The organism is Citrobacter sp. CFNIH10 (assembly GCF_002934585.1).
In the GTDB taxonomy this organism is placed as follows: Bacteria; Pseudomonadota; Gammaproteobacteria; order Enterobacterales; family Enterobacteriaceae; genus Citrobacter_A; species Citrobacter_A amalonaticus.
Genome location: NZ_CP026216.1, coordinates 2940099 through 3050715, shown reverse-complemented (window position 1 = coordinate 3050715; position 110617 = coordinate 2940099). Strand labels below are relative to the sequence as shown.

At 50.8% G+C, this 110617-nt stretch carries 129 protein-coding genes, 5 pseudogenes and 1 riboswitch (2 of these 135 only partly in view); of the genes and pseudogenes, 66 read left to right on the top strand and 68 right to left on the bottom strand.

The window, feature by feature from the left end; translation table 11 throughout:
- The 6 genes and pseudogenes from C2U53_RS18230 to C2U53_RS18205 form a co-directional block, all read left to right on the top strand.
- Positions 1–297, top strand: a protein-coding gene (locus C2U53_RS18230; RefSeq protein WP_223429336.1) for an IS1 family transposase (it extends 401 nt beyond the left edge of the window). Within the gene, positions 1–297 belong to an annotated coding region that runs on past the window's edge; the region does not span the whole gene.
- Between the two features lie 266 nt (positions 298–563).
- Entirely contained in the window at positions 564–926 is a 363-nt protein-coding gene (locus C2U53_RS18225) for a GtrA family protein (protein WP_104446217.1), read from the top strand.
- Positions 923–1852 (top strand): glycosyltransferase family 2 protein, encoded by a 930-nt coding sequence (locus tag C2U53_RS18220; protein WP_104446216.1) that lies wholly within the window; start codon positions 923–925, stop codon positions 1850–1852. Before C2U53_RS18225 ends, C2U53_RS18220 begins: the two co-directional genes overlap by 4 nt.
- A pseudogene (locus C2U53_RS18215) lies at positions 1852–2868 on the top strand (DUF6056 family protein); the annotation flags it as partial. The gene C2U53_RS18220 and the pseudogene C2U53_RS18215, both read left to right, overlap by 1 nt.
- A gap of 54 nt (positions 2869–2922) precedes the next feature.
- Positions 2923–3627 carry an IS6-like element IS26 family transposase gene (locus C2U53_RS18210; RefSeq protein WP_001067855.1) on the top strand — a complete coding sequence of 235 codons (705 nt, stop codon included), beginning with the start codon at positions 2923–2925 and terminating at the stop codon, positions 3625–3627.
- Between the two features lie 110 nt (positions 3628–3737).
- Positions 3738–4460: an inovirus-type Gp2 protein gene (locus tag C2U53_RS18205; protein WP_104446215.1), complete on the top strand. Its 723-nt coding sequence runs from the start codon at positions 3738–3740 to the stop codon at positions 4458–4460.
- An 847-nt stretch (positions 4461–5307) separates the two neighbouring features.
- On the opposite strand, the gene C2U53_RS18195 is transcribed toward C2U53_RS18205, so the two are convergent.
- Positions 5308–5886 carry a recombinase family protein gene (locus C2U53_RS18195; RefSeq protein WP_104446213.1) on the bottom strand — a complete coding sequence of 193 codons (579 nt, stop codon included), beginning with the start codon at positions 5884–5886 and terminating at the stop codon, positions 5308–5310.
- Positions 5887–6613: 727 nt separating this feature from the next.
- On the opposite strand from C2U53_RS18195, the pseudogene C2U53_RS18190 reads away from it, so the two are divergent.
- Positions 6614–6781 (top strand): annotated as a pseudogene (locus C2U53_RS18190) (NADP-dependent isocitrate dehydrogenase); the annotation flags it as partial.
- Positions 6782–6840: 59 nt separating this feature from the next.
- Here C2U53_RS18190 and C2U53_RS18185 read toward each other — a convergent pair.
- Together C2U53_RS18185 and C2U53_RS18180 are read right to left on the bottom strand one after the other, a co-directional pair.
- A pseudogene (locus C2U53_RS18185) lies at positions 6841–7389 on the bottom strand (hypothetical protein); the annotation flags it as partial.
- Between the two features lie 51 nt (positions 7390–7440).
- Entirely contained in the window at positions 7441–8145 is a 705-nt protein-coding gene (locus C2U53_RS18180; RefSeq protein WP_001067855.1) for an IS6-like element IS26 family transposase, read from the bottom strand.
- A gap of 750 nt (positions 8146–8895) precedes the next feature.
- On the opposite strand from C2U53_RS18180, the gene C2U53_RS18170 reads away from it, so the two are divergent.
- The 26 genes from C2U53_RS18170 to C2U53_RS18060 all read left to right on the top strand — a co-directional run bounded on the left by C2U53_RS18170 (position 8896) and on the right by C2U53_RS18060 (position 22635).
- Positions 8896–9231 (top strand): hypothetical protein, encoded by a 336-nt coding sequence (locus tag C2U53_RS18170; protein ID WP_007372266.1) that lies wholly within the window; start codon positions 8896–8898, stop codon positions 9229–9231.
- 147 nt (positions 9232–9378) lie between these two features.
- Complete coding sequence (locus C2U53_RS18165) at positions 9379–9972, top strand: hypothetical protein (RefSeq protein ID WP_007372267.1); 594 nt, start codon at positions 9379–9381, stop codon at positions 9970–9972.
- Positions 9973–10064: 92 nt separating this feature from the next.
- Positions 10065–10331, top strand: coding sequence for a hypothetical protein (locus tag C2U53_RS18160; protein WP_007372268.1), 267 nt, complete (start codon positions 10065–10067; stop codon positions 10329–10331).
- A 108-nt stretch (positions 10332–10439) separates the two neighbouring features.
- Positions 10440–10898, top strand: coding sequence for a hypothetical protein (locus C2U53_RS18155; protein ID WP_104446210.1), 459 nt, complete (start codon positions 10440–10442; stop codon positions 10896–10898).
- A 35-nt stretch (positions 10899–10933) separates the two neighbouring features.
- On the top strand, positions 10934–11410 hold the full coding sequence (locus tag C2U53_RS18150; RefSeq protein ID WP_007372270.1) for a hypothetical protein: 477 nt from the start codon (positions 10934–10936) through the stop codon (positions 11408–11410).
- Positions 11411–11484: 74 nt separating this feature from the next.
- On the top strand, positions 11485–11760 hold the full coding sequence (locus tag C2U53_RS18145) for a hypothetical protein (protein WP_007372271.1): 276 nt from the start codon (positions 11485–11487) through the stop codon (positions 11758–11760).
- A 114-nt stretch (positions 11761–11874) separates the two neighbouring features.
- Positions 11875–12147 (top strand): hypothetical protein, encoded by a 273-nt coding sequence (locus C2U53_RS18140; RefSeq protein ID WP_007372272.1) that lies wholly within the window; start codon positions 11875–11877, stop codon positions 12145–12147.
- Between the two features lie 154 nt (positions 12148–12301).
- A complete protein-coding gene (locus C2U53_RS29970; RefSeq protein ID WP_016241563.1) occupies positions 12302–12607 on the top strand; it encodes a hypothetical protein in 306 nt (101 codons plus the stop codon).
- Between the two features lie 12 nt (positions 12608–12619).
- The gene (locus tag C2U53_RS18130) at positions 12620–12913 is read left to right on the top strand and encodes a hypothetical protein (protein ID WP_007372274.1); all 294 of its coding nucleotides are present in this window, start codon (positions 12620–12622) and stop codon (positions 12911–12913) included.
- Between the two features lie 94 nt (positions 12914–13007).
- A complete protein-coding gene (gene dinG, locus C2U53_RS18125; protein ID WP_016241562.1) occupies positions 13008–15080 on the top strand; it encodes an ATP-dependent DNA helicase DinG in 2073 nt (690 codons plus the stop codon).
- Positions 15081–15100: 20 nt separating this feature from the next.
- Positions 15101–15421 carry a hypothetical protein gene (locus C2U53_RS18120; RefSeq protein WP_016241561.1) on the top strand — a complete coding sequence of 107 codons (321 nt, stop codon included), beginning with the start codon at positions 15101–15103 and terminating at the stop codon, positions 15419–15421.
- 87 nt (positions 15422–15508) lie between these two features.
- Positions 15509–15931, top strand: coding sequence for a hypothetical protein (locus C2U53_RS18115; protein WP_024196082.1), 423 nt, complete (start codon positions 15509–15511; stop codon positions 15929–15931).
- Positions 15932–16012: 81 nt separating this feature from the next.
- On the top strand, positions 16013–16177 hold the full coding sequence (locus tag C2U53_RS29965; RefSeq protein ID WP_007372277.1) for a hypothetical protein: 165 nt from the start codon (positions 16013–16015) through the stop codon (positions 16175–16177).
- 26 nt (positions 16178–16203) lie between these two features.
- The gene (locus C2U53_RS18110; RefSeq protein ID WP_024196081.1) at positions 16204–16599 is read left to right on the top strand and encodes a hypothetical protein; all 396 of its coding nucleotides are present in this window, start codon (positions 16204–16206) and stop codon (positions 16597–16599) included.
- A gap of 181 nt (positions 16600–16780) precedes the next feature.
- A complete protein-coding gene (locus C2U53_RS18105) occupies positions 16781–16972 on the top strand; it encodes a hypothetical protein (protein WP_016241560.1) in 192 nt (63 codons plus the stop codon).
- Between the two features lie 130 nt (positions 16973–17102).
- Positions 17103–17798 (top strand): hypothetical protein, encoded by a 696-nt coding sequence (locus tag C2U53_RS18100; protein ID WP_007372278.1) that lies wholly within the window; start codon positions 17103–17105, stop codon positions 17796–17798.
- A complete protein-coding gene (locus C2U53_RS18095) occupies positions 17761–18018 on the top strand; it encodes a Lar family restriction alleviation protein (protein WP_306083951.1) in 258 nt (85 codons plus the stop codon). Before C2U53_RS18100 ends, C2U53_RS18095 begins: the two co-directional genes overlap by 38 nt.
- A gap of 52 nt (positions 18019–18070) precedes the next feature.
- Positions 18071–18529, top strand: a complete 459-nt coding sequence (locus tag C2U53_RS18090; RefSeq protein WP_035942286.1) for a hypothetical protein — start codon at positions 18071–18073, stop codon at positions 18527–18529.
- Between the two features lie 147 nt (positions 18530–18676).
- Positions 18677–18817 (top strand): hypothetical protein, encoded by a 141-nt coding sequence (locus C2U53_RS29960; protein WP_007372281.1) that lies wholly within the window; start codon positions 18677–18679, stop codon positions 18815–18817.
- Between the two features lie 15 nt (positions 18818–18832).
- Positions 18833–19465: a hypothetical protein gene (locus tag C2U53_RS18085; protein WP_007372282.1), complete on the top strand. Its 633-nt coding sequence runs from the start codon at positions 18833–18835 to the stop codon at positions 19463–19465.
- A gap of 457 nt (positions 19466–19922) precedes the next feature.
- Positions 19923–20597, top strand: a complete 675-nt coding sequence (locus C2U53_RS18080; RefSeq protein ID WP_008786597.1) for a hypothetical protein — start codon at positions 19923–19925, stop codon at positions 20595–20597.
- On the top strand, positions 20594–21058 hold the full coding sequence (locus tag C2U53_RS30105) for a hypothetical protein (RefSeq protein WP_008786596.1): 465 nt from the start codon (positions 20594–20596) through the stop codon (positions 21056–21058). The genes C2U53_RS18080 and C2U53_RS30105 overlap by 4 nt, the downstream gene beginning before the upstream one ends.
- Positions 21059–21196: 138 nt before the next feature.
- Positions 21197–21436 (top strand): type II toxin-antitoxin system CcdA family antitoxin, encoded by a 240-nt coding sequence (locus C2U53_RS18070; protein ID WP_007372285.1) that lies wholly within the window; start codon positions 21197–21199, stop codon positions 21434–21436.
- Between the two features lie 2 nt (positions 21437–21438).
- The gene (locus tag C2U53_RS18065; protein ID WP_007372286.1) at positions 21439–21747 is read left to right on the top strand and encodes a CcdB family protein; all 309 of its coding nucleotides are present in this window, start codon (positions 21439–21441) and stop codon (positions 21745–21747) included.
- Between the two features lie 20 nt (positions 21748–21767).
- Positions 21768–21926 (top strand): hypothetical protein, encoded by a 159-nt coding sequence (locus C2U53_RS29955; RefSeq protein ID WP_016241558.1) that lies wholly within the window; start codon positions 21768–21770, stop codon positions 21924–21926.
- Positions 21927–22080: 154 nt separating this feature from the next.
- Positions 22081–22635 (top strand): hypothetical protein, encoded by a 555-nt coding sequence (locus tag C2U53_RS18060; protein ID WP_007372288.1) that lies wholly within the window; start codon positions 22081–22083, stop codon positions 22633–22635.
- Positions 22636–22780: 145 nt separating this feature from the next.
- Here C2U53_RS18060 and C2U53_RS18050 read toward each other — a convergent pair whose 3' ends face one another.
- From C2U53_RS18050 to C2U53_RS18015, 7 genes and pseudogenes are all read right to left on the bottom strand, one after another.
- A complete protein-coding gene (locus C2U53_RS18050) occupies positions 22781–23485 on the bottom strand; it encodes an IS6-like element IS26 family transposase (RefSeq protein WP_001067855.1) in 705 nt (234 codons plus the stop codon).
- Positions 23486–23548: 63 nt separating this feature from the next.
- A pseudogene (locus C2U53_RS18045) lies at positions 23549–23887 on the bottom strand (murein transglycosylase B); the annotation flags it as partial.
- A gap of 9 nt (positions 23888–23896) precedes the next feature.
- Positions 23897–24594, bottom strand: a protein-coding gene (locus C2U53_RS18040) for an IS1 family transposase (RefSeq protein ID WP_223335778.1) whose coding sequence is annotated in 2 segments (ribosomal slippage) — positions 23897–24345 and positions 24345–24594 — 699 coding nt in all. Because the reading frame shifts where the segments join, the coding sequence is not laid out codon by codon here.
- 119 nt (positions 24595–24713) lie between these two features.
- Complete coding sequence (locus C2U53_RS18030) at positions 24714–25355, bottom strand: ABC-type transport auxiliary lipoprotein family protein (protein ID WP_000948259.1); 642 nt, start codon at positions 25353–25355, stop codon at positions 24714–24716.
- Positions 25355–26293 carry an MlaD family protein gene (locus C2U53_RS18025; protein WP_000449980.1) on the bottom strand — a complete coding sequence of 313 codons (939 nt, stop codon included), beginning with the start codon at positions 26291–26293 and terminating at the stop codon, positions 25355–25357. Before C2U53_RS18025 ends, C2U53_RS18030 begins: the two co-directional genes overlap by 1 nt.
- 1 nt (position 26294) lies before the next feature.
- Complete coding sequence (locus C2U53_RS18020) at positions 26295–27086, bottom strand: ABC transporter ATP-binding protein (protein ID WP_001325019.1); 792 nt, start codon at positions 27084–27086, stop codon at positions 26295–26297.
- 5 nt (positions 27087–27091) lie between these two features.
- The gene (locus C2U53_RS18015) at positions 27092–28237 is read right to left on the bottom strand and encodes an ABC transporter permease (RefSeq protein ID WP_001325018.1); all 1146 of its coding nucleotides are present in this window, start codon (positions 28235–28237) and stop codon (positions 27092–27094) included.
- Between the two features lie 243 nt (positions 28238–28480).
- On the opposite strand from C2U53_RS18015, the gene C2U53_RS18010 reads away from it, so the two are divergent.
- On the top strand, positions 28481–29185 hold the full coding sequence (locus C2U53_RS18010) for an IS6-like element IS26 family transposase (RefSeq protein ID WP_001067855.1): 705 nt from the start codon (positions 28481–28483) through the stop codon (positions 29183–29185).
- A gap of 242 nt (positions 29186–29427) precedes the next feature.
- Here the strand turns inward: C2U53_RS18010 and C2U53_RS18000 are convergent.
- The 4 genes from C2U53_RS18000 to C2U53_RS17985 form a co-directional block, all read right to left on the bottom strand.
- Positions 29428–30554 (bottom strand): IS3-like element ISSen4 family transposase gene (locus C2U53_RS18000; RefSeq protein WP_085954994.1). Its coding sequence is split into 2 segments (ribosomal slippage): positions 29428–30290 and positions 30290–30554, totalling 1128 coding nucleotides; the frame shifts between segments, so codons are not numbered across the junction.
- 806 nt (positions 30555–31360) lie between these two features.
- Entirely contained in the window at positions 31361–32335 is a 975-nt protein-coding gene (locus C2U53_RS17995; protein ID WP_016241600.1) for a hypothetical protein, read from the bottom strand.
- A 23-nt stretch (positions 32336–32358) separates the two neighbouring features.
- The gene (locus tag C2U53_RS17990) at positions 32359–33474 is read right to left on the bottom strand and encodes a toxic anion resistance protein (RefSeq protein ID WP_016241599.1); all 1116 of its coding nucleotides are present in this window, start codon (positions 33472–33474) and stop codon (positions 32359–32361) included.
- 6 nt (positions 33475–33480) lie between these two features.
- A complete protein-coding gene (locus C2U53_RS17985) occupies positions 33481–34251 on the bottom strand; it encodes a hypothetical protein (RefSeq protein WP_016241598.1) in 771 nt (256 codons plus the stop codon).
- A 170-nt stretch (positions 34252–34421) separates the two neighbouring features.
- Between C2U53_RS17985 and C2U53_RS17980 the strand changes: the two genes are divergently transcribed.
- A complete protein-coding gene (locus C2U53_RS17980; RefSeq protein ID WP_016241597.1) occupies positions 34422–34838 on the top strand; it encodes a hypothetical protein in 417 nt (138 codons plus the stop codon).
- A gap of 222 nt (positions 34839–35060) precedes the next feature.
- Here C2U53_RS17980 and C2U53_RS17970 read toward each other — a convergent pair whose 3' ends face one another.
- Positions 35061–35765: an IS6-like element IS26 family transposase gene (locus C2U53_RS17970; protein ID WP_001067855.1), complete on the bottom strand. Its 705-nt coding sequence runs from the start codon at positions 35763–35765 to the stop codon at positions 35061–35063.
- On the opposite strand from C2U53_RS17970, the gene C2U53_RS17965 reads away from it, so the two are divergent.
- A complete protein-coding gene (locus C2U53_RS17965; RefSeq protein ID WP_104446208.1) occupies positions 35756–36043 on the top strand; it encodes a hypothetical protein in 288 nt (95 codons plus the stop codon). The genes C2U53_RS17970 and C2U53_RS17965 overlap by 10 nt on opposite strands.
- A gap of 407 nt (positions 36044–36450) precedes the next feature.
- Positions 36451–37371 carry a L,D-transpeptidase gene (gene ldtB, locus C2U53_RS17960; RefSeq protein ID WP_042320414.1) on the top strand — a complete coding sequence of 307 codons (921 nt, stop codon included), beginning with the start codon at positions 36451–36453 and terminating at the stop codon, positions 37369–37371.
- A gap of 65 nt (positions 37372–37436) precedes the next feature.
- Here the strand turns inward: ldtB and C2U53_RS17955 are convergent, their stop codons facing one another.
- Positions 37437–38546 carry an anion transporter gene (locus C2U53_RS17955; protein WP_044264246.1) on the bottom strand — a complete coding sequence of 370 codons (1110 nt, stop codon included), beginning with the start codon at positions 38544–38546 and terminating at the stop codon, positions 37437–37439.
- The gene (gene mntR, locus C2U53_RS17950; RefSeq protein WP_043001268.1) at positions 38543–39016 is read right to left on the bottom strand and encodes a manganese-binding transcriptional regulator MntR; all 474 of its coding nucleotides are present in this window, start codon (positions 39014–39016) and stop codon (positions 38543–38545) included. The genes C2U53_RS17955 and mntR overlap by 4 nt, the downstream gene beginning before the upstream one ends.
- Before the next feature lie 195 nt (positions 39017–39211).
- Here mntR and C2U53_RS17945 point away from each other — a divergent pair, with 195 nt between their 5' ends.
- Positions 39212–39985, top strand: a complete 774-nt coding sequence (locus tag C2U53_RS17945) for a serine acetyltransferase (protein ID WP_210437012.1) — start codon at positions 39212–39214, stop codon at positions 39983–39985.
- 523 nt (positions 39986–40508) lie between these two features.
- Here C2U53_RS17945 and C2U53_RS17935 read toward each other — a convergent pair.
- The 23 genes from C2U53_RS17935 to C2U53_RS17830 all read right to left on the bottom strand — a co-directional run bounded on the left by C2U53_RS17935 (position 40509) and on the right by C2U53_RS17830 (position 57168).
- A complete protein-coding gene (locus C2U53_RS17935; RefSeq protein ID WP_104446207.1) occupies positions 40509–42209 on the bottom strand; it encodes a hypothetical protein in 1701 nt (566 codons plus the stop codon).
- Positions 42210–42211: 2 nt separating this feature from the next.
- Positions 42212–42757, bottom strand: a complete 546-nt coding sequence (locus C2U53_RS17930; protein ID WP_000200800.1) for a hypothetical protein — start codon at positions 42755–42757, stop codon at positions 42212–42214.
- Entirely contained in the window at positions 42729–43454 is a 726-nt protein-coding gene (locus C2U53_RS17925; protein WP_104446206.1) for a hypothetical protein, read from the bottom strand. The genes C2U53_RS17930 and C2U53_RS17925 overlap by 29 nt, the downstream gene beginning before the upstream one ends.
- The gene (locus C2U53_RS17920) at positions 43444–44031 is read right to left on the bottom strand and encodes a tail fiber assembly protein (RefSeq protein ID WP_104446205.1); all 588 of its coding nucleotides are present in this window, start codon (positions 44029–44031) and stop codon (positions 43444–43446) included. The genes C2U53_RS17925 and C2U53_RS17920 overlap by 11 nt, the downstream gene beginning before the upstream one ends.
- Positions 44031–45608 carry a phage tail protein gene (locus tag C2U53_RS17915; RefSeq protein ID WP_104446204.1) on the bottom strand — a complete coding sequence of 526 codons (1578 nt, stop codon included), beginning with the start codon at positions 45606–45608 and terminating at the stop codon, positions 44031–44033. Before C2U53_RS17915 ends, C2U53_RS17920 begins: the two co-directional genes overlap by 1 nt.
- 10 nt (positions 45609–45618) lie before the next feature.
- Positions 45619–46206 (bottom strand): hypothetical protein, encoded by a 588-nt coding sequence (locus C2U53_RS17910; RefSeq protein WP_172740579.1) that lies wholly within the window; start codon positions 46204–46206, stop codon positions 45619–45621.
- The gene (locus C2U53_RS17905; RefSeq protein WP_104446202.1) at positions 46199–47383 is read right to left on the bottom strand and encodes a baseplate J/gp47 family protein; all 1185 of its coding nucleotides are present in this window, start codon (positions 47381–47383) and stop codon (positions 46199–46201) included. The genes C2U53_RS17910 and C2U53_RS17905 overlap by 8 nt, the downstream gene beginning before the upstream one ends.
- Positions 47380–47709 carry a DUF2590 family protein gene (locus tag C2U53_RS17900; protein WP_001286237.1) on the bottom strand — a complete coding sequence of 110 codons (330 nt, stop codon included), beginning with the start codon at positions 47707–47709 and terminating at the stop codon, positions 47380–47382. The genes C2U53_RS17905 and C2U53_RS17900 overlap by 4 nt, the downstream gene beginning before the upstream one ends.
- Complete coding sequence (locus C2U53_RS17895) at positions 47706–49673, bottom strand: phage tail tape measure protein (RefSeq protein ID WP_104446201.1); 1968 nt, start codon at positions 49671–49673, stop codon at positions 47706–47708. Before C2U53_RS17895 ends, C2U53_RS17900 begins: the two co-directional genes overlap by 4 nt.
- Complete coding sequence (locus C2U53_RS30760) at positions 49670–49813, bottom strand: hypothetical protein (RefSeq protein WP_370922079.1); 144 nt, start codon at positions 49811–49813, stop codon at positions 49670–49672. The genes C2U53_RS17895 and C2U53_RS30760 overlap by 4 nt, the downstream gene beginning before the upstream one ends.
- 47 nt (positions 49814–49860) lie before the next feature.
- On the bottom strand, positions 49861–50118 hold the full coding sequence (locus C2U53_RS17890) for a putative phage tail assembly chaperone (protein ID WP_061103629.1): 258 nt from the start codon (positions 50116–50118) through the stop codon (positions 49861–49863).
- Positions 50105–50293, bottom strand: a complete 189-nt coding sequence (locus C2U53_RS30345) for a hypothetical protein (RefSeq protein WP_104446200.1) — start codon at positions 50291–50293, stop codon at positions 50105–50107. Before C2U53_RS30345 ends, C2U53_RS17890 begins: the two co-directional genes overlap by 14 nt.
- A complete protein-coding gene (locus C2U53_RS17880; protein WP_000094478.1) occupies positions 50265–50603 on the bottom strand; it encodes a hypothetical protein in 339 nt (112 codons plus the stop codon). The genes C2U53_RS30345 and C2U53_RS17880 overlap by 29 nt, the downstream gene beginning before the upstream one ends.
- Positions 50603–50944: a M15 family metallopeptidase gene (locus C2U53_RS17875; protein ID WP_000175563.1), complete on the bottom strand. Its 342-nt coding sequence runs from the start codon at positions 50942–50944 to the stop codon at positions 50603–50605. Before C2U53_RS17875 ends, C2U53_RS17880 begins: the two co-directional genes overlap by 1 nt.
- A complete protein-coding gene (locus C2U53_RS17870; RefSeq protein WP_104446199.1) occupies positions 50941–51237 on the bottom strand; it encodes a phage holin family protein in 297 nt (98 codons plus the stop codon). Before C2U53_RS17870 ends, C2U53_RS17875 begins: the two co-directional genes overlap by 4 nt.
- 9 nt (positions 51238–51246) lie before the next feature.
- On the bottom strand, positions 51247–51702 hold the full coding sequence (locus tag C2U53_RS17865; RefSeq protein ID WP_104446198.1) for a phage protein: 456 nt from the start codon (positions 51700–51702) through the stop codon (positions 51247–51249).
- Positions 51699–52826: a DUF2586 domain-containing protein gene (locus C2U53_RS17860; RefSeq protein ID WP_104446197.1), complete on the bottom strand. Its 1128-nt coding sequence runs from the start codon at positions 52824–52826 to the stop codon at positions 51699–51701. The genes C2U53_RS17865 and C2U53_RS17860 overlap by 4 nt, the downstream gene beginning before the upstream one ends.
- Positions 52823–53530 (bottom strand): hypothetical protein, encoded by a 708-nt coding sequence (locus tag C2U53_RS17855; protein ID WP_104446196.1) that lies wholly within the window; start codon positions 53528–53530, stop codon positions 52823–52825. The genes C2U53_RS17860 and C2U53_RS17855 overlap by 4 nt, the downstream gene beginning before the upstream one ends.
- Entirely contained in the window at positions 53527–54033 is a 507-nt protein-coding gene (locus C2U53_RS17850; RefSeq protein ID WP_047657760.1) for a phage tail protein, read from the bottom strand. Before C2U53_RS17850 ends, C2U53_RS17855 begins: the two co-directional genes overlap by 4 nt.
- Positions 54030–54482, bottom strand: a complete 453-nt coding sequence (locus tag C2U53_RS17845) for a head completion/stabilization protein (RefSeq protein ID WP_104446897.1) — start codon at positions 54480–54482, stop codon at positions 54030–54032. Before C2U53_RS17845 ends, C2U53_RS17850 begins: the two co-directional genes overlap by 4 nt.
- 95 nt (positions 54483–54577) lie before the next feature.
- Positions 54578–55279: a phage terminase small subunit gene (gene gpM, locus C2U53_RS17840; RefSeq protein ID WP_104446195.1), complete on the bottom strand. Its 702-nt coding sequence runs from the start codon at positions 55277–55279 to the stop codon at positions 54578–54580.
- Between the two features lies 1 nt (position 55280).
- A complete protein-coding gene (locus C2U53_RS17835) occupies positions 55281–56303 on the bottom strand; it encodes a phage major capsid protein, P2 family (protein ID WP_104446194.1) in 1023 nt (340 codons plus the stop codon).
- A 61-nt stretch (positions 56304–56364) separates the two neighbouring features.
- The gene (locus C2U53_RS17830) at positions 56365–57168 is read right to left on the bottom strand and encodes a GPO family capsid scaffolding protein (RefSeq protein WP_104446193.1); all 804 of its coding nucleotides are present in this window, start codon (positions 57166–57168) and stop codon (positions 56365–56367) included.
- A gap of 160 nt (positions 57169–57328) precedes the next feature.
- Here C2U53_RS17830 and C2U53_RS17825 point away from each other — a divergent pair, with 160 nt between their 5' ends.
- From C2U53_RS17825 to C2U53_RS17805, 4 genes are all read left to right on the top strand, one after another.
- On the top strand, positions 57329–59104 hold the full coding sequence (locus C2U53_RS17825; protein ID WP_104446192.1) for a terminase large subunit domain-containing protein: 1776 nt from the start codon (positions 57329–57331) through the stop codon (positions 59102–59104).
- Positions 59101–60162: a phage portal protein gene (locus C2U53_RS17820; RefSeq protein ID WP_104446191.1), complete on the top strand. Its 1062-nt coding sequence runs from the start codon at positions 59101–59103 to the stop codon at positions 60160–60162. Before C2U53_RS17825 ends, C2U53_RS17820 begins: the two co-directional genes overlap by 4 nt.
- Positions 60159–60482, top strand: coding sequence for an ogr/Delta-like zinc finger family protein (locus tag C2U53_RS17815; protein ID WP_032084290.1), 324 nt, complete (start codon positions 60159–60161; stop codon positions 60480–60482). Before C2U53_RS17820 ends, C2U53_RS17815 begins: the two co-directional genes overlap by 4 nt.
- A gap of 283 nt (positions 60483–60765) precedes the next feature.
- Positions 60766–61986: an ISL3-like element ISKox3 family transposase gene (locus tag C2U53_RS17805; RefSeq protein WP_000343760.1), complete on the top strand. Its 1221-nt coding sequence runs from the start codon at positions 60766–60768 to the stop codon at positions 61984–61986.
- A gap of 119 nt (positions 61987–62105) precedes the next feature.
- Here the strand turns inward: C2U53_RS17805 and C2U53_RS17800 are convergent, their stop codons facing one another.
- From C2U53_RS17800 to C2U53_RS17755, 10 genes are all read right to left on the bottom strand, one after another.
- Positions 62106–64127, bottom strand: coding sequence for a replication endonuclease (locus C2U53_RS17800; RefSeq protein ID WP_104446189.1), 2022 nt, complete (start codon positions 64125–64127; stop codon positions 62106–62108).
- The gene (locus C2U53_RS17795; protein ID WP_104446188.1) at positions 64124–64984 is read right to left on the bottom strand and encodes a Dam family site-specific DNA-(adenine-N6)-methyltransferase; all 861 of its coding nucleotides are present in this window, start codon (positions 64982–64984) and stop codon (positions 64124–64126) included. The genes C2U53_RS17800 and C2U53_RS17795 overlap by 4 nt, the downstream gene beginning before the upstream one ends.
- On the bottom strand, positions 64974–65303 hold the full coding sequence (locus C2U53_RS17790; protein ID WP_104446187.1) for a DUF3850 domain-containing protein: 330 nt from the start codon (positions 65301–65303) through the stop codon (positions 64974–64976). Before C2U53_RS17790 ends, C2U53_RS17795 begins: the two co-directional genes overlap by 11 nt.
- The gene (locus C2U53_RS17785) at positions 65300–65896 is read right to left on the bottom strand and encodes a 3'-5' exonuclease (protein ID WP_104446186.1); all 597 of its coding nucleotides are present in this window, start codon (positions 65894–65896) and stop codon (positions 65300–65302) included. Before C2U53_RS17785 ends, C2U53_RS17790 begins: the two co-directional genes overlap by 4 nt.
- A complete protein-coding gene (locus C2U53_RS17780) occupies positions 65887–66120 on the bottom strand; it encodes a DUF2732 family protein (protein WP_104446185.1) in 234 nt (77 codons plus the stop codon). Before C2U53_RS17780 ends, C2U53_RS17785 begins: the two co-directional genes overlap by 10 nt.
- A gap of 67 nt (positions 66121–66187) precedes the next feature.
- On the bottom strand, positions 66188–66589 hold the full coding sequence (locus C2U53_RS17775) for a hypothetical protein (protein WP_000152652.1): 402 nt from the start codon (positions 66587–66589) through the stop codon (positions 66188–66190).
- A complete protein-coding gene (locus tag C2U53_RS17770; RefSeq protein ID WP_104446184.1) occupies positions 66589–67017 on the bottom strand; it encodes a hypothetical protein in 429 nt (142 codons plus the stop codon). The genes C2U53_RS17775 and C2U53_RS17770 overlap by 1 nt, the downstream gene beginning before the upstream one ends.
- On the bottom strand, positions 67007–67234 hold the full coding sequence (locus tag C2U53_RS17765) for a phage filamentation protein Fil family protein (RefSeq protein WP_104446183.1): 228 nt from the start codon (positions 67232–67234) through the stop codon (positions 67007–67009). Before C2U53_RS17765 ends, C2U53_RS17770 begins: the two co-directional genes overlap by 11 nt.
- 9 nt (positions 67235–67243) lie before the next feature.
- A complete protein-coding gene (locus tag C2U53_RS17760) occupies positions 67244–67747 on the bottom strand; it encodes a phage regulatory CII family protein (RefSeq protein ID WP_104446182.1) in 504 nt (167 codons plus the stop codon).
- Positions 67748–67777: 30 nt separating this feature from the next.
- Positions 67778–67999, bottom strand: a complete 222-nt coding sequence (locus C2U53_RS17755) for a hypothetical protein (protein WP_001247709.1) — start codon at positions 67997–67999, stop codon at positions 67778–67780.
- Positions 68000–68118: 119 nt separating this feature from the next.
- On the opposite strand from C2U53_RS17755, the gene C2U53_RS17750 reads away from it, so the two are divergent.
- The 4 genes from C2U53_RS17750 (at position 68119) to C2U53_RS17735 (ending at position 71899) form a co-directional block, all read left to right on the top strand.
- Positions 68119–68697, top strand: coding sequence for a phage repressor protein (locus tag C2U53_RS17750; protein WP_001053198.1), 579 nt, complete (start codon positions 68119–68121; stop codon positions 68695–68697).
- A 1-nt stretch (position 68698) separates the two neighbouring features.
- A complete protein-coding gene (locus tag C2U53_RS17745; RefSeq protein ID WP_104446181.1) occupies positions 68699–69739 on the top strand; it encodes a tyrosine-type recombinase/integrase in 1041 nt (346 codons plus the stop codon).
- A 167-nt stretch (positions 69740–69906) separates the two neighbouring features.
- On the top strand, positions 69907–70035 hold the full coding sequence (mntS, locus tag C2U53_RS17740; RefSeq protein ID WP_043001269.1) for a manganase accumulation protein MntS: 129 nt from the start codon (positions 69907–69909) through the stop codon (positions 70033–70035).
- A gap of 277 nt (positions 70036–70312) precedes the next feature.
- Positions 70313–71899 (top strand): phosphoethanolamine transferase, encoded by a 1587-nt coding sequence (locus tag C2U53_RS17735; protein ID WP_090048648.1) that lies wholly within the window; start codon positions 70313–70315, stop codon positions 71897–71899.
- 64 nt (positions 71900–71963) lie between these two features.
- Here the strand turns inward: C2U53_RS17735 and ompX are convergent, their stop codons facing one another.
- Entirely contained in the window at positions 71964–72479 is a 516-nt protein-coding gene (gene ompX, locus C2U53_RS17730; RefSeq protein ID WP_043001271.1) for an outer membrane protein OmpX, read from the bottom strand.
- Between the two features lie 73 nt (positions 72480–72552).
- The gene (locus tag C2U53_RS29950; protein WP_125340082.1) at positions 72553–72597 is read right to left on the bottom strand and encodes a hypothetical protein; all 45 of its coding nucleotides are present in this window, start codon (positions 72595–72597) and stop codon (positions 72553–72555) included.
- Positions 72598–72867: 270 nt separating this feature from the next.
- Here C2U53_RS29950 and rhtA point away from each other — a divergent pair, with 270 nt between their 5' ends.
- The 6 genes from rhtA (at position 72868) to ybiO (ending at position 79501) form a co-directional block, all read left to right on the top strand.
- A complete protein-coding gene (gene rhtA, locus C2U53_RS17725; RefSeq protein ID WP_043001272.1) occupies positions 72868–73755 on the top strand; it encodes a threonine/homoserine exporter RhtA in 888 nt (295 codons plus the stop codon).
- 309 nt (positions 73756–74064) lie between these two features.
- The gene (dps, locus tag C2U53_RS17720) at positions 74065–74568 is read left to right on the top strand and encodes a DNA starvation/stationary phase protection protein Dps (RefSeq protein ID WP_042320427.1); all 504 of its coding nucleotides are present in this window, start codon (positions 74065–74067) and stop codon (positions 74566–74568) included.
- A gap of 364 nt (positions 74569–74932) precedes the next feature.
- Positions 74933–75679 (top strand): glutamine ABC transporter substrate-binding protein GlnH, encoded by a 747-nt coding sequence (gene glnH, locus C2U53_RS17715; protein ID WP_043001273.1) that lies wholly within the window; start codon positions 74933–74935, stop codon positions 75677–75679.
- Between the two features lie 85 nt (positions 75680–75764).
- Positions 75765–76424, top strand: a complete 660-nt coding sequence (gene glnP / locus C2U53_RS17710; RefSeq protein WP_043001274.1) for a glutamine ABC transporter permease GlnP — start codon at positions 75765–75767, stop codon at positions 76422–76424.
- Positions 76421–77143, top strand: a complete 723-nt coding sequence (gene glnQ / locus C2U53_RS17705) for a glutamine ABC transporter ATP-binding protein GlnQ (protein ID WP_043001275.1) — start codon at positions 76421–76423, stop codon at positions 77141–77143. Before glnP ends, glnQ begins: the two co-directional genes overlap by 4 nt.
- 117 nt (positions 77144–77260) lie before the next feature.
- The gene (gene ybiO, locus C2U53_RS17700) at positions 77261–79501 is read left to right on the top strand and encodes a mechanosensitive channel protein (RefSeq protein ID WP_104446180.1); all 2241 of its coding nucleotides are present in this window, start codon (positions 77261–77263) and stop codon (positions 79499–79501) included.
- Here the strand turns inward: ybiO and rlmF are convergent.
- Positions 79498–80424, bottom strand: a complete 927-nt coding sequence (gene rlmF, locus C2U53_RS17695; RefSeq protein WP_104446179.1) for a 23S rRNA (adenine(1618)-N(6))-methyltransferase RlmF — start codon at positions 80422–80424, stop codon at positions 79498–79500. The two genes, ybiO and rlmF, sit on opposite strands and share 4 nt — an antisense overlap.
- A gap of 286 nt (positions 80425–80710) precedes the next feature.
- Here rlmF and mcbA point away from each other — a divergent pair, with 286 nt between their 5' ends.
- The 3 genes from mcbA to ybiJ all read left to right on the top strand — a co-directional run bounded on the left by mcbA (position 80711) and on the right by ybiJ (position 81905).
- Positions 80711–80971 carry a DUF1471 family periplasmic protein McbA gene (gene mcbA, locus C2U53_RS17690; protein ID WP_104446178.1) on the top strand — a complete coding sequence of 87 codons (261 nt, stop codon included), beginning with the start codon at positions 80711–80713 and terminating at the stop codon, positions 80969–80971.
- Between the two features lie 121 nt (positions 80972–81092).
- The gene (locus C2U53_RS17685) at positions 81093–81359 is read left to right on the top strand and encodes a DksA/TraR family C4-type zinc finger protein (protein ID WP_043001279.1); all 267 of its coding nucleotides are present in this window, start codon (positions 81093–81095) and stop codon (positions 81357–81359) included.
- Positions 81360–81644: 285 nt separating this feature from the next.
- Positions 81645–81905 (top strand): DUF1471 family protein YbiJ, encoded by a 261-nt coding sequence (gene ybiJ, locus C2U53_RS17680; RefSeq protein ID WP_043001280.1) that lies wholly within the window; start codon positions 81645–81647, stop codon positions 81903–81905.
- A gap of 107 nt (positions 81906–82012) precedes the next feature.
- Here ybiJ and ybiB read toward each other — a convergent pair whose 3' ends face one another.
- A complete protein-coding gene (gene ybiB, locus C2U53_RS17675) occupies positions 82013–82981 on the bottom strand; it encodes a DNA-binding protein YbiB (RefSeq protein WP_104446177.1) in 969 nt (322 codons plus the stop codon).
- Between the two features lie 26 nt (positions 82982–83007).
- Positions 83008–85158: an ATP-dependent DNA helicase DinG gene (dinG, locus tag C2U53_RS17670; protein WP_104446176.1), complete on the bottom strand. Its 2151-nt coding sequence runs from the start codon at positions 85156–85158 to the stop codon at positions 83008–83010.
- Between the two features lie 121 nt (positions 85159–85279).
- Between dinG (C2U53_RS17670) and C2U53_RS17665 the strand changes: the two are divergent.
- Positions 85280–85768: pseudogene (locus tag C2U53_RS17665) on the top strand (serine hydrolase); the annotation flags it as partial.
- Here C2U53_RS17665 and C2U53_RS17660 read toward each other — a convergent pair.
- From C2U53_RS17660 to pcaB, 4 genes are all read right to left on the bottom strand, one after another.
- On the bottom strand, positions 85765–86181 hold the full coding sequence (locus C2U53_RS17660) for a hypothetical protein (protein ID WP_090048651.1): 417 nt from the start codon (positions 86179–86181) through the stop codon (positions 85765–85767). The pseudogene C2U53_RS17665 and the gene C2U53_RS17660 sit on opposite strands and share 4 nt — an antisense overlap.
- A complete protein-coding gene (locus C2U53_RS30100; protein ID WP_104446175.1) occupies positions 86159–88027 on the bottom strand; it encodes a hypothetical protein in 1869 nt (622 codons plus the stop codon). The genes C2U53_RS17660 and C2U53_RS30100 overlap by 23 nt, the downstream gene beginning before the upstream one ends.
- A gap of 715 nt (positions 88028–88742) precedes the next feature.
- Positions 88743–90164, bottom strand: coding sequence for a DASS family sodium-coupled anion symporter (locus C2U53_RS17645; protein WP_104446173.1), 1422 nt, complete (start codon positions 90162–90164; stop codon positions 88743–88745).
- A gap of 33 nt (positions 90165–90197) precedes the next feature.
- Entirely contained in the window at positions 90198–91550 is a 1353-nt protein-coding gene (gene pcaB / locus C2U53_RS17640; protein ID WP_058587833.1) for a 3-carboxy-cis,cis-muconate cycloisomerase, read from the bottom strand.
- 202 nt (positions 91551–91752) lie between these two features.
- On the opposite strand from pcaB, the gene C2U53_RS17635 reads away from it, so the two are divergent.
- Positions 91753–92487 carry a GntR family transcriptional regulator gene (locus C2U53_RS17635; RefSeq protein ID WP_044267982.1) on the top strand — a complete coding sequence of 245 codons (735 nt, stop codon included), beginning with the start codon at positions 91753–91755 and terminating at the stop codon, positions 92485–92487.
- 668 nt (positions 92488–93155) lie between these two features.
- On the opposite strand, the gene rhlE is transcribed toward C2U53_RS17635, so the two are convergent.
- Positions 93156–94517: an ATP-dependent RNA helicase RhlE gene (rhlE, locus tag C2U53_RS17625; RefSeq protein WP_044327529.1), complete on the bottom strand. Its 1362-nt coding sequence runs from the start codon at positions 94515–94517 to the stop codon at positions 93156–93158.
- Positions 94518–94748: 231 nt separating this feature from the next.
- Between rhlE and cecR the strand changes: the two genes are divergently transcribed.
- From cecR to C2U53_RS17600, 5 genes are read left to right on the top strand one after another with little or no spacing between them, the layout of a single operon-like run.
- The gene (gene cecR / locus C2U53_RS17620; protein WP_104446172.1) at positions 94749–95417 is read left to right on the top strand and encodes a transcriptional regulator CecR; all 669 of its coding nucleotides are present in this window, start codon (positions 94749–94751) and stop codon (positions 95415–95417) included.
- Positions 95417–96412: a secretion protein HlyD gene (gene hlyD / locus C2U53_RS17615; RefSeq protein WP_043001289.1), complete on the top strand. Its 996-nt coding sequence runs from the start codon at positions 95417–95419 to the stop codon at positions 96410–96412. Before cecR ends, hlyD begins: the two co-directional genes overlap by 1 nt.
- On the top strand, positions 96405–98141 hold the full coding sequence (locus tag C2U53_RS17610) for an ATP-binding cassette domain-containing protein (protein WP_104446171.1): 1737 nt from the start codon (positions 96405–96407) through the stop codon (positions 98139–98141). Before hlyD ends, C2U53_RS17610 begins: the two co-directional genes overlap by 8 nt.
- Positions 98134–99267, top strand: a complete 1134-nt coding sequence (locus C2U53_RS17605) for an ABC transporter permease (protein ID WP_044267992.1) — start codon at positions 98134–98136, stop codon at positions 99265–99267. The genes C2U53_RS17610 and C2U53_RS17605 overlap by 8 nt, the downstream gene beginning before the upstream one ends.
- A 10-nt stretch (positions 99268–99277) precedes the next feature.
- Entirely contained in the window at positions 99278–100384 is a 1107-nt protein-coding gene (locus C2U53_RS17600; RefSeq protein ID WP_043001292.1) for an ABC transporter permease, read from the top strand.
- Here the strand turns inward: C2U53_RS17600 and C2U53_RS17595 are convergent.
- Positions 100346–100756 carry a YbhQ family protein gene (locus C2U53_RS17595; RefSeq protein ID WP_043001293.1) on the bottom strand — a complete coding sequence of 137 codons (411 nt, stop codon included), beginning with the start codon at positions 100754–100756 and terminating at the stop codon, positions 100346–100348. The two genes, C2U53_RS17600 and C2U53_RS17595, sit on opposite strands and share 39 nt — an antisense overlap.
- 132 nt (positions 100757–100888) lie before the next feature.
- Here C2U53_RS17595 and C2U53_RS17590 point away from each other — a divergent pair, with 132 nt between their 5' ends.
- From C2U53_RS17590 to C2U53_RS17580, 3 genes are read left to right on the top strand one after another with little or no spacing between them, the layout of a single operon-like run.
- Complete coding sequence (locus tag C2U53_RS17590) at positions 100889–101647, top strand: endonuclease/exonuclease/phosphatase family protein (RefSeq protein ID WP_043001294.1); 759 nt, start codon at positions 100889–100891, stop codon at positions 101645–101647.
- On the top strand, positions 101644–102885 hold the full coding sequence (gene clsB, locus C2U53_RS17585; RefSeq protein ID WP_104446170.1) for a cardiolipin synthase ClsB: 1242 nt from the start codon (positions 101644–101646) through the stop codon (positions 102883–102885). The genes C2U53_RS17590 and clsB overlap by 4 nt, the downstream gene beginning before the upstream one ends.
- The gene (locus tag C2U53_RS17580) at positions 102885–103847 is read left to right on the top strand and encodes a YbhN family protein (protein WP_104446169.1); all 963 of its coding nucleotides are present in this window, start codon (positions 102885–102887) and stop codon (positions 103845–103847) included. The genes clsB and C2U53_RS17580 overlap by 1 nt, the downstream gene beginning before the upstream one ends.
- Positions 103848–103917: 70 nt before the next feature.
- Here C2U53_RS17580 and C2U53_RS17575 read toward each other — a convergent pair whose 3' ends face one another.
- The 6 genes from C2U53_RS17575 to moaA all read right to left on the bottom strand — a co-directional run bounded on the left by C2U53_RS17575 (position 103918) and on the right by moaA (position 107386).
- The gene (locus C2U53_RS17575; RefSeq protein WP_042320470.1) at positions 103918–104622 is read right to left on the bottom strand and encodes a Bax inhibitor-1/YccA family protein; all 705 of its coding nucleotides are present in this window, start codon (positions 104620–104622) and stop codon (positions 103918–103920) included.
- Positions 104623–104676: 54 nt separating this feature from the next.
- Positions 104677–105129: a molybdopterin synthase catalytic subunit MoaE gene (gene moaE, locus C2U53_RS17570; RefSeq protein ID WP_090048656.1), complete on the bottom strand. Its 453-nt coding sequence runs from the start codon at positions 105127–105129 to the stop codon at positions 104677–104679.
- 1 nt (position 105130) lies between these two features.
- Complete coding sequence (gene moaD / locus C2U53_RS17565) at positions 105131–105376, bottom strand: molybdopterin synthase sulfur carrier subunit (RefSeq protein WP_043001299.1); 246 nt, start codon at positions 105374–105376, stop codon at positions 105131–105133.
- Positions 105369–105854 (bottom strand): cyclic pyranopterin monophosphate synthase MoaC, encoded by a 486-nt coding sequence (gene moaC, locus C2U53_RS17560; RefSeq protein ID WP_044256450.1) that lies wholly within the window; start codon positions 105852–105854, stop codon positions 105369–105371. The genes moaD and moaC overlap by 8 nt, the downstream gene beginning before the upstream one ends.
- 5 nt (positions 105855–105859) lie before the next feature.
- A complete protein-coding gene (gene moaB, locus C2U53_RS17555; RefSeq protein WP_044256453.1) occupies positions 105860–106372 on the bottom strand; it encodes a molybdenum cofactor biosynthesis protein B in 513 nt (170 codons plus the stop codon).
- A gap of 24 nt (positions 106373–106396) precedes the next feature.
- Positions 106397–107386, bottom strand: coding sequence for a GTP 3',8-cyclase MoaA (moaA, locus tag C2U53_RS17550; RefSeq protein WP_043001302.1), 990 nt, complete (start codon positions 107384–107386; stop codon positions 106397–106399).
- A riboswitch (molybdenum cofactor riboswitch) is annotated at positions 107374–107516 on the bottom strand. Its footprint overlaps the gene before it by 13 nt.
- A gap of 267 nt (positions 107517–107783) precedes the next feature.
- Between moaA and yvcK the strand changes: the two genes are divergently transcribed.
- Positions 107784–108692, top strand: coding sequence for a uridine diphosphate-N-acetylglucosamine-binding protein YvcK (yvcK, locus tag C2U53_RS17545; protein ID WP_104446168.1), 909 nt, complete (start codon positions 107784–107786; stop codon positions 108690–108692).
- A gap of 107 nt (positions 108693–108799) precedes the next feature.
- On the opposite strand, the gene uvrB is transcribed toward yvcK, so the two are convergent.
- Positions 108800–110617: the 3' portion of an excinuclease ABC subunit UvrB gene (uvrB, locus tag C2U53_RS17540; RefSeq protein WP_043001304.1), read on the bottom strand. 204 nt of this gene lie beyond the right edge of the window; only the last 1818 of its 2022 coding nucleotides appear in the window; its start codon lies off the right edge, out of view; the stop codon is at positions 108800–108802.

Sequence of the window (110617 nt, the reverse complement as noted above, 5' to 3'; positions counted from 1 at the left end):
GTTGTGGCGCACGTCTTCGGTGAACGCACTCTGGCCACACTGGAGCGTCTTCTGAGCCTGCTGTCGGCCTTTGAGGTCGTGGTATGGATGACGGATGGCTGGCCGCTGTATGAATCCCGCCTGAAGGGAAAGCTGCACGTAATCAGCAAGCGTTACACTCAGCGAATTGAGCGGCATAACCTGAATCTGAGACAACATCTGGCAAGGCTGGGACGGAAGTCACTGTCGTTCTCAAAATCGGTGGAGCTGCATGACAAGGTCATCGGGCATTATCTGAACATAAAACACTATCAGTAAGTTGGAGTCATTACCAGAAAATCGGGATCGGTATTGTTAGTTTGTGCGGAATAGGTTTTCTTGTAATGGCTGGATGGAACCAGTTCGAAGATTATCAGAAGGCCCCGATGCGTCATGCAATAGAAGAGTCTAACCGCGAAAAAGAACAGGCTCATATCGCCGACCGGGCGCGGATGCGTGATCTAATCCTTCAACTCAGTAAAGATTCGATTTATTCAACGAAACTTGATAGGCTTTGTAGAATCTCAACCTGTTGATTTTTGGTAATGTTCAAATTATTCACAAAGTACGCGTCAATTGGCGTACTTAATACTGCCTTGCATTGGATCATTTTCTCCGTATGTGTCTATGCCTTCCACACAAGCCAGGCGCTGGCTAATGTGGTCGGGTTTGCTGTGGCCGTTAGTTTTAGTTTCTTTGCTAACGCACGATTTACCTTCAAATCAACCATATCAACCACTCGCTATTTGCTGTATGTCGGCTTTATGGGGGCATTGAGCGGTATTGTCGGTTGGATAGCCGATGAGTGCGCAATGGCACCAATTATTACGCTTGTTATCTTCTCTGCAATCAGCCTGATTTGCGGATTCTTTTATTCCCGGTTCATTGTTTTCAGGAAGATGAAATGAAAATTTCATTAGTGGTTCCCGTCTTTAATGAAGAGGACGCGATCCCAATTTTTTATAAGACGGTAAGAGAGTTTGAGGCATTAAAGCCGTTAGACGTCGAGATCATCTTTATCAATGATGGTAGTCATGATGCCACCGAATCAATTATCAGCGCCCTGGCTGTCGCCGATCCTCTGGTCGTACCGCTCTCATTTACACGTAATTTTGGTAAAGAGCCAGCGCTCTTTGCCGGTCTGGATCATGCAACCGGTGATGCGGTAATCCCTATCGATGTGGATTTACAGGACCCGATCGAGGTGATTCCACATCTTATTAAAAAATGGCAAGCAGGCGCTGACATGGTGCTGGCGAAGCGTACCGACCGTTCGACTGATGGCCGGTTGAAACGCAAGACCGCTGAGTGGTTTTACAAATTACACAATAAAATCAGCACGCCCAAGATTGAAGAAAATGTGGGTGATTTCAGACTAATGTCCCGCGATGTCGTGGAAAATATCAAATTATTGCCTGAACGAAATCTTTTTATGAAAGGCGTACTTTCCTGGGTAGGCGGCAGCACCGATGTTGTTGAATACGCGCGGGCAGACCGCGTTGCTGGCGATTCGAAATTCAACGGCTGGAAACTCTGGAATCTGGCGCTGGAAGGCATCACCAGCTTTTCCACCTTTCCCCTGCGGATCTGGACCTACATTGGCGTTAGCGTTTCCGCACTCTCTCTCATTTATGCCGCGTGGATGATCCTTGATAAGCTGCTGTGGGGCAATCCTGTTCCAGGCTACCCCTCACTCATGACTGCTATTCTCTTTCTCGGCGGCATTCAGCTTATTGGCATCGGCATTCTCGGTGAGTATATTGGCCGTGTTTACACGGAGGTTAAGCAGAGACCTCGTTACATCTTGAAGAGTAAAAACAGGACGATGGAATAATTACGACCATGCTAAAGTTACTACCCAAAGCGGCGATTTTGCTGCTGGCTTTTTTGGCTATATTTCTCATTGAGTGGTTCACACCAATTCACTCAGACGACTATCGCTACTATCTTCTGGGGATCTCGCCGGAATCTCATTTACATCATTATATGACCTGGAGCGGCAGGATCATTGCCGATTACGCCAGTTCGCTGATTCTCTACACACAATCACAAATTGTCTATTCCGTTGCTGCGGGCTTCTCTACGGTTGCGTTCTGCTACTTCATTGTTAAAACGCCATCTGGCACGCTAAGCTGGACGAAAGTTGATTATATTTTGTTCCCGCTGATTTTTTTCACTTACTGGATTTCAAACCCAAATTTAGGACAAACCACCTTCTGGGTTGTGGGCGCGGCAAACTATCTTTGGACTAACCTTTTCGTCGCGGCATGGTTGTTTTATATCTACCGTATCACGACCCAAAATATCAAAACGATCAACCTATTAATCGCTTTGCTGAGTTTTATGGCGGGTTGTTCTAATGAAAGCGTCTCGCCTTTTGTCTCCTTGCTTTCTGTGCTTACCATCGCGTACGAGTTGTGGCGTACAAAGTCAGTTTCAGTCAATAAGATTATCTACAGCATCAGTGCAATCCTGGGATCATGTGTTTTAATTCTCTCTCCAGGTAACTTTATCCGCGCCAGCGGAAAAGACTTTTGGTATGGGAAATCCATTTTTGAACGCATTTTCATTCACCTGACTGAACGCGTGCATAATCATCTGGCACTTATCTGGATTGGTTATGTCGTATTGTTTCTGCTGGTGCTATTGGTTATCTTCAATAAGCAAATTCGCGCAAACATTCAAAAGAGCCATCTTGTTACCGCAGCGCTGGTGGTTTGCACAGGTCTGGGCACATCATTAATCATGTTTGCCTCACCCTCCTACCCTGACCGGGTAATGAACGGGACCTTCATGTTCTTTCTGCTGGCCATTTCTTTCCTGGCTCATGGCTTATTAACCGGCACTGTTGCAAATAGTCGGTGGTGATAAACTTATCATCCCCTTTTGCTGATGGAGCTGCACATGAACCCATTCAAAGGCCGGCATTTTCAGCGTGACATCATTCTGTGGGCCGTACGCTGGTACTGCAAATACGGCATCAGTTACCGTGAGCTGCAGGAGATGCTGGCTGAACGCGGAGTGAATGTCGATCACTCCACGATTTACCGCTGGGTTCAGCGTTATGCGCCTGAAATGGAAAAACGGCTGCGCTGGTACTGGCGTAACCCTTCCGATCTTTGCCCGTGGCACATGGATGAAACCTACGTGAAGGTCAATGGCCGCTGGGCGTATCTGTACCGGGCCGTCGACAGCCGGGGCCGCACTGTCGATTTTTATCTCTCCTCCCGTCGTAACAGCAAAGCTGCATACCGGTTTCTGGGTAAAATCCTCAACAACGTGAAGAAGTGGCAGATCCCGCGATTCATCAACACGGATAAAGCGCCCGCCTATGGTCGCGCGCTTGCTCTGCTCAAACGCGAAGGCCGGTGCCCGTCTGACGTTGAACACCGACAGATTAAGTACCGGAACAACGTGATTGAATGCGATCATGGCAAACTGAAACGGATAATCGGCGCCACGCTGGGATTTAAATCCATGAAGACGGCTTACGCCACCATCAAAGGTATTGAGGTGATGCGTGCACTACGCAAAGGCCAGGCCTCAGCATTTTATTATGGTGATCCCCTGGGCGAAATGCGCCTGGTAAGCAGAGTTTTTGAAATGTAAGGCCTTTGAATAAGACAAAAGGCTGCCTCATCGCTAACTTTGCAACAGTGCCCTGTTTAGGAGGTGTGGTTTCTTTCTGAGTGCAATATACAATAAGGCTTGATTTAACAATGATGCAACAATCCCAAACGCAGTTCCAATCGTCGATTTTTTCGACCACTTGCTTTCGTACCGTCTACCATAAACACGGTCGTTACAAAACCATCAATGGCAACTCCTTTGTTCATGATGGTCACGAATACCGTATCAATACCAGAACCGATTCTGGTGTTCGCCATGATATTCTTATGGCGATGGTTAACGAGCTAAAAGCGATACAGAGACGCTACAGTCGAGTGTTTCTGACCCGTTTTGATCTTCACCTCCCTGAGTTCACTTCTGTTGACGCGGGTAACGAATACATCCGCAAACTGTTCAAACGATTGCGTGCCCGTCTGGAGTCTGGACACAAGAGCTTATCGGAGCCTATCATCGATTTTGCTTACGGTTGGGTATGCGAACAGGAAAAAGCATCACAACCCCATTACCATTGCTGGATTGCGCTCCCACATCGTCAGGTACGGTGGTTTGGAACGCCAGACAGAGGGATTGCTGGTATTATTACTGAGATCTGGATGAAACTGACTGGTGGGAAAGCAACACTGGTAAACTTGTCCAAAGCTACTAAAGACTATCCCGATCACTACGTCATTTATGATAAGGTTCCTGCAACACTCGAAGGTCCGGTATTCTGGCTTTCTTATCTGGCTAAAGAGCGTGGGAAGTCGCAAACAGGGAAGGGAACGCGCTTGTATTCAACTTCAAAGTTAAACCGTAAAACACTGGATTCGTAAATATTGCATAGGAAGCCCACAGCGGGCTTTTAATCAACCAGTGGTGGGTTGGTTTGTTTATGCGATGAAAGTCGCTTAGAATCGCTCTCAGAGCTTCTGGTGGTGTGTTTTGACAGTATCCCTTGGTTAACCTCTGATTATAGGTAACAGATCATAACAACTCAATAGACTGGAATCGTCAGAATGATTTGGTTATTCAACCTAAATGATTACATCAGGCAGAACTTGAGGCACATAGTGCCGATATTCAAGGGCGCAGCGAGCGAACAATTTTATGTTCAAAACCTGATCCACAAAGAAATCAGATATCCTCGCGAAGCGAGGGACACGACCGAAGGGAGTGTCCAATGTCCACTTTTATAATATATATTATATATAGGGAAAAGTGGACATTTTAGATTAAAACTTGAACAGTTTAATACCTATTCGTCTTCGCTTCGCTTGACGAAACTCGCTTCGCTCGTGGTTTTTCATTTCATAGCTGATTTGAGAGTGATATAAATTTCAATCAGTCTGATTTGGATATTTGATCTGATACTCTGATTAAGAGTAGATTCTTCGGCACTGCGTGCCTCGTACTTTAATTAGAAATCCTGCCTATAACGCATTCTAAGCCTTTCTAAGGTTGTGGTAGTGCATTTCATTATCTGCGCGATTTAAACCTCTCACAGCTTCACACAGGCTGTTTTAGAACGGTTTTCAATGTTTGTTTGATAAACTTTCCATTACCGCTGATTGGTTTTAGTTTTTCATGAACATGTTTCCGGTTTGTGGTCTGTGGTACATTATTTTTCAATGTAACGCAGAGCTACCTCCTATGTTGGCGAGGTAACTGGGTGTGGCTGCATCAGGCTTGCTGTACGTTCCAGTTCCGTTTGATGGTCGGAAGACTCAACCCTAATTCAGCAGCCGCTTTTGACTGGCTGAGACCTCTGCTCCTCGCTTCCTGAACTCGCTTACGAGTATCTTTTGCAACCGGACGACCTAACTTTTTACCTTCCTTCCTTGCTCGTTCAAGTCCTTCCTTGGTTCGCTCGGTAATGCGTGATTTTTCAAACTCAGCGAAAGCGGAAAACATTTGCAACATTAGCTTCCCTTCAGCGTTTGCAAGGTTACGGACGGGAAGATCGAGCGATACTACGTCAATCCCTTTTTCAACCAGCATTGAGATGGTTTGTTGTACATCAATGTTATCGCGGCCCAGACGGTCCAGTTTCAATACAACCAGTTGATCCCCAGTTTCGAGCTTATGATTAACCATATCCGCGAAGGCCTGGCGCTGCATAGCCTGAACTCCACCAGAAACGATTTCAGAGATTACACGATTATCAGTGACCTCATATCCGGCCTGACGAATTGCCAGAATCTGATTATCTGTTGTTTGTTCGCTGGTCGAAACACGACAGTAGGCAAATACACGACTCATAACCTTCCCTTTGATGGTATCAAAAACGGTATCATAATGTCATGGTGGTATCATAAAAGCAATATGCTAATTTTTTGAACCCTGTTTTGCATATGATTTACTGGTGTCGTAAAACGGTCGATTGTTGATGCCAGTTGCGGCCTTTTATACAACAGGAAACGACTGAATGATTTTTGACCTAAGTTGAATTGGTATGGAGGGCACTGCCGACAGCATATGCAACTTTATTTCCACCTTGTTCAATCTGATATCCTCCAACCGTGCTGTCACCTGAAGCATAATTGTAACGGCTCGCAATCGAAATTTCACCGACTCGCAATAATCCCATTTTTCGGCTCGGATTAACTGCAAATGAAAAATGCTCCCGGCTCACATTAAGTGATAATCAGCTCGCAATCAGCCAGATGGACTCGCAATCCATTTTGGCTGACCCACAATAACTGCAAATGAAAAAAACGTCTCGTTTGGCTCTAGATGTCGAATGTTGGTTGTCTTGTAAATCTGGTTCAAACCTTTATGAGGCGGCATTACCGTCTCATTGATCTGTATGTTTTGGGTAGACTCTAACTAGACGGCCAACATGAGTGTAAGGGCCAATTTCATTTTCACTTAACGTGAGCCGACAAAATTTGATTGCGAGTCCGACTGTTTTCGATTGCGAGCCACTACACATAATGAATGACACTGCCAGGACCAACGACTGCATACCGGGAAAAACTGGTAATGGTTACTGCTGCGTCATATGGAATGGTTCGAAGCGGTTGACCTGATTGTTAAAGGCATGGAAGTCGCTATCGAAGCTAAGACCGTAACCTATGACTTCGAACGTCTGATGGAAGGCGCTAACCTGCTGAAATGTCCAGAGTTTAGCGACGCGATTATCGCGAATATGTAATTAAAATAGCGTAAAGCCCCGCCTTTAAGTAAAGAGCGGGGCTTTATTATCACTGAGGTTCAGAGCGAGATTGCTGTAACCTCACCTTTATCGATGGGCGCGTAGTACCAGAATTGTTGGTTAATTTCTGCCTGTTTCATCTTTTCAGGCTGAATCATTTTCTTCACGCCATCCACAGTTACCGTCATCTGCAAGGAGAGTGGGGTCGTGCTAATAACGACTAAATCACCTTCCGTATTACTGTAGGCCACAGTATCGTTAGCGAGTTTATGCTGCTGCCCATCAGCAACCACTGAATAGTCAAACTTCACTTTCTTCTTGATAATGGTCTGAACACCATAATAGTCGCCGTAGACTGCGGGATCGTGGAAGAAACCAAAGTGACCACCACTGTTTTGCAATTTGACAAAATAGTAATCAGGGATGGTAAACGCCTGTTTTCCTGCCGCAAGCTGCTGGCTAATAACTTTTTGCCTGACCACTTCCTGACGGGCTGTTTTTTCGTACGCGTTGTACATCATGGGATAAGACCATAAGAAAGTTATCCCACATAGCGCGGTAACGGCAGCCGTACCGATGACTCCTGCTCTAACACCGCTGGTTAATAGGCACTGTTGCAAAGTTAGCGATGAGGCAGCCTTTTGTCTTATTCAAAGGCCTTACATTTCAAAAACTCTGCTTACCAGGCGCATTTCGCCCAGGGGATCACCATAATAAAATGCTGAGGCCTGGCCTTTGCGTAGTGCACGCATCACCTCAATACCTTTGATGGTGGCGTAAGCCGTCTTCATGGATTTAAATCCCAGCGTGGCGCCGATTATCCGTTTCAGTTTGCCATGATCGCATTCAATCACGTTGTTCCGGTACTTAATCTGTCGGTGTTCAACGTCAGACGGGCACCGGCCTTCGCGTTTGAGCAGAGCAAGCGCGCGACCATAGGCGGGCGCTTTATCCGTGTTGATGAATCGCGGGATCTGCCACTTCTTCACGTTGTTGAGGATTTTACCCAGAAACCGGTATGCAGCTTTGCTGTTACGACGGGAGGAGAGATAAAAATCGACAGTGCGGCCCCGGCTGTCGACGGCCCGGTACAGATACGCCCAGCGGCCATTGACCTTCACGTAGGTTTCATCCATGTGCCACGGGCAAAGATCGGAAGGGTTACGCCAGTACCAGCGCAGCCGTTTTTCCATTTCAGGCGCATAACGCTGAACCCAGCGGTAAATCGTGGAGTGATCGACATTCACTCCGCGTTCAGCCAGCATCTCCTGCAGCTCACGGTAACTGATGCCGTATTTGCAGTACCAGCGTACGGCCCACAGAATGATGTCACGCTGAAAATGCCGGCCTTTGAATGGGTTCATGTGCAGCTCCATCAGCAAAAGGGGATGATAAGTTTATCACCACCGACTATTTGCAACAGTGCCTTTTTAGAATTAGCGATAATAGCGTTGCTTATTACGTATTTTTACACTCAGAAACCTTCGTCACATGAATAGGGTATGGTTCACTGAATAGACAAAGACGTTAAATCTGGTCAGCTACAGAAAGGAGGATTTATGTAAATGCTCTCGTTACGTTCAAACTCTTAAAAAACTGCCGCGCCTGCCTATATAAGCCAGGCTGTAGACCTGAAGTCTACAAATTTAGCGTTACTGACAATTCACAATCCAGTGAACCGGCCCACACTAAGGAGGTTATATGCGAACGCGTAACTTTAAATCTGAGTCTATGTAATCTGATCAGCTGGCGCTGCCGAGAATGGCGGACTCCGCTACCCCGGTGATAGACCGGGGTAGCAGGAAGAAAGAGTAACGATTTACCGGTTTTAAAACCAAATTTTCGTCAAATGGGATACAAGCGCCCAAGGCCGGTTCCCGTCTGACAGACCGAAGTTGTGATGTGTGCATCGCCCCCCTGGAAGTTGTTTTATTGAATTGCTGTGTGTAGTTTTGCGGGGATAATACCCCGCTTTTTTTTTGCTTATTCTTCTTCGTCACCCCACCTTCCTGTGCCATCATACGTATAGAAAATAACTTTTCACTTCTGACCCTTTTTCAGTTGAAGTCTTATGATTTGATATTCCGCTAATACACACACATTAAGGAATGAAAATGAGCAACGATATTCATAACAAAATTGCTGATGCTTTAGCTTCTGTTGGTTTAAAACTTTCCGATGGATATACCCGGGCCGCACTCTTACTGAAGATGAAAGGTTCAGTTAGTCTCAATTTTGCTGTTGATGGCAAACCTGTCACTGTCACTCTCCATATGACTGAATCGGGTGATGTTACTGCTACCACTGATTATGACGATTCAACCGCTACTGCCGCAGCAGCAGCCGCAGCCACTACAACGCCAACACAAGAGTCGGTGGAAAAACCAGCAGAAGAGTCGGTGGAAGAGCCAGAAAAAAGTAATACACGAAAAGGCCCAAGGCCTAAGTAATAACTGCGCTGGAACTACATGTTGGCATAATTATAAATATCAAAACTGGCGGGGTTAAATCCCCGCTTTTTTATGCCCGATTTCCTTCGTCACCTGAATACCCCGTGAGACTATAAGTAAACAAAACGAACAACACGGGGCAACGCCATGACCACCAGCAAAGAGAAAAATGTATTCTACGTTCACTACTATGAATCCGACTCCAGTGGTGGCGAACTGCCACTGATGCGCATTGAAGCGGAGAACGAAGATGAAGCCAACCTGATCTGTCTTCGCAACCTCGCGGATGTTTATGACGTTGATCATGACGACATCAGTCTTGAAGACGGCTTCGAAGTGAACGGCAATAGCGTTTATCTGCAAGGTATCTACCCGGCGACCTCAGAGCAGGCACTGGTAGTTGATGCGGTATTTAATATGACTTCTGTAGAACCAGTCGCTGAGGCTGTGACCGGCACGGCGGAATCCGCCTGCGGTATCAGCCTGGTCTCTGATAAGGTCTGGCTGGAAAGCTGGTTCGACCTCGAAGACAAATTTGCTGATCAGATGGCCCACGTCGCTGAAGATGACAAGTCTGATACACGCTTCTTGCTCTACCGTGACCAGGTCATCGATGTGCGTGAATGCGAGACATCTTCTGTCCCAGGCTGGGATCTCCAGTTCGGCTTGAGCGGCGGTACGCAGATGCTATTCATTCGCCTTTCTGATGATGGCGATCACGTTGCACTGGGTCTCGAATAACTGCTGCCTGCGCCCGGGCTTGTTTGCCCGGGTTGCTCCCCTCCCCTGAATCAAACCGAGTATCATGACATCATTCTGAGGAGTACCAGACGATGAGCGAAGTAAAGCACTTCAGCATCACGAAAACCGTTGATTTTTACATCAATGAAGCATCCCCGGAAATTATTGCGGGCCGCAGGATCTATCTGGAAACCGTATTGATTCCTCGCCTTCGTACCGGCCTTGCCGTGCTCAATAAGATGGGCCTGACCGAGCGTGAAGATATGGAGCTGCGCGATGTGTACCAGCGTGGCGTGGAATTTTTTGACAAATTGTTCGATGGCCCTGTCCCGCAGGCCAATACCACCACCAGCCACTAATCCGCAAATTTTGTCCTTTTTTTACCCGGCTCTGACTTCGTCACCCGGGTAACCAGTGATTTAATAAGTAAACAAAACGAACATACCAATAATCACTGGGGATGCACCATGTTTAAAAGTCTGTCTGAATTGATGACCAGCGTTGGCAAGACTGATGCGCATAAAGTCTCGATAGTCCAGGTTAAAACCGGTGTCACCTCGTGGGGCCGCAAAAACCAGTCATCCCGGCCTACGGCTGAATACCAGATCTGGATGGATACTCCTGACAACGACAGTCGTATCGTCCTGAAGCTGAATTTCGTGCTGAGTTCCCGCCGTAACCAGCCTGAGAAGAATGCGCCCCTGAATATTGAAATCAGCCAGTACGCTAACTGGGATACGGTGAAACGCGCCTGGGCGGAATGCGCTCCTGAACGCTATATGCGGCTGGAGAATGAAACGACAGATGAGTTTATGTCCACCAGCGGGGTCTGGGAAGAAGCATCCGTCATCACCAATGACATGCAGCCGGATTACCGCTACTTCTATCCAGGCACGTCCTATTACGTGGCAAACGACAGCTCCTGAAGCCAGAAAACACACCATATAACCGAGGATCTACCATGACCGACGCTATCCAGACTGCCCCTGAAAGCTTCAGCCTTTCTTCCCTGACCGACCTGTATCGCACAGTGCAGGCAACCGAGTCCCACGCTCTTTCAATGATGCGTGTCCAGAGGGGGATCACCTCCTGGGGGAGCCGTCGTATAACTGACCGCCGAACTGAGGGGTTCACCGTCTTTCTGGATGCGCCGGATAACGCCAGCCGTATTACTGTTAAAACGGAGTTCGTGCTGAATGCAGCAAAGACCGGCCCTGATACGTCTAATGATCTGGTGGTGGAAGCGCGTGAACATTCAGGCTGGGATGAGAGCCGGAATTGTTTCACTGTTACCCGCGAGATCGGCGAACTGCGGGTTAATGCTGGTGGTGAAAATCATGCTGCTACACTTCGTCAGCTGTGGAAGCTGCTTCACGCGCAGGCAAAAGCCTACCAGTCCAGAAATACTGCCGGTAACGCCACCTGGCTTATGTTCTGATAAGCCCCGGGCATGGTAATGTGCGTCACGACATTACGCCGTGGCGCACTACGTTCGTTTAGAAGGAAATGAAGATGAAAATAAGCCAGCTGGAAGTCGGGATGAGTGTCTGGTCGGTTAGCCGGGTAAATATGGGCAACACCACACTTAAAACAGTTGTCGTCCACCCGGTCGTGATTGTCGAAGTCCATGATAACCACGTCATAGCCACCTGGAATGGTAACGCCCCGCGTCGTTTCGGTGAGTCCGTCGTTAAGGGCTGGAAGAAAGAAAAGCCGTTGCTGATCCGTGAAGGTTTCGGGCAAATGCGCCTGGCTACCAGGGAAGAGAAAGCGCTGGCTGGTAAGTAACCCCCTTCGTGACCTGTATGACCCGTGGTGTAATGGCTCCGACAACCTGGCAGTTTTCGCAACGCAACACTCTGCCGCAAATCACCCTCCACGGGGCCAGACAGGGAATACACGATGACCGATGCCATTCTCTCTGAAGAGCTGTACTTCAAATACCTCAACACCTACGAACGCGAAAGCAGGTTTCGCATTGACTCTTTTCGCTTTGATGGCGAGCCTCAGTGGACAACCAAATTCGGTCAAGCTCGCATCCGCCCTTCTCAGGTACGTGTACTGCTCTGCCGCTGCGGGGCAAACAACTGGAAAGACGATGGCAGGTTCGCCAATGAGTACTGCTGCGACAGCTGCGGACAGTTCGTGGAGGTGCTACAGCATAACGACCGTTGATTCGCGTCCCGGGGCCGGAGCTGATGGCTCACTGATAAACCATTTCAGACCGACATATTCATTCTGATAATACCCGACGTATCGCCTTCGTCACCTGCCGGGCCCGTGTTGTACTGGTATCAGTACAACATAAAACGAGATCACGGGGCGCATCATGCAGACACTGACCGACGTATTCAGCGATAAGGCGAATAAAGCCTTTCATTCGATTTTCGCCGATTTCCTGCCCACCAGCGCGGATGGGGTAATCACCTTTACGGTTCGCGGCTATGGCGGAAAAACTGCCTGCATGACCGTCCCCTCTGGAACCCCGGTTTTCGTCTTTGGCACTGAAGAGCTCGCCGACTTCCATCGCTCCGCCGTGGCGGGTGAATTCTACATCGTTGATCACGGTGGTTTCCGCACCCTGAATCAACAGGTAGAACGTGGCCGCGTCCCAGTCATCTACGACATCCTCTGAAGGGATCCGATTATGGCAATCGACACAGTTTACCGCCTGCGGCTCGATTTCGACGTGTATAACGGCGATGTCATCGACACCAAAGAGCAGGAAGACAAAGACCAGATCTCCATTGCGAAAATCACCCAATTTATCTTCGATGCCTCCGTTCGGCTCAAGCTTGATGCCTGCGAAACCAGCGATGGCGGGCCAGCACATGGGCCTTACTGTGTTCTTGAGCACTGCAACCGAGCTGTACTGGAACAGGCCGAAACTGAAATTAAACGCTATGTGAGACGCTTTAAAGGCCATTCACTGGAAGACTGATGAACCCGGTACATCCACCAGCATGAGGATGTACCTGACTTCGATAGCCGCTGCCGGGCTGTGCCTCCTGAGCAGCAGAGGACAAGGTACGGATATGCCAGACAATAAACCCCGGATGACTGCCGCTGAAATGACTGAGCGAGCCTATCACTTCTTCCTGGACGCAAAGGGTCTGTCCCCTCGTGCCGGGCAGGTAGACATGATGGCGTTTTGCAGCGCAGTCGTTAACGCTACCCCCGCTGAGGAGCAGTATCGCGTCGGGGTTATTGAGGCCGGTACGGGGACAGGGAAAACACTCGGGTATTGTCTGCCGCTGATCCCCCTGGCGATGGAAAAGCATAAGACGCTGATCATCTCCACGGCAACCGTTGCGCTTCAGGAACAAATCATCTCCAAGGATCTGCCAGAAATACAGGCGAGAGCGGGCCTGAGCTTCTCCTATGCGATGGCGAAGGGCCGTAGCCGTTACTTCTGCCAGATGCGCTGTGACGTTCATATGGAAAGCGAGATGAATGCCTATGGCTACATCCGCGATGATGTGGAGGATATCAGCAAGGCCTTTGCTGGTGGTCACTGGACAGGAGAGCGTGATTCCTATCCTGATGAGATCAATGAGGCGGTATGGGGTCGGGTCAATGCTATTGGCAGTCAGTGCCCTAAAAAGCGTTGCCCACATTATCACCGTTGTCCGTTCTTCCTCGCCCGCGCCCTGCTGGAGTCGGTGGATGTGGTTATCGCCAACCATGACATCGTATTGTCTGACCTGTCACTGGGAGGCGGTATTATCCTTCCCCCGCAGGAAGAGTCCATTTATGTGTTCGACGAAGGTCACCACGTTCCGCAGAAAGCAATTAACCACTTTGCGACCTCCGCCTCTCTCGATGCCAGCAGGCATTTCATGAGCGAAATCTTCGACATGGTAATGACCATGCCAGAGTCCTACGGCGGGACTATGGAAAAGCACGTGCAGCAGCTGGTGGAGCTTGCGGGCCATGCCGGTGATGAGCTCGGTGAGCTGCGGGGGACACTTTTACGCTCCCTGAACTGGCGAAACGATCACGAAATGCCAAATGGCACGGAATCGGACATCTATCGCTTCCCGGAAGGTTTCGTTCCTGAAGATATTGCGGCCCTGTTTAAGCCTGGGTTAAAGACAGTAAACGAGATGCAGAATATCGTTGTGAAAATGACGGCGATTGTAGATGAGGCCGGGCGGGATATCAGCGAGGAAGAACTGGCCCTTCAAAAGATGGCTGTCGGCGAGCTGGCAAATCGCCTGGCGGGTATGCATCAGGCTCTGGCCTCATACTGCGGGAATAAAACCGTCTCTGGTATGCCTATGGCCCGGTGGATTAACGTCCGTCGTACTAAACGCAGCACCGAAGTGGTGATTAATTGCAGTCCGGTCTATGCGGGCGAACACCTGAAATCCGAGCTCTGGTCGAAGGCTTATGCCACCATTGTGACCTCGGCAACAATCCGCTCCCTTAGCAAGTTTGACGCATTCCTGGAGCAGGCCGGTCTTCCAGTCGATACACCTACCCTGCTGGCCCGCAGCCCGTTTGATTACCAGAACAACGGCGTGTTGTTCATCCCCCGTATGCGCTCGGTTCCGACCAATCATGAAGAACATACGGCGGAGATCATCGAACTCCTTCCCAAACTGGTGCTTCGGCTTCAGGGTTGCCTCGTGCTGTTCGCCTCCCGCAGGCAGATGGAAGAAGTCAGCAAGGCGATGCCTCAACACATTTCACCGCTTCTGCTGATACAGGGGGCACTTCCAAAACGGGAAATACTGCTGCGCCATAAGCTCAGAATCGACCGTGGTGAGCCGAGCATTATCTTTGGTATGGCTTCTTTCAGTGAAGGGGTGGATCTGCCTGGCGTGTACTGCAACAACGTCATCATTGCCAAGCTGCCTTTTAGCGTTCCGACCGACCCGGTGGGCCAGACCCTGACGGAGTGGCTGGAGAAAAACGGGCGTGATGCTTTCCGGGAAATCTCGATACCGGAGGCCTGCCTCAAACTGACCCAGTCCGTTGGTCGGCTTATCCGCACAGAGAGCGATACCGGCGCGGTGACTATCCTGGATAAACGCCTGAAGACAAAAGCCTACGGGAAAGACATCCTCGCATCCCTGCCCCCTTTCAGGCGCGAAATTCGTTAATCAACAGTCGAGAGGTTGCTATGCATAAAATTGAATGCCCACGCTGTCTGGGTGGTAAGGGTGAGATCCGAGCGTTCCGGCACGTTCAAGGCGGTGTGTGTTTTCGCTGCAAGGGCCGGGGGTATGTCGAGGTGAAAACCATCCCGAAGCCTTCTATCCGGTTTGTTGCTATGCAGAAATGGGCAAATCCAGAGGACGTTAACTACAACAATGGGGATTTTATCAGGACGTTCTATTTCAAGGCCCGAAGTCAGGCTGAAGCAACAAAGAAGCTTCAGAAAAAACTCGGCGCGTCAGGTCGTGAGTTTTATGCCACTCCTGCGGATGATGTCCAGCAATAAATGGGGGCGTTTTGTAGTGGTTTATTCACTCTGAAATCTATCACTCTGGTTATGATTGGTTTCGAAACAAATGACAGGTGGTAACACATGAAAAACCAGGCTAAAACACAACATTCTGTTTTTAAGTTCATTCGAGCTGCGATTCCGGTAACAGTTCTATCGGCTATACAGTACGCTGTCATTTCTACATTGCTGGTGGTTGGAAAAATTGACCTTCAATGGTCGGAACTCGCTACATCACTTCCGTTATGTATTATTGCAATATTCTCAACAGCATTTGTATTTTACGACCCAAATGAATATGAGTACTTTCTTTCAGTGCTGGGAATGCTTACCGTTTGGGTTTTAGTGTTTATTGCATCAATACTCCTACTTGTAATCGCGCGAGGTTTTTCCTTCATCACAAGCAATTATGTAACATATGCTGAATTGGCTTCCTATTCCATACAGATAGGAATGATGATTGTATTTTACTTCAAGAGGGATAGTCTTAATCAACAGACCCTATAGATACAGTATTTCGCGATTAATATTATCATTGAACATTAACGCACAAAATTTACCCCCACGTCATACAAGGTTACCGATGCAATGAAAAATAAAATTATCGATGCAAAACTTGCATTTTTTAAAGTAGAGGGAACTCCAAGTACTGGTCACGTTGTGGTTATCGGGAAACCATCATCTGGGAAAAGTTTCTGCCTTACTGATGAAATAACGCGTTTGTTAAAAGCAGGTAAAAACCACGAAAATTAATTTGAATATTGCAAGCGGGGTTTGCTATGACATCAATTATTACCACTTTATATGAAAAACTTTCATTTCGTGTGCTCGCAGTTCCGCTGATTATTTTCAGCATTGAATTTTTGATATGGGCAGTGCTTATTCGAGAAAATGTTATATCCGGGGACTGGCCTTTGTATAGAACTTGTTTGTTCGCTTGTTTTTCCTCGCTGATTATAACTGGATTCACATTCCAGAATCCTGAAGGCAGTGATTTCCTAAAGGCAGCAGCAGGTCTCCTTGGATGTCTGGCCTTGGGGGGATTGATAATTATTATTTATTATATTGGCACTCTCGAATTTCCGATTATCACTGCCAAGATGGTTTGGATTTTCATGATGGCAAGCTTTACGTCTCAGCTTTTCACTTGCCTGATGAAATCGATGACTGATTAATTTGAAGTTCAGCAAAAACAATTGCAGAGCAAAGTTATTTATTCACTCATTTTGCGATCTAAGTATGCTTACGCTGAAGTAACCGAAAAGTACCTTTCTTGAAAAGTTTTTTCGGGATTTTAGGAGAAATGGATAATGGCATTCTCACTTACTTTCCATCAATACATTCTGGAGTAATAACATGTTTACTTTAGTTCTCGTGATTGGGCTTTATTCAAGTGGTCTTAATCCAAGTGGTGTCACCTCTCAGAAAATACCTGACTACAAAACCTATGATGAATGCCAGAGTGCCGCGCCTAAAGCAAAGCGTGGGGAAACTATCACCATCTTAAGTTATTGCATTCCCCAGCCTGCGGATAAGACAAAGGCGTAAAGGCTTCGCTATATGTGAATTATCGAAGGGGTGTCCATTTCATACCCGATTACTTCGTCAATTGTCGACCGGTGGGATAATAGGATTAAAACAGTTTTTAGCTTCACGATATTATGGAGAAACCGCCGTCATGCACCCATTCGATTCGGTCAGAGTAAAACTGAGTTTTGCCGGAAAGCCACCAGCGGCTTTACTGCAAAGCGCCCTATTTCTTGAAAATCAGCGTCCCGAATCCTCCAGTTGGAGCGACCCGGGCACGGCGGGTAATACACTGCTTCGCGACATCCTCCGGTCACAACCGGTTGAACTGAGCACTCTACAAGGCGTGGTTAATCTGACTACTGGCAACCTCGGTAAAGCCGAATGTAGTGAGTTGCTTGCACTGATGGGCCTTCGTAGCTTCGGTGAAGAAGCTGCTGAGTTAATGGTTCGCAATGCGTCAATGGTTTTTGCGAGTGGACAGGCTAATGCAAAGAACCTGATTCGCATGGAAGTCACTAAATCACACCTTACTTCTGATAAGCAGGTCATTGTCAGTACTGAAACCCTTGAGCGGCGTATGTACGTCATGAACAGCAACGGTATCTGCTTCGTCGTTGAGCCTGAGATCTGCCTTGATGCCGAGAAACTGCCGGGCGCGGATTTCTTTATCACTGAAGACGAAATGGATGCTGCGGGCGTGAGCCGCTGGGGTGAAAACGGCAGTCAGCACTGGCGATGCATGGTTACCTGGTTCAATGGCAGTAGCACCATCATGAACGAAATGGGACACATGTACGAGCTCGGTGATGAACCTGAAATTCGGCTCAATAGCTTCGGTGGATAAAGCCCACCAGCGAGGAAATACGATGAGACACGATAACGTCAAGCCCTGCCCTTTCTGCGGTTGTTCATCTATCCGGGTTCGGGAGATTTCGAATAATTTTCGCGCCTGCTGCAATTCCTGTGAGGCCACGGTGGCGTTTCAGGACTCCGAACAAGCCGCTGTGACGCGCTGGAATACCCGCGCTGAAGAGAAACAATCTGGCGGACTCCAGTCAGCATAAATTAAGCCCCGGGCTGCTCTGGGCCTGAATACCGATAAGAGGAAACACCGACATGAAATTTTACATCAGCGACGTTTTATGGAAATCCGGGCAGGCATTCATTTTCTCGTTTGTCACTGCTCCGGCAGTTGCGTTACTGCTCATTCTGTTCTGCACAGTTCTTACCAGTTCACCATCCAAGGTCTTCCTCGATCAGGCCCGTAGTCTGGTTGGAAATGCCACCAGCACCTCGGTCATGGTTTGCCCTGAAGAGAAATCAGTGTTTGCCGCGTTCCGCTCCTCAGAATGCCAGCGACACGTGGTGAATGCCGATGATGCCATTAAACAATGGGACTCGCTGTTGCTCAAAGGCTACCTGATAGTGGCGGGTATCGCTCTTATCTGCTGGATGGTAAGCGAGGCAGTTAACTACCGCAGAAAGCCGTGGCGCTATGGGATCCGTCCCTCTGATATGACATTTAGCTATACAAAACTCGTGCCGAAAGAATCCGATGATGACGCGGATAAATAACCACTCATTTAGCACGGCAGACAGCCGGTCAATGCCAGCAGCACAGGGGGCAGTATGGGTAGACCTACAGGCAATATCGTCAGACTCACAAAATCAACAGGCCGCAGCAGCGACTTTTTCGGGCCATGTGAGTTGTGTGGAAAACATATGTCAGAAGCATTCCGTACCCGAAAAGCGCGTGAGTGGCAGCGTGAAAATGGCGAACTCTATTACGGCCATGATTCCGCCGTCATGTATGCACATGAAAAATGCATTCTGAATCTGGAAAGCAAATTTACCTCAAATTAACGACTGGTGAGATTTATGAAAATACCTCTGGGTAAGACGTTCCCAATTTTTTTTATCTTATTGGTGGTGGTGCTGGGGGGCGCTATCGCCGAGAAACTGCTATGGGAGGGACACCTCTATCCCGATTTTCTTATCAGTGATGCCTATGTGGCGAAAGATACTCAATTGCAGGCCAGTAACGACACAACACTGTTGAAGCAGTGCTACGCTCAGCACTTAACTGGATGTGAAAAGTATTATAGAAGCTTCAGCCAACTGGAGGTCAGGGGTAACGATCTCAAGTCGCTGTGTAAAGTCCTGACAAATAACACTGATCTGGACGTCTTTCAGAGTGATGCTCAATTGCTGGTTCGTTGCTCACGATGGAATGTTTTCCGTGTAATTCCATTTAAACCTACAGATAACGCAACTGATAAATTTAAGCCAATGGTCGATATGGTTGGGAGCTGGATGGCCTACAACCGGCTCTCAAAAGAGCTACTTCATGAAGATCCGGTCGATATCTTTTTTGTTGGACTGGATGAGGGAAAAAAGCAACTATCCCTGAAATATTGCTTTACCGGGGTTGATCAAATTCCTCCTCAAGTAGCTTTCCAGCGATGTGACACCGAGTCGGATACGACTAAAACCCAGAGTGACAAATCATGATGACATTTCTCGCTAATTTGCATCGCCATACTACGGCCTGCCGCAGCTTCGCATTCTTCACTCTGGTCTCCGGCCCGGCGATTGCTTTATTTATCACGTTCATCTGCATGAACTATTCAGGTTCACCTTCAGCGCATCTGGTTAGTGCAGCCAGGGCTGTCATTGATGGTGCTCCGGTCGGCAAACTAATGGTATGTACCGAAGAGCCACAATCCACGACTCCCCCGACACTTATCGAATCTCCCTGCGTTCGCGAGGCGGTCGATGAATCAATAGTAACCGCGAAGTGGGATTCAAACTTCCGAATGGTTTACGCAATGCTTGCTCTGCTTTCTTCTGTTATCTGGTGTCTAGTGAGCGCCACACGAGCGAACATATTCAAGGACGCTAAACCCCCTACTCGATAAGCCTGTCAATTCTCAAATAAAATGATGAAAAGTTGTGAAATTAAGGAGTGATGATGAACATAAATTACAGTATTAATAACAGTGTGCTCATGATGATGAGTGAGTTTATGATTACAGCTTTTGTAATCGTAATACTTTTTGTGATTGTATTAGTATATAACAAAGCGTTTAAGTCTGAATTAAGCATAAAAATATTTTGTTTTAGTCAGTTAACAGCCATTTTCATTTCCGTATTAGAAATAACAACAAAAAGAACAAATGCTGGAAGTATCAGTATTACATGGAGTGACGGCATCCATCAGTTTTATACTCACGTTTTTCTGGGGTTTGCTTTTTCTTTCTTACTTTTTTTGCTTGGTCTTTATGACTACAAAATGAAAGGCAACAAAGATGGTTTAAAGGATTGCAAAAAACATGTTTTACCGTGTTTCATAGGGAGTTGGTTCGTATTAATAATATTCTTTTTCTCCGCTTCGCCTTTGCGCTATGAGGAGAATTTGATTACGGATGCTCGCGTCGTAGCTTCGGATCCCAATCGAACCACAATTATCTATGCTGATGGGTTCTACTGGCTATTTGATATGGATAGAAATGAATTTGATAAGTCTATATCCAGAGAGATAGTCAGAGGCAACTACAAGATGTTATGTACTTCAGATACACCAGCTACCTGCTGGGCGGGCAGAAAATTCCCCAAAAACACATCACTGGATAAAGTTTTATGAAAGATTGTAACGCTGAGAAATATAGCTATTCATGTCTTTTCGCAGCGGTATTTAGACCAGGTGAAATGCCTGTCATTTCCGCGTTCCGGGCGCGGTATTGGGCTCTAATCATTCGATGGGCATTGCGTTTCGGTTACACCGTTTGCCTGATTGGCAGCACTGGAACCGGAAAAAGTTACCTCATCGAAAGAACGCTACCAGGACGGATCATTGATGCCCGACTGTTACTGGTAAAGAATGATTGGCATGGCCCTGTGCCATTCAGTTTGCGCGGTGCAAAGCCCGGCCCAGTTGGCATTGATGAGTCGTCCAGCTTTTCAGAGGAAACGCTGCGTCAGAACGCGGAGAACCTGAAAGAAAGAGGGGTAGTGTATACAGCACAAAGCATTGATAAAGCAGCTAAAGTTGCAGCCAACCTGCCAAACAGGCGTGTGTTGCTTATCATGATTGGAAAAACGTAGCCTCTGCGGTCTAGGCCATCTGACCTGCTGAACTGACGCAGTAGACTCTCTCGGAGGCAAACAAATTTGCTGGTGGGATAAAATGGGCGCATACTTAAAGCACGTGTAATCGACACGTGCTTTTTTATTGGAGGACACATGCAGGCTACAGCTGCTCGCCAGAAAAAAACCGTCAGTGTCACCCTTGAGCCAATGCTCGTACAGCAGGCAAAAGACGCTGGGATTAACTTGTCCGCCACGCTGGCAGAAGCGCTTCAGAGCAAACTGAAGGCCAGTGCAGCGGAAGAATGGAAACGACAGAATCGTGCTGGTATTCAGGAGTTGAACCGCATCACTGAAGAGCATGGGTTACTGTCTGACGAATACAGGACGTTCTGATAATGCAATATACCGTTTACCGCAATCCCGGCAACAGCCAGGCATACCCTTACCTGCTGGATATACAGAGCGACATCATTGGCGAGTTAAATACCCGCCTGGTGATCCCCCTTCATCGGCTTAAAAAAGGAGCCTCGGCCCCGGTTGCGCGATTAACTCCGGTCATACAGGTGGAAGGGAATGACGTTATCCTGATGACGCATGAAATGGCTTCAGTCCGCGTGAAGCAGCTCGGTCAGGCGGTCATGGACGCATCTCCGTTCCGGCACACTATCAAAAGTGCGGTGGACTTCCTGCTGGATGGTTTCTGACAGAGATAATGAGCGAGAAAATGATGAAGCAAAATGAACTGCTGGAAGTGGCAAAAGCCATGCGCGATTATATTGATGCCCTCCCTACCGATGTCGTTGCAGCATTACCGGTGATGCCGGGATTTGATCGAGACTGGGCCGACGAAGTCATTTACGAAGCCGAATCCGCCAGCAAATAACCCCCCGTCTGCGCCCGTTTCATCTGAATTCGGGCCGTCACAATCTTTCTGATTTTATTGAGAAAACAGCCTCTTTTTGTCCCCTTTTTTCCTTCGTCAGCAGACTCAGTCGTTCGATAATAAAAACAGACCAACACAACCACTGAGGTGTTTCATGTTAGCGATTATCCCGGCAGCAGGCACTGACAAGGTTTTTAAAACCTCCCTCAAACACGTGCTCGATGAGGACTTCCTGTTTGCAATGGCTTCAAAAGCAAGCGCGACGTACATTTCATCCCATATCAGCGATGACGGTGAGGGCACAGTGTTTTTCAGTCTGAGCGACTGGGATAACCTCAAGCCTTCCTTATCGGCTGATGGCTGGGATGGCGATACGATGCCCGGCTTCATTGATTTGCTGGATGCAATCGCAGCGCAGGGCTATAACACCGTCGAATTCCACATTTCTCACCCACTGGTGGTTGGCGCGGTCTGGTTCACCGATGAGTATTACTTCACGGTTACCCCGCTGGCGTATGACCTTGCCACGCTGGATGGTCAGTTTGTTCTGCCGGATGGCTCTTCCTACCGGCTGGATGACCTTGATGAAGTCAGCTATGACGAAATGACCGACTACTTTGACGGCATTATCGAAGTCGATGGCGATACCATGCTGGGTGTAAAGCGTAACGACGATGACACCGTAAACGTCAGCAAAATCGAAAGCTAACCCCTCCTCCCCGGTGTCGGTATCCGCCGCGCCGGGCTATTTTCCTGCCATCATCCTCTGGAGTGTTTCATGAAAGACCGTTTTTATCTGGTCGGCACTGTTGCAAAGTTAGCGATGAGGCAGCCTTTTGTCTTATTCAAAGGCCTTACATTTCAAAAACTCTGCTTACCAGGCGCATTTCGCCCAGGGGATCACCATAATAAAATGCTGAGGCCTGGCCTTTGCGTAGTGCACGCATCACCTCAATACCTTTGATGGTGGCGTAAGCCGTCTTCATGGATTTAAATCCCAGCGTGGCGCCGATTATCCGTTTCAGTTTGCCATGATCGCATTCAATCACGTTGTTCCGGTACTTAATCTGTCGGTGTTCAACGTCAGACGGGCACCGGCCTTCGCGTTTGAGCAGAGCAAGCGCGCGACCATAGGCGGGCGCTTTATCCGTGTTGATGAATCGCGGGATCTGCCACTTCTTCACGTTGTTGAGGATTTTACCCAGAAACCGGTATGCAGCTTTGCTGTTACGACGGGAGGAGAGATAAAAATCGACAGTGCGGCCCCGGCTGTCGACGGCCCGGTACAGATACGCCCAGCGGCCATTGACCTTCACGTAGGTTTCATCCATGTGCCACGGGCAAAGATCGGAAGGGTTACGCCAGTACCAGCGCAGCCGTTTTTCCATTTCAGGCGCATAACGCTGAACCCAGCGGTAAATCGTGGAGTGATCGACATTCACTCCGCGTTCAGCCAGCATCTCCTGCAGCTCACGGTAACTGATGCCGTATTTGCAGTACCAGCGTACGGCCCACAGAATGATGTCACGCTGAAAATGCCGGCCTTTGAATGGGTTCATGTGCAGCTCCATCAGCAAAAGGGGATGATAAGTTTATCACCACCGACTATTTGCAACAGTGCCGTTCCACGCACCATTAGGGCCGGAAGGGCGGCCTGCCGATGGTGCTTGTTTATCCATCAAGCGGATAACAAAATCCAGTTTTTTAGTTTGGGCCAATACATCATGCAGTTGTTGAGGCTCAAAACCGTGTTCACGCACCATTTTGTCAACAAATCGGGCAGTGTCGGCGTTATAAGCAAAATCACCGTTTTGCAAATGCCCCACATGTTGCGGCTCAAGCAAGAAACCGCTCTGTATCAGGCCCGCCGAGGGCTCGGCAGCAACAGGAGGTGTCGGTTTGCTACTACAGGCAGAGAGCAACGTAAGTAAGGGAACAATAATAGCCAGATAGCGGGTAATGACTCCAACTTAATGATAGTGTTTTATGTTCAGATAATGCCCGATGACCTTGTCATGCAGCTCCACCGATTTTGAGAACGACAGTGACTTCCGTCCCAGCCTTGCCAGATGTTGTCTCAGATTCAGGTTATGTCGCTCAATGCGCTGAGTGTAACGCTTGCTGATAACGTGCAGCTTTCCCTTCAGGCGGGATTCATACAGCGGCCAGCCATCCGTCATCCATACCACGACCTCAAAGGCCGACAGCAGGCTCAGAAGACGCTCCAGTGTGGCCAGAGTGCGTTCACCGAATACGTGCGCCACAACCGTCTTCCGGAGCCTGTCATACGCGTAAAACAGCCAGCGCTGGCGCGATTTAGCCCCGACGTATCCCCACTGTTCGTCCATTTCCGCGCAGACGATGACGTCACTGCCCGGCTGTATGCGCGAGGTTACCGACTGCGGCCTGAGTTTTTTAAATGGCGGAAAATCGTGTTGAGGCCAACGCCCATAATGCGGGCGGTTGCCCGGCATCCAACGCCATTCATGGCCATATCAATGATTTTCTGGTGCGTACCGGGTTGAGAAGCGGTGTAAGTGAACTGCAGTTGCCATGTTTTACGGCAGTGAGAGCAGAGATAGCGCTGATGTCCGGCGGTGCTTTTGCCGTTACGCACCACCCCGTCAGTAGCTGAACAGGAGGGACAGCTGATAGAAACAGAAGCCACTGGAGCACCTCAAAAACACCATCATACACTAAATCAGTAAGTTGGCAGCATCACCAAAAAAGGCGAGTTAGCTACTGCCAACTCGCCTCAGATAAAACCAACCGGTGCTGGTTTAGATATCAACCCTGCGCAGGGGATTGCTGCATCGTCCAGTTGAGCACTTGAGTGGCTAACTGGTCACTGGCCAGGCCAAAGGCCTGAACCACCTCGTTCATCTCGTTACCTTTTATCGGTTGGCGAATGTCAAACTGGCGAGTCGCAATAATCCTACGATCTGAAATTCTTACCAGCCGAGCATCAAAACGGATCAGCACTTCGCTGCTACCAACATGGTATACCCCTTGGAACGCGGACAGATCACCACTCAACTCCACATCAGCCTGCAAGCTATCATCGTCGCTACTGACTGCACGGATTCGCCCATCGCTACGGAACGCCTGAATAAGACGATTGCGCACCAAAATCGGCGCCGAATCACTCCAACGGGAGTTTTTATAAACCGCAATCTCCTGGCCCTGAGGCTGCACCGCTATGCGTGAGCTATTAAGAAACTGGTTCGTCGCCGGTTGTGAAACCCGTAATGACCAGTTTACTGTCTGCGCGTGTGGCACACTGACTGCAGGTGGCACCGGCAGAAGATAAACTTGTGATACAGGGGCCGAAGGTAAAATGGTGCAGGCAGAGAGCAGTATCGCCCCCCCGGATATCATCAATAGCCACACGCGGCGGCCTGCATAGCGCATCACATTAAAAGAGAGCATTAAGGCGTAAACTCCTGTGTTCTTTCACGGCCGCGCAACAAGGCCGCTGGGTTTTCTTCCAAACGAGAAACGGCGGCACGTAATGTCGCTAATGTTCTGCGCAGCTCATCTACTGCCGGCCCCAGCTCATTCATCCCTTGCATCCCGTTATTGAGTGAGGTTTTATTTTCACTCACCAATTTATTGAGGATGGTACTGGTATTTTGCAACGATGCCATGGTTTTGGCGGCATCACTGACCAGTTGTTTCCCCTGCCCATCCATTAAGCCGTTAGCATTACGCAGCAGGCGATTGGTTTGAGTCAGTGTCTCATTAGCCTGTTTACTGGCCTGCGCCAACTGCTGCAACAGGGTACGGAGATCACCACGTTGATCAGCCACAGTTTGGGTGACCAGCGCGAGATTATCCAGTGTCGTTACTAGGCGCTGCTGGTTATCCGGTGCCAGCAACTGGTTCAAACGCACCAACACTTCATTCGCATTGGTCATGAAATTCTCACCGTTAGCCAGTAACTGGCTCATCGGCGAAGGGGTAGCAATAATGATAGGAACCTCGTCATCTTTGCCCTCCAGCAACGGGCTGGTCTGGCTGCCACTGCTGAATTGAATATTTGAGGTGCCGGTAATACCCGCGACGGTGAGACGAGCTTGGGTATCTTCGCGTATCGGAGTAGATGCAGAAACGCGAATACGTGCCCAAACCTTATTCGGATTGTCTCGGTCCAGGCGTAATTGCGTCACCTCACCGACTCGAATCCCGCTGTACTGAACGGTGCTACCCTGTGACAGGCCACTCACAGGCTCATTGAAAACGATATCGTACAATCTGAACTGGCGATCAGAACCGGAATTTGTCAGCCATAGGCAAAACAGCAGCGCGGCACTCACCACAATAAGAGTGAACAAACCAATAACGACATGATGAGCACGGGTTTCCATATTACAACCTCTCTCCACTGTTAATTGCCGCTGCCTGATAAGCAGCCCGGCCACGTGGGCCATGAAAATACGCCTGAATCCAGCCATCATCAGTCGCTGCAACTTTATCCAGAGTATCAACCACCAGCACTTTTTTCTGCGAAAGCACCGCCACACGATCACACAGTGTATACAGCGTATCCAGATCGTGGGTCACCAAGAATACCGTTAGATTGAGGGCATCCCGCAGGGTGCGGATCAAACTGTCAAACGCCGCCGCACCAATGGGATCAAGACCCGCAGTCGGTTCATCAAGAAACAGAATATCCGGGTCCAGTGCTAAGGCACGGGCTAGCGCAACACGCTTGACCATACCACCCGACAGAGATGCTGGATACTTACTGCCAGTGCCCGGCGGTAGCCCAGCCAGTGCCAGTTTAACCTGAGCCAATCGCTCAGCCTCAGACCGGGGTAATCCGGCGTTTTCTATTAATGGTAATGCCACGTTCTCGGTCACGGTTAGAGAACTGAACAGTGCGCCTCGTTGAAATAATACGCCGAATCGGCGCTCGACCATGGCGCGGGATTGACCTGACAGTGCCATTAAATCCTTGCCAAAAACATGAATTTTCCCGTCAGTCGGACGACGTAACCCAACAATACTGCGTAACAGAACAGATTTACCGGTACCCGAGCCACCAACCACGCCAAGAACTTCGCCGCGCTTAACATCAAGATTCAACCCTTGATGCACGCACTGTACGCCAAAGCAGTTAACCAGATCGCGAATTTGAATGATTGCATCTTGCGTCATTTGGCTCACCACCCCATTTCCATGAAAAATAGCGCTGCCACGGCATCAAGCAAAATCACCACAAAGATCGAATGCACCACACTGGTGGTGGTATGAACCCCGACTGATTCAGCACTACCGGTTACTTTGAACCCCTCCAGACAGCCAATAATAGCAATCAGGAAAGCAAAAATAGGGGCTTTACTTATTCCCACCAGAAAATGCTGCAACCCATTACTGTTTTGCATAATCGACAAAAACATAGTGGGAGAGATATCCAGTGTTAAGGCACACACCACCATGCCACCGAAAATACCGCAAACCATGCCAATAAAGGTTAGCATCGGCAGAGAGATCAATAGTGCCAAGACGCGCGGTAGCACCAACAGTTCGACCGGATTCAAGCCCAGTGTTTGGATAGCATCAATCTCTTCATTGGCTTTCATCAAGCCAATTTCAGCGGTAAAAGCACTGGCTGTTCGCCCTGCCATCAGGATCGCGGTAAGCAGTACCGCAAATTCACGTAGAAAAGAAAATACCACCAAATCGACGGTAAAAATGCCCGCGCCGAAAGTAGTGAGTACGGTTGCACCGAGAAAGGCGATAACTGCCCCCACCAAAAAGGTGAGCAACATAATGATCGGCACAGCATTGAGGCCAATCTGTTGAATATTGGCAATTAATGAGGTAATGCGCCAGCGGGAGGGGCGAAAAAGTGTTCCCAGCAAGGTTTCCAGCGCCAGACCAATAAAGCCCAATAGTGACTTAATATCTTGCCATAAGTTATCTACCGAACGGCCGGTATTAGCCAGCATCTCAAGCCAAAACCGTGTGGGTTTTTCAGACAACTCAGGGGTTAAGTCAGGCAATACATGGCTTACCGTTTCAAGTAATATCCTCCGCTCTTCTGGCAATTTAGGCGCAAGTTCGCGTAAATTTGCTACACGGTCCTCACCCAGAAGCAGAGCTAACAACGTTGCACCGGCGGTATCTAACGCCCCCAGTTGGTTGAGATCAAATACCCCCCCACTGGGCATATTAGCGCGCAATTGCGCAACGCGCGGCTCCAAAACGCAGTAATGCGCCAACACCCAGTCCCCCCGGATATAAACTCTGGGGGGCTGAGCCGCGCTATCGAGATCAAGTTGTGCGGGGGACGTTTGCTCAGTCATTGCTCAGACCTTACCTATTTCAAACTCTAATGTTTCAAACCCTAAATAGGTATATCACACAGTTAAGTAAGAGTAATGACTGTTTAATTAATGAAGTGTTAACCACACCCTAATCAGTGAGGTGTGGCACGCTGTTTGCCCAATTGCCGTATTTTCCTCTCTGGCAGGGTAAACCAAACGGGCACTGTTGCAAATAGTCGGTGGTGATAAACTTATCATCCCCTTTTGCTGATGGAGCTGCACATGAACCCATTCAAAGGCCGGCATTTTCAGCGTGACATCATTCTGTGGGCCGTACGCTGGTACTGCAAATACGGCATCAGTTACCGTGAGCTGCAGGAGATGCTGGCTGAACGCGGAGTGAATGTCGATCACTCCACGATTTACCGCTGGGTTCAGCGTTATGCGCCTGAAATGGAAAAACGGCTGCGCTGGTACTGGCGTAACCCTTCCGATCTTTGCCCGTGGCACATGGATGAAACCTACGTGAAGGTCAATGGCCGCTGGGCGTATCTGTACCGGGCCGTCGACAGCCGGGGCCGCACTGTCGATTTTTATCTCTCCTCCCGTCGTAACAGCAAAGCTGCATACCGGTTTCTGGGTAAAATCCTCAACAACGTGAAGAAGTGGCAGATCCCGCGATTCATCAACACGGATAAAGCGCCCGCCTATGGTCGCGCGCTTGCTCTGCTCAAACGCGAAGGCCGGTGCCCGTCTGACGTTGAACACCGACAGATTAAGTACCGGAACAACGTGATTGAATGCGATCATGGCAAACTGAAACGGATAATCGGCGCCACGCTGGGATTTAAATCCATGAAGACGGCTTACGCCACCATCAAAGGTATTGAGGTGATGCGTGCACTACGCAAAGGCCAGGCCTCAGCATTTTATTATGGTGATCCCCTGGGCGAAATGCGCCTGGTAAGCAGAGTTTTTGAAATGTAAGGCCTTTGAATAAGACAAAAGGCTGCCTCATCGCTAACTTTGCAACAGTGCCTTCCTGAATACTCCAAGCTCATTAATCAAGGTATCGTGCCTGAAAAACTAAGTACGGGGGCTATTCACTTCCACGAAACGGCAAAGAGCGACATTGCTCAAGCCTGTTGTGAGTTGTATCAGCAATCACCTGAAAATAGTCGCGTCATGGCACCGACCAAGTGACCTGCCCCCACGATTAGATACAACACTCAGTTAGTAACGTCGGAATCTTCATTCTCAGAATGACCCTTTCTCCAGCCCGCTGCAAATTCAGACGGTGTCTGATAATTCAGCGTGGAGTGCGGGCGGCATTCGTTATAATCCTGCCGCCAGTCATTAATAATTTTCCTGGCATGAACGATATCGCTGAACCAGTGCTCATTCAAACATTCATCGCGAAATCGTCCGTTAAAGCTCTCAATAAATCCGTTCTGCGTTGGCTTGCCCGGCTGGATTAAGCGCAACTCAACACCATGCTCAAAGGCCCATTGATCCAGTGCACGGCAAGTGAACTCCGGCCCCTGGTCAGTTCTTATCGTCGCCGGATAGCCTCGAAACAGTGCAATGCTGTCCAGAATACGCGTGACCTGAACGCCTGAAATCCCAAAGGCAACAGTGACCGTCAGGCATTCCTTTGTGAAATCATCGACGCAGGTAAGACACTTGATCCTGCGACCGGTGGAAAGTGCGTCCATGACGAAATCCATCGACCAGGTCAGATTGGGCGCCGCCGGACGGAGCAGCGGCAGACGTTCTGTTGCCAGCCCTTTACGACGTCTTCTGCGTTTTACGCTCAGGCCACTGAGGTGATAAAGCCGGTACACGCGCTTATGATTAACATGAAGCCCTTCACGGCGCAGCAACTGCCAAATACGACGGTAGCCAAAACGCCTGCGCTCCAGTGCCAGCTCAGTGATGCGCCCTGATAAATGCGCATCAGCAGCCGGACGGTGAGCCTCATAGCGGCAGGTCGACAGGGATAAACCTGTAAGCCTGCAGGCACGACGTTGCGACAGACCGGTCGCATCACACATCAACATCACGGCTTCCCGCTTCTGGTCTGTCGTCAGTACTTTCGCCCAAGAGCCACCTGAAGCGCCTCTTTATCCAGCATGGCTTCGGCAAGCAGCTTCTTGAGTCTGGCGTTCTCTTCCTCAAGCGACTTCAGGCGCTTAACTTCAGGCACCTCCATACCGCCATACTTCTTACGCCAGGTGTAAAACGTGGCATCGGAAATGGCATGCTTGCGGCAGAGTTCACGGGCGGGTACCCCAGCTTCGGCTTCGGCTTCGCGGAGAATACTGATGATCTGTTCGTCGGAAAAACGCTTCTTCATGGGGATGTCCTCATGTGGCTTATGAAGACATTACTAACATCGGGGTGTACTAATCAACGGGGAGCAGGTCACTATTGCCTTCTTTTATGAATTTTACTCAGAAGAAGTTAACCTTTAATCCACGCTAAATCAATTGCTTCCAAGCGTACATCATTTCGCTAAGTAAGCGCTCTAGCGGTTTCGCGCCCGCAAGACCGTGGTTAAAAACTTAATAAGAAATACTAAACGTTAAATCAGCTTATACTGTTGATGGATAGTGCAGGTGTTTGGGAGATTTATTCGTGGATTAACTAAAACCTGCAATTCAGTAACAGCCAAAGTCAATGTCCGTTTTTGGCACAAAGCCGAGATCCGACGAAGTGGTACTTTCCGTGAAAGTTGTGGTGCGATTAATTTGCAACACGTGGTAAGGAGCGGTTGCAATGTGGTGGTAAATTAAGTGCAATTAATCAAGAAGGTGAATCAATGAGTGAACAACTGAACTGTCAAAGCCGCATGGATGCGGCGACAACTCTGTACTTGCCGCAAATAACTATCCCCGTCCTGCTAAACCAATGACGTAACTCCTATCTCTCCCGACTTGTTGGAACAAGTCGCACTCACAAGGTGCAATTAAACACTGAACAAAAATTCATGGATGAATGGTTACCGCCGAAGGACTCGGCGCAAATAAAAAACGTACATACCATTATACACAGTATGTACGTTTGAAATGAAAGCCGCTGACGTTATATGTAAAGCCCTGTCACTCACTCACACGCGAATAGACACTGTTTTTACTATATACTCCATCAGGGCGTTTTATTTTATTTCGACAGATATTTAATATTAGACTCTATCAAATAAGTAAGCCTACGGCCATTTCTAACCGTCAGCAGTATAATCACCACAAAAATTACGGCAAGTATAAAAAATATTAGAGCAGTACTTTTTATAATATATTTAATATAATTGGATTTAAGATCATTTCCCGACTTCCAAGCAGAAAGAGGATTTGAAGCAAGCGCACCAGACTTGTAACCAATGTCATAAATATGGTAATCAATAGCTTTATAAAGTTGTGAATCAAACAGTGTGTTTTTGTCTTTGACACTATCCTCTTTATATTCAGGCATTAACAAAACCAAGTTTCCAAGATGATTTTTATAATTGCTATCAGATACTTTTTCAGCAGTAATTATTACACCTCTGAGTAACAGGCCATCGATATCTCCCAGTTTTTTTGCAGTAGCTGGTTTAGGATCTGCAAGTGCTTTTTCAACTGACTTTCTTAGTAAACTCCCTCTGTCTCCATAGATTTCATACAAAGAGTCCAAGTCTCCAGTTTTCATAGCAGTACTTATTTTGTCGGTATTGTATTTATAATTATGAGGCTCATCACCAAATGCAGCAATAAATAAATTAAACCCTACAAACAATACTATGCAACTTGTCATTATCTCAAGTTGTAAACCATTCCCATTAATAATTGCCCCTAGTATTACAATCAATATACATACACCCACACCAACTCTTCCATATATGGAAATAAATGATCCTATCGTATCAAAAGCATTTTCAGGAACTAACTCATTGGAGCGTAGAATGTTGAATATATCGTCAGAAACCTGTTTGACTTGCTCATCTACTGGCATGTCTGATGGAATACAAAACCATAATATTAGAAATATAATAGCGAAGATTAGAGATATAGCTAAGGTAAAATATATAGCTCTATCACGCTTCCGTCTAATAGCATTCTCAACATCATCATATGGATTACTTTGTCTGATTCTAGCCATAGCACATCCTCTAAATTTAACTATTATTTGGAAGACAGTTCTTTTGCTACCATAAAACGCTTCTCCTTCCATTGCGCTGCGCGAGCTTCAAGCTGGGTATGTTGCGTCTTGGCTCGGTCGTGGATTTTTTTAATTTCTCGACCGGCCTCATTGATCTGGTTTGATATGTAATCAATTGTCTCAACATCATATACAGTACGATTAGCTGTTTTGGCTACACGAATACTGCTCTCTTTTACTAACAAAGCTTGACGTCTGGCTTGTTGATTTACAGAATCACCAATTGCCTGAATCAGTAATGAGCTTTTATCACTCCTTTCGGCCTGGTCAATAATAAGATGGCTGCGTTTAGAAGATGGTATCGTTACTTTAATAATAGTTTCAAACTGGTCTACCATCGAGAGGTTATTGAACTTCATCATTTTCATCATCTTTAGGTCTTCAAATGCCTTTTGTTGTTCCGTGATCATGTCATTTCGACGTTTTGTTATGAGGGCGATTTGATGTTCAATATTCATTGCTTCCATGCTCAGCATGGTATTATCAGGCTGATTTTTTAGTTCCTTACGAATAGAAGCCTGAACTGTTTGTAACTTCTCCAGAATGTAATAGGCAGCTACAATGTTAACCCCTGTATTTTTTACACTAGTTAAAGCTTGGTCATACATTCCATCAATATTTTTATTCATTTCAAACAACCCCTCCGATATGCTTTCGATATCCGAGGTTAAAATATCGATTTGTCCTTTAACTAAATCAAATCTTGACATTGCACTAAAATGAAGACCGATGGCTTTCATTATGAAAGGCCCAACATACGGTATCCGTGACAGTTTCTTTTGAAGATAACTTGGTTCGACTGCATTACTGACTTCACGAGCCAGTGCAACAATCTCATTCAGAGTCTCTCCCTTCTTGCCCTGAGATGATGAGCTGACGCTGAGAAGGAGGTTATCAAGATAATTAATATCAGTAGTGTCCTCCAATCGTCCAAAGTTATGCGCGGCATCAATATCACCAATCTGGAAAGATCTGACTGCATCTTTTATTGATGATTCCATACTTACATCAACAGCATATTTATCAAATTCCTTAGCCACTTTGACATCTAATATATCAATACTATTTATGATCTTCATGTTATCTCACCTTATGTTCTTATTTAATTTATTGACCAGCTTCTTGAATTTTTCATGAGCCACTTCATCAATACCACTACAAACACCACTGGCGTTGATGTTCTTAGCCTGCCCTTCCCACATAGGTAATAAATTATCTTTAATATCTCGAAGGCTATCTTTTACATCGACAGCTGTTTCATAGCTCATTTGTGCTTGAACCTGACTTAGTTTTAAACCAACAAGAACTCCCTGAAAGTTATTAACTCTTATCCGTAGCCTGTTAATTGCCATATATTCATTGCTTGTGACACTATAGTCACACTCGTTCTTATTTTTCAGATATGACTCAACAACATCTATGAAAACCTCTAGCTGATGAATATCTTGCGCATAGATTGCCTCCAAACCCTTCGTGATTTCAGCATGAGCGGTTAGCATTTTGAAATGATCAGGTATCCGTTCGCATAGTTTCATAACTACTTTGTTATAAATATCTAGCTGGGCTTTCCGTAAGATTTCGGAACCTGTTAAATGATCGAACATCCGACGAAAAAGATTCTTTTTTCCCTTTGAGAAATTGACTTCCGCTTTTGTCATTGCGTCTATGAGATGGTAAATTTCATCTAAGAGCGACTTTTCAATATCACTCATCTTAACTGCTTCATCAATTGACATTTCATGCCCATTGATGTTGAGGACACATTTTTGATTTGAAATAAGCTCTGGCCCAAATCTATCGTAACTTAATGGGTCTTTAACAAAGGCTTCAACCATCTTAGTGGCATCACTGCTCATTTCAATTCTCCACAAATTTCGATAGAAAAAATTTACCATGTTCTCTTAAACTATCGAAATTCCTGACCATATAATGTCCGTTTTTCGGGGTCGTTTTGCGTTCAAAAAAAGTCGGAGAAAATTTGTCTGTCTATAAGATGGTGTAAACAAGTATAACTATGGTGGATTTCATGGTTAAATTTATACCCATTATGGTGGTAGCGGGCAGAACGCAGGCCAACTCTATTGCCAGGTTTCTACTGGATTCAGTGCTGGTGTGGTCATTATTGTGCTGGCTCAATACAATTATTCCATTCTATGTGCCGTTGGTAATAACCATTACAACATGCACAATTTATGCACGAGTTGGTTATAAAGTATTTTTCAAGCCGTTAACCTTCATGAAAACTAGAAGTTTTTATGTCGATGCTGAAAAACCAACAGTTCAACTCAATTACACATTAGCTGGTGGGCAGGCGAACCAATTTTTCACTTTAGCCCAAAAAACCACCAGCATCCATTTTGTTTACCTTTTCACCTGTCTCGTATACCTGTTTTTGGGTAAATCGCTCTCTAATTACGCAAAAAATATTAAGCGTGGTATATAACTCCATGAAACCGTTAATTATTGTTTTTATCATCTCTGCACTTTACCTCTCTTATCAGCTGATAAGGTCTCGTCGTCCAAAACATTGGTTGATAGTTTCCTCCTCATTGTCGCTTGCGGTTATTGTGTCCTTTCAGTTTCTCGGCGGTGTATTCCTGATCCCGACAGAATGGCACTGTTGCAAAGTTAGCGATGAGGCAGCCTTTTGTCTTATTCAAAGGCCTTACATTTCAAAAACTCTGCTTACCAGGCGCATTTCGCCCAGGGGATCACCATAATAAAATGCTGAGGCCTGGCCTTTGCGTAGTGCACGCATCACCTCAATACCTTTGATGGTGGCGTAAGCCGTCTTCATGGATTTAAATCCCAGCGTGGCGCCGATTATCCGTTTCAGTTTGCCATGATCGCATTCAATCACGTTGTTCCGGTACTTAATCTGTCGGTGTTCAACGTCAGACGGGCACCGGCCTTCGCGTTTGAGCAGAGCAAGCGCGCGACCATAGGCGGGCGCTTTATCCGTGTTGATGAATCGCGGGATCTGCCACTTCTTCACGTTGTTGAGGATTTTACCCAGAAACCGGTATGCAGCTTTGCTGTTACGACGGGAGGAGAGATAAAAATCGACAGTGCGGCCCCGGCTGTCGACGGCCCGGTACAGATACGCCCAGCGGCCATTGACCTTCACGTAGGTTTCATCCATGTGCCACGGGCAAAGATCGGAAGGGTTACGCCAGTACCAGCGCAGCCGTTTTTCCATTTCAGGCGCATAACGCTGAACCCAGCGGTAAATCGTGGAGTGATCGACATTCACTCCGCGTTCAGCCAGCATCTCCTGCAGCTCACGGTAACTGATGCCGTATTTGCAGTACCAGCGTACGGCCCACAGAATGATGTCACGCTGAAAATGCCGGCCTTTGAATGGGTTCATGTGCAGCTCCATCAGCAAAAGGGGATGATAAGTTTATCACCACCGACTATTTGCAACAGTGCCCTAAACAGTTACTACCTAAAACCACGGTAAAACGAGAGCATTTGCGTTACCGCAAAGCCGCCTTGTATCTGACACTGGGGATGTTTTCGAGGAGAGAAATACTGCGGAACAAAGTTTACGGAATATTTAGTTCACCTTTCAGCATAGCAGAAAACCAACCAGCAATTCAAATTAAATTTATCAGTGCTGAACAGCGTATCAGATTTGCTGATTAACCTTCCGACATCTTGCTTGAGTGGGGTGGCTAAAACCACCGAGCCAGTATGAGAATATTGACCCAATGAAACCAAAACTTCAAACAACGAAGACTGACCAATGAATGTATGCAGGGGTGACAGAAACCTCTCTCCCATTGCTTAATTTCCCGCTTTGAAACTATATGGTGACGTTGCTGGAAACTAACACGGACGTATCCTAAAGAATATGTGACAAACCGCGTATTATGCCACAAGTCTGAAATAAGATCGCGCCTCGTCGCAAACGACTACACTGGGGTAACAGGAAAAAAATGTGATTTCGTACACATCTGAATTCCCTGTTAACAGGAATGCACATATAATGCGCTCCCAACACTACAGAATTCTCAACCCAACAGCCTGCCAGGCAATGAATCTCGCATAACATGAATATGAAATTAACAACGTTTTTCGCGGCAGCACTCGCGGTCGTCGGCTTTTGCAGTACCGCATCCGCTGTCACCTATCCTCTGCCAACGGATGGTAGTCGCGTCATTGGTCAGAATCAGGTTATCACCATCCCGGAAGGTAACACGCAGCCGCTGGAATATTTTGCTGCGGAATACCAGATGGGACTTTCCAACATGCTGGAAGCCAACCCGGGCGTGGATACCTTCCTGCCGAAAGGCGGCACCGTGCTGAATATTCCGCAGCAGTTGATTCTGCCGGACACCGTGCACGAAGGTATCGTGATTAACAGCGCGGAAATGCGTCTGTACTACTACCCGAAAGGCACCAATACGGTGATCGTCCTGCCTATCGGTATTGGTCAGTTAGGTAAAGACACGCCTATCAACTGGACCACCAAAGTAGAACGTAAGAAAGCCGGTCCGACCTGGACGCCAACCGCGAAAATGCACGCTGAATATCGTGCCGCAGGTGAACCGCTGCCTGCCGTTGTTCCGGCAGGTCCGGATAACCCGATGGGTCTGTACGCGCTATACATTGGGCGTCTGTACGCCATTCACGGCACCAACGCCAACTTCGGTATCGGCCTGCGCGTGAGCCACGGTTGCGTGCGTCTGCGTAACGAAGACATCAAATTCCTGTTCCAGAATGTGCCTGTCGGCACGCGCGTACAGTTTATTGATGAGCCGGTAAAAGCGACCACTGAGCCAGATGGCAGCCGTTACATCGAAGTTCACAACCCACTGTCGACGACTGAAGCGCAGTTTGAAGGCGGCGAAATCGTACCGATTACCCTGTCGAAGAGCATTCAGAACATCACCAATCAGGCCGATGTTGACCAGAACGTGGTAGAGCAAGCGATTCAGAACCGTTCAGGGATGCCTGTTCGTCTGAATTGATACGAATCTGGACAATATAAAGGGCGGATAATTTTTCCGCCCTTTTTTGTTGATTTTAATTGGTATTATCTCAGCAGTAACAGCCCATACCCCACCAACGCCGCCCACACCAGCATCGGCAGTGAATAGAGATGAAAGCGCCACCAGATGCGTCGGTCGTTTGCCATCCGTAGCGCAATCAAATTCGCCAGCGATCCCGGCAACAAACCAAATCCACCGATGTTGACCGCCCATGCCAGCAGCACGGTCGGAGGCACGTAATTCAGCAGTAAGATGGTGCCGGGAACATTGCTGATAAACTGCGACAGACCAATTGCCGTCAGCCACAGGCCGGGTTCAGACAGCGAGCCGACGTGACTTAACGTTCCCTGCAATGCCGGCAGTTGCGTCAGTAGATGAACATCAATAAACATCGCCATAAACACCAGCAACAGCGTCCAGTCAACGCTCAACACCACACGCCGCGCCAGTAACAGAAACCCCAGCGCGACAATCGCCAGCCCTACCAGCTCTTGTTTGAACTCCAGCGCCGTCAGAAAAACGAGGTACAGCCCCAGACACCCCCATACCAGTCGCGGCTGCCATTGCGGCGCATGCGTGCCGGTGTGGTACGACAGCGGCTTATTAGGGAAGCAGAACCAGCACACGACCAGCAGCGTCACCATCATCGCAACGGCAAGCGGCGCCATCTGGCTGATAAAGGCAAAAAATGAGAGACCAGAACGCCCCCACAGCAAAATGTTTTGTGGGTTGCCGATGGGCGTTAACAGCGAGCCAGCATTCACGGCCAGCGCTTCAAAAATAATCAGCCGGTTGACCGGTATCGCACACAGCTTCTTCAGCGTAATGGTCAGCGGCACAACGATAAAAAGCGCGACGTCGTTGGTCAGAAAAGTGGAAAGCAGCGCCGCTGCCAGCACCATGAACATCGCCAGACGGCGCTCAGTCGCAAAGCGGCGGGTCATTTTACGTCCCAGCACATCGAAATAGCCGCTAAGCTCCACGCCTTTAGTCAGCAACATCAGGCCGCTCAGGATGATAATGGTGTGCCAGTCAATAGCGCCAGGCCACGTCCGTGGCGTGAACGGCACCCACAGACTCAACGCCACGCCAACGACAATCAATAGCTGAAAAAAACGGTCGCGTTTCAACGCCCGCAATAAAGGCAGGTTCATTCAACGGAAGTTCCGTGTTGTTCGGTAAACAGCCGGAATGCGTCCAGCGTCTCCTGACTGACATGATGCTCCATCCCCTCAGCATCGCGACGGGCTATCTCAGCGCTCACCCCCAGCACCAGCAGGAAGTTCTCCACGATCTGATGGCGCTCACGGCTTTCCTGCGCCAGCTTCTCCCCTTCCGGGGTTAAGAAAACGCCGCGCCAGGGGATCATTTCGATCAATCCCACCGAGGCCAGGCGTTTGAGCATCTTCGCCACCGTGGGTTGGGACACCCCGAGCCGGGCCGCCATATCCACCTGACGCGCTTCACCGACTTCAATAATCAGATCAGAAATCAACTCAACATAGTCGTCAATCAGCTCACGCCGATGCGCCTCTCTCACCTGACGAAACCCTTCGACGTGTTCTTCAACGTTCACTAACTGCGTCACTTTTTTTGTTGTTGGCATACCTGCGCGACGACTCATTCTGCTTCCTCATTCCTGTGACGCGTTAACAGCATCTAATTGGAGAGCGTCCATTGTAAACCAGAGTTGCCCAGGCACAAAAAATTAACGTTTTAGCAATAGCTATATAATATAACCTTCTTTATATCTTACAACCCGCATGAAACAAGGGATTTAGAGCATTCAATACATCAAAGTGTCGCAATAATGTCGCACATGAATTCTGTGCTTAAGTTTTCAACAAAACCATTGTCTATTAAGCATATTGATCTAAAATTCCTTTTTCTTATCAGGATCGCTAAGTCAAAGATCATGCCCTATCTTCAAATTGCCCTTTTCTTATTGACTGAAAATTTAACCAACCTCACCCGTTACTGGGAGCGGGAATTATTACGGTCAAAATACAAATGCTCATGGATACGATTTGCAAAAGAGTATCGTAAAGCCAAGAGAAAGAGTCATCAAAATACTATGTTCTGGTTTTGGTGGCGTCTTGCCAATGAGATGCATATGAGTAAGAAACATCATTTCAAACTAGCAGCGAGACGGTTACACCTTCAGTTAGTATCCACTTTTAATGTTGATGTCATGCTTGGAGCAAAGATCGGTTACAACCCAAGAATCCACCACTTTTCCAATGTTGTAATATCCAAGTTTTCAGATATAGGGGACAATTTATCTATAAAACAGGGGGTTACTATAGGGGTCAAAAGTTTGGACGTACATGACTACGTTCTGGAAATTGGGCACAACGTCGATATAGGCGCAAATTCATGCATCATTTCAAACCAGATCATTATTGGTAATAATGTCACCATCGGCGCACAGTCGTTGGTGCTTCAGAACATCCCCAGCAACACCGTTTATAAAAACAAGATCACGCCAGTGTACACATCTAAATCACCACAGCCGGAACATCAGGAAAACCAGCCTTTTGTCACAGGCAATGCGACAAAAGAAGTTCCCCGTGCAGCAGAAGCAGTGCTGTAATTTCGATGAAGAAATTTCAGTTGTGAAGATTTCATAAATTTATGCGCAGCCCGCGCCAAGTCTTACAAGCGGGCTTATCTCAATGATGTCCGGCTTACCGCCCAACGATCCACAAACACCGCCTAAAATATAATTTTCCCTTTTTATTCTGTAGGTTACAATTTCACACCGATCCTTCACAGATCCTTTTCACTGAAAAAAAATGAAATTTCTTTCAATCATTTCAGTTTCTGTTCTCCGCAAAGCCGCCAGTGATGGTGCGGTCTGGCACTCTGGTTTGTAGAAAAATAAAACTGAAAAAATTTCCAGATCCAGAAACCGCAGGCGGGTGCGGTGTAGCGCCGTTTTTGTCTGCGAAAGATTTATTTTGTCGGCGCATCGCAGCGCCAGCGCAGCGCCATGCGCACGATCTTTTATGTGTGTTGCGTTGGGTTAATTTGTTGCCTGAAGTGCTGAGGGCGCGTTCTGCTGCGTCTGAGGAAGGGAATGAAAAAGCCCACATTATGCGGGCGTGTTGTCATCGTCAGGCAATTATATTCTGGTACTTGCTCCGGATCTGCCCGGCTTTCGTAGCCGTCTGTACGAACGCGTCAGCATTGGTTGGCGTCCCAACAGTGGGGTGCGAATGGTTCGCGCATTGCTGCGCCAGCTCTGCCAGTAAATCAATGGTATCCAGCATCATGGTCAGGGCGTTGATGCTCTCACTGCCAATATGAACCGTTGCCCCCATGACCTGCTGACCGCCAGCGGCCACCGATTTACGTAATGCGGCAATCTTTTCTGTCAGGGTTCCCCCCACATCAACATCCACGGCGCCGGCTACTTTCGTGGATTGTTTGCCAGTTATATCGGCTTCGTCATTCCCCTCAATACTGGCCAGCCTGTTACCTTTCACCGCCTGGCTATAATCACCGGCGCTTACCTGCTGGATGGCTCCGGCCAGCAATGTGGTGGTTCCCAGTACCGTGGTTTTATCCGTGGCTTTCACCGTAGTTTCACGGCTGACCAGTTCGCGCTGTTCTGTATCAGCTTTTACAGTTCGCACCATTGATGTTTCGCTGATGGTCTGATCGGTCTGCCTTACCCAGTCACCCGCCTGAGTCACCCTCTGGGATACTTCTTCCCGCTGCTGCTGTAATTGCTCACCGGGTTTAACGTCCGGCAGACTGGTGCCATCCGGTAGCGTCTGCCTGATAAAAGGTTTATCCGGTCTGCCTCCTGTGAATGCGACCTCAACCAGCGTCCCTTCTGGCGGAAACTGAAACATACCTGAATCATTCCCGGCCATTGGCACCGGCAGTGGCACCGCTGAGTAAACAGGCGTCTGATTGTCCGGATTTCCGTCTGCGTCAAGCAGCTGCACGTCCACGGCGTAACGTGGCCGGAAGGGATCGGCAAAGTTACCGCTTTTTACCGGCTCTGAATGCGCAACGACTCTGGCCATCTTTGGCAAATGAAGCCCGGATGCCAGTTCCGGGTAATGGCTTTCAATCTGCCGTTGCGCTGGTGTTTTCTGCAAAGGTTTACCCGTTGCTCGGTTTCTCGGCGTCCATGTGATCGCCATCGTGTCATTAGTCAGGTGAACTTTAGTCACGCGTTCACCGTTCATCTCCACCCCTGGCCGCATAGTCTGGATCACTGGTAATGTCACAGAGTTACCGCCAGCAGCCCCCTGGCTGAACTCTGACGGGATTTCTACGGAACGACCGGCAAACAATGATTTTTCTGCGCCTCCGACGTAAAGCGAACCATCAGGCAACTGGTACCAGATGTAATCCTGGATACTGAACGCCCTGCCCAGATTGTTCAGCAACTGATAGCCGGTACCGTTATGGGTAAAATGTGGGATAGGGGTATCGCTGTACTGTGCATCAGGCACACTGACCGTGATCCCGCTGTTTTCTTCCAGCCAGCTGGCAACCTCGCGTAAAGTCGGGTGTTGAAACGAACATGGCCACATCCTTTCAAACACACCTGCCAGCTCACGAATGAACAGACGCTGAAAACCGTTTTCAGCGGGCTGCGATCGCTCCACATACCCCGTAAACCAGCGCAAAAGCAGATCGGTATACCCCACATCCAGCCGCACCAGTTTTCCGGTGTAATCGGTTGTTGTCTCTGCGGTGATGAAGCCCCGGCCGCAGCTGTTCAGCTCCAGTACCAGGCTGGCATCCACCAAGTGAACTTCATCCGTTGAAAGGTAAAGGCGTTTTACTGGTTTCATCTTTAACCCAAAGCATCATTGACGGGCTTCAGCACCTTGCGTTCAAACCACGTCAGTTTTTCTTCATCCTCTCCGGCAGACTGGCCACCGGACTGTCCCGCACTACCGGCAGTCTGTTTTTTTGCTGTCGTCTTACCTGTTGCCCTGGCCTCTCGCTTTTCCTGCACGCTGATATGTTCCGCCAGTGTGAATGTCACCAGCCAGGACATTTTCCCGTCCTGCTGGGGTGCATCCAGCATTCCGCTGAACGTTGCTTCACGAAAGTTAACAGCACGGGCAACTTCATGCGCCACGCGGTACTTCTGACGATTACCACTGGCATCGGTAGCACTGGCCAGCTCAAAAATACGCTTCAGTATTTCAGGCTGTTTAAAAGGTATTTCACCGCTGATCCGCAGTTCCTTTCCCTTTGCTCCCTGCTCTGATTTTGTTGTGGCGCTGGTCTGGCCTGACTGATCTTTATCCTGAAACTGCTGTGAAACAGTCACCCGCATGTTTTTCAGCTGGATGGCCTCGCCATTAAGCGCCAGTGTCGGGATCGAAGTCATGAATCATTCCCTTTATTCCATCAAGATTATCGCCAACCAGCATCATGGCTGCGGTGTAAACGGCAGACTGCTGCGGAATGTCCTTCACCAGTTCCAGTAACGTGGTGCCGGTGTCTCCGCTGGCAGTAAAAACCCACGCTCTGGCACTCTTCCCCTGTAAATCATTCAGGCCGCTGGCCACATCACTGATAAGCTGGTCACGCAGCTGCGTGAACTCGCCCAGCTGTTTTTTCAGCCCTTCGATATCAAACCCGGCACCCGCCGCCTTTTGTGCCTGGCTGATTGCCGCAGCAGATAAAGCTGCCCTGCTGGTTGGTACAGACAGCGGAATGGACGCAGGTAACGCAGCGGCAGTTTTCGCAGGGATCTGCATCTTTTCAATAGCCAGCACTGCGGCGGATTGCGCCAGCCGTTTGACCTGCGTGAATGCCGGGGCGGGGAAAATCCCGACCAGGTTATTCAGGCTGGTCATAAAGTTTTCCTGCGTCTGTCCGGTGACCATCATAATCACCACGTCCGCATTCCCCCCAGTTCCGGCCAGACGTTCAGCAAGATAGCGAACGGCATTAACCGGGCTGAGATATGCCCCGTTCGCAGTCTGCTGTCCCAGCCCATAAATCCACGGATGCGCAGGGACGATCGAACAGTTCAGCGCAGCAACAGAATCCGTGAAGGCCAGACGTGCTTCACGCCACATTTCCAGGCACCTCCGGCCACACAATTTCTGGCGCATCTTCCGGTTGAATACGATTCAGTAAAACGCGGTATTTTTTCCATACGGTAAGCAGCAGTGCTTCTTCTTCGGTTGCCATGTCTAAATCAACGGCATCCTGCAATGTGGCAATGGCGTCATTGGCATGTTTAAGCAGGCTTTTCTTTTCGGCGTCTGCTTCGCTGACTAATGCAATTCGCATGGCCTCCGCATCATCCACCCACGCCTTACCATTCCATTTTTGCCAGGCATTAGCCGGTGCTAACGTGGTTGTCCCTTCCGGGTAAGCGCCTGGCTCGGTGATCACCAGTTCATTACCGTTTTCTGTATCAAACACCACCTCACCACGGTGATCCTCACGGGAAATCCATCTTTGCTTCTCTGAATCAAAAATCGCCACAAACCCCGCTTTGATTGCCGGTGGCTTTATCGTGGTGCAGTTAGCTGGCAGTCCGGTATGCGCAGGAATAAAAGCATCACCTGAACCAATAAATTCATTCGTATCGGAACGCAGGTTATAAACAGTAACTGTTTGATCGGTTTCACTCATTTTAAAAGTCATTATGCGAGTCTCACTATGTAGTTAAATGCAATATTCTTAACGGTCGTTTCTGCGTTGCCCGACGCGGCGACGGTAATGGTGTGACTGTGTGCGCCTATTGCTACGGTATGAGAATGAGCGCCAATACCTACGGTGTGATTGTGTGCTCCAATGCCAACCGTATGGGCATGTGCTCCAGTAGACGATGTTGTTGCTGTTCCAACCGAATATCCCGTAGCACCCGCAGCGTTGTTTCCATCCCCTTTTTCTTCATTAAGTACAGGGAACGTATGAGTATGTGCGCCTGTTGTATTTGTCGTTTTCGTGCCATAGTCAAACGTACTCGCCGTTTTAGTACCGTAATCAAATGAGGATGTTGGTTTTGTCCCCAAATCCGTACTGGATGCACTGGCAGTGTGGGCATGGGATTTATTGCCATCATCTTCATAGGAGAGAACTGCGCGACCGTCTGGTTTTCCTTTGATAGTCTGGCGGCGCATATCAGGAAGGACACCCGATGGATATGCAATAGCCAGTTGCGGGCAAGCCACTGGATCAAACGCCTGTCCTTGCATGATTGCGTGACGCGCCGGTGGTATATCTGTCGGCCAGGGAAGTGGCACCCCAACAGGTACAACATCACTAATGCTTAAAACCGCCAGTTCACCCAGTTCAAGATTTTTTCTGGCTTTCGCTTTGTCATTAACATCAGCAAGGTTTGCATCCTTACGCAAAAAATCGCTGCTGGCCTGCTGTTCTCCCAGGCTACCCTTTGGCCGTAAATCCGTGATGTTGCCATCCGCATCAATGCTGGCCACAGCAAACACATAATGCTGAACCCCGTTCTGAACGTAATCAGCAAGATTTGCTGCCACCGTGATTTTGCTCTGCACATTCCAGACACTGGTCAGTGTCCCTGTCCAGCACACATCCAGCCAGACTTTTACCGGCTTTGTCGTCACCGTAATATTCTGGTTCGCTGCCAGTGACGCACGAAGTCCAGCCACATAACCCGTGCCTTTCGTGACAAAAAACTGATTGCCGGTTTTGGCTACCAGATACCCGTCACCAAAAAACGCCGCCGCGCCATAAATATCCATATTTTCCAGGCGCTGGCGCTCATCCATTCCGGCCATACGCGCGGTGAAATCAATCTGCCAGGTTTCAGCAGGCGTACTAATCCCGGTTTCCGTCTGTGCGCCGTTGTACTCCATCAGAAACGAGCGGGTCAGCACGTTTCCCTGTTGCCCTTCTTTTGTTTTCAGTTTCTGCTGTGATGGTGCATGGACAATCATTGCCAGCGTACCGCTGGCCTTATTGAGCAGACCGATCCAGTTAAAACTGAAATCACCCACATCTGCGCCCAGCACTACGGAATAAACCACCCCATTTTCATTCACCACACCCGTGCGGGTAACAGCCTGCCGGTGAACAATCTGTGCTGTCGGGGGTAACACTTCATTACGGTCAACAGGTGTATCCGGGTTTAAATCCGGCACACTGGCAAATACAAATTCGTCCAGTAGTACCGGTTCACCCGTAGCGCCCTGTTGCGCTTTCCAGTTTTCAAATGCCAGTGTGATGGCTGTCTGTGACATAAAAAACTCCTTACAAACTCGCGCTGAATGCTGCGCTGCGGGCTTCCGTCCCTGCTAACATCGCCGGATAAACCACATATTCCCCCTGATCCCATCCGGCTCTGATGGCCAGTTTTTCCGATGTGATCACCTCAAACTGATAGCGGCGGCATGTTCGTCCGTACTGGCGGATTATCTGGATCAGCAGTTGCGTGTTGTCTGCAATCTGGCTGTCTGTAACCCGAACCAGAATCACATCCCAGTCGATATCCGGTTGCCGTTCTAACAGCTCCACATAACCAATTCCCAGCCGTTCAAAGATATTGATAAACCCCTCTACTGAACCGGCATCCCGCGCATTCACGAAGGCAAAAGCCACGCGTTTGCGGAACAGGGTCAACGGTTCACCATCAAAGCGGGTAATATCCCGGTCATAAGCCAGCAAGTTCAGTAATGCCGGTGTACACGTCAGCGGATCAAACTGATTCACTGGCCAGATAACCCAGCCGTAAACCTCAGCCCAGAACCGCCGCGCCGTTTTCAGCAATTTCCCCGGTTCGCCTTTATTCATCCAGGAAGGCAAGACCATCCCGGCCAGCTTTTTCATGAACTCATTCATTCTCAATACTCACCGTCAGTGATTTCAGACGCGGCACGCTCAGTTCACTGGTAATGTCTCCCAGCGAAAATGTCAGTGATTCCGTCTGTGCAAAGGTTTTATGAATTTCCCGCCCCAGTTGCGAAAAGGAAAACCGCGAATATGGCCACGTCTTTCTGACGTCATAATCAGCATTTTCACGAAAGGCACAGCGGATCATGTTTTCAATGCCGCCCTTCAGCGTATTCACTTCTTCATCGCTGAAGTTGTTCAGGTTTCTGACATAAACCGTTACGACCAGATCGTGAAGCGTTTCCGGCATGGGATAGCACTGCATATCATCACCATGCCCGTGGTGTCCCTGCGTGTTGATATAGTCATTCACCGCATCCACGAACGGCGCTGATGCCACCCCACTGTCCAGTAATAAAAAGGCATTGGCTGTTCCTGGCCCCCTCGGTGCTTCATGCTCAAAGAAAATCCGATCAATACTCAACCCGGCAACACTGGCGATCATTGAGCGATAAACCGCATCAGTGTGGTAATTCCCCACCAGATTGAACTGATTGCGGCAACGCTCGCGCAGTTCATCATCACTTTCCTCGTCAGCCCCCGGCACGGTCAGCCAGTTTTCCTCACTGGCCACATGGCTGATACCACTGACCGCCACCGGCAAAATGCGGTAATATCCGGGCGCAAGGTTATATGCGCCCCCGGCGCCAGTGGCTTTCACCGGCAGTAATGCGCTGGCCGCACCGGAAGCGATCACCACATCCTCAGTGGTGGCCAGCTCATACACTCGCCCGTTAATGCGTTCTGTCTGGATAACCGTCCCGGCTTTGACCGTCACAACGGCCTTTGCATCTTCTTTGAAGAAGCGGATCACCCCCTGTGCAGCGCTCGCCGGTTTTGCCGTGACGTTCACCGCCCAGGCCAGCAAACGCAACATGCTCCCGCTGGCTGTGGCCACAAACATATTGGCCAGCACGGTTAACACCAGAACATCTTTAAGCCACATCACCGGGGCGGTCACAATGGCGGTGATTAATCGCCAGAACGGTGACATTCGGGATGTATTGGTGATAATTCCCTCATCTGCTGCAATCGCATTGAAGCGTTCCCGCACTTCGGCTTCCGTTACCGGCATACCGCTGTCCTTCACCACTTCTTCAAAATCAACCTGCGGTTTTTCCGTCATAAATCCACCTGCGCAGAGATCCCGCCAAAATCGTATGTACTCGCGGTTACCCACAGCCGCTTCTGACTTTCTTCACTGATTTCCACCGTACCCGGCACAATGCGTTCATCATCTTCAATCAGTAATTCCATGCGGGTAAAAATATCCGCTCTCATTGTCGGGCTACGTTCGGCAATTAATTCCGTCGCTAACCCACTTTCAATAATGGAATGAATAATGTCCTGCCCGATACTTTTTCGGTTATTACATAATTCAGGTTCATTACCAGTATTCAGAACAAAGTCACCGCCCTGAATCAGCAAATCGATATAAAGAACATCACTCATGCGCCAAGCTCCTGCCATTCCATAAGCTGGGATGGGGAAAGTGCTTCTTTGGTATGGAAATGCACTTCACCAATTTTCCGGCTGTTATCGGTTACGGATTTACTGTTGCTGCTGATTGTTTTGCTGATACCACCTTTATCCACACCTTTTAAATCACCGCCCGTTGACAGTGTATTTCCGGTTAATGGCTGCGTGGTTTCACTGGCCAGTGAAATATCCACGCCGGGAATTTTATTCAGTTTCTGAACAATCCAGTTCCACGACTTAAGAAATTCCCCTTTGATTGACTTCCAGACATGATCAAACAGCGACATAATGCCGGAGGCCATTCCCTTTAATGCTTCAGACGGTGAAAATCCTGTCAGCAAAGAAATAAAGCTGTTCCATCCTTCACTGATATATTGCCAGGCTGAAGCAAAGATCCCCGCCAGCCACTTCACCACGGCGGCACATGTCTGGAAGGCTTCGGTATTCATCACCGCTGCTTTTATCGTGTCCCAGTGCTTAACCAGCAGATAACAACCGGCAACCAGCAGCGCAATGGCACCAATCACAAGCAGGATCGGCCAGCTCATCAGGTTGATACCAATTCCGGCCATTATTGCGGCCATGCGTACCGCCAGTAACGCACCACGCAGAAATTTCAGCGTGGCATTCCAGGCGATTACTGCCTTTTGCGCCAGCCAGACAGTGGCTGTATAGATTTTTGTCACAGCCGTTAACGCCACCCAGATCCCCCGCAATCCCATCATGATGAATCTGGACACACCCATTACGATATTGGCCATCGCACCCACGGCGGCAAAACTCAGTAATGCCATCGACACATAACCAATCACACGGGCAATGTTAGGAAATAACTGCATCCAGCGGGCAAATGTCTGCCCCATATCAGCCAGGCGATTCAGAAGCGGATACAACACCGGGATCAGCGTTAAGCCGATCACGGTCTGAATGGCCTTCAGGATTTGCACAAAGCGATCCCACGGCTTAACCATTTTTTGCGCCATTTCCTGGGTGCGCTTCAGACCGTCCGCGCCACCCAGTTCGGTGATGTTGCGCTGAAGCAGTGCGACATTGCCGTAAAGCTGTTTAACCACTGCCGAACTGTCACCAAAGGCTGCATCCAGCTCCGCCTGGGCTTTCAGGTTCCCTTCAAGGCTTTTGCCATATTTGCCCTGCAATTTGATCAGCATTTCAGGCATGGACAGCATTTTGCCGGTGGAGTCAGTAAAGGACAGCCCCAGCTTTTTAGCGCCATCAATCGCACCGGTCATAAACCCTTCATAGGCGCTGCTGGCTTCCGTTCCCAGTGTCCGCTGAAGTTGCCCCAGCACGGCCAGCTGTTCATCCAGCCCTACGCCGTAGTTTGTCCCGACGCCGCGCGCACCTTCCATCAAATCCTTGATAGTGGCCATTTCTGTGCCAAAGGTTTTGCGCATATAAACCATCTTGCCCGCCAGCTGCTCGGCAAATTCAACCTTTCCCAGTCTGGCGGCATCGGCGGAAAAGTTACCGAACATCTGCCCCATAAATTCCGCCGTATCCGCCGCTGTGGACTTGAGCGCAAACGCCAGGGTATTAGCGACTTTCGTCACCTTCGGCAGTTCATTACCCGTCAGTCCGGCAATGGAAGCGTTAATATTTTCCGTGGATTTAACGAACTCCACCGCGCTGGCGCCATAGGTTGTACTGAAGCGCAGGGCATCACGCTGAACTGTCTTAAGCGCGGAATCATCAATCCCTTTTGCGGCGGCATCATTCAGCGCGTCATACATTTCAATTGCCGGTGATAACGCGCCCTTGATCGCCATCCCGACACCGGCCAGCGCCACCGCGCCGCCGCCAATCTGCATAAAGGCCGCTTTTGATTTTTCCGCAAAGCCGGTGACGTTACCCTGCACCCGTTTTAACGGGCGGGATAATTTATCAATCAGGCTTAATGTAAAATCTAATTGTTTCATTCAGTGCCTTTAAATGCTTTTGCCACACCATTGGCCACGGCTATCCCGGTATATTCCCAGTGACGATTGTCCAGCCAGATAGCGGCGGCGATATCATCAACGGAATCCTGACCATGCGGTAAATAATGACGGCGGAGAATTAAATATTGTTCGAGTCCATTCCTTTCAATTTCATGGACTCGCTTTGTCAGTTTTTTACTTCAATTTCCAGTTCAGGCGCATAAATATCATTTACTTTGCCAACCAGTTGAAGTGCTGCACCCGGACGTTTTAATACTTCTGCCAGTGCTTCTTTACTTTCCGTTGCCACAATTCGCGTCAGATAGTTATGTGCCGGGGCAACTTTATTATCCATTGCCATTTCATTAATAAATTTGTTGTAGGCGGTCTGATTTGGCTCAAAAATAATGTCCACACCACAAACACACAGTTTAATTTGTTCCATCACTCATACTCTCTCTTAAAGTAATTTCGTCTACTAACTGATTATGACGCGCAGCACACTGGCCATAAATTTCAGGATAAATTGTCAGTAATTCCGCTGCGTCTTTTCCTGTCGTACCGTTCAGGCGCGGCAGCTGCGTGGTGCATTTAGTTTTCAGGTTTTCCTGATAACGCACGTTCGGTACCGGCTGCGGCGCTGTTGTACATGCTGACAAACTCATCAGACAGACAACGATTGGTAAAAACGGGCTTAAGTATTTCCGTGCGTATCTCTCGCGGTGCCACATTTTTTAACGCCTCCAGTTTATCTTCCAGCGCTCTGGCCGAATCACTGGCAATACCCTGCATTGCTTTTCGCGATTCATTACCGGCCACCTGCGCCGCTGTATTGATTGCCAGCTCTAAGCTGTCACGCCGCCAGTCAGCGGTCAGCCAGCCCCAGACAAACGCCAGCGCCACCACAACCAGCCACTGCCCGCTGCTCATCAGCGCACCCCGTTATGTTCCAGACTGAAATGATTTCCATCCGGTCTGGATTTGAAGCGTCCGCCCCAGGCACCACCCAGTGATTCCCAGTATTCCCCCAGTGGCAGATAATCTTCTGTGCGGGTTTTGTACTGACCGTTCACGAACAGATTGAAATCCACCGCCAGCCGCTGGGTGTGCAGACTGTTAGAAATGCCGCTGCCTTTCTTCGCATTCAGCGCGGCCTGTTCTGGTGTACGGTAAGCCTCACCGAACGTCAGTCTGTAGCCATGTTCTTCTGCCCAGTGGATCAGACTTGCCACCATGACTGTGAATAATTGCTGTTTTTCACTCAGGGTCATTTCCCCGCTCCTTTATCAAAAATTCCCGCTATGCCCCGCTTACGCAACCAGGCTTCCACAGCGTTCTGTCCAAGAATACCCAGCGCAGAACCAAAACCAGCCAGCGCTAAGGGATGAATATCCGGGACAAAGTACAACGCCACTCCCGCAATCAGTGACAGCCCGCTGCCCACAATGACACGCCCAGCTGCCAGGCGAAGGGTGATCTGCTCGTCACTGTTTAGCAGCTTCCCCAGCGCAATCAGTGCCCCCATAACTGCCAATGCAATGAACCCTTTTTCGTATTCCTGCATCCCAGCCCCTTATCCGATCAGGTTTTCTGTGGCTTCCGCTTCCAGATACGGCACACCGTTGATGTTGACGAATTTCGGACTGGTCACGAAATATTTGATTTTGTGCGTGGTCACACCGCCACCTTTCGGATCAATATCCAGCAGGTTGCTGACCTGCAATTTATTGCCGAACGTCTCCACCTTCATTTCTTCGCTACTGGCTTTGGCATAGAAAAGAAAATCAAGTGGGGGAAGCCCACGCCATGAACCCGCGGAACGGGCTTTGGCTGTCAGCACCTGAAGTGTTTTTGAACTGACTTCAATTTCCCCCTCGGCGGCAACATCGCCATCCACATACCCGTCAGGGACGCCACGCGTCTGGGCGGCAGCGCTGTTATCCGTAATATCGAGCGTGATTTTCTCGATATGGATCAGGTCTCCGTCCATATAGGTGTCAAACGACATACCCGAAATACGTTTGGTCATGCTGTTGCCTCCAGACTGGCATCCAGTAACAGACTAATGGTGATTTGCAGCGGCACTTCCCAGGTACGCACCACAATGTAAATATCCACCGCCTTTTTGTTCTTCCAGACAATGGTCACATCACCATCCTGCGGCGGCTTCACCTCACCCGGAAATGACACACCGTTAATGCTGGCCGCAGTGGACATTTCACGCAGTGGACGGGCAAACAGTGTCTGATGTGCAGCGATACTCCCCGGCGTGCTGTTCAGCGAGCGATCCGCGATTTTGCTGATAGCCAGCAGACGAACACGGCGGGCAGCTTTATCCGCAACGCGCAGGGTTTCAATCGACTGATAATCGCCGCCCTCAACATCCAGCGTGCGGCCATCTGCCCAGTAAAAACCGTCATAATCCGGGTACCACATCGGCACACTGAAACGCTGTGCTTCAAGCGCCTGAAGTGTGGCCAGTTCCAACACTTCTCCGGCACCATCAACCGGCATTTCATCACTGCCCAGATTCATCAGAGCACCGGTTTTAACCCGCGCCGGACTGTCAGCAATGGTTACCGCACGGCTACACAGGCGACCAGCCAGCACGCCCGGTTCATTTCCCCACAGGCGGGGAACCAGCTGCACCGCCTTTTCTGCAATGCCATCCTGAAGGGTGGCCATGCGTACCAGATAATCCGCCTGGGCTTCTTCTTCCTGCATTCCCTGGGCGGCCAGAATGAACCACACCCAGCGGCCATACTTTGAAATCAGGGTGGATCGTAACGTCACAGCCTGATTTACCTGCGCTTTAGCGGTCACATCGTCAGACAGCACCACGCCTTCCACAGAGCACACCACCTGCGCGGCCAGAACCGCTTTCACCCAGGCATCTGCCTCCGCATCAGCTGGCAGGACATGAATGAACCCCCACCAGTTCTGGCCAGCGTTCGCCAGCGCAGCCAGAACATCATTTTTCAGCGGGCTGGCTTCCTCGCCCAGCAGCGAATCAAAATCACTCTGGGCATTCACAGCCAGCGTTTTCCCCACATTTTTGGTACCCGAACCGATAAACAGCAGTGTGCGTTCCACCTCATTGGTTTCACCCAGCAGCTGATTTACCTGGTTTACGGTCACAATTGGCCAGGTCATGCTTTCCCCTTAATATCCTGCGCTTTAACGTCCCAGCCAAAGCCGATAGCCTGAAGCTGACGCGCCAGCGCCTTGTCAAATTCATCATCATTCATGCCCAAAAACACACGGGCAGGAAGATCCACTGTCCAGTTGGTTTTCACGGCTTTACCGCTGAGTTTCCGAATCAGCAGCCCCGCCCGGCTGTACGGCATTGTTTTGGTGATCTCGCCCAGTGTGGGCTTTTTCCATCGCTTACCAGTTTTCACCCGGTACCCCAGCGCCCGTAATTTTTTGGCCTGGGCAGGCGTCGCCATTTTCCCGGCCTCTGCCTTCCGTGGCTGATTACTGCGGCTGACCTTTACACGCATTCCGTTTTGTTGCGCGTAACCCACCGTTCCGGCTGGTACCGGCGTTTCCCCGTTCCGGTATCCGCCGCCCTGTAAATAGATCCGCACAGCCTGAATTTCTGGCATTTCACGGATATGCAGCAGCTTTGGCAGGTTGCGCAGCATCTTCCCTTTGCGTTTTGTCTTACGTCCCGGCCACTTCTGGCCATCCGGGGATTCCTGATTGCGCACATGCCGTTTTGCCGCAGCAATCACGCCATATTTGGCCAGACGCCAGATCAGACGCTGTCGTTTTCTCGGCGGCAGCTCCATGCTGGCCAGTGCCTTGCGCAATTCGGCCAGCTGTTTTTTATTCAGCTCGCCACCGGCAATCATTCGCTATCCCCCACTGGCGCCCCGGCCTCATCCACGCTGTAAATACTGGCGGTCAGTGCCGTCCAGATTTCAGGCTCAACCAGTGACCAGCGCTCACCCCGCCACGGAATAGCACCGTTTTCGTCCTGCCTGATCACCAGTTCCTCCACCATCGGAACAGTCAGCACCACAGTGGCCACTTCCTCATCCTCCACCGACACATCCCAGTCCGGCTCGGCTTCACTCAGCCCCACTTCATCCAGTAGTTCCCTGTCAGCATCATCCAGCCACGCCGCCAGTAAGGACATAAGCAACTGCGGCGGACACAGGCGGTACGGGAAACGCTCCCAGCTCAGAACCGCGTCATAACGGATCACCGCCTGGCGATATTGTCCCAGCCCGTAATCTTTCGCCGCGGGGATGAACTTCATTTCATCCAGCACACTGTCAAATGACTTCATCGCGCGGGGCGGGACGTTCTCTTTAAAAAATGCGGTCAGGCTCTGGATCTGCGTCTGGCTCATACTTTTTTCACCGTTGCCCGCTTCAGCCCTTTCATACGGCGGATAACCACCGACGCCTCAGCCAGTAACCCGGCGCGGGTTTCCATGCTTTCCTGTCCCGGATGGGTATCCCGCCGCCCGATTGTGGCGAACTCTCCCAGCAGATCCGCTTTCGCCCTGGCAAAAACGGCCTTCATATACTGGGCGCACAAGCTGTTCAGTCCGCCCATTGTTACGCCCGCAACTTCTGCCGCCAGCGTGTAGCCCTTCGCTTTCCAGCTGGCCTCCACGTTTTCCAGTTCCGCATTGACCTCCGCCACTGCCGCAAGCAGCGCCTGACTGATGGTGTCCGCGTCAATATCTGGCGGTAGTGACCGCTGCGCCTGAAAATCCTTCAGATTCAAATCTGGCCAAAACCCATTATTGGTCAGCGGTTCATTCTGATAATCCAGCGGCTTTCCGCTAAACATAAATCCCCCGAAAAAGGCGGACTGACCGGTTTCCACGGCGCATTACACACAAGGTGTTCTGCCCTCCACCGCGTCCGCCTGGCTGTCGGTAGTCGTTACCCCTGCGTCAGTTTTCGGATACGGGCGGCAATCGTCTGCCGCGCCGTTCTGACGCCAATTTTTGAGTAGTGTTTTTCTGCGATGGACAGCAGTTGATCGGCGTTTTCCAGCGTTTCAATGTCATCCACGCCCGCCGCCGTTTTCTGGCCATCGTCACTGCGCAGCAGTTCCAGTCCGGCAAACTTGAACCATTTAGCCGTCACCTGCTCATGCAGTCGCCAGGTGTTTGCCACCCGCTCAAACGTGCGGGAAAAATACGGCTCAATACTTTCCCCGCGCCCTGCGGTTTCCTGCGCCCATGCCAGCATCGTATCCGCCACGAACGTGGGGAAATTGCTGCGTAACCGATCCGGCGTCGCCTGCTGCTGGCTGATTGCAATGTCAGCCCAGTCCAGCGCCGTATCCAGATCGCCCACGTCAAACAGCCAGATAACGCACCAGGCAAACACGGGATTTGCATATACCTGGCCACTCTCCAGATAAGCTTCCACAGTAGGAACCCAGCGCGGTAACAGCACATCGCGTTTATACTCGACGCGATCTGCGATAAGCGGCAGATTGCGCACATATTCCACATCCGTTTCCAGCGCCCTGATCAGCAGGTGCATACTTTCCGTGGTGTCCAGTGCCTGGCTGCGTTTCAGCTTTTGTTCCATCGCAATGCGCTGGCTGTGACGCTGCGCGGGGGAAAGTGCCATATCAGCCCTCCACCGGCTCGGAGACTTTGCCGATCGTCACTGCGGATTCATCAATGGCCGCATACAGCTCCGGCACCTCCACTGCGTAACCCTCATTGCGCAGGTATTTGTTTTCGAACTGCTTACGATCTTCAACAAACTCCGCCTTACGCATACGGGTATTACGCTGTGTGTAGATATGCAGGTTAGTAAGCGGCGTCACGACCATGCGTTTACCCGGCATAAACGGCGGGATAATGGCCGGACGGCCAGCAATGGTGCTTCCCAGCATCTGCGCCGCGATTTTTTCAGTCGGACGATCAGCAGCCTGATACAGTCGGTACTGTTCAGCAGCAACCAGATCGGCGCCGACCAGGACAACCAGACGCGGGTCATTGCGGAACTGCGCCGGGATTTTGGCATTAATCAGATCGGACGCCATTGCATCCAGCGATTTGTAATCCCCGGCCTCATCGAGTACCACGGCATCCGTCATAATCTGATTACCACCCAGCAGCGTTTTCATGCGCTCATGCCAGCCGACGTTCACGTCCTCGCCGTTCGGATTTGCTACCGGATCGGTGGTTTTCGCACGGCTCTTACCGTTGAAACCAATGCGCAACATGTCCAGCGCAAACGCCTGCGTGGTGAATGCCTGCACCAGGTTGTAAAACTCGTTTTCGTCCTTACCGGCGTTTGCCCAGACAGAAAGCAGATCCCAGCGCAACGCAGCACAGCTGTCTGTTTCGACCAGTGAGTAATCATTACCGTCTACGCCGACCTGGCGAATAAAACGGCCATTTTCGCTGCGGCCGGTATGCAGCACGGACGAACCGACAGAGATCACCTGGCCACTCAGCTGGTCAACATCCAGACAAGTGATCATGTTCAGGAACTCGACGGACTCCAGCAGCGCGAGACGCAGCGCATTTTCTTGCGGGTCATTCAAGGAAAAATAACGACTGGTGTCACGCGCGCCAAACTGCTGCGCCATCCCCGCCGAATATTTATCCAGTAAATCCCGCGCACGGTTATTTAGGTGCATAAAACTCCCTCGCGATTAAGCGATATAAAAATTGTTCTGAACTAATCAGCGATAAAGCGGATTACAGAAAATTAAATTTCCCGGCTTTTTCTGAAATCTTGCGCCCCGGTGTACGGCTATTTTTATTACCCAGATCGTTAAAGCGGGTGACGATTTCTTTTGCATTATCGCGAATTGTCGCAAATTCCTGCGTGTCCACCACTTCGGCAATAGTGTCTACATCACCCTTAACATCATTCAGTTGACTTTCAATTTTCGCCACACGCGCTTCCAGGTCGTTAACCACATTGGCCAACGCCTGTAATTTATCGTCATCCTGAGCAGGATTATCCTGCGTCGTTTCATCTTCAAACTTTGGCTTAATACCAAACAGTTTCTGCCAGTTCTTCATTCTTTCTTCCTGTTTAATTTTTCCATCATGGGAAATTACACAGCTGTAATAACCCTGCTTAGATAATTTTTTGCGCCGACTACTAAAGCGCAGCCGTGTAGTGCCAACACTGGCTGGCGTGTCTGTTACCGCCAGCCCCTTCAGGTAAGTACGCCCGCTACCGCGCCAGTTTTCTTCCGGCTCAATGGAGAAGAACAAAAGCTGATCTTCATGATTTGCGAAAATCAGACGCATATTCGGACACAGGCTGACATATAACCGCGCCAGTCCATCTTCACCATCATTCCAGGTGGCTTCCAGAACTTCGCCAAAATTCCCGCAATCGCCCTCATGCTCTGGCCAGATTAATGCAACGTAATGGTTATAATCATAGGTTTCCCCCATATCTATAATCCACTGCCGTTTAATTACCCGCCCGTCAACGGTATCCCCTTCAGTAGCAACACACAGCCAGTCAGTTTTTAAATGTGACATATCCCCCCGTTCCACTTCCTGACGCTGCAAATCAATTATTGCCAAATAAAACCGCCACTGCATTACGCTTTATTCTGTTCAGTTCGGTTATAACGCTTTACCGAACAGACACGAATTAACACCACCGTTTTTTCATCACAGCCACGGCATAATTATCCGCATGGCTAAATACTCTGAAGAATTAAAAGGCGTTGTCCGCGCACTTTATCTGCGCCGCTATACGCCAAAAGAAATTGCATCCGAATTAAATCTGCCGAACGCGCGGATCGTTTACTACTGGGCGGAGAAATACAGCTGGGCGGATTTGCTCAGTTTTGAAAGCACAGAGGAAGCGATTGAACGCCGTTACCAGCTACTGGCCAGCCGCGATAATAAAACCGATCTCGACCTGAAAGAAATGGACATGCTCATTGCTCACGCCACAAAACTACGTGCGCAGAGTAATAAGCACAAAGAGAAAATGGCCAGCGGTCAGAGTTCCGGGCAAGCAGCTGCGCGGGACAACAATGACGACGAACCGCGCAGCAAACGGAAATACAAGAAAAACGATATCTCCTCGCTGACGCAGGAGGACTTTGACGCATGGGCTGATGAACATCTTTTTGAATATCAGAAGCACCTGCGCAATAACATTGGCCAGCTTGTCAGGAACATCCTGAAAAGCCGCCAGATCGGTGCGACCTGGTATTTTGCGTTTGAAGCATTTGAAAACGCGGTGATGACCGGCGATCCGCAAATCTTTCTGTCAGCGTCAAAGGCACAGGCTGAAGTGTTCCGGTCTTACATCGTGAATATTGCAGAGCAGTATTTCGGCATTACGCTGACCGGCAACCCGATCCGTTTAAGCAACGGCGCAGAACTGCGTTTTCTCTCCACCAACAAAAACACCGCCCAGTCCTACAGTGGCCACCTGTACTGTGACGAATATTTCTGGGTGCCAAACTTTGCAAAACTTAACGAAGTGGCCAGCGCAATGGCCACACACGACAAGTGGCGCACCACCTACTTTTCAACGCCATCGGCAAAAACGCACCAGGCGTACCCGTTCTGGACTGGCGATGAGTGGAAACAGGGCAGTAAAAAACGTGCGGCCATTAAGTTTCCGTCTTTTGACGAAATGCGCGACGGCGGGCGGCTTTGTCCGGATGGCCAGTGGCGCTATGTCATTACAATGGAAGATGCCATTGCGGGCGGTTTCAACCTGGCGAACATCGAGAAACTTCGCAACCGCTACAACGACGCCACTTTTAACATGCTCTATATGTGCGTGTTCGTTGACAGCAAAGATTCCGTTTTCAGCTTTTCCGACCTGGAAGCCTGCGGCATTGAAATCGACACCTGGCAGGATCATAACCCCGACGCCGCTCGGCCATTCGGAGACAGGCCTGTATGGGGCGGATTTGACCCGGCCCGCAGCGGGGATTTGTCCTGTTTCGTGATTGTGGCGCCGCCGATGTTTGCCGTGGAGAAGTTCCGCGTTCTGAAGGTGATTTACTGGAAAGGAATGAATTTCCGGTACCAGGCAAAGCAGATCGAGCAGCTGTTTAAAAAATACAACTTCACTTATCTGGGCGTGGACGTTACCGGCATTGGCCAGGGTGTTTTTGACAATATTCAGCATTTTGCCCTGCGCGTGGCCGTTCCTATCCGTTACGACCTTAACACCAAAAATCAGCTGGTATTGAAAGCGGTGGATGTGGTGGAAAGCCAGCGTATCGAATGGGATAAAAACCTGAAAGAGATCCCGGCCAGCTTTATGTCTGTGCGCCGCACCACGACGCAGAGCGGCAACGCCATGACGTTTGTCGCAGACCGCAGCCAGGACACCGGCCATGCGGAAGCATTCTGGGCTATCACCCACGCCCTGCATAACGAACCCCTTAACTATGAAAACAAACCGAAATCCCGCTGGGGTGTAAGGAAAGAGGCAGCATGAGTAAAAAGAAACGCTTTGTTAAGCGCGACCAGCGCGGCGACAAATCTAAAAAAATGAGCATTATCACGTTCGGTAAACCCGAACCGGTACTGACTACCGGCACCGATTACCGCGACATCTGGTATGACAATGCCGCCGATCACTACACCCAGCCAATTGACCGGCTGGCGCTGGCACAGCTGATCAATCTGAACGGTCAGCACGGCGGCATTATCCACGCCCGTAAGAACATGATTGTTTCCGATTACCAGGGGGGCGGACTCATTCACGACCAGCTGGAAGCAGCAGCGTTCGACTATATAACGTTCGGGGATATTGCGATTGCCAAAATCCGTAACGGCTGGGGCGACGTTATCGCACTTGAACCCTTGCCCGGTCTGTATATTCGCCGCCGCAAAGTCAGAGATAACGCGCTGGATAAGCCCGGTGACTACGTGGTGTTACAGGAAGGGGAACCGCAGGTATGGCCAGAAGAAGATATTATCTTCATCAAAATGTATGACCCGCAACAGCATATCTACGGACTGCCGGACTACATCGGCGGTGTGCATTCCGCGTTACTTAACAGTGAAGCGGTTATTTTCCGACGCCGCTATTACCACAACGGTGCGCACACTGGCGGTATTCTGTATACCCGCGATCCCAGCATGACGGATGAAATGGAGGAAGAAATTGAACAGCAGCTGCGTGACAGCAAAGGGATCGGTAACTTCTCCACCATCCTTGTAAACATTCCCGGTGGAGACGGCGATGCCATCAAATTCATTGAAATGGGGGATATTTCCGCAAAGGACGAATTTGCCAACATCAAGAACATCAGCGCCCAGGACATTCTGAACGCGCATCGTTTTCCCGCTGGCCTCGCGGGTATTGTCCCGCAGAATACTGCCGGACTGGGGGATGTTGAAAAGGCCGAACGCATTTACAAGAAAAGCGAAATTGCGCCTATCCAGCGCCGTTTTATGCTGGCAGTTAACAACGATCCCGAAATCCCGGAAAGGCTGCACCTTAACTTTGATTTAAGTTACACAGAATCAACGGATAAGGGTGCGGCATGAGGCGAAACAGGCTAAAATCCAGGCATCATTTAACAGCTGGAGCATGGAATATGCGAGTTCTGAAAATCGAATGCCCGGAATGCGGCTCAAAGGCTGTTATTCGTAAAACGAACAGGAAGCACCGGCAGATTGCGGATATTTACTGCGCCTGTTCAGATGTTGAGTGTGGCCACACGTTTGTTATGAATCTGACGTTCTCCCACACTCTCAGCCCCAGCGCTAAAACGGGTGATGCGATGGTGCAAAAAATACTGAATGCACTTTCACCCGATCAGCGCCAGATGGCATTAGACCTACTGAAAGCGACTCCCGCCGCCTGAAATGCCCCCATTCCGGGGGCGTTGCCCTTCCTTTTTAACCATTTCGCGAACCTCTCCCGCAAGCTCTCCAATCCAGGCCAAAGCGATTGTTTTTTCTCTCTGGTTACTTTCGTAAACATGGGCAATTTTGGCCAATAACTCAATGCGTTCCAGCTGTGCCGACGCCTCCAAAAGATCCATTTAGCCCCCACAAGCAATAAATAACTGGATATACATGGGTCTTCCCTTGTTGTGGTGGCTGAAGGCATGATAATGGTGTATTTAATCGCCAGAGGTCACCGCCATGGACGAAAAGTCCCTCTACGCTCATATTCTCAACCTGTCCGATCCGTGGCAGGTAAAGTCCCTTTCTCTCGATGAAAATGCCGGTTCTGTTACTGTCACTATTGAGATCGCTGAAAACACCCGGCTAGCCTGTCCGACCTGCGGTAAATCCTGTTCTGTTCACGATCACCGTCATCGTAAATGGCGCCATCTTGATACCTGCCAGTTCACCACTATTGTTGAAGCCGATGTTCCACGAATTATGTGTCCGGAGCATGGCTGCCTGACGTTGCCTGTTCCGTGGGCTGGCCCCGGAAGCCGGTATACGTTGCTATTCGAATCGTTCGTTCTCTCATGGCTGAAAATCAGCACCGTTGATGCTGTCAGGAAGCAACTTAAGCTCAGTTGGAATGCGGTTGACGGCATTATGACCCGGGCAGTTAAGCGAGGTCTTGCCCGGATAAAAAAGCCATTATCCGCCCGTCATATGAATGTGGATGAGGTCGCCTTTAAAAAAGGACATCGTTACATAACGGTGATCTCCGATCGCGATGGTCGGGCGCTGGCCTTAACGGATGATCGCGGCACAGAGAGTCTTGCCGGCTATCTTCGCACGCTCACTGATGGGCAGTTGCTGGCTATCAAAACGCTCTCAATGGACATGAACGCGGGCTATATAAGAGCAGCGCGTATCCACTTACCCAGTGCGGTTGAGAAAATCGCCTTTGACCGCTTCCATGTGGCGAAGCAACTGGGCGAGGTAGTTGATAAAACCCGTCAGAATGAACATCCGCACCTCCCTGTTGAAAGCCGACACCAGGCAAAAGGAACCCGCTTCCTGTGGCAGTACAGCGATAAGTGGATGACCGAATCCCGGCAGGAAAAGCTGATGTGGCTGCGTGCACAGATGAAGCTGACGAGCCAGTGCTGGGCGCTGAAAGAGCTGGCAAAGGATATCTGGAACAGGCCATGGAGCGAGGAAAGACGGAGTGACTGGCAGAGATGGTTGGCGCTGGCGGCTAACAGTGACGTTCCCATGATGAAAAATGCCGCGAAAACGATAGGAAAAAGGCTGTACGGGATCCTGAATGCGATGCGACACAGTGTCTCAAACGGAAATGCGGAGGCACTTAACAGCAAGATCAGGCTGCTGAGGATAAAAGCCAGGGGATACCGAAACCGGGAGCGCTTTAAACTGGGGGTGATGTTCCACTACGGAAAGCTGAATATGGCGTTCTGAGCCTTCCCACCATGATCGGGGAAGACCCATATACATACAGTACACCTTAAAGCACGAATTGTGAAATTTAATTTCCTGCCATCTACTGACAAATGAATGTGTTACACACACATGCACACCTATAACCACCCCGGCCAAAGCTCCTGCAATGGTTCGTTTCGTGTTTCCTTCAACCGCCCATTGCGGTAAATCAGTGCCCCCTGACCAAATATCAAACCACTACCCCGCAGGAGAATGGCTATTTCTTCATCGGAACCCTCAAAACCCCGACTGCGTAATTCCAGTTTTAACCGTCTGCGGGTTCCCCCCTCCGTACAGTTATTGACAGAACTCCAAGGGGCGGCGTTGCCGCCAGAAAAACCCGCCTCCGCTGGCGCTTCGGCCAACTTCGCAACCTTTTGCCACTTAACCAGACGGGTGCAAACTTCTGAATCAGGAACCAAAGGAGAATAAACACCCTGTACGCGCTGCACGTCCTCCGCGTATTCGTTGCCCTGTTCCGTAATTTCATAGGCCAGACGAACAACCAGATCACGGCGGGCAACCAGTGCCCCTCCCTGCGCCTGGGTATATGCAGCCCAGTCCCCGACATCAGCAGCGGCCAGAACCGCATCCATTCTGCGATCTGTCAGTACCTGATCCCGCAACCGACGCAGCTCACGCCAGACGGTTACCGGCGCACCACCAATCTGCTGAAACTGGCGAATACGCCAGCGTGAAGCCCACGCGGAAACGGACTTAGCCATATCACGCAGGTTTTCGCCGGTTTCTTCGTCCTGCTCACCATCAAGCGCAAAACCATCAATATTTTTTGAAATGTATTTCGCGATGTAGCCCGTGGCCGAACCTTTGGCGGGATCGATAGCTTCAACATGAAAACGTGCCTTCAGCGCCTTTTCAGATTGCAGTTCTTCAGAATCGGTAATTCTGGCGTGATAGCAAAGAATATCGCGCACCGTGTCCACGTCCTGCGGACGCATAAAAAGCAACATATGCCAGTGCGGTGTCCCGTCATGGTGAGGCTCAACAACCCGAAACCCAAATACATGAATACCCGCACGCGAGATCGCTGCGCGTGCTTTTGCCCATACGCCGCATAAATAGCGCTGGGTATCCTGCGGTGTACTTCCATCCCATTGCGATACAAAGCCCCCTTTGCTGTGAACCGCATGGAAACGTGATGGCGCGGTGATAGTGTAAAACTCACCGGCCAGCCCTTCTTCATTGGCCATATCTTCGAACCCTCGCATTCTTACCATTAGTTCACATCGACGGATCGCCGGATTTGCAACGCTGCGGTGCACCATGCTGTCCAGTGCAATGCGCAGCCCCTCATCATTCAGCAGATCAAACTTTTTAAAGAACTCCAGATTCCGCTTTTTCTGGTCTATCCATTCGCCCAGTGTTTTGCGGGATACATAAGCGCTGGCCGCTTTTTGCACCTGTCCCACCGCAATGGCCATGTGCTCGCGCTGCGTATCACGCGCACGTTTAAGACGCAGGTACCACCATTCCGGCGCCATCATGCGCAGTATCCCGGATTCCGCCTTACGCATTTCCAGTTGACCTTCATTGGCCTCATGTTCAGCCCAGTACGGCGGCTGGTTATTCAGCATCAGGCAACAGGCACAAAGATGGCGGTATGATTCCAGGGTGCGGCGGTGCAGCTCTCTGGCGTCGTCAGTGCCGGAATCAAACTGTTCGGTGAAGTCATAAAGTGACTGGGAAATCCAGCCAGATACCTGGCCAGCCAGTTTTTTAAGATCAGGACGGTCTAGTGACGGCAAGCGTTCCAGCGACTTACCAAAAGGAAGATCAGCAGCATCAGCGGCCAGCGAGTAACGCGCAGCCACTTTGCGCAGACGTGGCAATACATTCTCACCGATTGTTTTGCGCAGGAATGTATTGGCACGGCGACGCCCGTCACGGCCAGAAAAAAGCTTTTCGTAACGACGGCCAAAATACCCGGCTAACCAGTCGGGTATCTCATGCAGGTACCGGGATCGCCATTCATAATCCTGCGGGTTTACAGCCCACAGGCGGCGTTCTGTGATTGTCGCGTCTGCCGGAGTGCCTGGCGCGAATGTTTCCCGCCTCCAGGCATCAACGGCATAGCATTGTTCGTTTATTGCCAGCGTCATGCACAAGCCACCACAATGGAATCAAGCGGAGACTTCAGAATCAACTCAGCGGCCGTCTTTTGGCATGTAGCTGCGGCACCAATACTTCGCGGGGCATTAACGCGAACGGCTTCAAATCCGGCGTACAGGTAATGAACCATTTCCAGATCGGCGTTAGAGGCCACAACCGGCACACCTTTTCTGGCCAGACGGCGCAACTTACGCGCCAGCCTCCCCTGATCCATATGCGTAAAACCGCGCTCATGGTAAGCGGTGAAATTGTCGCTTTCAGTCAGATAAGGCGGATCACAGTAAACAACGTCATTCCCGTCCCGAACCAAATCGAGTGTTTCTGAATAGTGGGCAGTAATGAACGTTGCGCGTTTCGCTTTTTCAGCAAAGGCGCGGATTTCATCAGCGGGGAAATAAGGCTTTTTGTACTTACCGAACGGGACGTTGAACTGTCCTCGGCGGTTATACCGGCACAGGCCATTGAAGCAGTGGCGATTCAGGTACAGGAAACGCGCAGCATTTTCAACAGATTCAGAACCAGCCTTACCACCAGAAAGATTGAAAGCATCACGCACGGCGTAATAGAAAACGGCACGGCTTTCTTCATCACCTAACGAACCGGCAGTAAACAGGATCTCCAGCTCATTCAACAGCGCATCAGTGTGATACGCCATCGCCTTATAAAGATTAACCAGATCAGGATTCACATCTGCGATCAGATACTCGTCATAATCCGTATTCATCATGACGGCGCAGGAACCTGCGAACGGTTCAACCAGGCGCTTACCTTCAGGAAGGTGCGGACGCAGCTTAGGCATAAGGCGGGCTTTGCTGCCCACCCATTTAAGCGGAGTTTTAACGGCCATGTTTAGCCCCCGCCAGCAGTTGAAACAAACCACCGTTTTTGTAGATGTAAACAGCAACGTCAAAAAGAGACATTGAATTAATGGACAAAACAACCCAGCTTTCAAAGCCAGCAACAACCTCATTTACTGGCAGAACATGAGTAATCACCGCTGACCATTCTCTACCGGTGTATTTGCCGTGCTTCCATTCCTTCAATGAAAGAACATCACCTACCTTATAGTTACGATCATTTCTGCGCAGTTCTGCTTTTTTCTGACCAGCAATAACGGCATCAAAATGTTTAGGTGCAATTTTTATTGTGTGGACTTTGATTGTCATTTTGCACCGCCTTGCGCTAAAGCCTTAACGATGCCAACGGTCATCTTACAATCAGCTAAAGCACGGTGTGCCTGCCCTTCGACCACAACCCCTTCATGCGCAGCGGCATCAACTAACTTATGCCACTTATAACCGTGATATTTTCCCGGCTCGCCACGATACTCTGCATATAATTTCATGGCGCACAGGGAATACTCATCCATAAACGAAGAGAGTCCGTCCGTCCCTAATCCATTTAATTCCGCTGTTTGACGTATCAGGCGAGTATCATAATCAGCATTATAAATAACGAATCCATAATTAAAGAAAAGGTCAGCTACTGCACCGTGTACATCTTTCCAAGCTGGTGCATGGGCAACCATTTCATTTGTAATGCCATGAATTGCTATAGCCTCATCGGGAATAGGCTTAGTCGGTTTAATTAGCGTATTCAGCATAATGAAACCATTTTTATCTATGATGCAGACTTCAACGATTTCCGCATCATCACCCAACCCGGTGGTTTCGGTATCAATAAATAGGCGTTCATCGTCAAGCCACCGTTGTGCTCGCAGGCTGATAGAAGACTGCAATTGCTTAGTTTTCAATTCCATGCCGCACCTCCTTTGCTGCAAATCGCCGCAGCTTCTTCGCGGATTAACTCAACGATTTCCGTTGCGCTTAAACCTTCATTGGCTGCATGGGTGGCCAGCTTATCCAGACGGGTGGAACACAGATCAGCAGCTGCGGCTTTACCTTCCTGCGTGGCTTTGGTGAGCATGGCCAGCAGGTCGGTGCCTGATTTTGTTGTAGGTAAATCCTGACGTGTCATGTGCATTTTGGTTTCCTTAAGGCAAAAGAATCCCCGGCCACTTGAAACGTGGCCAAAAAATTCAGGCTGTTAATTAGTGAAAAGTGGGTTGTACTGTGGCGGCTGAGTAGTTCGGTGCCGGAATCAGGTGCAGCTCGTAGGTTGTCCGCCACCACTCCTGGATCAGCGCTTTTATCTCGCCAACACCCAGCGCCCCGGCTGTATAGAAAATCGCGCGAATCCCCGCCAGCGCTTCTATCTGTGCTTCTTTGCTTTCCGCTTCGCGATACACGCAGCACCAGAAAGCAGCATTGATCGCCAGCCAGTGACGCGGATTTGTCATGTGTTCAGTGTCATTGAAGAAGAACGGATGCAAAGCGATACGCCCATTTTTACTGGTGCTTTTCTCTGCAAACGCTAATGCGTAGTTATGCGGGACGCCCCACACAGCCAGCTCTGCCCCCAACGATTTACCCTCAACGGAAATAATGGTCATTAGTGATTCCCCTGTTGCTGCAACTTATGGACGATATGCGGCGCGATCACCATCTGCACCCCGCTACTGCTATAAATTGGATGTGCCTTTTTGATCGGGCGGTTCGCGGTGCGCTTTGAAAAATCGCTGTCACGTAAACTGCCAAAACCTTCAAACGTTAACCGCGCCCGCGAAATACCCTGTCGCAGTTGAATCATGTCCCGATAGCCCAGGCGTTCATAAATCTCACGCCAGCAGCACTTACTTAAATGGGCTTTAAATGCCCCGGAACCAGAAGTAACCGCAGCAGCATGAAGCACCACGCCGCGCCACTCCGGTGTTAAGTTGTCCCACCATTCAGCGGCCTCGCTGCTTTCGCTGAAGTATTTGCGGCGGATCTGTTTTAAATGCTCCAGCCCGCGCTTTTGCTGTTCCTGGCTAATCGCCATAGCGCCCCCCTATACATCCAACCAGGCGACGGGCTTTTGTAGACAAGAAACGCAAAACCGCCCCGCTTTTCATTCGAACAGGCTCATGCGTATTGAATTTATACGTGTGGCCAGGGTTCCAGCGCTGGCCGTTCGGCAGTTCTATCCAGCCCGTTGAACCACTCGGCAACTGCATGGCTGGTGATTCTTTTTTCAGGTAAGTCACAAACGCTTTCATGGTGTTCCCTCACATCAGGCCGGTGGCGTTGGTTGTGACCAGATCCACCGCAGCGGCCAGAACCGGCGCAGAGTGAATACGGCTTTCAACGGTATAAGCCAGCACGGATAAGCTACGGATTGCATCGCGAGCGCGATCCAGAATTTGAGTACGGCGGGCGGCGGTCATATGGCCAGTTGATACGGCTTCCCCAGCAATCGCGCCTACACACGCAGTGGCGCTAAGCGCACACAACTGCATGTTGGCTTCAGTGGCATTGTTCACCGGCACGGATGGAAGGCAGTTAATCTGACCTAACATCCCATCAAGTAAACGCGCATCCTCGGTGTAATCCGTGATAGCCAAAAGCTCATCACAGGTTAGGCGGTGCGGTTGTGCTGGGTTCAGTTTGTTGCGCAGGATCTGCGACTTCATACCAACGGCTGCGGCCACATCTTCAAGATTGTGCTCAGTTGCAAATGCTCGGCAAGCCGCATCAAAGTGCGCATGTTTAGAGGTCTGGTAATCAAACATTGTTTGCCTCTCCCTAATCCGTAGGATGGATTACGCGTTAAGCGAAATGTCACATTCGCTTAAAGCCTGAATAGTGAGCGCGGCCATGTTGACTTCGACCAGGCCTTTCTTCTGCTTACCCTTCGGCTTAATAGGTAATTTCCCGTATTCGATCAGGTTCCTGGCGGTTTCTTTGTTGGTACCAGTACGGCGGCAATACTCGTCTAAAGGCAGGTATGGCTCTGGGATGATGATTGTAATGTTCGGACGCATGAGGCAAACTCCATAAGTTAACCTGTACGGCAATACAGGGCTGTAACTGTCAATATTCACTTAAACCTACAAAGCGGAGTTTAAACTCACTTCGCGCAAGATTTCAAGGTAAAACTTTCGTGAACCTACAAATTGAGTTTTCTCATGGCGGAGCTGAGGTACTAGATAGAGTTATCCAAGCGTATGGATTCAACACAAAACTAGCCCTAGCCGAACATCTTGATATAGCAAGCAGCAGTCTGGCTAACCGGTATAAGAGGGATTTTTTTCCAGCTGATATCGTTGTTAGATGTATGGCTGAAACAGGAGCTACTCTGGAATGGCTTGCGACTGGACAAGGTAGAAAGTTTAACGATGACGAATTAGACATCATGAAACTGCCACGCAAGAAGATTGTGGACGGAAAACTCTATGAGTCTGGTTTCCTAATGCTCGATAAGGTTACTTTTTTACCTGGCAAACCTTTACCGCAGAATCCTATCTGTGTGATTGATAACACAATGCAATACATTGTTGATCAACACTTTACTGAAGTTTATGACGATGTTTGGCTTGTCGAAGTTGAAGGTAAAACCAGCGTTAGAACACTAACACGCATCCCTGTGGGAAAAGTTAGAGTAAGCGGCGTAGGTATGGCTTTTGACTGCGGTATTGACGATATAAAAATCATCGGCCGCATTGTTCTGACGATTGAATGAAATGAGTGTTCGTAAACTTCCGACAGGCGAATGGATCGCCGACTTCTACACCGTCAACCGTAGTAATGGTAAGAACGGGAAGCGCATACGTAAAAAATTTGCCACGAAGGGGGAAGCCCTGGCATTTGAGAACCATACGCTTCAGAAAGTAGACAGTGCGCCCTGGCTGGGTGAAGGGAAGGACAAACGAACTTTAATAGACCTGATCACAATGTGGTATGAACGCCACGGAGTAGCTTTGCGCAATGGTCAAAAGCGCAAAGACGCTATGACCTGGGCGGCAGAGTGCATGGGATTCCCGCTAGCTACAGAGTTTAATGCCCAGCTGTTCACGGCCTACCGCGCAAAAAGGCTTGATGGGCATTATGCCCGCACTAACAGAGTATCCAAGGTTTCCCCGAAAACAATGAACCTTGAACATGCTTACTTCCTGGCTATGTTCAACGAGCTGAAACGAATCGGGGAATGGTCAGCCCCCAACCCACTGGAAAACGTCAGACAGTATCGTACTGATGAAACCGAAATGGCTTTCCTCACTGATGAAGAAATTGAGCGGCTTTTGCTGGAATGCAAACGAAGCAAAGTAAAATACTTGGAGCTAGTCGTAAAAATCTGTCTTGCGACCGGCGCAAGATGGAATGAAGCGGCAACGCTGAAAAGCTCTCAGATCGCAGGCGGTAAAGTTACGTTCGTCAAAACCAAAGGGAAGCGCAACAGAACAATCCCCCTTGATGATGAACTTCTATCCGAATTGCCTGAAACAAAAGGCGCTCTGTTCCCCAAACCCTGCTATAACGCGTTCCGCTCTGCTTTGGAACGCGCAGGCATTGAGCTCCCCTCCGGCCAACTTACCCATGTACTGCGCCATACATTTGCCAGCCACTTTATGATGAACGGCGGGAACATTCTGGTTCTGCAAAAAATTCTCGGCCACGCTGACATCACTATGACAATGCGTTATGCCCATTTCGCCCCAAGCCACCTTGAAGATGCCGTTCGACTTAACCCCTTAAAATGTCGCAAAAATGTCGCGACAGCTTAGAAATACTGCCGAATACTCACAGATATTAACTAACGTAACTTATTGATAACACTGTAAGTTATTGTTTTTCGTAGATAGTTGATGCTTTATAATATAGCCTGTGCTATATCTGTATGTAATGCAGTCATCTCTCACGGATCGAGGGACCAGAACGTCAGGAGGTCAATATGAACGAGTTTAAGAGGTGTATGCGCGTGTTTAGCCACTCTCCCTTTAAAGTCCGGTTAATGCTGCTCTCAATGCTGTGCGATATGATCAACAGCAAACCTGAGCAGGATAAGCCCTCGGATAAATAACGCGGCGTCGCGGTACGCCGCGTCATCTGGCTGTCATCTACGGCCGTTACACTTCTGCCTATGTCAAAATAGCCCTTCTTTTTGTCGGATTTGCTAACCCCTTCGCAAAACAATTTCTGTCTGCCCGTTGACCTTCACATTCACACGCTCTATCTTCTTGCAGCCCTGCCTAACTTGCGGCTCGCAGATGCGGACCTCTTTCCCTCTTCACGCACTCTCAGCAGGTAATGACCCTTGGCGCCAGGGTAAGCACATGGCGTTTTTACGATAGTGGCATATGAATTTAACCGTCAAAGACTCACTTCTTGCTCGCAGCCGGGCCCTTAGCCCGTGGACTGGCTTTTATGTTCTGCAGTCGCTGCTGATCAACCTGGCGCTGGGCTATCCGTTTAGTCTGCTGTATACCCTTGCCTTCACCTGCATATTGCAGTTGCTCTGGCGGAGCGCGCCGAAAGCGCAGAAGGTGCTGATCGGCGTGTGTTCGCTGGTCGCCGCCTGTTACTTTCCTTTCGGCCAGGCCTACGGATCGCCAAACTTTAATACGCTGCTGGCTCTGCACTCGACCAATATGGAAGAGTCCACGGAAATCCTGACGATTTTCCCCTGGTATAATTACCTGATGGGGGTGTTTATCTTTGCCCTTGGCGTGATCGCCGTGCGTCGCAAACCTGACGAAGAGAAGAAACGCTGGAATAAATATGACAGCCTGTGCCTGCTGTTCAGCGTCGTGGCTTTTTTTGTCACCCCCGTACAGAACCTGGCCTGGGGCGGCGTGTTTAAATTAAAGGATACCGGCTATCCGGTGTTCCGTTTCGCCAAAGACGTCATCGTCAATAACAATGAAGTCATTGACGAGCAGGAGCGCATGGCGAAGTTAGCCAGCATGAAAGACACCTGGACTGTCACCGCCGTGAAGCCGAAATATCACACCTATGTGGTGGTGATCGGTGAAAGCGCTCGTCGTGATGCGCTGGGGGCGTTTGGCGGTCACTGGGATAATACTCCGTTTGCCAGCAGCGTTAACGGCTACCTGTTTGCCGATTACATCGCGGCCAGCGGGTCAACGCAAAAATCGCTCGGGTTGACCCTCAACCGGGTCGTTGATGATAAGCCGCTGTATCAGGACAACTTTGTCACGTTGGCAAACCGAGCCGGTTTCCAGACGTGGTGGTTCTCGAATCAGGGACAAATCGGCGAATACGATACCGCTATCGCCAGTATCGCAAAGCGGGCTGATGAAGTGCATTTTCTTAAAAACGGTGACTTCGAGGCGGACAAAAACACCCAGGACGAGGCGCTGTTAAAAATGACCGCACAGGTGCTGGAAACGGAACGCACCCAGCCGCAGCTGATTGTCCTGCATCTGATGGGGTCTCATCCACAGGCCTGCGATCGGACAAAAGGCAAGTTCGACACGTTCGTCCAGTCGAAAGAAACCTCCTGCTATCTCTATACCATGACTCAGACCGACGACCTGCTGCGAAAACTGTACGATCAGCTCCGCAACAGCGGCGACAGTTTCTCGCTGGCGTATTTCTCCGATCACGGTCTCGCCTTTAAAGAGCGTGGGAAGGAAGTGCAGTATCTGGCGCATGACGACCAGTTCCAGCAAAACTTTCAGGTCCCGTTTATGGTGCTCTCCAGCGATGACAAAGCGCATAAAGTCATCAAAGCGCGGCGCTCCGCCAACGACTTCCTTGGCTTTTTCTCACAGTGGACAGGGATCAGCGCAAAAGAGATTAAGATGAAGTACCGGTTTATCTCTGAACAGAAAGCCGGGCCGGTGTATATCACCAATTTCAAATTGCAGAAGGTGGATTATAACCACCTGGGAACCGATATCTTTAGCACCAAATCTCGCTAACCTCTTGAAATACATCCAAAAAAAATCCGCCCCTTGAGGCGGATTTTTTATATCACTGACGTGATTAGAAGCGGTAACCGACGCCTGCGATCCAGGTGCCAACGTCAACGCTACGAATACGGCTCTGCTCGTAAGAGAAGTCCAGAGCAACATTTTCGATCGGGTTGAACTGCACACCTGCGCCATAAGAGAAACCATAATCGCTGGTGTCATCTTTATGCGTCGGGTAGTTGGTGTCCTGGAATTTACCGTAGCCCACACCCACAACACCGTAGATGCTTGCCCAGTCGTTCAGACGGTAAGCCGGACCAGCAGTGATGCCGTAGTACTGAGTTTTGTTGTAATCGCCTGCACCGTTAGTACGATCTTTTTCGGTGTAAGTGAAGGAACCGATTACGCCCAGCGGGTTGTTGTCCTGCTCATAGCGATACTTCAGGTTGAAACCGTTCATTTTGTTCGCCGCGCCCTGAGCATCGCTCTGAGCATAACCACCGGTAACGGTAGACGTTGCAGCGACAGCGGAACCTGCGGAGATAGCCAGAACAGCGGCCAGTGCTGAAAGACATGCAATTTTTTTCATAACCACCTCAAATGTGCTTCAAATAAATCCTAAGTGTTAAATATATCAAAAATTGATGAGAAACTCTTTGCGATTAGTGATGTCTAACGGGCAATTTCATGTAACAGAACGTTTCCATCAATCGCTATCTCTTTCAATTAACATCACTTTTCCAGATATTTGCCCCATTATTACGCGCATAATAAAGGACATTCATCCAGATTATTCCTAATCTGCCAGCGCATTAATCCATCAATTTGCCGCCATTTTACGGCTTTCCAGAAATTTTTTTTCAACGAAGACTCAACCGTAGATGGTTATTTCCATTACACTGCCTCTTTTACTTTTCTATACACAAATCAGGCAAGTTGCTGGATGGCGTGTATCTACAGTTATGTCGGGAGAACGGATGCCAGGGTCGTCACGTAAAACGCCAGTTTGGCTGCCTGTTTTAGTACTGCTTATTGCCATGGCCTCAATCCAGAGCGGCGCATCGCTGGCAAAATCATTGTTTCCGCTGGTTGGCGCGCCCGGTGTCACCGCTCTCCGTCTGGCGTTAGGCACGCTGATTCTTATTGTCTTCTTCAAGCCATGGCGTCTGCGGTTTGCCAAAGAGCAGCGTCTGCCGCTGCTTTTTTACGGCCTGTCGCTGGGGGGAATGAACTACCTCTTCTATCTGTCGATTCAGACGGTCCCGCTGGGGATCGCTGTCGCGCTGGAGTTTACCGGGCCTCTGGCGGTCGCCCTGTTCTCTTCGCGACGCCCCGTTGATTTTATCTGGGTGGTACTCGCGGTTCTCGGACTCTGGTTCCTGCTGCCGCTGGGTCAGGACGTTTCGCATGTCGACCTGTTCGGCGCCACCATGGCACTGGGCGCAGGCGCCTGCTGGGCTATCTATATTCTCAGCGGACAACGCGCCGGCGCTGAGCACGGCCCGGCCACTGTCGCGATAGGTTCGCTGATTGCGGCTCTGGTTTTCGTCCCACTTGGGGCTGTGCAGGCCGGGGAAGCGCTCTGGCACTGGTCTGTCATTCCGCTGGGTCTGGCGGTTGCGGTACTGTCGACGGCGCTCCCCTACTCGCTGGAGATGATTGCCTTAACCCGTCTGCCTACGCGCACCTTTGGCACGCTGATGAGTATGGAACCCGCACTGGCCGCACTGGCAGGTATCCTGTTTCTGGGCGAAACGCTCACGTTTGTCCAGTTGCTGGCGCTTGGCGCGATCATTGCCGCCTCGATGGGCTCGACGTTGACCATTCGACGGGAAAGCAAAATAAAAGAGGTTGATGTAAATTAATTTTACATTTCTGCATGGTTGCATAACCATGCAGAATATCTTCCCGCTGTTTTCCCTGTATTTTCCTGATATTTCCCCACCGTCTATCTGCCCCGTACCGACTATTTATCCGCCTTCTCATGTCGCCATCAGAATATTGTTACCGCTGGTCTAACTCTTGCGCAACCACATGAATAGTAATGCAATTAAATAACGATGGTGTTAAATACTATTAAAGCGATAGGCAGAGCCAGAAAAGCAGGAATCATAACCGGTGCTATACTGAATCTCGTAAATTACTGGGACATAACATCAAGAGGATATGAAATTATGAGTACCGCTAAATTGGTAAAAACAAAAGCGTCCAATCTGCTTTATACCCGCAACGATGTCTCTGACAGCGATAAGAAAGCAACGGTTGAGTTGCTGAATCGTCAGGTGATCCAGTTTATCGACCTGTCACTGATCACCAAGCAGGCCCACTGGAATATGCGTGGGGCTAATTTTATTGCCGTCCATGAGATGCTGGATGGCTTCCGTACGGCATTGACCGACCATCTCGATACCATGGCAGAGCGTGCCGTACAGCTGGGCGGTGTGGCGTTGGGGACTACGCAGGTTATTAATAGCAAAACGCCGTTGAAAAGCTATCCGCTGGACATCCATACCGTTCAGGATCATCTGAAAGAACTGGCAGACCGTTATGCTGTCGTCGCTAACGATGTGCGTAAAGCCATCAGCGAAGCGAAAGACGAAGATACCGCCGATATCTTTACCGCCGCATCCCGCGATCTCGACAAATTCCTGTGGTTCATCGAATCCAACATCGAATAATCGCCTCATAAGTATTCCCTCTACAACCCTCGCCACGGCGGGGGTTTTGCACTTTTATGGTGCACCACATCGTCACCACTCCGTCGTAAAGTAAAATATTTGTAATAATCACCTCACACAATCGTTAACGAAAGATTGTTTTATCAACGATCTTTGCGCTAAATAGGCAGACCGTTCACGCCCCCTCCAGGCTGCACTAAATCAGTGCCCCAGAATGGTGCAAAAAGCGAGTTTTGCTCCGAGACCTGTGCACAAGCGTGCAGTCCCCTCTTGTTAAAACAAGGGGTTGCAAAACTGGCACGATTTTTTCATTACATTTATCGTTCTCGCAGGGGATCGCCCCGTGGATAAAAAAGGAAATGCTATGAAGTCTGTATTAAAAGTTTCACTGGCAGCACTTGCTCTGGCTTTTGCGGTGTCCTCTCATGCCGCGGATAAGAAACTGGTTGTCGCAACTGACACCGCGTTCGTGCCGTTTGAATTCAAACAGGGTGACAAATACGTTGGCTTTGATGTGGACCTGTGGGCCGCCGTAGCAAAAGAACTGAAGCTGGATTATGAACTGAAACCGATGGATTTCAGTGGCATTATCCCGGCGCTGCAAACCAAAAACGTTGACCTGGCGCTGGCGGGCATCACCATTACTGACGAGCGCAAAAAAGCGATCGATTTCTCTGACGGTTACTACAAAAGCGGTCTGTTAGTGATGGTGAAAACCAACAATAACGACGTAAAAAGCGTAAAAGATCTGGACGGTAAAGTGGTCGCGGTGAAGAGCGGTACTGGCTCCGTTGATTACGCCAAAGCCAACATCAAAACGAAAGATCTGCGTCAGTTCCCGAACATCGATAACGCCTACATGGAACTGGGTACCAACCGCGCAGACGCGGTTCTGCACGATACGCCGAACATCCTGTATTTCATCAAAACCGCAGGTAACGGCCAGTTCAAAGCGGTGGGTGAATCACTGGAAGCGCAGCAGTACGGTATCGCATTCCCGAAAGGCAGCGACGAACTGCGCGAGAAAGTGAATGGCGCGCTGAAAACGCTGCGTGACAACGGTACTTATAACGAAATCTACAAAAAATGGTTCGGTACTGAACCTAAATAATAATGGCTTTGCCTTCAGATGTTGCCCGGAGGCGCTAAGCGTACCGGGCATTTGATTTTTTTCACCACGGTAACAGGAACAACATATGCAGTTTGACTGGAGCGCCATCTGGCCCGCCATTCCGATCCTGCTTCAGGGCGCCAAAATGACCCTGTGGATCTCCATCCTCGGTCTGGCTGGCGGGATCATCATCGGCTTGCTGGCGGGTTTAGCCCGAACTTATGGCGGCTGGATCGCCAATCACGTCTCTCTCGTCTTCATTGAAGTCATCCGCGGCACGCCGATCGTCGTCCAGGTGATGTACATCTATTTCGCCCTGCCGATGGCTTTCCCGGACTTGCGCATCGACACCTTCAGCGCCGCCGTTATCACGATCATGATTAACTCCGGAGCCTATATCGCGGAAATCACCCGTGGTTCGGTCCTGTCGATCCATAAAGGATTTAGCGAAGCGGGTCTGGCGCTGGGTCTTTCCCGTCGGGAAACCATCCGTCATGTGATCATGCCACTTGCGCTGCGTCGTATGCTGCCTTCGCTCGGTAACCAGCTCATCATCAGTATCAAAGATACATCGCTGTTTATCGTCATCGGCGCGGCGGAACTGACCCGCAGCGGTCAGGAAATTATTGCCGGCAATTTCCGTGCCCTGGAAATCTGGACCGCGGTGGGTGTTATTTACCTCATCATCACGCAAGTCCTGAACATCGTGCTTCGTAGTCTGGAAAGAAGGATGAAAATCCTGTGATTGAATTTAAAAACGTCTCAAAGCATTTTGGCCCGACCCAGGTGCTGCATAACATTGATCTGAGCATTAAGCAGGGCGAAGTGGTGGTGATTATCGGGCCATCGGGTTCCGGTAAATCCACGTTATTGCGCTGCATAAATAAACTCGAAGAGATTACCTCCGGCGATCTGATCGTTGATGGGCTAAAGGTCAACGACCCGAAGGTCGACGAGCGTCTGATCCGTCAGGAAGCCGGGATGGTGTTCCAGCAGTTCTATCTTTTCCCTCATCTGACCGCGCTGGAAAACGTCATGTTTGGCCCGTTGCGCGTTCGTGGGACGAAGAAAGACGCTGCCGAGAAGCAGGCAAAAGAGCTGTTGGCGAAAGTGGGTCTGGCCGAGCGCGCTCACCACTATCCGTCTGAGCTTTCCGGCGGTCAGCAGCAGCGTGTGGCGATTGCCCGCGCCCTGGCGGTGAAGCCGAAGATGATGCTGTTTGATGAACCGACCTCTGCACTCGATCCGGAACTGCGCCACGAAGTACTGAAAGTGATGCAGGATCTGGCGGAAGAAGGGATGACGATGGTCATCGTTACGCACGAAATCGGCTTTGCCGAAAAAGTCGCCTCACGCCTGATCTTCATCGATAAGGGTCGTATTGCCGAGGACGGTAATCCGCAAACCCTGATTGAAAACCCGCCAAGCCAGCGTTTGCAGGAGTTCTTGCAGCACGTTTCCTGACGGCCTGCCTCCCTTCCATCTGGAAGGGAGGTTTCTCTACGACTCTTCCCATTTCGAATCGCCGCGCCTCCAGCCACTATACTTATCTCTTTGTTCTGTTTTCTCACTGGAGGAGTCATGCGGTGGATCCTGTTCATCCTCTTTTGCCTGCTGGGCGCACCAGCCCAGGCGGTAACCATTCCCGGCGTCACAACCGGCGCTGATGCTGACGCGCAAACAACACCTGCGCCCGAACCTGATGTCGAGCAAAAGAAAGCGGCCTACGGAGCGCTGGCCGACGTACTGGAAAATGAGACATCGCGCAAAGAATTGATTGACCAGTTGCGTACCGTTGCCGCCACGCCACCGCCGGAACCGGTGCCCAAAATCACCCCGCCTGTGGTTGTGGAAGAAAAAACGGTACTGGAGAACGTTACCGATCTCAGCCGCCATTACGGCGAAGCCCTGTCTGGCCGCTTTGCCCAGCTCTATCGCAACATCACCGATGCGCCACACAAGCCCTTTAACAGCCAGACCTTCAGTAATGCCCTCAGTCACTTTCTGATGTTGGCCGCTGCAGTGTTCGGCTTCTACTGGTTGATTCGTCTGTGTATGTTGCCGTTGTACCGTAAAATGGGAAACTGGGCGCGGAAGAAGAACCGCGAGCGCAGCAACTGGCTCCAGCTACCGGCAATGATCGTTGGCGCCTTTATTATTGATCTGCTTCTGCTGGCGCTTACCCTGTTTGTCGGTCAGTTGTTGAGCGACAGGCTGAACGCGGGCAGTCGCACCATCGCGTTTCAACAAGGACTGTTTCTGAACGCCTTTGCCCTGATCGAATTTTTCAAAGCCATTCTGCGACTGATCTTCTGTCCGAACGTGGCGGAACTGCGGCCCTTTACCATTCAGGATGCCAGCGCCCGTTACTGGAACCGGCGACTGAGTTCGCTGAGCAGTCTGATTGGCTATGGCCTGATCGTCGCTGTTCCGATTATTTCCAATCAGGTAAACGTACAGGTCGGTGCGATGGCCAACGTGGTCATCATGCTGTGTATTACGCTGTGGGCGCTGTACCTGATTTTTCGTAACAAGAAAGAGATTACCCAGCACCTGCTGAATCTTGCGGAACGATCGCTGGCCTTTTTCAGTCTGTTTATTCGCGCCTTTGCTCTGGTCTGGCACTGGCTGGCAAGCGCCTATTTCATCGTCCTGTTTTTCTTCTCCCTGTTCGACCCCGGCAACAGCCTGAAGTTTATGATGGGGGCGACAGTGCGCAGTCTGGTGATCATCGGCATTGCTGCCTTCGTTTCCGGAATGTTTACCCGCTGGATCGCCAAAACCATTACCCTCTCCCCGCATACGCAGCGCAATTATCCCGAACTGCAAAAGCGGCTCAACGGCTGGCTTTCTACGGCATTGAATGTGGCGCGGATCCTGACGGTGTGTGTCGCCATCATGCTGCTGCTGAACGCCTGGAGACTGTTTGATTTCTGGAACTGGCTGCACAACGGCGCCGGTGAGAAGACGGTTGATATTCTGATCCGCATCGTGCTGATTCTGTTTTTCTCCGCAGTAGGCTGGACGCTGCTTGCCAGCCTAATCGAAAACCGGCTGGCTTCCGATATTCATGGCCGTCCTCTCCCCAGCGCGCGTACCCGCACGCTGTTAACGCTGTTTCGTAACGCACTGGCGGTGATCATCAGCACAATCACCATCATGATCGTACTTTCGGAAATCGGCGTTAACATCGCCCCACTGCTGGCCGGGGCCGGGGCGCTGGGGCTGGCAATTTCCTTTGGTGCGCAAACGCTGGTGAAAGATATTATTACCGGGGTCTTTATTCAGTTTGAAAATGGCATGAATACGGGCGATCTGGTGACCATCGGGCCGTTAACCGGTACGGTAGAACGCATGTCGATTCGCTCCGTTGGCGTACGCCAGGACACCGGGGCGTATCATATTATTCCGTGGTCATCGATCACCACCTTTGCCAACTTTGTCCGCGGCATTGGCTCGGTGGTCGCCAATTACGATGTGGATCGTCATGAAGATGCTGATAAGGCCAATCAGGCGCTGAAAGAGGCGGTCGCTGCGGTAATGGAAACCGAGGACGTTCGTGGGCTGATTATTGGTGAGCCGTCGTTTGCCGGGATTGTCGGATTAACCAACACGGCATTTACGCTACGGGTATCGTTTACCACGCTGCCGCTGAAGCAGTGGACGGTTCGCTTCGCGCTGGACAGTCAGGTGAAAAAACATTTCGACCTGGCGGGCGTTCGTCCACCGGTGCAGACCTGGCAGTTTCTGCCCGCCGCGCCAGCGGCAGCCACAACACCGGCCACACCGCCGTCGCGGCCACCCGGCGAGCCGACGCTCTAGCGCTTACGCGCGCTAAAACGACGGCGCTGGTCGTCGTCCATAAAGGTCCAGGCAATAAAGCGGCTCTGCTTTTGCCCCTGGGCCATCTCTTTTTTCACCACCTTGACCGCTCCCACGTCAGTCAGCGCACGATAGAGCGGCGGCAGGTTTTCGCCGCGTGACACCAGCGTGGTAAACCACATGACCTGACGGCCAAAAGCCTGGCTTTCGGAAATCATCGTTTTGATGAACGCGACTTCCCCCCCTTCGCACCACAACTCCTGCTGCTGACCGCCGAAGTTCAGCGCATCATCTTTGCTCTGTCCGAGGTTGCGACGTTTGCGCTCGCTTCCTGCACGAGCAGAGGCGGCGGAATCATGGAACGGCGGGTTGCACAGCGTCGCATCATATTGCTCATTTTTATGAATAATGCCGTTAAAAATAGCCGCTGGGGTTTTCTGACGACGCAGGCGAATGGCGCGCGTCAGCCCTGGATTGGCGCTGATAATGGCCTGCGCGCTGGCTAACGCCTGCTCATGCGTCTCAGTGCCCGTAAAACGCCAGCCATACTCATGCACGCCAATCAGCGGATAAATACAGTTCGCGCCCACGCCAACATCCAGGATTGTGGCCTGAGTTGGCACACTTCCCGTTGTCTCTGCAAGCAGATCGGCCAGATGGTGGAGGTAATCGGCACGCCCAGGAACAGGCGGACACAGAAACCCTTCAGGAATATCCCAATTTGCCACCCCATAGAAATGCGCCAGCAGCGCCTTATTCAAAGCCTTTACCGCCAGCGGATTGGCAAAATCAACGCTTTGTTCGCCTGCGGGGGTCAGGACGAGATACTGCGCCAGCTCAGGCGTGCCTTTGCAGAGCGTGGCAAGATCGTAGCGACTGTGGTGACGGTTGCGCGGGTGTAAGCCCGGTTTCTGGGGGGACATAGCATTCTCCTTTTAACAGCGGCGTAAGATACCCGCATAACGCAACGCGGTAAACCGGGTTGATAACAAACGGGCGCTTCTCTGCAGCGCATCTGCGCGCGAAATGGGGTGAAGTGGCGCAAATCGCCCAAATATCAATGATATGTATGTCATTGATTTGTCAATATACGTCAATATTTTTCGTTCAAATATTAAGCAGATCATCATCAATTTTTTACGCCATTTCTGCCGCACTGACGACCTAAACTTATCTGGCACTACACGTTGTTTCACTGAGGAGAGCATCATGAAAAAATGCCTCGTATTACTCGTCGCCACCACGCTTGCAGGCGTGGCATTAGCGGCGTCTGCAGCACAACCTTTGAGCAGTCCCGATACCGGTCAGCTACGTGCGTCAGGTACCGTCTCTGCCACTGGCGCAACCAACCTGAGTGATCTGGAGGATAAGCTGGCGGAAAAAGCGCAAGAACAAGGCGCGAAAGGCTTTATGGTTAATTCCGCAGGCGGTAAGAACCAGATGTATGGTACAGCCACCATTTACAAGTAACCTTCCCCACCACCTGCCCGATAGCGACGCCGCTTATCGGGCAATGTTCCCTTGACTGAGCAATTTTTGACCCCATCTTGACTATAATAACCTCGGTAAAAAGCGTGAGGAGAATAGTGCTATGGCTTCTGGTTGGGCAAATGATGACGCTGTGAACGAACAAATCAACAGTACAATTGAAGATGCTGTTGCACGTGCAAGAGGCGAAATTCCGCGCGGTGATAGCCTGTATGAATGTGAAGAATGTGGCGATCCGATCCCTGAAGCCCGCCGACAGGCAGTGCCAGGTGTAAGACTGTGCCTTAACTGCCAGCAGGAGAAAGATTCACAGAACTCATCCTATACAGGATATAATCGCAGAGGATCAAAAGACAGCCAGCTACGTTGACCTAAGCTTACATAGATATCAAGAACATGCCGTTTCGCTTACGCTCACGTTAAATTGCTCTTTGCGTAGCAAAATGTGCCGTTCATACCTCAACTGTAAAGTGAACTGCGTAGAACCGTAAATTCATCTCGTGAATTAATTAATAATCAATAAGTTATTTGTCATTCAATTTTTTTGATTAATGCTGTCAATTCTCTTCGATTTTATCTCTCGAAAAAAAGCGTGATACTCATCACATCGACGGAACATCGTCTTCCTTAATAAATAACCTGCGAGAGATTAACAATGAAAACTATCAAATATGCTGTTGCCGCTGTTGCCCTGTCTACTCTGTCTTTTGGCGTTTTCGCTGCCGAACCTGTTACGGCTGCTCAGGCGCAAAGCATGAATAAAATCGGTGTGGTTTCTGCAGAAGGCGCAACCACGCTGGACGGCCTGGAAGCAAAACTGGCTGAGAAAGCCGCTGCTGCCGGCGCAAGCGGTTACAGCATCACATCCGCCAACAACAACAACAAAATGAGCGGTACTGCTGTTATCTACAAATAAGTTTTACCCCGTCTGCTGCCAACAGACACCCTGCTCCAACCCTCATTGAACCTGAATTACCCTTGTTTGCCCGTCCGCCACTGGACGGGCTTTTTTTATCTGTCGCGCTAAAAACTGTCGTTGACTCGCGCCAGTCCTTGCTCGAGTGTTGCCACCTCACCCGTTGCCACCAGGCAACAGGCCATCTGGATTTTCAACGATGCGGGTACCGGCTCACTTCCCGCCAGGCAGCGTTCAATCCAGCGCGCGGTCGTCTCAGGATCCTTTGCCGCGGGCAGCGGTACAGGTTCGTCTGGCATTTCACTTTGTCGGCTCTGTAACACCCGGGTGCCAGTGCTATCAATCAGGCTAATCTGCGGGCAGCGTTGCGGATTGGCGTAAACCTCACCTTCGGTTCCGTGCATCAACAACCCACGCCCACCAATATCACTAAAGAATTTCGCGACGCGCGGCACATATTCCGGATGCGACACGCTGGCAAGACGCAGCGCGGCGTCTTCGGCAAACGGTGTCGCTAACTTCGCCAGCGTATGTGCGCTGTTGCGCACACCCAGTCGCCAGCGCATTGCCAGCTGTTTTTCCAGCGGCGGGCAGAGCGTACTCACCGGAATAAAGACTGGCTGATGTCCATCCAGTTTCGCCTGTGCCTGTCCGGCATGACGCGTCGGCGCAATCCCCATCAGTTCGAAAATGGTCTCTGTCAGCACGCGGGTCGGATCTTCGCTCACCCCATGCACGACGACCGGAAAACCCAGCTTGTGCAATAAAATCGCCAGCAGCGGCGTCAGGTTCGCCTGTTTACGCGCGCCGTTATAGCTGGGGATAACGATCGGCATCGGCTTCGCAACCGGCGGGGTAAGCTTAATGGAATGGTTTTGCATCGCCTCATAAAAGCCCAGCATTTCGGCTTCCCCTTCCCCTTTGATACGCAATGCAATCAGCACGCCGCCCATTTCCAGTTCCGGCACGTCGCCGTTGAGCATGTGGGTATAAAGCCCTCGCGCGGTATCCTGATCCAGATCGCGGGCGTGGTTTTTCCCCCGGCCGATCTCTTTAATTATTTTGCGGTAATCCATCGAAAACTCCTTGCCTCACACTCACGTTATTTACGCCGACGGCGCGTGGGTTTCGCTTTTTCTTTTGCCTTAACGATAACGTCTGGCACTGCGGGTCGTTCTATGGGAAAAACAGGTAATGCATCCAGTAAACGCTTGCCATAATTTTTGGTCAACAGACGCTTATCATAAATTACCACTTCTCCCCAACACCCGTGGCTACGGATCAAGCGTCCCACCTGCTGGATTAGATTAAACGAGGCGGCGGGCAAACTCTGCACTTCGAACGGATAGCGATTGAGACTTTTAAGCCACTCGCCTTCGGTGATCACCACCGGGCTGTCGATGGGGGGAAAAGCAATTTTGTGGATATGCACCTGACTGAGTAAATCGCCTTTCAGGTCCAGTCCTTCGGCGAAGGATTGCAGCCCCACCAGCACGCTACGCTCGCCGTTTTCCACCCGCTTACGGTGCAGTTCCACCAGCCGGTAGCGCGGCTGGTCACCCTGGACCAACAACAACAAGCGCAGATCGCTGACGTATTCCAGAAAGCGCTGCATCGCTCGCCCACTGGCAAATAGCACCAGCATGCCGGAATGTTTTTTACTTTCCAGCTGTTCGCGGAAATAAGCCGCCATCTCCGCAATATGCTGTTCTTCGTTGTCGATCAACGGTTCATAGCGCATCTGCGGAATAATAATTTTACCCTGTTCGACATGGTTAAACGGCGAATCGAGCGCGACGAAGCGGTCTCCGGCTTTTTCCTTCAGGCCGCTCATCTCCTGCAGACGCGAAAAACTATTAAGCGAACGCAGCGTGGCGGAGGTGACGATGATATGCGGCACACTGCGCCAGAGTAATCGCTCGAGTTGATCGCTCACGCGGATCCCCACGCAGTGAAACCAGACGTGGGGTTGCCCGTCGCGCACTTCGCGCGTCGTCCATTTCGACACCGGTGCGCCGGATGACTGGGCCATCGAGGCCAGTCGCCACAGTTTGCTTTGCGCTTCAAACATCCCCAGCGCCCGGTTCATCTGCAAAATAGCCCGGTGCAAACGCACAACGTCATGGCTGCCGGTTTTCTCGCTGAGATCGTTCAAAAACAGCTCCGCCAGACCGCGCAGCGTTTCGGTGAGCTTCGCCAGACGCTGGCAAATCTCCATCACTTCATCCGGCAGTTCCCCCATCGCAAAGCGATGTTCCGCTTCCTGCCCGGCAGGCATGTACAAACTGAGAATGTGATTAAGTGACGCGATAAGTTCATACAGCTCTTCGCAATGGGCGTTCAGACGCTCCGGATTCGCCAGCGGCGGCGTGGTCTTGGGGCGAAACTGCTCCATGCAAGTCGCCACCAGTTTGCTGAACAGATCCAGTTGCAGGCGATACCAGGAGGCGGTAATTTCCGCGCTCATTTCCAGCGCATCGCGGGCGACATCCGGCAGGTGATGGCCTTCATCCAGAACCAGCAGCAGGTTTTTCGGGTCCGGTAACACCGCTTCGCTTTCCATCGCCGCCATCACCAGCGCATGGTTTGCCACCACCACTTCCGCTTCCTGAATCTCGCGACGGGCGACAAAAAACGGGCACTCGCGGTAGTAGTGGCAGTTGCGGTTCAGGCAACTGGCTTTATCGGTACTCAGTCGTCGCCAGAGGTCGTCGTCAATGGCGATATCCGTATGATCGCGCAGGCCGTCCCACTTGTAGCTGTCGAGGTCGCCTTTTAACTTTGCGCAGCGCTTCTGTTCTTCCTGGTTGTTCGGCGTGAGTTCATCGTCAAGAAAGGCGAGCAGATCCTGTTGCGTGGGTTCAGTACTGGCCAGCGCCGTCAGATTTCGCGGACACACATAGCGCCCGCGTCCAAACGCGGCGGTAAAGCGAAGATCGGGAATAATTTTGCGCAGTAACGGCAGATCTTTACTGTAGATCTGATCCTGCAACGCCACGTTGGCGGTGCTAACCACCAGCGTTTTTTGCTCTTCCCGTGCAATGGCAATGCCGGGAATGAGATAGGACAGGGTTTTCCCCACTCCGGTAGGCGCCTCTATCGCCAGATGACGCCCTTCTTCTCCGGTCAGCGTTTTCGCGACATCGGCAATCATTTGCCGCTGCGGCGCACGGGGGATAAAGTCGGGGATCTGTTCCTGAAGCGCCTTATACCAGACGGCGATTTGCGCTTTAAGCGCAGCGGTTAATGCCATGAGAAAACCTGAAACACTGTATAAACAGCCACTATTGTGGCACATTTCAGGCCTGGAACGTATCTTTTTTGCCGCTTCTGGAAGGTGCTTCGCAATGCCGTTAGATCAATATGATGAATAAGCCTGGTACTCAAGGGGCGTTGTATCAGGCCACGCTGGATTGTTCTCTGATACAAGCGATATGGCGGTGCTGATGCAGGTTATGCCTAACGGCGGCGGCTATGGCAACGTTAAGCTGTTCGATAAGGCAACCGTCAGGAAGTTTACTCGCAGTTCGTCAGAAGACGTTGCGTCTGGACTGGGGTGGCGTGCGAATAGTAACGCATCGATGACGCCAACGTTTGATGTGTTAGCCAGCTCTGAAACGTATGGTCATACAGGCTGGACCGGAACGATGACCTCTATCGACCCGATTAATCATATGGTTATTGTGATTTGAGGTAACAGGTCACACTCGCCAGTTGCAGACCCTAAAATAAACCCAAATGTTTTTGTGAGTGGATTATTACCTGCGGCTACATATGGCTGGATTGTTGATCAGATATGTGGGGCATTGAAAAAAATTTATAAAGGGACTCAGATAGAGTCCCTTTATATTTCAACAAGCTAGAATATAAAATAAAGAATTACCAAACTGAATACAACAATAATTTCAATAAACCAAAATGCCGCTTCAATTTTAAAACTAGTAGTTAATTCACTTGGTAAGGCCCGAATAAAATGATATCCTTCAATGCTCATGTTGTTATTAAAAATCTTATTGTAGGGGAATATTAGACTAGACATAATGAAATCTATTTTTGCAAAGTACATACCGGGAGTACCAATTAAACTTGCAGTTCTCGCCAAATTTGCAGTGATAGGAAGACAACCAAATTCCCCTTCATATAAAATTACTATTTTTTTATATTTTTCATCGTTTATGACATAAGACATAAATATTAAAATTAACATTAAAATGACTAGCATTGTGCCAAGACTCATGTTAATAGTACTTAAATTATCTGCTAAATACTTTTTCATATATTAGAATGCCTGCTTCTTCAGTAAATGAATCTGGACCATGTTGTTTAAACCCTTGATTATCAATGTCGTCAATCACCATTCCGCCAAACCCCTCACCCAATTTTTCACCTACTTTTTCCATAACTTTTCCGCCAGCAATACTTGAAGCAATGCCGGTAGCCAAACATAAAGCCGCTCCAGTACCTCCAGCTTCTGATGTAATCAATCCCAGAACCCACGTACACGCTGCCCTCCCCATAATGCCCCCGACAGCACCACCAGCAATACTTGCAGTTTGTTTGTAGCCGAATTTACTATACTCCATTATCGCTGCTTTTCTACATTCGCTTTCTCGCCCTTTCGCGCAAGCGTCATACACATTTGTTGTATAGCTGGCAAAGTCAAGGCCAATACCAATAAAGCCTGTTGTTCTCATTATTTTCATCAGCTTGGCAGATTTTTCTATATAGTTTGCATAACCTTCAATATCTTTCACCCCTGTTTGATCCCACTTATGCATAATGGATTTTGTGGATAAACCCAATGTTTGTTTTATTTGTTCGTATTGTTTTAAATTCAATTGTTCTTTTGAAAATTTATTCAAAATACCATCTAACTTTTTAAATAACCTTTCTCGCTGACCAAAAAATTCCTCTCCAGAAATCCGGCCAGAATTTTGGCTATATGTTTTTTTATAAAGTTCCTGAATTTCGTTTAGTATTTTATTTATTTCTTCATAATACCCCCCACCAGCATCCTTTATGTAACCTAAGATATCTCCGCTTTGTCCTAAAGCATCGCTATATAAATTAGATGAGAATATATCTATTGAGGTTCTGTTTTCATAGAGTAATTTAGCTTCCTCATTAGTCAGCGGTTCAAGTGCTTTATCAATTTTATCCCTTGCTGTTTGTACTTGCGCAATTTTTTCAGGTGACCTGGATAGTGGGTCAGCAACAACTAAGATTGAACCGGGCTTTTTCTTTTTTTCTGGATTCAACTGATGATATAACTCTTTTACTCCAGATGGTGGATTAACCATTAACTCATATTCATATGATTTGGGTGTCGTCAATTCTGGTACTACACAAAAGCCCGGTTCAACTGATTGTCTCGACTCTGAAATTTTTCTTGTTGCGGGAGCCAGAGGCGTGGAATTTTGAGACCTGTTTGCTGATTCATAACTTGCTAAAATATAATTATCATATCTGTATGTAATATTTAAATGGGGAATAAATCGACAATGGCAAGAACATGTACCTCTGCTATGCGCTGAACCAGCTAGTAAACATATAATTTCTGTCTCGTATTGAGACATATCATGCCCCATTGTTAAGTAATGATTATATAATTCATGACTTATTCTGGTTCGGAATGGGAAACCAGATGTTCGATGTGAAAAACCATCTTCTTTTTCATCATTAACAATTATTTTTTTCTTAAGGTTTATCGTTCCCCCCGCTCTTCCGAGAAATCTGTTATGTTCAAAGCCAAATCCGTTTTCAAAATTCCGAAGAGAATCGGGGTTTCTCCGGTACAAAAATTTTTCCTCATTGAGCCGCTTTATCGATACTGATGGAGGTTCTACTTTTCGCCCTTCCGAATCTATACTACTATCCCAGGAACTTGCGTTAGTCCGACGAAATAAATTTTCCCCTCTTTCAATCCATGAGCCTTTAGGTACACCACCTTTAATCTCATATTTTTGGCCATTCATCCCGCATATATATTCATCCATTTCATATACTATTTCCATGCCATCAAGCATATAGTATTCTTTACTCTTTAATATATAACCACCACAACTCGTTCGATCTCCTGGTGCTAATAAAAACCCTTCAGAGCGCTTATTAAAGGTTCTCATAATTAAGTTCCTCGCATTAAATGGCAAAGTTTAATATCAGACTATTTTTATTGCTTTTATTGTGATGTCACTTGCAAATTCCAACAAAAATCCTGAATCCTCACACTGAAGATTCAGGATGTGAATGTGAATGTGAATGTGAATGTGAATGTGAATGTGAATATGAATGTGAATATGAATGTGAATGTGAATGTGAATGTGAATGTGAATGTGAATGTGAATGTGAATGTGAATGTGAATGTGAATGTGAATGTGAATGTGAATGTGAATGTGAATGTGAATGTGAATGTGAATGTGAATGTGAATGTGAATGTGAATGTGAATGTGAATGTGAATGTGAATGTGAATGTGAATGTGAATGTGAATGTGAATGTGAATGTGAATGTGAATGTGAATGTGAATGTGAAGAGAATAATTTATTTATTCAGTGAGTCAATGCTCTTGTTCCTTTAAATTATCGACCTAATCTCAGTTACACTGTCATTTGTTTGCAAAATTTGTATTGTTTTCTCCCATTTTTATGTTACCTCACGCGTTTCAATGATATAATCGTATCTATCATAATGTTTTTTGCCTATGCTTTTATTTGCATGCTGATTAATAATGTCTTTCTTATTTTCAGTAAAAAGTCTTTAAAAGCTCCTCTTATATCACGTATTAAAAATGTGCTTGTAGGCCTGATAAGCGCAGCGCCATCAGGCAACTGCGCTGTGACTTAATAGTAACCCAGCAGCTTCCACCACAGCATGCCAACCGCGAAAATGATAATGACGTTGAAGGTCACCACGCACAGGTTGATTCGGTAAAACCGTGGTCGCTCAAAATAACCTTGCGCAAAGTAGATAGGGCCGGGTCCTCCGCCGTACTCGGTGTTCCCCCACATCAGGTTACTGAAGATACCGAAGCAGATAGCCACCATCATCGGCGGTGCGCCGGCTGCAATCGCCGTGGCGGCAAATGGTGCGTACAACGCGGCAACGTGCCCCGTGGCGGTAGCAAACAGGTAATGGACGTAGATGTACAAGACACCGAGCACGATAAAGGCTTCCATCGCACCGAATCCCTGAATCCCGCTACCCAACTTCACCGTCATCCATTTGATGAATCCCAGATCCGCCAGACCCGTCGCCAGGCTGATGATCACGCTGAACCAGATCACCGTGTCCCACGCCGCATGGTCATTGAGGAGACTTTTCCAACTGACGGCCCCGGTCGCAAACAAATAAGCGGCCAGCCCCAGCCCGACCGACGTCGCCGAGATCCCGGTAATCAGACTGGTTCCCCAGCCCACCAGCGCCAGCACAAAGCCCACGGCCACTTTTTTCTCATTACTGCTCATACCGCCCAGTTCGCCCAGCGACTGTTTGCCCATCGCTTTGGCTTCCGGTGTATGCTTCAGTTCTGGATCCAGCAGCTTGTAGACCAGCAGCGGCATCAGGCAAAAACAGACCATCGCTGGAACGACGGCAGAAATAAACCAGCCGCCCCAGGTGATCTCCAGACCCAGCGTGGATTTTGCCAGGCTTGCCACCAGCGGGTTTGCCGCCATACCGGTTAAAAATATCGCTCCGGTGATCGGCGTAAACTGAAAGCAAACCATCGTCAAGAAATCGCCAATCCGCTTGCCAGTCGCGCCAGGAGCCGAACCGAGTACGTCGTTGATTGAGCGAGCGATCGGGAAAATAATCCCGCCAGACCGCGCCGTCACCGACGGCATCGCCGGGGCCATAATCAGGTCAGAAACACCGAGCGAATAGGCAATTCCCAGACTGCTTCCGCCAAACAGCGACAGCATTTTATAGGCAATACGTTTTCCCAGTCCGGAGGTCACAAACCCCAGCGAGAGCACGTAGGCGCAGAAAATCAGCCACACCGTGCCAGAGGCAAAGCCTGACAGTGCCTTCGCCTCAGTCAACGTTTTGCTAAAGATCACCACGCAAAGCGCAATCAGCATAACCGCCCCCGAAGGGAGCGGCTGGGTCAGGATTGCCGCAATGGTGGCGGCAAAAATCGCAAACATATGCCAGGCCGCCGGGGTTAACCCTTCAGGAACGGGAATAAACCAGATGACGGCACCGATTACCAGCGGGATCAGAAATGAGAGAAATTTCTTGCCCATGACAAAATTCGTAGACATAGCGCTATCCTTATTGCGTTAGCACAATCATGTTCATTTCCGTGACTGATATTTGGCCAGCACCTGATCGACCATTTCCGGCGCCATTCCCAGATAATTTGCCGGGTCGGTCAGTTGGTTAATCAGTTGCGGATCCAGTCGTTGTGCCACTGTCGGCATAGCGTTCAGTACGTCGGCCAAGTGACCGCCCTTCTCGTTGACGATACGACAGGCGTCATAGACGACATCATGGGCATCCTGGCGGCCGATGTACGGAGCCAGCCCCATCATCACCGCTTCTGCCACAATCAGGCCGTTGGTCATCCCAAGATTGCGCAACATTGCCGCTTCATCGACCTCCAGTCCTGCCAGCATAAAGTTGGCCTGATGCAGCGCCCCTGCGCTCAGGACGAAACTTTCCGGGATCGCAATCCATTCCGCGTGCCACGGTCCGGTGGCGCGTTCCAGATCCTGAACCATCGCATCCAGCATCAGCCCGGCCTGTTGACGAACGCCTTTCGCGCAGGCCAGCATCAGTTCGCTTGAGATAGGGTTGCGTTTTTGCGGCATCGTGCTGCTCGCACCGCGCCCTTTTACGAACGGTTCATACAGCTCGCCAAACTCATTCGACGCCATCAGCATCACGTCATAAGCAATCTTCCCTAGCGAACCAGTGATAACCGCCAGCAGGTTCACCGCCTCGGCGAAGCCGTCGCGCGCTACGTGCCACGTGGAGGTTGGGACGTTAAGACCTAACTCTTCCATCAATGCTTTTTGTACCGACAATCCTTTATCACCCAGCGATGCCAGCGTTCCGGCGGCCCCGGCAAATTCGCCGACCAGCACGCGCGGACGCGCCTGTTGCAAACGTTCGGCGTGGCGTTCAAACATGTCCAGCCAGATAGCGGCTTTATAACCAAACGTCACCGGTAGCGCCTGCTGTAAATGGGTGCGACCGGCCATTGGCGTATCCCGATAGCGCAGCGCCAGGTCAGCCAGCGTTGCACGTAACCGGTTCATGTCCGCCTCGATCAGTTCAAAGGCATCACGGATTTGCAGTACCACCGCCGTGTCCATAATATCCTGCGTCGTCGCCCCCCAGTGCACATAGCCGCCAGACTCTCCGGCTTGCTTTGAAATCTGGTGCACAAGCGGCAGGATCGGATAACCGACGATTTCTGTCTCATGACGTAACAAATCGAAATCCAGCGTATCGGCATTGCATTTCTCAGCGATCTCTTTGGCTGCCGCTTCCGGGATCACTCCGCAACGCGCCTGCGCTTTGGCGAGCGCCACCTCCACTTCGACATACTTGCGAATAAGTTCGTAGTCATCAAACACGGCGCGCATTGCGGGTGTACCAAAAGAATCTCTAAATAAAACAGAATCCATTACATTCGAAGCCATAAATCCCCCGGTTCAATCTGATAATGATAAGATGAGCGTCTGACCCGGTTTACGACGCAACCGGGCCAACAAAAATGTCCGAACATATATAAATGTCCGTACATTTCAAATGTACGGACATTTATAATAATCATGACGAATCCAGGGAATAGCCCGTAGTCATTTCTGTGACTGTGATCATTAATTATTTGACGAAACTGCGATGAAAGAATCTCTGTACAAACGGATAGCCCGTGAACTGGCTCATCAAATCTCGACGGGAACTTACTCGCCCGGTTCACTGTTTCCGACAGAAATGGAACTGTGCGAAACCTGGCAAGTGAGTCGTCACACCATGCGCGAAGCGCTGAGGGAATTAACGGAACAGGGGTTGATTTCGCGACGTAAAGGCGCTGGCACGCGCGTATGCGAACCGCAGGCGAGCGGGGTTAACCATCCGTTGTCACATCTGGAAGATCTGCTGCTGTTGGCGAAAAACAACCTGCGGGTGATTAAGAAGATCGATGAGATTGTAGCGGATATTGAGCTTTCCCAACTGATAGATTGCCCGCCCGGTTCACGCTGGCTACATATCGCCAGTATTCGTGAGGATGCGCAAAACCCGGATGCGCCTATTTGCTGGACGGACAGTTACGCCAGCACCGATTATTCCAGGCTACGCGCGTTCATCCGCGACGATCCGCACTCGCTGATTAGCGATCTGATCGAAACGCACTACGGAATTAAGAGTCACGAAGTGCATCAGACGATCACCGCCGTTGGCGTACCGAAGAAAATCGCCAAGATACTGAATGTCGAGCCCGACTCTCCGGGGATGCGCATCGTACGGCGCTATCGGGATCGTGACGGGAAAGTGTTCGAGACCACGATTTCAATTCACCCGGCGGGACGGTATACCTGTTCTATTGTGTTGAAATCGCAGAATGCGGGGGAGTGAGGGGGCGTATACGCTTTGAGAAGCATATGCCCCTGTGGGACGAGTACCGTTCACCTCATGTTCGCAGCCAATCTGGTACACCAGTACCTGTGAACGGGTTAAGGAGGCTCGTCGCCGCCTCCTTAACAATCCTGGCTCCCGGCTGGAAAATTGTCGCTTCGCGATACCCTCCGCTTATTCCTTCAGGCTACCGGGCCGGGCACGACTCAGCATCCCTGCTTCGCGCGCCCTGAACCCGCATCCCTGCGGGTTCTCCCGGCCTTACGGAAACGCGTCGGCAATTTTCAGCCGGACCTATCCATACCTGACCATCTCCACGGTTTGCTTTTTTTTACAGCGAAGTGAATTTAGCTGAAAGGCAGAGAATTGAAGCGATGGCATTGGTCCGGCGTGAAAATCGATGAGGCGTTGGCGGCTGACCGGGGCCGCCCGCAGGGAAGCGGGCGGAGGGGACGGCCTGCATGGATGCAGGCTCGACCCCGACCCGACAGGCAGACGGCATAAGACGAATGAACCACGAAGTGGCGATTTTCCTTGCCGGGAGCCAGGGTTGCAAGGGAGGCGGCGGTGAGCCTCCCTTGCACGTTCACGTGTACTGCGGTTTCAGAGAATCACTGAATACAAAGTGAACGTAACATTTCTCAGAGTATCAGGCCTTCCTGACCCCCTTACTGTACGGGTGTAATTCTGCGCGGACGGCGCGGCGGACGCGGCTTTTCGCCAGCCGGTTTGCCTTCTGCGCTACGGGGTTTGCCCTTCGACGCGCCACCGTCCTGACGACGCGGCTGCTGAGCGCGACCCGCGCCCTGCCCTTGTCCCTGACCACGGCCCCGACCGCCACCACCGCTACGCTGCTGACGACCATTCTGGATCGGCTCAGCTTTGATCGAGGGATCTGGCTCATAGCCCGGCGTGGTAATACGCGGGATCTCTTTTTTCAGCAGTTTTTCAATGTCACGCAGCAGTTTGTGTTCATCAACACAAACCAGCGACAGCGCTTCCCCCGTCGCCGCAGCACGACCGGTACGACCGATACGATGCACATAATCTTCCGGAACGTTCGGCAGCTCGTAGTTCACCACGTGCGGCAGTTCTTCGATGTCCAGACCACGCGCCGCAATGTCAGTCGCCACCAGCACGCGGATATCGCCTGATTTGAAATCCGCCAACGCACGGGTACGCGCCCCCTGGCTCTTGTTACCGTGGATCGCTGCGCTGCGGATACCATCTTTGTTGAGCTGTTCCGCCAGGTGATTGGCGCCGTGTTTGGTGCGGGTAAAGACCAGTACCTGCTGCCAGTTGCCCTGACCGATCATCTGCGACAACAGTTCGCGCTTGCGTTTCTTATCGACAAAATGGACGTGCTGCGTCACCTGCTCAGACGCCGTGTTGCGACGCGCCACTTCAATTTCCAGTGGGTTATGCAACAGCTTTTCGGCCAGCGCTTTGATCTCATCAGAGAACGTCGCGGAAAACAGCAGGTTCTGACGCTTCGCCGGCAGTTTCGCTAACACGCGGCGAATATCGTGAATAAAGCCCATATCCAGCATACGGTCCGCTTCATCCAGCACCAGAATCTCAATCTGGTCCAGCTTCACCGCGTTCTGGTGTTCCAGGTCCAGCAAGCGGCCCGGCGTTGCCACCAACACATCGACGCCACCACGCAGTTTCATCATCTGCGGGTTAATACTCACGCCGCCAAAAACCACCAGCGAGCGAATGTTCAGATACTTGCTGTAATCACGGACGTTTTCACCAATCTGCGCCGCCAGCTCACGCGTTGGCGTCAGGATCAGCGCACGCACCGGGCGACGCCCTTTGCCATGCGGCTGTTTGGTAATAAGGTGCTGTAACAGCGGCAGCGTAAAGCCCGCCGTTTTACCGGTACCGGTCTGCGCACTCGCCATCAGGTCGCGACCTTCCAGCACGGCAGGGATCGCCTGTTGCTGAATAGGGGTAGGTTCACGGTAACCCTGCTCGGCAATGGCGCGCAGAATATCAGGATTTAAACCCAGGGAATCAAAAGACATAACTACTCCGAACCGCCCCGACCGTTCCCGGTGTCGTTTTCAGGGAGATGCATACAATTTGGGAATGACAAAAACCACAATGTCATGAAGGGGCGGAGTGTAGCAGTTTTTATGACACACCGCATAAATTATCCCGGTCACTGGAAAAGACAAAATAAACGACCAGACTGGACAAGGAGAATATTCAGTCATAATCTTAATCAATCGATTGATTAAGAATTAGGTCGCGTGATGAATACACCCACCATGACCACGAAAGGTGAACAGGCCAAAAGCCAGCTGATTGCCGCCGCACTGGCACAGTTTGGCGAGTATGGCCTGCATGCCACCACCCGCGACATTGCCGCGCAGGCCGGACAAAATATTGCCGCCATTACCTACTATTTTGGCTCAAAAGAGGATTTATACCTCGCCTGCGCCCAGTGGATTGCCGATTTTATTGGCGGGCAGTTTCGGCCACACGCGGAAGAAGCCGAACGCTTATTCGCCGAGCCTCATCCCGACCGTGCGGCCATGCGCGAACTGATTCTGCGTGCCTGCAAAAACATGATCATGCTGTTGACCCAGGAGGACACCGTCAATCTGAGCAAATTTATCTCGCGTGAACAGCTCTCCCCTACCGCAGCTTATCAACGGGTGCACGAGCAGGTTATTGAGCACAGTCATCTCACTCGTCTTATCGCCGCGTATACCGGCTGCGAGGCCAGCGATACGCGCATGATTCTGCATACCCACGCGCTGCTCGGCGAAGTGCTGGCATTCCGTCTTGGTAAAGAAACCATTTTGTTACGTACCGGCTGGTCGCAGTTTGATGAAGAAAAAACTGCACTGATTACGCAGACCGTGACCTGCCATATCGATCTTATTCTGCAAGGGTTATCGCAAAGGAGTCTGGAGTGATGAAAAAACCTGTCGTTATCGGGCTGGTGATTGCGGCACTGCTCGCCGTGATTGCGGGTGGCACATGGTGGTATCAAAGCCGGCAGGATAACGGACTGACGCTCTACGGCAACGTGGACATCCGTACCGTTAACCTCAGCTTTCGCGTCGGAGGCCGACTCGCGTCGCTGGCGGTGGATGAAGGGGATACCATTAAAACTGGACAGGTGCTGGGTGAACTGGATCATGCTCCTTATGAGAACGCCCTGATGCAGGCAAAAGCAGGCGTTTCCGTCGCCCAGGCCCAGTACGATTTGATGCTGGCGGGCTATCGTCAGGAAGAGATTGCGCAGGCGGCGGCAGCGGTGAAACAGGCCCAGGCTGCCTATGATTACGCACAGAATTTCTACAACCGACAGCAGGGATTGTGGAAAAGCCGCACTATTTCCGCTAACGATCTGGAAAACGCCCGTTCTTCCCGCGACCAGGCGCTGGCCACGTTGAAATCCGCGCAGGACAAACTGAGTCAGTACCGTTCCGGTAATCGCGAACAGGATATCGCCCAGGCGAAAGCCAGCCTTGAACAGGCACAGGCGCAGTTGGCACAGGCGGAACTCGATCTCCATGACACCACGCTTGTCGCCCCCTCGAACGGCACGCTGCTAACTCGTGCGGTCGAGCCTGGCAGCATGCTCAGCGCAGGAGGCACCGTGCTGACGCTCTCTCTCACCCGACCAGTCTGGGTGCGCGCCTACGTCGACGAACGTCATCTTTCTCAGGCACAGCCGGGACGCGAAATCCTGCTGTATACCGATGGACGTCCCGACAAGCCTTATCACGGTAAAATCGGTTTTGTCTCTCCGACGGCAGAATTTACTCCGAAAACGGTAGAGACACCGGACCTGCGTACCGATCTGGTTTACCGTCTGCGCATTGTGGTCACCGATGCCGACGACGCGCTGCGCCAGGGCATGCCGGTGACGGTGAAGTTCGGCAACGAGGCTGGACATGAATGACGCCGTCATCACGCTGAGCGGGCTGACTAAGCGTTTTGCCGGACTGGAAAAGCCGGCGGTCGCCCCACTCGACTGTACGATTCACGCCGGGTATGTAACCGGTCTGGTGGGGCCGGATGGCGCCGGGAAAACCACGCTGATGCGAATGCTGGCGGGCTTGCTGAAGCCGGATGGCGGTAGCGCAACGGTGATTGGCTTTGATCCAATCAAAAACGACAGCGCACTGCATGCTGTGCTCGGTTACATGCCGCAGAAATTCGGTCTGTATGAGGATCTCACCGTAATGGAGAACCTCAATCTGTACGCGGATTTACGCAGCGTGACGGGCGAGGTGCGGGAAAAAACCTTTGCCCGCCTGCTGGAATTTACCTCGCTCGGCCCGTTTACCGGACGTCTGGCGGGAAAACTGTCCGGCGGGATGAAACAAAAGCTGGGGCTGGCCTGTACGCTGGTCGGCGAACCCAAAGTGCTGCTGCTGGATGAACCTGGCGTCGGCGTCGACCCCATCTCACGTCGCGAACTGTGGCAGATGGTGCACGAACTGGCGGGCGACGGGATGCTGATCCTGTGGAGCACCTCCTATCTGGATGAAGCCGAACAGTGTCGGGACGTGCTGCTGATGAACGAAGGCGAACTGCTGTATCAGGGGGAGCCGACCCAACTGACACAAACCATGGCGGGACGCAGTTTTTTGATGCACAGCCCGCAGGAAAACAACCGGAAACTGCTCCAGCGGGCGTTAAAACTGCCGCAGGTTAGCGACGGCATGATTCAGGGGAAATCGGTGCGTCTGATCCTGAAAAAAGAGGCCACAGCGGACGACATTCGCCATGGCAACGGCATGCCGGAACTCGACATCAGCGAGACTGCGCCACGCTTCGAAGATGCGTTTATCGATCTGCTGGGCGGTGCCGCAACCTCTGAATCGCCGCTGGGCGCCATTTTGCATACCGTAGAGGGAACGCCAGGCGAAACGGTGATTGAAGCGAAAGCGCTGACCAAAAAATTCGGCGATTTTGCCGCCACTGACCACGTTGATTTTGCCGTCCAGCGCGGAGAAATTTTTGGCCTGCTGGGCCCCAACGGCGCGGGAAAATCGACAACCTTTAAAATGATGTGCGGCCTGCTGGTGCCCACGTCCGGGAAAGCGTTGGTGTTGGACATGGATCTGAAGGTCAGCTCCGGCAAAGCTCGCCAGCATCTTGGCTATATGGCGCAAAAGTTCTCGCTCTACGGCAACCTGACGGTAGAGCAAAACCTGCGCTTTTTCTCCGGCGTTTATGGTCTGCGGGGACGCGCGCAGAACGAAAAAATCGCCCGCATGAGCAAGGCGTTTGGTCTGAAGAGCATCGCTTCGCATGCCACCGACGAACTGCCGCTGGGCTTTAAGCAGCGTCTGGCGCTGGCCTGTTCGCTGATGCATGAACCGGACATTCTGTTTCTTGACGAGCCCACTTCTGGTGTCGATCCCCTCACCCGCCGAGAGTTCTGGCTGCATATCAACAGCATGGTGGAAAAAGGCGTGACGGTGATGGTGACGACCCACTTTATGGACGAAGCGGAATACTGCGACCGCATCGGACTGGTCTATCGCGGGAAACTGATTGCCAGCGATACGCCGGACGATCTGAAAGCGCAGGCCGCCGATGACGACACGCCGGACCCGACCATGGAGCAGGCTTTTATCCGGCTAATTAACGACTGGGATAAGGAGCATGCCAATGCGTAACCGCCTTCTCTCCTGGCGTCGCGTACGGGCGCTGTGCGTCAAAGAGACGCGGCAGATTGTCCGCGATCCCAGTAGCTGGCTGATCGCCGTGGTGATCCCACTGCTGCTGCTGTTTATTTTTGGCTACGGCATTAACCTTGACTCCAGCAAGTTGCGGGTGGGGATCCTGCTTGAGCAGCAAAGCGAAGAGGCGCTGGACTTTACCCATGCGATGACCGGCTCACCGTACATCGACGCCACCATCAGCGATAACCGCCAGGCGCTGATTGAAAAGATGCAGGCCGGACGTATTCGCGGTCTGGTGGTCATTCCGGTCGATTTCGCCCAGCAGATGGCGCGCGCCAACGACACCGCACCCATTCAGGTAATCACCGACGGCAGTGAACCCAATACCGCCAACTTCGTGCAGGGCTATGTGGAAGGGATCTGGCAAATCTGGCAGATGCAGCGAGCGGAAGATCGCGGGGAAACGTTTGAACCACTGATTGATGTGCAAACCCGCTACTGGTTTAACCCTGCGGCAATCAGCCAGCATTTTATTATCCCGGGCGCAGTGACCATCATCATGACAGTGATCGGCGCGATCCTCACCTCGCTGGTGGTGGCGCGCGAATGGGAACGCGGGACCATGGAAGCGTTGCTCTCCACGGAAGTGACGCGCGCAGAACTGCTGCTGTGCAAGCTCATCCCCTACTACTTCCTCGGCATGCTGGCGATGCTGCTGTGTATGCTGGTGTCGGTGTTTATTCTCGGCGTCCCGTATCGCGGATCGCTTCTGCTGCTGTTTTTCATCACCAGCCTGTTTTTGCTCAGCACGCTGGGGATGGGACTTCTGATCTCCACCATCACCCGCAACCAGTTTAATGCCGCCCAGGTGGCGCTTAACGCCGCCTTTTTGCCATCGATTATGCTGTCTGGCTTTATCTTCCAGATAGACAGTATGCCTGCGGTGATCCGCGCGGTGACCTATATTATTCCGGCGCGCTACTTCGTCAGCACCCTGCAAAGCCTGTTTCTCGCCGGTAATATCCCGGTGGTGCTGGTGGTCAACGTGCTGTTTTTGATCGCCTCAGCGGTGATGTTTATTGGCCTGACGTGGCTGAAAACCAAACGTCGGCTGGATTAGGGAGACGCGCATGTTTCATCGTTTATGGACGTTAATCCGCAAAGAATTGCAGTCGCTGCTGCGCGAGCCGCAGACCCGCGCGATTTTAATTTTGCCGGTACTGATTCAGGTGCTTTTGTTTCCCTTTGCCGCAACGCTGGAAGTGACTAACGCCACCATCGCCATCTATAACGAAGACAACGGCAAGCATTCGGTGGAGCTGACCCAGCGCTTTGCCCGTGCCAAAGCCTTTACCCACATCCTGCTACTGAAAAGCCCGCAGGAAATTCAGCCCACAATCGATACGCAAAAAGCGCTGCTGCTGGTGCGCTTTCCGGCGGATTTCTCGCGCAATCTGGATACCTTTCAGTCTGCGCCCATGCAGTTAATACTTGATGGTCGTAACTCGAACAGCGCGCAGATCGCCGCCAACTATCTCCAGCAAATCGTGAAGAACTATCAGCAGGAGTTGATGGAGGGCAAGCCGAAGCCGAACAACAGCGAGCTGGTGGTGCGCAACTGGTACAACCCTAACCTCGACTACAAATGGTTTGTGGTGCCGTCACTGATCGCGATGATCACCACCATTGGCGTGATGATCGTTACCTCGCTGTCTGTCGCGCGCGAGCGCGAACAGGGCACGCTGGATCAGCTGTTGGTCTCCCCGCTCACCACCTGGCAAATATTTATCGGTAAAGCGGTTCCTGCACTGATTGTCGCCACCGGCCAGGCCTCTATCGTGCTGGCAATCGGTATCTGGGCGTATCAGATCCCGTTTGCCGGGTCGCTGGCACTGTTTTACTTCACGATGGTGATTTACGGGCTGTCGCTGGTGGGATTTGGCCTGTTGATCTCCTCACTCTGCTCCACGCAGCAGCAGGCGTTTATCGGCGTATTCGTCTTTATGATGCCGGCAATTTTACTGTCGGGCTACGTCTCTCCGGTCGAGAACATGCCGGTCTGGTTACAGAATCTGACATGGATAAACCCGATCCGTCATTTCACGGATATCACCAAGCAGATCTATTTGAAAGATGCGAGTTTGCAGATTGTCTGGGGAAGCTTGTGGCCGCTACTGGTGATAGCGGCCACAACGGGATCAGCGGCGTATGCGATGTTTAGACGCAAAATCATGTAACTTTTTGTCTTTCGCCAGCAGCGAAACCACAGCGGGTCCGGCCAGGATTGCCAGTCCCGCTAACGCCAACAAGACGTTGTTTTGTAAAACCCGGGACAGCAGCCACAACGCAATCAGCGCCGCGCCGAAATACCAGGTGGTGGTGAGTTCTTCCAGCACGTCGGCGACTTCGCGCCAGCGCTGCTCGTGATGACGCTGTAACGCCAGCATCAGTAATACGGTCACGCCATACACTACGCATAATCCCAGGCCAACGTGCACCAGCGTGCCACTCTTCCAGCCTACGACCAACAACGCCACGACCAGTAAATGCAACATAATCTGCCAGCAACTTAACCCCGTTGCGACACGAACTCGTTGTTGCCACCTCATGGCTTTTCTCCTGAAGGATTTTTCTCTAATGACTCAGAGTACCGCACTTTACGGAAAATTCCGTAACACCGCACCTTTTTGTGACGACGACTACACTATTTCAATCAGAAGAGTGACGCCAACAGGAGAAAAATGACTCAATCGACACGAAATTTTTCATTCACCGTGCTCACCATCAATACGCATAAAGGCTTTACCGCCTTTAACAAGCGCTTCATTTTACCGGAACTGCGTGATGCCGTTCGTACGGTTGGCGCCGACATTGTCTGCCTGCAGGAGGTGATGGGCGCGCACGAAGTGCATCCGCTGCACGTCGAAAACTGGCCGGATACCACGCACTACGAATTTCTCGCCGACACGATGTGGAGTGACTACGCTTACGGGCGTAACGCCGTCTACCCGCAAGGGCATCATGGCAACGCGGTGCTGTCACGCTATCCTATTGAACATTATGAAAATCGTGATGTTTCGGTCGGCAGCAGTGAAAAGCGCGGCGTGCTCTATTGCCGTATTGTTCCGCCGCAACTCGGGAAACCGATTCATGTGATGAGTGTTCACCTCGGCCTGCGTGAAGCTCACCGGCAGGCGCAACTTACCCTGCTGACAGACTGGGTCAACGCCCTGCCCGACGGTGAACCGGTGGTGGTGGCCGGTGATTTCAACGACTGGCGGCAAAAGGCAAACCATTCCTTAAAAGCCGCGGGCCTGGAGGAAATTTTCACCCGCGCCCGCGGCCGCCCGGCACGGACCTTTCCTGTCAGCCTGCCGCTGCTGCGCCTTGATCGTATTTACGTGAAAAATGCCAATGCCAGTTCGCCGACAGCGCTACCGCTGCGCAACTGGCGGCATCTCTCTGACCATGCCCCCCTTAGCGCGGAGATCCATCTATGAAATGTGGCTGGCGTGAAGGTAATCAGATCCAGTTACTGGAAAACGGCGACCAGTATTATCCCGCTGTGTTTGCGGCAATAGCTGATGCGCAGCAAAGAATTATTCTCGAAACTTTCATCTGGTTTGAAGATGAGGTAGGAAAACAGCTTCATGCGGCTCTGCTGGCCGCAGCAAAACGCGGCGTGAAGGCGGAAGTGCTGCTGGACGGCTACGGCTCACCGGACCTGAGCGATGCATTCGTTGGCGAACTGACCTCGGCAGGCGTGGTGTTTCGTTATTACGATCCGCGTCCCCGGATCTTTGGTATGCGCACCAACGTCTTTCGCCGTATGCATCGCAAGATTGTGGTGATAGACGACCGGGTGGCGTTTATCGGCGGGATCAACTATTCCGACGAACATATGTCCGACTATGGCCCGGAAGCCAAGCAGGACTACGCGGTGCGCGTGGAAGGACCTGTCGTCACCGATATACTGCAGTTTGAAGTGGAAAACCTTCCCGGGCAGAGTGCAGTGCGCCGCTGGTGGCGCCGTCATCACCGTGCTGAAGAGAACCGCCAGCCCGGCGAGGCGCAGGCGCTGTTCGTCTGGCGTGACAACGACGAGCACCGCGACGATATCGAACGTCACTACCTGAAAATGCTCACCCAGGCACGGCGGGAAGTGATTATCGCCAACGCCTACTTCTTTCCCGGTTACCGGTTACTGCACGCCATGCGCAAAGCCGCCCGCCGCGGCGTGCGCGTCAAACTGATCGTGCAGGGGGAGCCGGATATGCCAATTGTGAAGGTCGGAGCCCGTCTGCTGTACAACTATCTGGTGAAAGGCGATGTCCAGGTTTACGAATATCGCCGCAAGCCACTGCATGGCAAAGTGGCGCTGATGGATGACCACTGGGCGACGGTCGGCTCCAGCAATCTCGACCCGCTCAGCCTGTCGCTTAATCTGGAAGCCAACCTGATCGTGCACGATCGCCAGTTCAACCAGACGCTGCGCGACAACCTTAACGCGATCATTGCCGAAGACTGTAAGCAGGTCGATGAGTCGATGCTGCCGAGACGCACCTGGTGGAACCTGACCAAAAGCGTGCTGGCGTTCCACTTCTTACGTCACTTCCCGGCGCTGGTCGGCTGGCTTCCGGCGCATACTCCCCATCTCGCGCAGGTTGATCCGCCAGCCCAGCCCGAGATGGAAACGCAGGATCGGGTAGAAGTACAGAACACAGGAGCCAAACCCTGATGGCAAAATCACATCCGCGCTGGCGGCTGGCAAAAAAGATCCTCACCTGGCTGTTTTTTATCGCCGTGATTGTGCTGCTGGTGGTCTATGCCAAAAAGGTGAACTGGGAAGACGTCTGGATGGTGATCCGCGACTACAACCGGGTTGCGTTGCTGAGCGCCGTCGGGCTGGTGATCCTCAGCTATCTGCTCTATGGCTGCTATGACCTGTTGGGCCGCGCCTATTGCGGTCACAAGCTGGCAAAGCGGCAAGTGATGCTGGTGTCGTTTATTTGCTATGCCTTTAACCTGACGCTCAGTACCTGGGTCGGCGGCATCGGTATGCGCTACCGGCTCTATTCCCGCCTCGGCCTGCCGGGTGGCACCATCACCCGTATCTTCTCTCTTAGCATCACCACCAACTGGCTGGGCTATATTTTGCTTGGCGGGATCATCTTCACCTTTGGCGTGGTGCAACTGCCTGCCCACTGGTATATCGACGAGGGCACGCTGCGTATTCTCGGCGTGGTGCTGCTGTTAATCATCGCTATTTATCTGTGGTTCTGCGCTTTCGCAAAACACCGTCATATGACGATCAAAGGGCAGAAACTGGTGCTACCGTCGTGGAAATTTGCGCTGGCCCAGATGGCTATCTCCAGCGCCAACTGGATGGTGATGGGGGCGATTATCTGGTTGCTACTGGGCCAGGAGGTGAATTATTTCTTCGTGCTGGGCGTGCTGCTGGTCAGCAGTATCGCGGGAGTGATTGTCCACATTCCGGCGGGAATTGGCGTTCTGGAAGCGGTGTTTATCGCGCTGCTGGCGGGGGAAGACACGTCGCAAGGCGCGATTATTGCCGCCCTGCTCGCCTACCGCGTGCTGTATTACTTTATTCCCTTATTGCTGGCGCTGATCTGCTATCTGGTGCTGGAGAGTCGGGCGAAGAAGCTGCGGGCGAAGAACGAGAAGGCGATGGCGAAGTAATACCTAGTCACCGCCCTCGGCATCATTTCGTAGGCCGGATAAGGCGTAGCCGCCATCCGGCACAACGAACTCAACGGCGATTGCCTAAAATACGCAGCAGCATCAGGAACAGGTTGATAAAGTCCAGATACAGCGTCAGCGCACCGAGAATCGAATATTTACGCAGGTTAGAACTGTCGCGCACATCGATTTGCTCGCCAATGTTCTTCAGCTTCTGGGTGTCATAGGCGGTCAGCCCAACAAACACCACCACGCCAATATAGGTCACCGCCCACATCAGCGCCTCGCTTTTCAGCCAGAAGTTCACCAGTGAGGCCAGGATGATGCCAATCAGCGCCATAAACAGCATGTTGCCCCAGCCGCTCAGATCGCGCTTCGTAGTGTATCCCCACAGGCTCATCACTCCAAACATCCCGCCGGTAACCACGAAGGTGCTGGCGATGGAGGAGGCTGTGTAAATGATGAAGATACTGGAAAGCGTCAGACCGGTGAGTACCGAATAGAGCATAAACAGCGTCGTCATTACCCCCGCGCTAAGTCTGTTCACCAAACCGGACAGCACAAAAACCACAGCTAACTGCGCGATGACCAGACCAAAGAAAAAGATTCGGTTGGTATAGAGTAACTCCATAAAAGCGCTGGAATTCGCCGCATACCATGCAATAAACGCGGTAAGCAGCAACCCGACCGTCATCCAGCCGTATACCTGCGCCATATAGGTTTGCAGGCCGGAACGTGCCTGCACGATTGATTCGGATCGTGGAAATCGGTCCATGATAATCTCCTGATTGAAAGTGACCACTCTGGATAAGCGTATCACAATTTCTTGCTACCAGCGTTTAGCCGCCTGCCGATCGCTGTCACGGGCTTCCACCCAGCGCTCGCCTTCCGGCGTGGCTTCACGCTTCCAGAACGGCGCACGCGTCTTTAGATAGTCCATGATGAACTGACCGGCCTCAAACGCACTGCTACGGTGCGAACTGGTGACGCCAATAAAGACGATTTCATCGCCCGGCCACAGTTCGCCAATCCGGTGAATCACCGTGATGCGTCCCAGCGGCCAGCGCGCCCGCGCCTCATCGACAATCTCCGCCAGCGCTTTTTCCGTCATCCCCGGATAGTGCTCCAGCGTAAGCGCCTTCACGCTGTCGCCGAGATTATGGTTGCGCACTTTACCAGTAAAGGTCACCACCGCGCCGTCTTCGTCGCGTGCCGCCAGCCAGGGATACTCGTCCCCCACGCTGAACGGCGCAGGCCCGACCACAATTTTCGTTTCAGCCATCTCAGCCTCCCGTCACCGGGGGAAAGAAAGCCACTTCATCACCCGCCGTCAGCGGATGATCAAAGCTCACCAGCGTCTGGTTTACCGCCGCCAGCAGCTTACCGTCTTCCAGCGCCAGCGCCCAACGGTTGCTGTTAGTCGCCAGATGCTGACGCAGCGCTTCCACTGTCGGGAAATCTGCCGCGACGTCCAGCGTATCCGTACCAACCAGTTCGCGAACCTGAGCAAAGAACAAAACCTTAATCATTCGAATCCGCCTTAAAATCGCCAGACTTGCCGCCGCTTTTCGCCAGCAGGCGCACCGGGCCAATCACCATGTCTTTTTGCACCGCTTTGCACATGTCGTAAATGGTCAACGCGGCGACGGACGCCGCCGTCAGCGCTTCCATTTCCACCCCGGTTTTGCCGGTAAGACGACACAACGATTCAACACGGACACGGTTGTGTTCCGGCTGTGCCTGGAGCTGGACTTCCACTTTGCTCAACAGCAACGGATGGCACAGCGGGATGAGCTCCCAGGTGCGCTTTGCTGCCTGAATCCCGGCGATACGCGCGGTGGCGAACACATCGCCCTTATGGTGGCTGCCGTCGATAATCATGGCCAGTGTTTCGCTGCGCATGGTGACAAAGGCTTCGGCGCGCGCTTCGCGCACGGTCTCCGCTTTTGTGGAGACATCCACCATGTGCGCTTCACCGGCGGCGTTTATGTGAGTCAGTTGCGACATACTTATTAATTCTTCAAATGTGGGTGAAAATTACAAGGACGCGTACGGGCATCAAGCTGCGGCGCGATGATATTGTCCCACGCCGTGCGGCAGGCTTTGGTGGAACCCGGCATCGCAAAAATTAGCGTTTTGTTGGCCACGCCCGCCACTGCGCGCGACTGCAGCGTGGCCGTGCCGATCTCTTCAAATGACAGCATACGAAACACTTCACCAAAGCCTTCCACTTCGCGATCAAATAGCGGCAGCAGCGCTTCCGGTGCCTGGTCGCCTTCAGTCAGGCCCGTGCCGCCGGTGATCAACACCACCTGCACCTCATCACTGGCAATCCATGCTGACACCTGCGCGCGAATGGCGTAACGGTTCTCTTTGACAATTGCTTTATCGATAACCTGATGTCCCGCTTCCTGCGCGGAATCCCGCAGAAAATGACCAGAGGTATCGTCCTCTTCGCCACGGCGATTCGATACCGTCAGAATAGCAATGCGGGTCGGGATAAATTCAGCGCTTACCTGACTCATGGAATACTCCTTGTTCAAGCGGCGTTAACCGCCGATGTATGAGAGGTTCTGGGTAATACCGGTGTTGTTCTGGTGCAGGAAATGGGTCTGCTTTTTCTCACGCAACGCAAGCGAGATACGCGCTTCGAGCGCGTCTTGTTGCCCATCGTCTTCCAGCAAATCACGCAGGCTGACGCCACCCTCGCCGAACAGGCAGAGATGAAGTTTACCCACGGAGGAGACGCGCAGACGGTTGCAGGTGGCGCAGAAATCTTTTTCGTACGGCATGATGAGGCCGATTTCACCCTCATAATCGGGGTGACAGAACACCTGCGCCGGGCCGTCGCTGCGCTGGCGTAGCTGGTGGATCCAGCCGCGGCGCAACAGTTCGTCACGCAACACCTGACCGGAGATGTGGTGTTTACGGAACAGTTCGCTGCCCTCACCCGTCTCCATCAGTTCGATGAAACGCAGTTGAATGGGACGCGTCTGGATCCAGCCAAGAAAAGTATCGAGCTGATGATGATTCACATCGCGCATTAGCACGGTGTTGACTTTAACTTTTGCAAAACCGGCATCAAACGCGGCGTCGATGCCCGCCATCACCTGCTGGAATTTATCCTGCCCGGTAATCGCGTGGAACTGACGCGCATCAAGGCTATCAACGCTGACGTTAATGCCGGTCAAACCCGCATCGCGCCAGTGGGCGGCATCACGCGCCAGACGGTAGCCGTTGGTGGTCACCGCCAGTTGACGAATCGCCTCGTTTTCACGCACGGCGGCAATGATGTCGGTAAAATCACGACGCAGAGAAGGTTCGCCACCGGTCAGGCGCACTTTTTCGGTGCCCAGGTTAGCAAAGGCGCGAGTCACCCGACGAATTTCATCGACGGAGAGAAAACCTTTATTGGTGACGCCGCCGGGCTTGTAGCCATCCGGCAGACAGTATGTGCAACGAAAGTTACACACATCGGTAATCGACAGACGCAAATAGTAAAACTTGCGCGCGAAAGCATCGGTCAGTTGTGTGGCCATGTACACCTTTCCAAATACGGGAGGCGAAGTCATTTCTTCCTGCGCCCTGGTGGCAATGCGTTTGCGTTGTCACGGCCAAAGCACCGTATCATTTGACCCAGGTGCAGAGGCTAGAGTGTTAACTGTGGTTATGGCGATACTAGCGTGTAAACGAACATAATGCTATTTACACTTAACGATGTATAATCATATATATAGCGCCATGATCGTGCCATTTCGTTACAAAATAAGCAAAAATAGCACTTTTGCATTGATGTACATCATTTCGCTGTCAGGCATTCGCCCCCCTAAAGGAGTAGTGCGGCAGAATTTATTTTCTCAACTTGCCGTTAGCGAATTGCTGAAAAGCCCCTGTTTGCGCTACTGTAGCGCGGTAAATCTGACTTCAGGAACTTTTATGCGCAATCGTACGCTGGCTGACCTGGATCGTGTCGTCGCTCTCGGCGGAGGGCATGGATTAGGACGCGTTCTCTCTTCCCTCTCCTCCCTGGGTTCACGCCTCACCGGTATCGTGACCACCACCGATAACGGCGGTTCGACGGGGCGTATTCGCCGCTCGGAAGGGGGAATCGCCTGGGGCGATATGCGCAACTGTCTCAATCAGTTGATTACCGAACCGAGCGTCGCTTCCGCGATGTTTGAATACCGTTTTGGCGGTAATGGTGAACTTTCAGGCCATAACCTCGGAAATCTGATGTTAAAGGCGCTCGACCACCTGAGCGTGCGGCCTCTGGAAGCCATCAACTTAATTCGTAATCTGCTGAAAGTGGACGCACATTTAATCCCCATGTCAGAGCTGCCAGTTGACCTGATGGCGATCGACGATCAGGGGCATGAAGTGTACGGCGAAGTGAATATTGATCAGCTCACCTCGCACTTGCAGGAACTGATGCTGTCACCGAAGGTCCCCACCACCCGGGAAGCGGTACAGGCGATTAACGATGCCGACCTGATTATTATCGGTCCGGGCAGTTTTTACACCAGCCTGATGCCAATCCTGCTGCTGGAGGATCTCGCACAGGCGCTGCGCCGTACGCAGGCGCCGATGGTCTACATCGGCAATCTGGGCCGGGAATTGAGCATCCCCGCCGCAAGCCTGACGCTTATCGATAAGCTAACCATTATGGAGCAGTATGTCGGCAAAAGAGTCGTTGATGCGGTTATCGTGGGGCCGAAGGTGGATGTCTCTGCGGTCAGCGACCGGGTGGTGATTCAGGAAGTGCTGGAGGCCAGCGATATTCCCTATCGCCATGACCGCCAGTTATTGCACAGCGCGCTGGAGAAAGCCGTACAGGCGCTGCGGTAAAGGGTTTATTGCCTGATGGCGCTACGCTCATCAGGCCTACTTATCTACTCTGCAAACTACCAGCGAACAGGCCGGATAAGGTGGTTACACCGCCATCCGGCAATCTCTCACGACGCAGCGATAAACAGTTCACGCAGCTGATGCAGTTGATCGCGGATCTGCGCGGCCTCTTCGAATTCCAGGTTCTGCGCATGCTGCATCATCTGCCCTTCGAGCTCGTGAATCTTCTGTTGCAGCGCTTTTGGCGTCATATCCAGTTCCACCACATCCGATTGCACTGCGGAACGCGATTTGCCTCGGCCCTTCGCTTTGGTTTTCGCAATGTTCTGCCCCAGCGCCAGAATATCGACCACTTTTTTATTCAGGCCCTGCGGAGTAATGCCGTGTTCTTCATTGTACTGCTGCTGTTTCTCGCGACGACGCTCGGTTTCGCCAATCGCCTTCGCCATTGAGGCCGTAATTTTGTCACCGTAAAGAATCGCCTTCCCGTTGATGTTACGCGCCGCACGACCGATGGTCTGTATCAGCGAACGTTCGGAACGCAGGAACCCTTCCTTGTCGGCGTCGAGAATCGCCACCAGCGACACCTCAGGCATATCGAGACCTTCGCGCAACAGGTTGATCCCCACCAGCACATCAAACTCGCCCAGACGCAGGTCACGAATGATCTCCATACGCTCGACGGTATCGATGTCCGAGTGCAGGTAACGCACCCGCTCGCCGTGTTCTTCCAGATACTCGGTGAGATCTTCCGCCATACGCTTGGTGAGCGTGGTAACCAGCACGCGCTCGTTGATCTCTGCGCGCTTGCGGATTTCAGAGAGCAGATCGTCCACCTGCGTTGCCACCGGTCGCACTTCAATGACCGGATCCAGCAACCCTGTCGGACGCACCACTTGATCAACCACTTCTCCGCCCGATTTCTCCAGCTCGTAATTGCCCGGCGTCGCAGACACATATATGGTCTGCGGAGCCAGCGCTTCAAACTCTTCGAACTTTAACGGACGGTTATCCAGCGCCGATGGCAAACGGAAACCGTACTCCACCAGCGTCTCTTTACGCGCCCGATCGCCACGATACATCCCGCCAATCTGCGGGATGGTGACGTGGGATTCATCCACCACCAGCAAACCGTCAGCGGGCAGATAGTCAAACAGGGTCGGCGGCGGCTCACCCGGCCCGCGTCCTGACAGAAAGCGCGAGTAGTTTTCGATCCCCGAGCAGTAACCCAGCTCGTTCATCATTTCCAGATCAAACTGGGTACGCTGACTCAGGCGTTGCTCTTCCAGCAGTTTGTCGTTGGCGAGCAGGATTTTGCGACGTTCAGCCAGTTCGACTTTGATCTCTTCCATCGCCTGCACAATGCGCTCACGGGGGGTCACGTAGTGCGTTTTGGGGTAGATGGTGTAGCGCGAAATAGTGGATTCCACCTGCCCGGTCAGCGGGTCAAACAGCGACAGACGCTCCACCTCTTCATCAAACAGCTCCACACGCAGCGCGATGTCGTCAGACTCCGCCGGGAAGATGTCAATCACCTCACCGCGCACGCGGAAAGTCCCGCGCTGGAACGCCTGATCGTTACGGGTATATTGCAGTTCAGCCAGTCGCCGCAGAATGGCGCGCTGATCGATAATCATGCCCACCGTCAGGTGCAGCATCATCTTCAGATATAAATCGGGATCGCCCAGACCATAGATGGCAGAAACGGAGGCCACGACGATCACGTCACGACGCTCCAGCAACGCTTTGGTGGCCGACAGACGCATCTGCTCGATGTGTTCATTCACCGAGGCATCTTTTTCGATGAAGGTGTCTGAGCTGGGAACATACGCTTCCGGCTGATAGTAGTCGTAGTAGGAGACGAAATACTCGACGGCGTTATCCGGGAAAAACTCTTTCATTTCGCCATACAGCTGCGCCGCCAG

Bases quoted from the DNA above. Each gene is read 5' to 3' on its own strand.
- C2U53_RS18225 (WP_104446217.1), top strand. From the start codon at position 564: ATGTTCAAATTATTCACAAAGTACGCGTCAATTGGCGTACTTAATACT.
- C2U53_RS18220 (WP_104446216.1), top strand. From the start codon at position 923: ATGAAAATTTCATTAGTGGTTCCCGTCTTTAATGAAGAGGACGCGATC.
- C2U53_RS18210 (WP_001067855.1), top strand. From the start codon at position 2,923: ATGAACCCATTCAAAGGCCGGCATTTTCAGCGTGACATCATTCTGTGG.
- C2U53_RS18205 (WP_104446215.1), top strand. From the start codon at position 3,738: ATGATGCAACAATCCCAAACGCAGTTCCAATCGTCGATTTTTTCGACC.
- C2U53_RS18195 (WP_104446213.1), bottom strand. From the start codon at position 5,886: ATGAGTCGTGTATTTGCCTACTGTCGTGTTTCGACCAGCGAACAAACA.
- C2U53_RS18180 (WP_001067855.1), bottom strand. From the start codon at position 8,145: ATGAACCCATTCAAAGGCCGGCATTTTCAGCGTGACATCATTCTGTGG.
- C2U53_RS18170 (WP_007372266.1), top strand. From the start codon at position 8,896: ATGAGCAACGATATTCATAACAAAATTGCTGATGCTTTAGCTTCTGTT.
- C2U53_RS18165 (WP_007372267.1), top strand. From the start codon at position 9,379: ATGACCACCAGCAAAGAGAAAAATGTATTCTACGTTCACTACTATGAA.
- C2U53_RS18160 (WP_007372268.1), top strand. From the start codon at position 10,065: ATGAGCGAAGTAAAGCACTTCAGCATCACGAAAACCGTTGATTTTTAC.
- C2U53_RS18155 (WP_104446210.1), top strand. From the start codon at position 10,440: ATGTTTAAAAGTCTGTCTGAATTGATGACCAGCGTTGGCAAGACTGAT.
- C2U53_RS18150 (WP_007372270.1), top strand. From the start codon at position 10,934: ATGACCGACGCTATCCAGACTGCCCCTGAAAGCTTCAGCCTTTCTTCC.
- C2U53_RS18145 (WP_007372271.1), top strand. From the start codon at position 11,485: ATGAAAATAAGCCAGCTGGAAGTCGGGATGAGTGTCTGGTCGGTTAGC.
- C2U53_RS18140 (WP_007372272.1), top strand. From the start codon at position 11,875: ATGACCGATGCCATTCTCTCTGAAGAGCTGTACTTCAAATACCTCAAC.
- C2U53_RS29970 (WP_016241563.1), top strand. From the start codon at position 12,302: ATGCAGACACTGACCGACGTATTCAGCGATAAGGCGAATAAAGCCTTT.
- C2U53_RS18130 (WP_007372274.1), top strand. From the start codon at position 12,620: ATGGCAATCGACACAGTTTACCGCCTGCGGCTCGATTTCGACGTGTAT.
- dinG (WP_016241562.1), top strand. From the start codon at position 13,008: ATGCCAGACAATAAACCCCGGATGACTGCCGCTGAAATGACTGAGCGA.
- C2U53_RS18120 (WP_016241561.1), top strand. From the start codon at position 15,101: ATGCATAAAATTGAATGCCCACGCTGTCTGGGTGGTAAGGGTGAGATC.
- C2U53_RS18115 (WP_024196082.1), top strand. From the start codon at position 15,509: ATGAAAAACCAGGCTAAAACACAACATTCTGTTTTTAAGTTCATTCGA.
- C2U53_RS29965 (WP_007372277.1), top strand. From the start codon at position 16,013: ATGAAAAATAAAATTATCGATGCAAAACTTGCATTTTTTAAAGTAGAG.
- C2U53_RS18110 (WP_024196081.1), top strand. From the start codon at position 16,204: ATGACATCAATTATTACCACTTTATATGAAAAACTTTCATTTCGTGTG.
- C2U53_RS18105 (WP_016241560.1), top strand. From the start codon at position 16,781: ATGTTTACTTTAGTTCTCGTGATTGGGCTTTATTCAAGTGGTCTTAAT.
- C2U53_RS18100 (WP_007372278.1), top strand. From the start codon at position 17,103: ATGCACCCATTCGATTCGGTCAGAGTAAAACTGAGTTTTGCCGGAAAG.
- C2U53_RS18095 (WP_306083951.1), top strand. From the start codon at position 17,761: ATGAACCTGAAATTCGGCTCAATAGCTTCGGTGGATAAAGCCCACCAG.
- C2U53_RS18090 (WP_035942286.1), top strand. From the start codon at position 18,071: ATGAAATTTTACATCAGCGACGTTTTATGGAAATCCGGGCAGGCATTC.
- C2U53_RS29960 (WP_007372281.1), top strand. From the start codon at position 18,677: ATGTCAGAAGCATTCCGTACCCGAAAAGCGCGTGAGTGGCAGCGTGAA.
- C2U53_RS18085 (WP_007372282.1), top strand. From the start codon at position 18,833: ATGAAAATACCTCTGGGTAAGACGTTCCCAATTTTTTTTATCTTATTG.
- C2U53_RS18080 (WP_008786597.1), top strand. From the start codon at position 19,923: ATGATGAACATAAATTACAGTATTAATAACAGTGTGCTCATGATGATG.
- C2U53_RS30105 (WP_008786596.1), top strand. From the start codon at position 20,594: ATGAAAGATTGTAACGCTGAGAAATATAGCTATTCATGTCTTTTCGCA.
- C2U53_RS18070 (WP_007372285.1), top strand. From the start codon at position 21,197: ATGCAGGCTACAGCTGCTCGCCAGAAAAAAACCGTCAGTGTCACCCTT.
- C2U53_RS18065 (WP_007372286.1), top strand. From the start codon at position 21,439: ATGCAATATACCGTTTACCGCAATCCCGGCAACAGCCAGGCATACCCT.
- C2U53_RS29955 (WP_016241558.1), top strand. From the start codon at position 21,768: ATGATGAAGCAAAATGAACTGCTGGAAGTGGCAAAAGCCATGCGCGAT.
- C2U53_RS18060 (WP_007372288.1), top strand. From the start codon at position 22,081: ATGTTAGCGATTATCCCGGCAGCAGGCACTGACAAGGTTTTTAAAACC.
- C2U53_RS18050 (WP_001067855.1), bottom strand. From the start codon at position 23,485: ATGAACCCATTCAAAGGCCGGCATTTTCAGCGTGACATCATTCTGTGG.
- C2U53_RS18030 (WP_000948259.1), bottom strand. From the start codon at position 25,355: ATGCTCTCTTTTAATGTGATGCGCTATGCAGGCCGCCGCGTGTGGCTA.
- C2U53_RS18025 (WP_000449980.1), bottom strand. From the start codon at position 26,293: ATGGAAACCCGTGCTCATCATGTCGTTATTGGTTTGTTCACTCTTATT.
- C2U53_RS18020 (WP_001325019.1), bottom strand. From the start codon at position 27,086: ATGACGCAAGATGCAATCATTCAAATTCGCGATCTGGTTAACTGCTTT.
- C2U53_RS18015 (WP_001325018.1), bottom strand. From the start codon at position 28,237: ATGACTGAGCAAACGTCCCCCGCACAACTTGATCTCGATAGCGCGGCT.
- C2U53_RS18010 (WP_001067855.1), top strand. From the start codon at position 28,481: ATGAACCCATTCAAAGGCCGGCATTTTCAGCGTGACATCATTCTGTGG.
- C2U53_RS17995 (WP_016241600.1), bottom strand. From the start codon at position 32,335: ATGGCTAGAATCAGACAAAGTAATCCATATGATGATGTTGAGAATGCT.
- C2U53_RS17990 (WP_016241599.1), bottom strand. From the start codon at position 33,474: ATGAAGATCATAAATAGTATTGATATATTAGATGTCAAAGTGGCTAAG.
- C2U53_RS17985 (WP_016241598.1), bottom strand. From the start codon at position 34,251: ATGAGCAGTGATGCCACTAAGATGGTTGAAGCCTTTGTTAAAGACCCA.
- C2U53_RS17980 (WP_016241597.1), top strand. From the start codon at position 34,422: ATGGTTAAATTTATACCCATTATGGTGGTAGCGGGCAGAACGCAGGCC.
- C2U53_RS17965 (WP_104446208.1), top strand. From the start codon at position 35,756: ATGGGTTCATGTGCAGCTCCATCAGCAAAAGGGGATGATAAGTTTATC.
- C2U53_RS17970 (WP_001067855.1), bottom strand. From the start codon at position 35,765: ATGAACCCATTCAAAGGCCGGCATTTTCAGCGTGACATCATTCTGTGG.
- ldtB (WP_042320414.1), top strand. From the start codon at position 36,451: ATGAATATGAAATTAACAACGTTTTTCGCGGCAGCACTCGCGGTCGTC.
- C2U53_RS17955 (WP_044264246.1), bottom strand. From the start codon at position 38,546: ATGAACCTGCCTTTATTGCGGGCGTTGAAACGCGACCGTTTTTTTCAG.
- mntR (WP_043001268.1), bottom strand. From the start codon at position 39,016: ATGAGTCGTCGCGCAGGTATGCCAACAACAAAAAAAGTGACGCAGTTA.
- C2U53_RS17945 (WP_210437012.1), top strand. From the start codon at position 39,212: ATGAATTCTGTGCTTAAGTTTTCAACAAAACCATTGTCTATTAAGCAT.
- C2U53_RS17935 (WP_104446207.1), bottom strand. From the start codon at position 42,209: ATGAAACCAGTAAAACGCCTTTACCTTTCAACGGATGAAGTTCACTTG.
- C2U53_RS17930 (WP_000200800.1), bottom strand. From the start codon at position 42,757: ATGACTTCGATCCCGACACTGGCGCTTAATGGCGAGGCCATCCAGCTG.
- C2U53_RS17925 (WP_104446206.1), bottom strand. From the start codon at position 43,454: ATGTGGCGTGAAGCACGTCTGGCCTTCACGGATTCTGTTGCTGCGCTG.
- C2U53_RS17920 (WP_104446205.1), bottom strand. From the start codon at position 44,031: ATGACTTTTAAAATGAGTGAAACCGATCAAACAGTTACTGTTTATAAC.
- C2U53_RS17915 (WP_104446204.1), bottom strand. From the start codon at position 45,608: ATGTCACAGACAGCCATCACACTGGCATTTGAAAACTGGAAAGCGCAA.
- C2U53_RS17910 (WP_172740579.1), bottom strand. From the start codon at position 46,206: ATGAATGAGTTCATGAAAAAGCTGGCCGGGATGGTCTTGCCTTCCTGG.
- C2U53_RS17905 (WP_104446202.1), bottom strand. From the start codon at position 47,383: ATGACGGAAAAACCGCAGGTTGATTTTGAAGAAGTGGTGAAGGACAGC.
- C2U53_RS17900 (WP_001286237.1), bottom strand. From the start codon at position 47,709: ATGAGTGATGTTCTTTATATCGATTTGCTGATTCAGGGCGGTGACTTT.
- C2U53_RS17895 (WP_104446201.1), bottom strand. From the start codon at position 49,673: ATGAAACAATTAGATTTTACATTAAGCCTGATTGATAAATTATCCCGC.
- C2U53_RS17890 (WP_061103629.1), bottom strand. From the start codon at position 50,118: ATGGAACAAATTAAACTGTGTGTTTGTGGTGTGGACATTATTTTTGAG.
- C2U53_RS17880 (WP_000094478.1), bottom strand. From the start codon at position 50,603: ATGAGCAGCGGGCAGTGGCTGGTTGTGGTGGCGCTGGCGTTTGTCTGG.
- C2U53_RS17875 (WP_000175563.1), bottom strand. From the start codon at position 50,944: ATGACCCTGAGTGAAAAACAGCAATTATTCACAGTCATGGTGGCAAGT.
- C2U53_RS17870 (WP_104446199.1), bottom strand. From the start codon at position 51,237: ATGCAGGAATACGAAAAAGGGTTCATTGCATTGGCAGTTATGGGGGCA.
- C2U53_RS17865 (WP_104446198.1), bottom strand. From the start codon at position 51,702: ATGACCAAACGTATTTCGGGTATGTCGTTTGACACCTATATGGACGGA.
- C2U53_RS17860 (WP_104446197.1), bottom strand. From the start codon at position 52,826: ATGACCTGGCCAATTGTGACCGTAAACCAGGTAAATCAGCTGCTGGGT.
- C2U53_RS17855 (WP_104446196.1), bottom strand. From the start codon at position 53,530: ATGATTGCCGGTGGCGAGCTGAATAAAAAACAGCTGGCCGAATTGCGC.
- C2U53_RS17850 (WP_047657760.1), bottom strand. From the start codon at position 54,033: ATGAGCCAGACGCAGATCCAGAGCCTGACCGCATTTTTTAAAGAGAAC.
- C2U53_RS17845 (WP_104446897.1), bottom strand. From the start codon at position 54,482: ATGTTTAGCGGAAAGCCGCTGGATTATCAGAATGAACCGCTGACCAAT.
- gpM (WP_104446195.1), bottom strand. From the start codon at position 55,279: ATGGCACTTTCCCCCGCGCAGCGTCACAGCCAGCGCATTGCGATGGAA.
- C2U53_RS17835 (WP_104446194.1), bottom strand. From the start codon at position 56,303: ATGCACCTAAATAACCGTGCGCGGGATTTACTGGATAAATATTCGGCG.
- C2U53_RS17830 (WP_104446193.1), bottom strand. From the start codon at position 57,168: ATGTCACATTTAAAAACTGACTGGCTGTGTGTTGCTACTGAAGGGGAT.
- C2U53_RS17825 (WP_104446192.1), top strand. From the start codon at position 57,329: ATGGCTAAATACTCTGAAGAATTAAAAGGCGTTGTCCGCGCACTTTAT.
- C2U53_RS17820 (WP_104446191.1), top strand. From the start codon at position 59,101: ATGAGTAAAAAGAAACGCTTTGTTAAGCGCGACCAGCGCGGCGACAAA.
- C2U53_RS17815 (WP_032084290.1), top strand. From the start codon at position 60,159: ATGAGGCGAAACAGGCTAAAATCCAGGCATCATTTAACAGCTGGAGCA.
- C2U53_RS17805 (WP_000343760.1), top strand. From the start codon at position 60,766: ATGGACGAAAAGTCCCTCTACGCTCATATTCTCAACCTGTCCGATCCG.
- C2U53_RS17800 (WP_104446189.1), bottom strand. From the start codon at position 64,127: ATGACGCTGGCAATAAACGAACAATGCTATGCCGTTGATGCCTGGAGG.
- C2U53_RS17795 (WP_104446188.1), bottom strand. From the start codon at position 64,984: ATGGCCGTTAAAACTCCGCTTAAATGGGTGGGCAGCAAAGCCCGCCTT.
- C2U53_RS17790 (WP_104446187.1), bottom strand. From the start codon at position 65,303: ATGACAATCAAAGTCCACACAATAAAAATTGCACCTAAACATTTTGAT.
- C2U53_RS17785 (WP_104446186.1), bottom strand. From the start codon at position 65,896: ATGGAATTGAAAACTAAGCAATTGCAGTCTTCTATCAGCCTGCGAGCA.
- C2U53_RS17780 (WP_104446185.1), bottom strand. From the start codon at position 66,120: ATGCACATGACACGTCAGGATTTACCTACAACAAAATCAGGCACCGAC.
- C2U53_RS17775 (WP_000152652.1), bottom strand. From the start codon at position 66,589: ATGACCATTATTTCCGTTGAGGGTAAATCGTTGGGGGCAGAGCTGGCT.
- C2U53_RS17770 (WP_104446184.1), bottom strand. From the start codon at position 67,017: ATGGCGATTAGCCAGGAACAGCAAAAGCGCGGGCTGGAGCATTTAAAA.
- C2U53_RS17765 (WP_104446183.1), bottom strand. From the start codon at position 67,234: ATGAAAGCGTTTGTGACTTACCTGAAAAAAGAATCACCAGCCATGCAG.
- C2U53_RS17760 (WP_104446182.1), bottom strand. From the start codon at position 67,747: ATGTTTGATTACCAGACCTCTAAACATGCGCACTTTGATGCGGCTTGC.
- C2U53_RS17755 (WP_001247709.1), bottom strand. From the start codon at position 67,999: ATGCGTCCGAACATTACAATCATCATCCCAGAGCCATACCTGCCTTTA.
- C2U53_RS17745 (WP_104446181.1), top strand. From the start codon at position 68,699: ATGAGTGTTCGTAAACTTCCGACAGGCGAATGGATCGCCGACTTCTAC.
- mntS (WP_043001269.1), top strand. From the start codon at position 69,907: ATGAACGAGTTTAAGAGGTGTATGCGCGTGTTTAGCCACTCTCCCTTT.
- C2U53_RS17735 (WP_090048648.1), top strand. From the start codon at position 70,313: ATGAATTTAACCGTCAAAGACTCACTTCTTGCTCGCAGCCGGGCCCTT.
- ompX (WP_043001271.1), bottom strand. From the start codon at position 72,479: ATGAAAAAAATTGCATGTCTTTCAGCACTGGCCGCTGTTCTGGCTATC.
- rhtA (WP_043001272.1), top strand. From the start codon at position 72,868: ATGCCAGGGTCGTCACGTAAAACGCCAGTTTGGCTGCCTGTTTTAGTA.
- dps (WP_042320427.1), top strand. From the start codon at position 74,065: ATGAGTACCGCTAAATTGGTAAAAACAAAAGCGTCCAATCTGCTTTAT.
- glnH (WP_043001273.1), top strand. From the start codon at position 74,933: ATGAAGTCTGTATTAAAAGTTTCACTGGCAGCACTTGCTCTGGCTTTT.
- glnP (WP_043001274.1), top strand. From the start codon at position 75,765: ATGCAGTTTGACTGGAGCGCCATCTGGCCCGCCATTCCGATCCTGCTT.
- ybiO (WP_104446180.1), top strand. From the start codon at position 77,261: ATGCGGTGGATCCTGTTCATCCTCTTTTGCCTGCTGGGCGCACCAGCC.
- rlmF (WP_104446179.1), bottom strand. From the start codon at position 80,424: ATGTCCCCCCAGAAACCGGGCTTACACCCGCGCAACCGTCACCACAGT.
- mcbA (WP_104446178.1), top strand. From the start codon at position 80,711: ATGAAAAAATGCCTCGTATTACTCGTCGCCACCACGCTTGCAGGCGTG.
- C2U53_RS17685 (WP_043001279.1), top strand. From the start codon at position 81,093: ATGGCTTCTGGTTGGGCAAATGATGACGCTGTGAACGAACAAATCAAC.
- ybiJ (WP_043001280.1), top strand. From the start codon at position 81,645: ATGAAAACTATCAAATATGCTGTTGCCGCTGTTGCCCTGTCTACTCTG.
- ybiB (WP_104446177.1), bottom strand. From the start codon at position 82,981: ATGGATTACCGCAAAATAATTAAAGAGATCGGCCGGGGGAAAAACCAC.
- dinG (WP_104446176.1), bottom strand. From the start codon at position 85,158: ATGGCATTAACCGCTGCGCTTAAAGCGCAAATCGCCGTCTGGTATAAG.
- C2U53_RS17660 (WP_090048651.1), bottom strand. From the start codon at position 86,181: ATGAAAAAGTATTTAGCAGATAATTTAAGTACTATTAACATGAGTCTT.
- C2U53_RS30100 (WP_104446175.1), bottom strand. From the start codon at position 88,027: ATGAGAACCTTTAATAAGCGCTCTGAAGGGTTTTTATTAGCACCAGGA.
- C2U53_RS17645 (WP_104446173.1), bottom strand. From the start codon at position 90,164: ATGTCTACGAATTTTGTCATGGGCAAGAAATTTCTCTCATTTCTGATC.
- pcaB (WP_058587833.1), bottom strand. From the start codon at position 91,550: ATGGCTTCGAATGTAATGGATTCTGTTTTATTTAGAGATTCTTTTGGT.
- C2U53_RS17635 (WP_044267982.1), top strand. From the start codon at position 91,753: ATGAAAGAATCTCTGTACAAACGGATAGCCCGTGAACTGGCTCATCAA.
- rhlE (WP_044327529.1), bottom strand. From the start codon at position 94,517: ATGTCTTTTGATTCCCTGGGTTTAAATCCTGATATTCTGCGCGCCATT.
- cecR (WP_104446172.1), top strand. From the start codon at position 94,749: ATGAATACACCCACCATGACCACGAAAGGTGAACAGGCCAAAAGCCAG.
- hlyD (WP_043001289.1), top strand. From the start codon at position 95,417: ATGAAAAAACCTGTCGTTATCGGGCTGGTGATTGCGGCACTGCTCGCC.
- C2U53_RS17610 (WP_104446171.1), top strand. From the start codon at position 96,405: ATGAATGACGCCGTCATCACGCTGAGCGGGCTGACTAAGCGTTTTGCC.
- C2U53_RS17605 (WP_044267992.1), top strand. From the start codon at position 98,134: ATGCGTAACCGCCTTCTCTCCTGGCGTCGCGTACGGGCGCTGTGCGTC.
- C2U53_RS17600 (WP_043001292.1), top strand. From the start codon at position 99,278: ATGTTTCATCGTTTATGGACGTTAATCCGCAAAGAATTGCAGTCGCTG.
- C2U53_RS17595 (WP_043001293.1), bottom strand. From the start codon at position 100,756: ATGAGGTGGCAACAACGAGTTCGTGTCGCAACGGGGTTAAGTTGCTGG.
- C2U53_RS17590 (WP_043001294.1), top strand. From the start codon at position 100,889: ATGACTCAATCGACACGAAATTTTTCATTCACCGTGCTCACCATCAAT.
- clsB (WP_104446170.1), top strand. From the start codon at position 101,644: ATGAAATGTGGCTGGCGTGAAGGTAATCAGATCCAGTTACTGGAAAAC.
- C2U53_RS17580 (WP_104446169.1), top strand. From the start codon at position 102,885: ATGGCAAAATCACATCCGCGCTGGCGGCTGGCAAAAAAGATCCTCACC.
- C2U53_RS17575 (WP_042320470.1), bottom strand. From the start codon at position 104,622: ATGGACCGATTTCCACGATCCGAATCAATCGTGCAGGCACGTTCCGGC.
- moaE (WP_090048656.1), bottom strand. From the start codon at position 105,129: ATGGCTGAAACGAAAATTGTGGTCGGGCCTGCGCCGTTCAGCGTGGGG.
- moaD (WP_043001299.1), bottom strand. From the start codon at position 105,376: ATGATTAAGGTTTTGTTCTTTGCTCAGGTTCGCGAACTGGTTGGTACG.
- moaC (WP_044256450.1), bottom strand. From the start codon at position 105,854: ATGTCGCAACTGACTCACATAAACGCCGCCGGTGAAGCGCACATGGTG.
- moaB (WP_044256453.1), bottom strand. From the start codon at position 106,372: ATGAGTCAGGTAAGCGCTGAATTTATCCCGACCCGCATTGCTATTCTG.
- moaA (WP_043001302.1), bottom strand. From the start codon at position 107,386: ATGGCCACACAACTGACCGATGCTTTCGCGCGCAAGTTTTACTATTTG.
- yvcK (WP_104446168.1), top strand. From the start codon at position 107,784: ATGCGCAATCGTACGCTGGCTGACCTGGATCGTGTCGTCGCTCTCGGC.